81 protein-coding genes and 7 pseudogenes (2 of these 88 only partly in view) are annotated in these 115,343 nt (G+C 70.6%); 44 read left to right on the top strand and 44 right to left on the bottom strand.

Translation table 11 applies throughout. The annotated features are described in order from the left end of the window. Nucleotides 1-2,975, top strand: the 3' end of a protein-coding gene (locus DN051_RS06385) for a non-ribosomal peptide synthetase (RefSeq protein ID WP_112438190.1). Its footprint begins 15,922 nt before the window's first position; only the last 2,975 of its 18,897 coding nucleotides appear in the window; its start codon lies off the left edge, out of view; the stop codon is at nt 2,973-2,975. A gap of 13 nt (nt 2,976-2,988) precedes the next feature. Beyond that, the gene (locus DN051_RS06390; RefSeq protein WP_112438191.1) at nt 2,989-3,198 is read left to right on the top strand and encodes an MbtH family protein; all 210 of its coding nucleotides are present in this window, start codon (nt 2,989-2,991) and stop codon (nt 3,196-3,198) included. 70 nt (nt 3,199-3,268) lie between these two features. Here DN051_RS06390 and DN051_RS06395 read toward each other — a convergent pair whose 3' ends face one another. From DN051_RS06395 to DN051_RS06410, 4 genes are read right to left on the bottom strand one after another with little or no spacing between them, the layout of a single operon-like run. Next, on the bottom strand, nt 3,269-4,339 hold the full coding sequence (locus DN051_RS06395; protein ID WP_112438192.1) for an iron-siderophore ABC transporter substrate-binding protein: 1,071 nt from the start codon (nt 4,337-4,339) through the stop codon (nt 3,269-3,271). Nucleotides 4,340-4,396: 57 nt separating this feature from the next. Next, nucleotides 4,397-6,211: an ABC transporter ATP-binding protein gene (locus DN051_RS06400; RefSeq protein WP_053760599.1), complete on the bottom strand. Its 1,815-nt coding sequence runs from the start codon at nt 6,209-6,211 to the stop codon at nt 4,397-4,399. Next, nucleotides 6,208-7,929 (bottom strand): ABC transporter transmembrane domain-containing protein, encoded by a 1,722-nt coding sequence (locus tag DN051_RS06405; protein WP_112442097.1) that lies wholly within the window; start codon nt 7,927-7,929, stop codon nt 6,208-6,210. Before DN051_RS06405 ends, DN051_RS06400 begins: the two co-directional genes overlap by 4 nt. Nucleotides 7,930-7,979: 50 nt before the next feature. Then, nucleotides 7,980-8,594, bottom strand: coding sequence for a hypothetical protein (locus tag DN051_RS06410; RefSeq protein ID WP_162624862.1), 615 nt, complete (start codon nt 8,592-8,594; stop codon nt 7,980-7,982). Between the two features lie 87 nt (nt 8,595-8,681). Here DN051_RS06410 and DN051_RS06415 point away from each other — a divergent pair, with 87 nt between their 5' ends. Further along, entirely contained in the window at nt 8,682-10,244 is a 1,563-nt protein-coding gene (locus DN051_RS06415; protein WP_112438194.1) for an amidohydrolase, read from the top strand. Nucleotides 10,245-10,401: 157 nt separating this feature from the next. Here DN051_RS06415 and DN051_RS06420 read toward each other — a convergent pair whose 3' ends face one another. Next, nucleotides 10,402-11,367 carry a pirin family protein gene (locus tag DN051_RS06420; RefSeq protein WP_112438195.1) on the bottom strand — a complete coding sequence of 322 codons (966 nt, stop codon included), beginning with the start codon at nt 11,365-11,367 and terminating at the stop codon, nt 10,402-10,404. A 132-nt stretch (nt 11,368-11,499) separates the two neighbouring features. Between DN051_RS06420 and DN051_RS06425 the strand changes: the two genes are divergently transcribed. The 3 genes from DN051_RS06425 to DN051_RS06435 all read left to right on the top strand — a co-directional run bounded on the left by DN051_RS06425 (nt 11,500) and on the right by DN051_RS06435 (nt 12,871). Further along, entirely contained in the window at nt 11,500-11,991 is a 492-nt protein-coding gene (locus DN051_RS06425; protein WP_112438196.1) for a MarR family winged helix-turn-helix transcriptional regulator, read from the top strand. Next, a complete protein-coding gene (locus DN051_RS06430; RefSeq protein ID WP_112438197.1) occupies nt 11,988-12,431 on the top strand; it encodes a MarR family winged helix-turn-helix transcriptional regulator in 444 nt (147 codons plus the stop codon). Before DN051_RS06425 ends, DN051_RS06430 begins: the two co-directional genes overlap by 4 nt. 92 nt (nt 12,432-12,523) lie before the next feature. Beyond that, a complete protein-coding gene (locus DN051_RS06435) occupies nt 12,524-12,871 on the top strand; it encodes a tetratricopeptide repeat protein (protein WP_053760593.1) in 348 nt (115 codons plus the stop codon). Between the two features lie 63 nt (nt 12,872-12,934). Here the strand turns inward: DN051_RS06435 and DN051_RS06440 are convergent, their stop codons facing one another. Further along, nucleotides 12,935-14,365 carry a PepSY-associated TM helix domain-containing protein gene (locus tag DN051_RS06440; RefSeq protein WP_053760592.1) on the bottom strand — a complete coding sequence of 477 codons (1,431 nt, stop codon included), beginning with the start codon at nt 14,363-14,365 and terminating at the stop codon, nt 12,935-12,937. 133 nt (nt 14,366-14,498) lie between these two features. On the opposite strand from DN051_RS06440, the gene DN051_RS06445 reads away from it, so the two are divergent. Beyond that, on the top strand, nt 14,499-15,146 hold the full coding sequence (locus tag DN051_RS06445) for a peptide deformylase (RefSeq protein WP_112438198.1): 648 nt from the start codon (nt 14,499-14,501) through the stop codon (nt 15,144-15,146). 33 nt (nt 15,147-15,179) lie between these two features. Here the strand turns inward: DN051_RS06445 and DN051_RS06450 are convergent, their stop codons facing one another. Further along, nucleotides 15,180-16,613, bottom strand: coding sequence for a dihydrolipoyl dehydrogenase family protein (locus tag DN051_RS06450; protein WP_112438199.1), 1,434 nt, complete (start codon nt 16,611-16,613; stop codon nt 15,180-15,182). A gap of 146 nt (nt 16,614-16,759) precedes the next feature. On the opposite strand from DN051_RS06450, the gene trxA reads away from it, so the two are divergent. After that, nucleotides 16,760-17,128, top strand: a complete 369-nt coding sequence (gene trxA, locus DN051_RS06455; RefSeq protein ID WP_053760620.1) for a thioredoxin — start codon at nt 16,760-16,762, stop codon at nt 17,126-17,128. Between the two features lie 143 nt (nt 17,129-17,271). On the opposite strand, the gene DN051_RS06460 is transcribed toward trxA, so the two are convergent. Further along, nucleotides 17,272-18,306, bottom strand: coding sequence for a LacI family DNA-binding transcriptional regulator (locus tag DN051_RS06460; protein WP_053760589.1), 1,035 nt, complete (start codon nt 18,304-18,306; stop codon nt 17,272-17,274). Between the two features lie 124 nt (nt 18,307-18,430). Continuing rightward, on the bottom strand, nt 18,431-19,093 hold the full coding sequence (locus DN051_RS06465) for a TetR/AcrR family transcriptional regulator (RefSeq protein ID WP_053760588.1): 663 nt from the start codon (nt 19,091-19,093) through the stop codon (nt 18,431-18,433). A gap of 120 nt (nt 19,094-19,213) precedes the next feature. Between DN051_RS06465 and DN051_RS06470 the strand changes: the two genes are divergently transcribed. The 12 genes from DN051_RS06470 (at nt 19,214) to DN051_RS06525 (ending at nt 38,744) form a co-directional block, all read left to right on the top strand. Further along, a complete protein-coding gene (locus DN051_RS06470; RefSeq protein ID WP_112438200.1) occupies nt 19,214-19,777 on the top strand; it encodes an NAD(P)H-dependent oxidoreductase in 564 nt (187 codons plus the stop codon). 573 nt (nt 19,778-20,350) lie between these two features. Then, nucleotides 20,351-21,358 (top strand): FkbM family methyltransferase, encoded by a 1,008-nt coding sequence (locus DN051_RS06475; protein ID WP_053760586.1) that lies wholly within the window; start codon nt 20,351-20,353, stop codon nt 21,356-21,358. A 999-nt stretch (nt 21,359-22,357) separates the two neighbouring features. Next, the gene (locus DN051_RS06480) at nt 22,358-24,253 is read left to right on the top strand and encodes a BTAD domain-containing putative transcriptional regulator (RefSeq protein ID WP_112438201.1); all 1,896 of its coding nucleotides are present in this window, start codon (nt 22,358-22,360) and stop codon (nt 24,251-24,253) included. A gap of 70 nt (nt 24,254-24,323) precedes the next feature. Then, nucleotides 24,324-26,525: a TOMM precursor leader peptide-binding protein gene (locus DN051_RS06485; protein ID WP_112438202.1), complete on the top strand. Its 2,202-nt coding sequence runs from the start codon at nt 24,324-24,326 to the stop codon at nt 26,523-26,525. Between the two features lie 76 nt (nt 26,526-26,601). Next, a complete protein-coding gene (locus DN051_RS06490) occupies nt 26,602-28,473 on the top strand; it encodes a TOMM precursor leader peptide-binding protein (RefSeq protein WP_112442099.1) in 1,872 nt (623 codons plus the stop codon). 51 nt (nt 28,474-28,524) lie between these two features. After that, complete coding sequence (locus DN051_RS06495; protein ID WP_053760583.1) at nt 28,525-30,108, top strand: nitroreductase family protein; 1,584 nt, start codon at nt 28,525-28,527, stop codon at nt 30,106-30,108. Nucleotides 30,109-30,120: 12 nt separating this feature from the next. After that, on the top strand, nt 30,121-32,844 hold the full coding sequence (locus DN051_RS06500; RefSeq protein ID WP_112438203.1) for a lantibiotic dehydratase: 2,724 nt from the start codon (nt 30,121-30,123) through the stop codon (nt 32,842-32,844). After that, nucleotides 32,841-33,887, top strand: coding sequence for a lantibiotic dehydratase C-terminal domain-containing protein (locus DN051_RS06505; RefSeq protein WP_381276726.1), 1,047 nt, complete (start codon nt 32,841-32,843; stop codon nt 33,885-33,887). The genes DN051_RS06500 and DN051_RS06505 overlap by 4 nt, the downstream gene beginning before the upstream one ends. Next, nucleotides 33,884-34,996, top strand: coding sequence for a zinc metalloprotease (locus DN051_RS44925; protein WP_162624863.1), 1,113 nt, complete (start codon nt 33,884-33,886; stop codon nt 34,994-34,996). Before DN051_RS06505 ends, DN051_RS44925 begins: the two co-directional genes overlap by 4 nt. A gap of 24 nt (nt 34,997-35,020) precedes the next feature. Further along, nucleotides 35,021-36,055, top strand: a complete 1,035-nt coding sequence (locus tag DN051_RS06515) for an ABC transporter ATP-binding protein (protein ID WP_079001223.1) — start codon at nt 35,021-35,023, stop codon at nt 36,053-36,055. Next, nucleotides 36,052-36,807: an ABC transporter permease gene (locus DN051_RS06520; RefSeq protein WP_053760579.1), complete on the top strand. Its 756-nt coding sequence runs from the start codon at nt 36,052-36,054 to the stop codon at nt 36,805-36,807. The genes DN051_RS06515 and DN051_RS06520 overlap by 4 nt, the downstream gene beginning before the upstream one ends. Continuing rightward, nucleotides 36,804-38,744 (top strand): TOMM precursor leader peptide-binding protein, encoded by a 1,941-nt coding sequence (locus DN051_RS06525; protein WP_199314896.1) that lies wholly within the window; start codon nt 36,804-36,806, stop codon nt 38,742-38,744. Before DN051_RS06520 ends, DN051_RS06525 begins: the two co-directional genes overlap by 4 nt. Before the next feature lie 128 nt (nt 38,745-38,872). Here the strand turns inward: DN051_RS06525 and DN051_RS06530 are convergent, their stop codons facing one another. Then, the gene (locus DN051_RS06530) at nt 38,873-39,049 is read right to left on the bottom strand and encodes a thiazolylpeptide-type bacteriocin (protein ID WP_053760578.1); all 177 of its coding nucleotides are present in this window, start codon (nt 39,047-39,049) and stop codon (nt 38,873-38,875) included. A gap of 344 nt (nt 39,050-39,393) precedes the next feature. Between DN051_RS06530 and DN051_RS06540 the strand changes: the two genes are divergently transcribed. From DN051_RS06540 to DN051_RS06550, 3 genes are all read left to right on the top strand, one after another. Continuing rightward, nucleotides 39,394-40,620 (top strand): amidohydrolase, encoded by a 1,227-nt coding sequence (locus DN051_RS06540; protein WP_246041194.1) that lies wholly within the window; start codon nt 39,394-39,396, stop codon nt 40,618-40,620. A gap of 225 nt (nt 40,621-40,845) precedes the next feature. Continuing rightward, nucleotides 40,846-42,270, top strand: a complete 1,425-nt coding sequence (locus DN051_RS06545) for an amidase (protein WP_053760576.1) — start codon at nt 40,846-40,848, stop codon at nt 42,268-42,270. Nucleotides 42,271-42,299: 29 nt separating this feature from the next. Further along, entirely contained in the window at nt 42,300-42,746 is a 447-nt protein-coding gene (locus DN051_RS06550; RefSeq protein WP_053760575.1) for a type II toxin-antitoxin system PemK/MazF family toxin, read from the top strand. A gap of 43 nt (nt 42,747-42,789) precedes the next feature. Here the strand turns inward: DN051_RS06550 and DN051_RS06555 are convergent, their stop codons facing one another. Then, nucleotides 42,790-43,611 carry a TIGR02452 family protein gene (locus DN051_RS06555; protein WP_162624864.1) on the bottom strand — a complete coding sequence of 274 codons (822 nt, stop codon included), beginning with the start codon at nt 43,609-43,611 and terminating at the stop codon, nt 42,790-42,792. 256 nt (nt 43,612-43,867) lie between these two features. Between DN051_RS06555 and egtA the strand changes: the two genes are divergently transcribed. The 10 genes and pseudogenes from egtA (at nt 43,868) to DN051_RS44930 (ending at nt 56,685) form a co-directional block, all read left to right on the top strand. Beyond that, complete coding sequence (egtA, locus tag DN051_RS06560) at nt 43,868-45,169, top strand: ergothioneine biosynthesis glutamate--cysteine ligase EgtA (protein WP_053760616.1); 1,302 nt, start codon at nt 43,868-43,870, stop codon at nt 45,167-45,169. After that, complete coding sequence (egtB, locus tag DN051_RS06565; protein ID WP_053760573.1) at nt 45,166-46,518, top strand: ergothioneine biosynthesis protein EgtB; 1,353 nt, start codon at nt 45,166-45,168, stop codon at nt 46,516-46,518. Before egtA ends, egtB begins: the two co-directional genes overlap by 4 nt. After that, the gene (egtC, locus tag DN051_RS06570; RefSeq protein ID WP_053760572.1) at nt 46,518-47,309 is read left to right on the top strand and encodes an ergothioneine biosynthesis protein EgtC; all 792 of its coding nucleotides are present in this window, start codon (nt 46,518-46,520) and stop codon (nt 47,307-47,309) included. Before egtB ends, egtC begins: the two co-directional genes overlap by 1 nt. Next, a pseudogene (locus DN051_RS06575) lies at nt 47,288-47,944 on the top strand (L-histidine N(alpha)-methyltransferase); the annotation flags it as partial. The gene egtC and the pseudogene DN051_RS06575, both read left to right, overlap by 22 nt. Nucleotides 47,945-48,189: 245 nt before the next feature. Further along, nucleotides 48,190-49,170 (top strand): L-histidine N(alpha)-methyltransferase, encoded by a 981-nt coding sequence (gene egtD / locus DN051_RS06580; RefSeq protein WP_112438207.1) that lies wholly within the window; start codon nt 48,190-48,192, stop codon nt 49,168-49,170. Nucleotides 49,171-50,092: 922 nt separating this feature from the next. Further along, nucleotides 50,093-50,725, top strand: a complete 633-nt coding sequence (locus tag DN051_RS06585; protein WP_162624865.1) for a hypothetical protein — start codon at nt 50,093-50,095, stop codon at nt 50,723-50,725. A gap of 60 nt (nt 50,726-50,785) precedes the next feature. Continuing rightward, entirely contained in the window at nt 50,786-52,261 is a 1,476-nt protein-coding gene (locus DN051_RS06590) for a tyrosine-type recombinase/integrase (RefSeq protein ID WP_199314897.1), read from the top strand. Continuing rightward, nucleotides 52,258-54,174 (top strand): hypothetical protein, encoded by a 1,917-nt coding sequence (locus tag DN051_RS06595; protein ID WP_112438209.1) that lies wholly within the window; start codon nt 52,258-52,260, stop codon nt 54,172-54,174. The genes DN051_RS06590 and DN051_RS06595 overlap by 4 nt, the downstream gene beginning before the upstream one ends. Continuing rightward, complete coding sequence (locus DN051_RS06600; RefSeq protein ID WP_112438210.1) at nt 54,171-56,306, top strand: hypothetical protein; 2,136 nt, start codon at nt 54,171-54,173, stop codon at nt 56,304-56,306. The genes DN051_RS06595 and DN051_RS06600 overlap by 4 nt, the downstream gene beginning before the upstream one ends. Nucleotides 56,307-56,322: 16 nt before the next feature. Further along, nucleotides 56,323-56,685 carry a hypothetical protein gene (locus tag DN051_RS44930; protein ID WP_162624866.1) on the top strand — a complete coding sequence of 121 codons (363 nt, stop codon included), beginning with the start codon at nt 56,323-56,325 and terminating at the stop codon, nt 56,683-56,685. Between the two features lie 311 nt (nt 56,686-56,996). Here the strand turns inward: DN051_RS44930 and DN051_RS06605 are convergent, their stop codons facing one another. After that, a complete protein-coding gene (locus DN051_RS06605; RefSeq protein ID WP_162624867.1) occupies nt 56,997-57,947 on the bottom strand; it encodes a hypothetical protein in 951 nt (316 codons plus the stop codon). A 150-nt stretch (nt 57,948-58,097) separates the two neighbouring features. Beyond that, a complete protein-coding gene (locus DN051_RS06610) occupies nt 58,098-60,914 on the bottom strand; it encodes a hypothetical protein (protein WP_112438212.1) in 2,817 nt (938 codons plus the stop codon). 860 nt (nt 60,915-61,774) lie between these two features. On the opposite strand from DN051_RS06610, the gene DN051_RS06620 reads away from it, so the two are divergent. Then, complete coding sequence (locus DN051_RS06620) at nt 61,775-62,101, top strand: hypothetical protein (RefSeq protein WP_112438214.1); 327 nt, start codon at nt 61,775-61,777, stop codon at nt 62,099-62,101. A gap of 174 nt (nt 62,102-62,275) precedes the next feature. On the opposite strand, the pseudogene DN051_RS06625 reads toward DN051_RS06620, so the two are convergent. From DN051_RS06625 to DN051_RS06640, 4 genes and pseudogenes are all read right to left on the bottom strand, one after another. Then, nucleotides 62,276-62,515 (bottom strand): annotated as a pseudogene (locus DN051_RS06625) (LexA family protein); the annotation flags it as partial. Between the two features lie 215 nt (nt 62,516-62,730). Further along, nucleotides 62,731-63,435 (bottom strand): PE-PGRS family protein, encoded by a 705-nt coding sequence (locus DN051_RS06630; RefSeq protein WP_112438215.1) that lies wholly within the window; start codon nt 63,433-63,435, stop codon nt 62,731-62,733. A gap of 134 nt (nt 63,436-63,569) precedes the next feature. Beyond that, entirely contained in the window at nt 63,570-64,403 is an 834-nt protein-coding gene (locus tag DN051_RS06635) for a hypothetical protein (RefSeq protein WP_112438216.1), read from the bottom strand. Further along, nucleotides 64,309-70,362 carry an AAA family ATPase gene (locus DN051_RS06640; protein WP_162624868.1) on the bottom strand — a complete coding sequence of 2,018 codons (6,054 nt, stop codon included), beginning with the start codon at nt 70,360-70,362 and terminating at the stop codon, nt 64,309-64,311. Before DN051_RS06640 ends, DN051_RS06635 begins: the two co-directional genes overlap by 95 nt. Between DN051_RS06640 and DN051_RS44935 the strand changes: the two genes are divergently transcribed. Beyond that, on the top strand, nt 70,363-70,668 hold the full coding sequence (locus tag DN051_RS44935) for a hypothetical protein (protein ID WP_162624869.1): 306 nt from the start codon (nt 70,363-70,365) through the stop codon (nt 70,666-70,668). A gap of 522 nt (nt 70,669-71,190) precedes the next feature. On the opposite strand, the gene DN051_RS44940 is transcribed toward DN051_RS44935, so the two are convergent. Together DN051_RS44940 and DN051_RS06655 are read right to left on the bottom strand one after the other, a co-directional pair. After that, entirely contained in the window at nt 71,191-72,159 is a 969-nt protein-coding gene (locus tag DN051_RS44940; protein ID WP_162624870.1) for a site-specific integrase, read from the bottom strand. 749 nt (nt 72,160-72,908) lie between these two features. Continuing rightward, a pseudogene (locus DN051_RS06655) lies at nt 72,909-74,552 on the bottom strand (PP2C family protein-serine/threonine phosphatase); the annotation flags it as partial. A gap of 578 nt (nt 74,553-75,130) precedes the next feature. On the opposite strand from DN051_RS06655, the pseudogene DN051_RS47760 reads away from it, so the two are divergent. Both DN051_RS47760 and DN051_RS47765 read left to right on the top strand, forming a co-directional pair. Then, nucleotides 75,131-75,730, top strand: a pseudogene (locus DN051_RS47760) (DUF6313 family protein). Next, nucleotides 75,727-76,479 (top strand): pentapeptide repeat-containing protein, encoded by a 753-nt coding sequence (locus tag DN051_RS47765; RefSeq protein ID WP_112438222.1) that lies wholly within the window; start codon nt 75,727-75,729, stop codon nt 76,477-76,479. The pseudogene DN051_RS47760 and the gene DN051_RS47765 overlap by 4 nt, the downstream one beginning before the upstream one ends. Nucleotides 76,480-76,523: 44 nt before the next feature. Here DN051_RS47765 and DN051_RS06675 read toward each other — a convergent pair whose 3' ends face one another. The 4 genes from DN051_RS06675 to DN051_RS44945 all read right to left on the bottom strand — a co-directional run bounded on the left by DN051_RS06675 (nt 76,524) and on the right by DN051_RS44945 (nt 80,432). Further along, nucleotides 76,524-77,216 (bottom strand): phosphotransferase family protein, encoded by a 693-nt coding sequence (locus DN051_RS06675; RefSeq protein ID WP_246040935.1) that lies wholly within the window; start codon nt 77,214-77,216, stop codon nt 76,524-76,526. A 653-nt stretch (nt 77,217-77,869) separates the two neighbouring features. Next, the gene (locus tag DN051_RS06680) at nt 77,870-78,979 is read right to left on the bottom strand and encodes a hypothetical protein (protein ID WP_162624872.1); all 1,110 of its coding nucleotides are present in this window, start codon (nt 78,977-78,979) and stop codon (nt 77,870-77,872) included. 131 nt (nt 78,980-79,110) lie between these two features. Then, nucleotides 79,111-79,761 (bottom strand): hypothetical protein, encoded by a 651-nt coding sequence (locus DN051_RS46375; protein ID WP_246040937.1) that lies wholly within the window; start codon nt 79,759-79,761, stop codon nt 79,111-79,113. A gap of 23 nt (nt 79,762-79,784) precedes the next feature. Continuing rightward, a complete protein-coding gene (locus DN051_RS44945) occupies nt 79,785-80,432 on the bottom strand; it encodes a hypothetical protein (RefSeq protein ID WP_162624709.1) in 648 nt (215 codons plus the stop codon). Between the two features lie 185 nt (nt 80,433-80,617). On the opposite strand from DN051_RS44945, the gene DN051_RS06690 reads away from it, so the two are divergent. The 3 genes from DN051_RS06690 (at nt 80,618) to DN051_RS06700 (ending at nt 84,594) form a co-directional block, all read left to right on the top strand. Next, nucleotides 80,618-82,198 (top strand): IS1182 family transposase, encoded by a 1,581-nt coding sequence (locus tag DN051_RS06690; protein WP_112438225.1) that lies wholly within the window; start codon nt 80,618-80,620, stop codon nt 82,196-82,198. Between the two features lie 207 nt (nt 82,199-82,405). Beyond that, the gene (locus DN051_RS06695) at nt 82,406-83,158 is read left to right on the top strand and encodes a transposase family protein (protein WP_112438226.1); all 753 of its coding nucleotides are present in this window, start codon (nt 82,406-82,408) and stop codon (nt 83,156-83,158) included. Nucleotides 83,159-83,403: 245 nt separating this feature from the next. After that, entirely contained in the window at nt 83,404-84,594 is a 1,191-nt protein-coding gene (locus DN051_RS06700) for an IS110 family RNA-guided transposase (protein WP_112438227.1), read from the top strand. 332 nt (nt 84,595-84,926) lie between these two features. On the opposite strand, the gene DN051_RS06705 is transcribed toward DN051_RS06700, so the two are convergent. The 13 genes and pseudogenes from DN051_RS06705 to DN051_RS06775 form a co-directional block, all read right to left on the bottom strand. Then, nucleotides 84,927-85,358 (bottom strand): hypothetical protein, encoded by a 432-nt coding sequence (locus tag DN051_RS06705; protein ID WP_112438228.1) that lies wholly within the window; start codon nt 85,356-85,358, stop codon nt 84,927-84,929. Nucleotides 85,359-85,656: 298 nt separating this feature from the next. Continuing rightward, on the bottom strand, nt 85,657-86,706 hold the full coding sequence (locus tag DN051_RS06710; protein WP_112438229.1) for a PIN domain-containing protein: 1,050 nt from the start codon (nt 86,704-86,706) through the stop codon (nt 85,657-85,659). Nucleotides 86,707-87,150: 444 nt separating this feature from the next. Next, nucleotides 87,151-87,345: a hypothetical protein gene (locus tag DN051_RS06720; RefSeq protein ID WP_112438230.1), complete on the bottom strand. Its 195-nt coding sequence runs from the start codon at nt 87,343-87,345 to the stop codon at nt 87,151-87,153. Next, on the bottom strand, nt 87,342-88,139 hold the full coding sequence (locus DN051_RS06725) for a hypothetical protein (protein WP_112438231.1): 798 nt from the start codon (nt 88,137-88,139) through the stop codon (nt 87,342-87,344). The genes DN051_RS06720 and DN051_RS06725 overlap by 4 nt, the downstream gene beginning before the upstream one ends. Continuing rightward, nucleotides 88,136-90,205 carry a hypothetical protein gene (locus DN051_RS06730; protein ID WP_162624873.1) on the bottom strand — a complete coding sequence of 690 codons (2,070 nt, stop codon included), beginning with the start codon at nt 90,203-90,205 and terminating at the stop codon, nt 88,136-88,138. Before DN051_RS06730 ends, DN051_RS06725 begins: the two co-directional genes overlap by 4 nt. Continuing rightward, the gene (locus DN051_RS06735; RefSeq protein ID WP_112438233.1) at nt 90,205-90,990 is read right to left on the bottom strand and encodes a hypothetical protein; all 786 of its coding nucleotides are present in this window, start codon (nt 90,988-90,990) and stop codon (nt 90,205-90,207) included. The genes DN051_RS06730 and DN051_RS06735 overlap by 1 nt, the downstream gene beginning before the upstream one ends. Nucleotides 90,991-91,098: 108 nt before the next feature. Further along, nucleotides 91,099-91,833 carry a Crp/Fnr family transcriptional regulator gene (locus DN051_RS06740; protein WP_112438234.1) on the bottom strand — a complete coding sequence of 245 codons (735 nt, stop codon included), beginning with the start codon at nt 91,831-91,833 and terminating at the stop codon, nt 91,099-91,101. After that, complete coding sequence (locus DN051_RS06745; RefSeq protein WP_112438235.1) at nt 91,830-92,324, bottom strand: Pycsar system effector family protein; 495 nt, start codon at nt 92,322-92,324, stop codon at nt 91,830-91,832. The genes DN051_RS06740 and DN051_RS06745 overlap by 4 nt, the downstream gene beginning before the upstream one ends. A gap of 512 nt (nt 92,325-92,836) precedes the next feature. Then, a pseudogene (locus tag DN051_RS06755) lies at nt 92,837-93,339 on the bottom strand (N-acetyltransferase). 208 nt (nt 93,340-93,547) lie between these two features. Beyond that, a complete protein-coding gene (locus tag DN051_RS06760) occupies nt 93,548-95,017 on the bottom strand; it encodes a UvrD-helicase domain-containing protein (RefSeq protein WP_425471737.1) in 1,470 nt (489 codons plus the stop codon). A gap of 532 nt (nt 95,018-95,549) precedes the next feature. Then, nucleotides 95,550-96,071: a hypothetical protein gene (locus DN051_RS47525; RefSeq protein ID WP_342781591.1), complete on the bottom strand. Its 522-nt coding sequence runs from the start codon at nt 96,069-96,071 to the stop codon at nt 95,550-95,552. A gap of 27 nt (nt 96,072-96,098) precedes the next feature. After that, nucleotides 96,099-96,431 (bottom strand): annotated as a pseudogene (locus tag DN051_RS47530) (DUF6083 domain-containing protein); the annotation flags it as partial. A gap of 152 nt (nt 96,432-96,583) precedes the next feature. Continuing rightward, on the bottom strand, nt 96,584-96,853 hold the full coding sequence (locus tag DN051_RS06775) for a helix-turn-helix transcriptional regulator (protein ID WP_112438237.1): 270 nt from the start codon (nt 96,851-96,853) through the stop codon (nt 96,584-96,586). 1,437 nt (nt 96,854-98,290) lie between these two features. Between DN051_RS06775 and DN051_RS06785 the strand changes: the two are divergent. Further along, nucleotides 98,291-98,620, top strand: a pseudogene (locus DN051_RS06785) (L-histidine N(alpha)-methyltransferase); the annotation flags it as partial. On the opposite strand, the gene DN051_RS06790 reads toward DN051_RS06785, so the two are convergent. Beyond that, nucleotides 98,621-99,892: an extracellular solute-binding protein gene (locus DN051_RS06790; protein WP_112438239.1), complete on the bottom strand. Its 1,272-nt coding sequence runs from the start codon at nt 99,890-99,892 to the stop codon at nt 98,621-98,623. Between the two features lie 213 nt (nt 99,893-100,105). On the opposite strand from DN051_RS06790, the gene DN051_RS06795 reads away from it, so the two are divergent. Next, nucleotides 100,106-100,321 (top strand): dodecin, encoded by a 216-nt coding sequence (locus DN051_RS06795; protein WP_053760569.1) that lies wholly within the window; start codon nt 100,106-100,108, stop codon nt 100,319-100,321. A 25-nt stretch (nt 100,322-100,346) separates the two neighbouring features. Here DN051_RS06795 and DN051_RS06800 read toward each other — a convergent pair whose 3' ends face one another. Next, on the bottom strand, nt 100,347-100,838 hold the full coding sequence (locus DN051_RS06800) for a phosphatase domain-containing protein (protein WP_112442109.1): 492 nt from the start codon (nt 100,836-100,838) through the stop codon (nt 100,347-100,349). 114 nt (nt 100,839-100,952) lie between these two features. Here DN051_RS06800 and DN051_RS06805 point away from each other — a divergent pair, with 114 nt between their 5' ends. Further along, a complete protein-coding gene (locus tag DN051_RS06805; RefSeq protein WP_112438240.1) occupies nt 100,953-101,960 on the top strand; it encodes an LLM class flavin-dependent oxidoreductase in 1,008 nt (335 codons plus the stop codon). Between the two features lie 16 nt (nt 101,961-101,976). Here the strand turns inward: DN051_RS06805 and DN051_RS06810 are convergent, their stop codons facing one another. The 4 genes from DN051_RS06810 to DN051_RS06825 all read right to left on the bottom strand — a co-directional run bounded on the left by DN051_RS06810 (nt 101,977) and on the right by DN051_RS06825 (nt 111,392). Continuing rightward, nucleotides 101,977-107,481 (bottom strand): CHAT domain-containing protein, encoded by a 5,505-nt coding sequence (locus DN051_RS06810; RefSeq protein WP_112438241.1) that lies wholly within the window; start codon nt 107,479-107,481, stop codon nt 101,977-101,979. 24 nt (nt 107,482-107,505) lie between these two features. Then, the gene (locus DN051_RS06815) at nt 107,506-108,438 is read right to left on the bottom strand and encodes a hypothetical protein (protein ID WP_112438242.1); all 933 of its coding nucleotides are present in this window, start codon (nt 108,436-108,438) and stop codon (nt 107,506-107,508) included. Further along, entirely contained in the window at nt 108,435-108,821 is a 387-nt protein-coding gene (locus tag DN051_RS06820) for a hypothetical protein (RefSeq protein WP_053760564.1), read from the bottom strand. The genes DN051_RS06815 and DN051_RS06820 overlap by 4 nt, the downstream gene beginning before the upstream one ends. Before the next feature lie 99 nt (nt 108,822-108,920). After that, nucleotides 108,921-111,392 (bottom strand): ATP-dependent Clp protease ATP-binding subunit, encoded by a 2,472-nt coding sequence (locus tag DN051_RS06825; protein ID WP_112442111.1) that lies wholly within the window; start codon nt 111,390-111,392, stop codon nt 108,921-108,923. Nucleotides 111,393-111,574: 182 nt separating this feature from the next. On the opposite strand from DN051_RS06825, the gene DN051_RS06830 reads away from it, so the two are divergent. Continuing rightward, nucleotides 111,575-113,917 carry an ATP-binding cassette domain-containing protein gene (locus DN051_RS06830; protein WP_112438243.1) on the top strand — a complete coding sequence of 781 codons (2,343 nt, stop codon included), beginning with the start codon at nt 111,575-111,577 and terminating at the stop codon, nt 113,915-113,917. 241 nt (nt 113,918-114,158) lie between these two features. Here the strand turns inward: DN051_RS06830 and DN051_RS06835 are convergent, their stop codons facing one another. Next, the gene (locus DN051_RS06835) at nt 114,159-114,968 is read right to left on the bottom strand and encodes a lysophospholipid acyltransferase family protein (protein WP_053760562.1); all 810 of its coding nucleotides are present in this window, start codon (nt 114,966-114,968) and stop codon (nt 114,159-114,161) included. Next, nucleotides 114,968-115,343 carry the 3' end of a GNAT family N-acetyltransferase gene (locus tag DN051_RS06840; protein WP_053760561.1) on the bottom strand. The gene runs 398 nt beyond the window's last position, so only the last 376 of its 774 coding nucleotides appear in the window; its start codon lies off the right edge, out of view; the stop codon is at nt 114,968-114,970. Before DN051_RS06840 ends, DN051_RS06835 begins: the two co-directional genes overlap by 1 nt.

Genomic DNA, 115,343 nt, shown 5'->3' on the forward strand with positions numbered 1-115,343 from the left:
TGCCGCTCGACCCCGACGCGCCGGTGGACCGTACCGCCGACGTGCTCGAGGACGCCCGGCCGGTGCTGACGCTGACCACCCGGGACCTCGTGGACGTCCTGCCCCCGCAGGCGGCGACGCTGGTGCTGGACGATCCCGCGACGGCCGCGCGGATCGCCGCCCTCGATGCGGCCGGCCCCGGCGGCGCCGAGCGGGTCCGCCCGCCGGAGCCGCGGCACCCGGCCTACGTCATCTACACCTCCGGCTCCACGGGCCGGCCGAAGGGTGTCGTGATCACCCACGAGACCCTCGGCAACCTCTTCCACAGCCATCGCGAGACGCTGTACGCGCCGGCCGTCGAGAGCACCGGCAGGAGGCATCTGCGGGCGGGCCACGCCTGGTCCTTCTTCTTCGACGCCTCCTGGCAGCCGCAGCTGTGGCTGCTGGACGGCCACTGTGTGCACATCGTGTCCGAGGAGGCGCGGCGCGACCCCGAACTGCTCGCCGCGGCCGTGCGTGAGCACCGCTTCGACTTCCTGGAGGTCACCCCGTCGCTGTTCACGCAGATGGCCGACAGCGGCCTGCTGGACGGCGACGACTGCCCGCTGTCCGTGGTCGGAGTGGGCGGCGAGGCCGTTCCGGTCCCGCTCTGGCGGCGTCTGGCCGGGCTGCGCGGCACCGCGGCGTTCAACCTCTACGGCCCGACGGAGTCGACCGTGGACGCCCTGGTCGCGCGGGTGCGCGACAGTGAACGCCCGCTCGTGGGGCGGCCGGTGGCGGGCACCCGGGCCCATGTGCTGGACGGGCTGCTCCAGCCGGTGCCGCCGGGGGTGACCGGTGAGCTGTACCTGGCGGGCGGCGGACTGGCCCGCGGCTATCTGAACGGTCCGGCACCGACCGCGGAGCGGTTCGTGGCCGACCCGTTCGGCGGGCCCGGATCGCGGCTGTACCGCACCGGCGACCTGGCGCGCTGGACCGCCGACGGGCGGCTGGACTACCTCGGACGCGCCGACGACCAGGTCAAGATCCGCGGTTTCCGCGTGGAACCCGCCGAGATCGAGTCCGTCCTCACCGGTCATCCGGCGGTCGGCCAGGCCCTGGTGACGGTACGGCAGGACGGCCCGCGCAAGATGCTCGTGGCGTACGTGGTCGCCGCCCCGGACACCGCCCCGGACCCGGCACAGCTGCGCGGCCATGTCGCCGCCCGGCTCCCCGACCACATGGTGCCGGCGGCCGTGGTGGTCCTGGAGCGGTTCCCGCAGCTCGCCAACGGCAAGCTGGACCGGGCCGCGCTGCCCGCACCCGACTTCTCCGCCCTCACCTCGCGGCGCGCTCCGGCGACCCCCGTGGAGGAGGCGCTGTGCGCGGTGTTCGCCGATGTGCTGGGGCTGGCGAGGGTGGGGGTGGACGACGACTTCTTCGCCCTGGGCGGGGACAGCATCGTCGCGATGCAACTCGTCGGCCGGGCCCGTTCGGCGGGCGTCCGGATCACGCCGCGGCTGGTGTTCCGGCACCGTACGGTGGCGGCGCTCGGCGCGGTCGCCGAGTCCGTGACGGCCGCGCCGCGCCCGGAGGACGACGGGACGGGCACGCTCCCGCTCACCCCGGTGATGCACTGGCTGCGTGAGCTGGGCGGCCCGTTCGCGACCTACCACCAGGCGGCCCTCGTCCGTACCCCGGCCGAGCTGGACCTGCCCGGCCTGACCGCAGTGCTCCGGGCGCTGGCCGACCGGCACGACCTGCTGCGGGCGCGGCTGGTGCGGCCCTCGCCCGACGACACCGAGGACTGGTCGCTGCACGTGCCGCCGGCCGGCTCCGTCGACGCCGCCGGGTGGATCGACCGGGTCGACGTCGCCGCCCTCGACGCGCGGGCTCTGGCGGAGGCGGTGCGCGAGCAAGCGCACCGGGTACGGGCGCTGCTCGACCCGGACGCCGGGGTGATGGTCAGGGCCGTGTGGTTCGACGCGGGCGACGCGCCGGGACGGCTGCTGCTGATGGCCCACCACCTGGTGGTGGACGGCGTGTCCTGGCGGGTGCTGCTGCCGGACCTGGCGGTCGCCTGGCGGGACGTCCGGGCCGGACACGCGGTGCGGCTCGGCCCGGTCGAGACCTCGTTCGCCCGCTGGTCCCGGCTGCTGTCCGAGCTGGCCGCGGATCCGGCGCGGGAGGCGGAACTGCCCGTGTGGACCGAGGCCCTGGACGGCGGTACGGAGCCCTTCCCGCTCCTGCGCGACGTGGACCCGGACCGCGACACCACCGCGACCCGGCGGGAGCTGGTCCTGCGGCTGCCCGCCGAGCGCACCGGTCCGCTGCTGTCCTCGGTGCCTGCCGCGTTCGGAGCGGACGTCAACGACGTGCTGCTGGCCGGGCTGGCGCTGGCCTTCGCCGACTGGCGGCGCCGCCGCGGCGGGTCCGACACCTCCGTGCTGGTCGACCTGGAGGGCCACGGCCGCGAGGAGGAACTGGCCGGGGACGGCGTCGACCTGTCGCGCACGGTGGGCTGGTTCACCAGTGTGTTCCCGGTGCGGCTCGACGCGGGCGGCGCCGATCCGGCCGAGGCGTTCGCGGGCGGCGAGGCGGCGCGGGACGTCGTACGACGGGTGCGCGAGCATCTCACGTCGCTGCCCGCAGCCGGTGTCGGCTACGGCATGCTGCGCCACCTCAACCCCCGGACGCGCGAGGTCCTGGCCGGACGCGGGTCGCCGCAGGTGGAGTTCAACTACCTGGGCCGGTTCGGTCTCCCCGAGGAGGCGGACTGGTCGTACGCGCCCGAGGAGGACGCCGCCGACATCGGCGCGGAGGGCTCGATGCGCGAGGGCCACGCGCTGGAGATCAACGTGGTGACCGAGGACCGGGCGGACGGGCCGGTGCTCTCCGCCCACTGGGGCCACCTGGAAGGGGTGTTGTCGCACGAGACGGTCCAGGACCTCGCCGAGACCTGGTTCCGGGCACTGGAAGGTCTGATCACGTGGGCGGAGAGGAACCGCCGGCCATGAGAAAGGGAAACGTATGAGCAATCCGTTCGAGGACCCCGACGGCGTCTACCTGGTCCTGGTCAACGACGAGAACCAGCACAGCCTCTGGCCGGACTTCGTGGACGTGCCGGCCGGCTGGCGGGTGGTCCACGGCCCCGCGTCACGGCCGTCGTGCCTGGAGCACGTGGAGAAGCACTGGACCGACATGCGGCCCCGCAGCCTGGCCGAGTCCATGGACGGCTGACCGCGCACAAAAGGCGGGGCCGGCCGCGGCTGATGTCCGCGGCCGGCCCCGTTCGCGTGGTGCGGCGCCGTCAGGACGCCGGCTGCTCGACCTTCGTGTCCGCCTTGCCGTCGACGGCCGCGGCAAGCTGCGGGACCAGCCGCTCCACGACGTAGGGCAGGCTGAGCGCGGAGACGAAGGAGGTGGCGTTGCCGTAGTCGCTGGTCTCCTGGACGAAGACCTCGCGGCCCTCCTTGACGACGTTCAGGTCCTTGTACGACGCGTCCTTGTGGAGCTTGCCGGAGTCCTTGGCGACGTCGCCGACGATCCACACCAGGGCGTCCCGGTCGAGCAGGTCGGTGCGCTCCTTGCTGACGTTCGCGCCGAACTGGTCGCCGATCACCTTGTCGAGGTCCTCGGGCAGGGTGAAGCCGAGTTCGGTGAGCAGGCGGGAGCGCGCGTCCTGGCTGCCGAAGACGAACATGCCCTCGTACGGCGTGGCCATGAGGGCGGTGGCGTTCTTGAACTCGGGCTGCTCGGCGGCGGCCGCGGCGATGCTGTCCTCGGTGGCCTTGACGACCTTGCCGGCCTCCTCCGGCTTGCCGAGGGCCTGGCCGACCGTCTCGGTCAGCTCCTGCCACGGGACGCCGTAGTCGCTGTACTCCTTCGGCTGGGCGACGACGGGCGCGAACTTGGACAGCGACTCGTACTGCTCCTTGGTGAGGCCGCTGTAGACCGCGAGGATCAGGTCCGGCCGGAGCGCGGCGATCTTCTCCACCTGCGGGCCGGTGCCGGTGTCCTTGAGCACGGTCGGTGCCTCGGCCCCGCCGAGCTTGTCCTGGGCCCAGGGGCCGATGGCGCCGTCGTAGCCGCCGAGCCACTCGGTGGTGCCGACCGGCACCTTGCCGAGGGCGAGGACGGCGTCCTGGTCGGTCAGGCCGACCGTGACGATGCGCTTCGGCTCGGACTTGACGGTCGTACTGCCGTACTTGTGGGCGACGGTGACCGGGAAGGCGGACTCGCCGGAGCTGCTCGCCTCGGCGCCGGCGCCCGCCGTGCCGGATCCTGAGTCGTCGCCGCCGCAGGCGGTGACGGTGGCGAACAGCATGACGGCCGAGGCGAGCGCGGCGGCGAGCCGGGGCACTCTGCGCGAGCGGAACATGGTGGTCCTTCGTGTCGGGTTCTGGTGGAGTGGTGCGGTGCGGGGGGTGGTGGTTCCTCAGGTGCGGGTGTCCGACCAGGCCTCCCAGAGAGCGGCGTAGCGTCCCCCGGCGGCGCGCAGTCGGTCGTGGGCGCCGGACTCGACGACGCGGCCGGCCTCCATGACGACGACGCGGTCGGCGAGTGCGGCCTGGCTGAGGCGGTGGGCGACGATCAGCGCGGTGCGGCCGTCCACGGCGCGGGCGACCGCCTTCTCCAACGCGCGCGCTCCGGCGCTGCCGGCCTCCGCGGTGGCCTCGTCGAGGATCACCAGGGGCGGATCGGCGAGGATCAGCCGGGCCAGCGCGAGGGCCTGCGTCTGCGCGCCGCTGAGCCGGTGGCCGCCCTCCCCCACCACCGTGTCGAGGCCGTCGGGCAGTGCCTGCGCCCAGCCGAGGGCGTCGACGCGGTCGAGCGCGGTGCGCAGTTCGTCGTCGGTGGCGTCCGGGGCGGCGAGCCGGAGGTCGTCGGCGAGCGGGCCCGCGAAGACATGGACCTCCTGCGTGATCAGGGCGACGGTGCGGGAGCCGGCCGCGGAACCCGGTTCGGCCGGGGGCGATCCGCCGACCAGGACGGTGCCCGAGGTGGGCGGCTGGATACCGGCGACGATCCGCGCCAGGGTGGTCTTGCCGGCGCCGCTGGCGCCGACGAGCGCGACCCGCTCCCCCGGCCGGATCGCCAGGTCGATGTCGTGCAGGACGGGGTGCCCGGTCCGGTAGGCGTGGCTGAGGCCGCGCACGGTGACGCCGATGCCGTGCGTCTCGACCGGCGGCTGCGGCTTCGGGGGCGGCGGCTGATCGGTGACGCCGACCAGCCGGGCCAGGCCCGCCGTCGCCGACTGGGCGTCGTCCAGGAGCGCGAGGGCGGCGTTGACGGGGCCGAACAGGCTGTGGAAGTAGAGGGCGGCGGCCGTCGCCGTGCCGATCGACGCGGACCCCTGGCGGACCAGCCAGTAGCCGGTGATCAGGACGGCGGCCAGTCCGATGTACTCGGCGATGTGCAGGCGGCTGTAGAAGCCGAGGACGAGCCGGACGCCCCGCATCGTCAAGTCGACCAGCGACCACGACCGTTCGGTGACCCGCTCGGTGTGCTCGCGCTCCAGCCGGAACGCCCGGATGGTGGAGCTGCCGCCGATGGTGTCGAGCAGTTGCTGCTGCTGGGCGCTGCCGGCGACACGCTGCTCGGCGTAGAGCGGCACGGCACGGGCCACGTACCAGCGCGCGGTGGCCGCCTGCACGGGTACCGCCAGCAGGGCGGCCAGCAGGAACCGCCAGTCGAGCAGGGCCATCGCGCCGAGGGTCAGGACGATGGTCAGCAGTGAACGGGCCAGTTCCGGCAGCGCGTTGCGGACGGCCTCGGCGATCAGGGACACGTCCGCGGTGACCCGGGCGGTCAGGTCACCGGCGCCGGCCCTCTCGACGCGTTCCAGGGGCAGTGCCAGGGCCCGCTCCACGAACCGCTCGCGCAGCAGGGCCAGGGTGGACTCGCCGAGGCGGGAGATCAGCGACAGGCCGAACCCGGTGGTGACGCCCTGCGCCACGGCGACGGCCACGAGGAGCGCGGCGGCGGTGGTGACGGCGTCGGCCGCCCCGCGGTCGGCGGCCAGGTCGACGATCCGCCCGAGCAGGGGCTGCACGAGCAGGCCGAGCGCGGTGGAGCCGACCATCACGGTGAACGCGGCCAGGACCAACGGCCCACGCGGACGCAGCAGTTCGGCGACGGCCCGGCGGGTGCGCGCCGGCGTCGCGACGGGGAGCAGCGGGGACTCGGTCCGGCCGCCGTCCGGTGGGGCGGGGTGCCGGTCCTCGCGCTGCTCGGCCCGGGATCCGGTCATGTGAGCACCGCCGTACGGTAGGCCGCGTTGTCGCGGGCCAGTCGGTCGTGGGGGCCGTCCGCGGTGACCCGGCCGGTTTCGAGGAGGACGACCCGGTCGGTCGCCGCGAGGAGGGCGGGGCTGTTGGTCACTATGACGGTGGTGCGCTCCCGCCGGAGGTCCCTGATCCCGGCGGCGATCCGCACCTCGGTGACGGCGTCGACGGCGGTGGCGGGCTCGTGGACGACGAGCACCGGTGGGTCGGCGGCCAGGGCCCGGGCCAGGGCGACACGTTGGCGCTGGCCGCCGGAGAGCGAGCGTCCGCGGGCGGTGACGGCCGTGGCGGTGCCGTCGGGCAGCGCGCGGGCGACCTCGTCCGCCCCGGACGCGGCCAGCGCGTCGGCGACGGTCACCGGTGAACGGGCACCGGCCACGGCGGGCACCACCGCGGTGACGTTCTCCAGGAGAGTGCCGTCGAACAGGTCCGCGTCGTGCTCGGCGACCAGGATCGCGGCGCGCGCGTCCGTCAGCGCGAGGGCGGTCAGTTCCGCGCCGTCCAGTTCCACCGCGCCCTCGTCGGGGTCGGCGCGGCGGCCGAGGCAGCGCAGCAGTGCCACGGCGTCGGCGGGGTCGGTGACGGCGACGCCGACCGTCTCACCGGGCGCCACGTCCAGGTCCACCCGCCGCAGGGTCGCGTGCGACAGTCCGCGCAGCCGCAGCCGGCCCTCGGTGGCGCGGGGCACGGCGGCGGGCCGGCGGCTGTCCCGCGGTACGGCGGCGGGGGCGTCGAGGATCCCGGCGATCCGGGCGGCGGAGGCACGGCCCTGGGCCAGTTCCGCGTTGACCCAGGCGAACTCGGAGAGCGGTCCGATGAGGAACAGGGCCAGGCCGACGGACGAGACGAGTTCCCCGAGGCCGATGTCGCCGCGTGCGGCGAGCCGTCCGCCGACGAGGGCCACCAGCGCGATGAAGGTCCCGGTCAGGATGGTCACGACCCCGCTCTGCCAGGCTTCGGCGCGGGCCGCGCGCAGGGTCGCGGCGAGCGAGTCGCGGCTGGTGCGCCGGTAGCGGGCGACGGCCGCCGGCCCGGCGCCGATGCCCTTCAGCACCCGCAGTCCGGCCACCAGGTCCGCGGCGACTCCGGAGGCGCGTCCCGCACGTTGCTGCTCGGTCTCGCTGCGCCGTTCCAGGGGTTTGCTCAGCAGGTGCCCGAGCCACAGCAGCAGCGGTGTGCCGAGGAGGACAAGAAGGCCGAGGACGAGCGAGACCCGGAGCAGCGCCACGGCGCTGACCACCAGGCCGGCCGTGGCCGAGACGGCGACGATGACCGCCATGGTCACCGCGCCGACCCGTCTGGCGTCCTCGGTGGCGATGCTCGCCAGTTCACCCGGCAGCCGGCCTTCGTCCGCACCGCCCTCGGGGGCGAGGACGCGGCCGGTCAGCCGGACCCGGAGCTGGTGCGCCGCGGTCACGGAGGCCCGTTCGCCGGCCCTGGCCGAGCGGCGGAAACTGAAGGAGAGCCCGACGTAGACGAGGGCCAGGGCACCGAGCCACAGCAGCAGTCCGGGGAAGTCGCCGCGGACGACGCCCTGTTCGATCGCCAGGCCGATCAGCACCGGGACCAGGGCCTCGCCCGTCTGGTGCGCCATGCCCAGGACCGCGCCCGTTACGACGTCCCGGCGTTGTCCGACGACCGACCGACGCAGAACGCTCCGCCCCGCTGGGTCCGCTTTTCTCACGTATCCCTCCGGACCGGAGTCACGGCGCATGGATCACCGCGCCCACAGACTTAGGTAAGGCTAACCAGAATCATCAAGGTCGACCAGTCCTCTGACGGAGCATCATCGATACGCACAAGTCGGTAGCGCTGCTCGTACGACGCACCACCGCGCCGCCCGGCCTTCTTCAGCCTCGCCGCCCGGCGCGCGGCCAGGATGAGCGCCTCCACCTGCGGCCGTTCCCGCCGCACACGGAGCAACGCGCGTACGGACAGCCCGGCGAGGGACGGCACGGCGGCCTGCGGGACCCCCCTGCGCACTCCGGTGAGCAGGATGCGCAGCGTGGCGGGGGTCAGCCGCGCCGGCGTGCCGCTGCCGCCGGCGTGGGCGCGGGCGAGCGTCCGCGCCTGCGTCATGGCCGCGGCGAACGAGGGGTCCTGCTGCTGCCAGTTGTGCAGCAGCTGCTCCGAGACCCCGGCGGCGACCGCGCAGCCCGCGGGACTCATCCCGAGGACGGCGGCGCGCACGGCCTCGGCCATGCGGGTCAGGGTGTCCTCACGCAGGCTCGGGCCGCGCCCCAGGGCATGGAGCAGCCGGCCGTCGAGGTCCTCTTGTTCGTCGAGGCGCTCCATCACACCATCGGCCCATGCCGCGAACCGGTCGGCGGAGTCCGTCCGTTCACTCACTCGCACTCCCATTAGGTTAGCCTAACCAAACCATAGAGGGTTCCGTGAAGTCGGCCACCCTCCCGGATCGGCCGGAAGGATCTGTCCGTGCTTTCGACGAGGATCACCAACGCCCGCTTGCTCACCATGGATCCGGCCCGGCCGACCGCCCGGGAGCTGGGCATCTGGCAGGGACGCGTCGTCGGGCTGGACGAGGACGTGGCGGGACTGCCGGCCCGCCGGACCGTGGACCTGGACGGGGCCGTGGTGCTGCCCGGCTTCATCGACAGCCATGTGCACCTGACCTGGACCGGGTTGAAGGCGAAGGCTCCCGGGGTCGCGCCGAGCCGGCGGGCCGACGACGTGCTGCGGACGGTGGCCGAGGCGACGGCGCAGGCCCCGGCGGGCGGCTGGGTCGACTTCGGCGGCTACGACCAGCGCACCCTGGACCGCCCGTTGACGGCCGCCGACCTCGATGCCGTCAGCGCCGGCCGCAAGGTGTACCTGGGGCACATCTCCGGCCATGCGTGCCTGGTCAACTCGGCTGTCCTGAAGGATCTCCCCGCCGATGCGGCGCGACCGGACGGCTTCCTGGTCGAGGGGGCCATGGGCGTCGCGCTCCGCTCCCGTCCGCCGTATTCGCTCACCGAACTGGCCGCGGCGATCGAACACGCCGCGCGGGTCTGCCGGTCGGAGGGCGTGACGGCCTGCGCGGAGGCCGGGGTGGGCGGGCGGCTCATCGGCCGCAGCCCGGTCGAGGCCGCGGCCTACCAACTCGCCCACGAGTCCGGGCGGCTGCCGCTGAGGGTGCAGCTCATGGCGGCCGCCGACGCGCTCCGTCCGGTCGCCACGGCCCCGCAGGACACCACGAGCCGGGCCCTCGATCTCGGACTGCGCACGGGATTCGGCGACGGGCGGCTCTCGCTGGGCGCCCTCAAGGTGTTCACCGACGGCGGCATGATGGCCCGCACGGCCGCGCTCACCCGCCCCTACCTGGGCACCGACACCAGCGGGCAACTCCAGGACGAACCCGAGGCGTTGGAGAGCACCATCGTGGCGGGACACCTCGCGGGCTGGCAGCTGGCCGTGCACGCCATCGGCGACCGCGCCGTGGACGTCGCCCTGGACGCCCTGGAGAAGGCCCAGAAGCTGAGCCCCCGGCCGGCGGCGCGGCATCGTATCGAGCACGCGGGCCTGGTCCGCCCCGACCAGTTGCCCCGGCTCGCGCGGCTCGGGGTGACCGTCGTGGTGCAGCCGACCTTTCTGCGCGAGTACGGCGACGACTACGCCACGGTGATGGGCGAGGACCGCGCCGACTGGCTCTACCGCGGCCGGGGTTTCCTCGAGCACGGCGTCCGGGTGGCAGGCAGCTCCGACCGCCCCGTCGCCGACGGCGCCCCGCTCCGGGCGATCCAGTTCATGGTCGAGCGGACCTCGCACTCGGGTCGGGCCATCGGCCCCGGTGAGGCGCTCACCGTGACGGAGGCACTGCACGCCTACACCACCGAGGCGGCCCGCGCCTGCCACTGGGAGAAGGACGCCGGCAGCCTCTCCCCCGGCAAGCGGGCGGATCTCGTGGTCCTCGGCGACGACCCGCACCGGGTGGAGGCGTCCCGCATCGGGGACATCGAGGTGGTCGGGACGTTCCTGGAGGGCGACGAGACGTACTGAGCGGGCGGCGGACGCCGGGAGGCTGTCCGCGGTCGGCGGTCGGCGTCGACGTCGGCGGTCGTACGTTCCCGAGCTGTCAGCCTGCGATGCGGACGGCGGTCGGCAGGCCGGCGGACAGGCACCAGGACCAAGGGGCAGCGGTCAGCGGTCCGGCAGGTCAGCGGACCCTGCCCCGCGGCTTCAGAGGAGTCGGCGGCAGTTCGGGAGCCGGCAGCGGATCGCCGTCGTAGCCGTCCACCTTCCCGAACGCCGAGCCCTCCATCCACTCCTGACGGGCCCGCACGATCTCGTCCTGGGAGCGTCCGATCCAGTTCCAGAACATGATCAGCTCCTCCTCGAACGGCTCACCGCCGAGGAGCATCAGCCCCGCGTCCGACTCGGCGCGCAGCGGCAGTTCAGCGCGGCCGCAGCCGAGGTAGAGCATGGAGCCGGGCAGCACGGGCACGCCGTCGACGTGGGCCTCACCGGACATGGACAGCACCGCGTACTCGAAGTCCGGCTCCAGCGGCAGGCGTACGTCCGCGCCGCGCGTGAGGGCGAGGTCTGCGCCGACGAGGGGGGTGTACGTCGTGCCGGGCGAGGTCGCGCCGTCGAGGCCGCCCAGGATGAGCGTGGCGCGCAGACCCGGCGCCGTGACGACCGGCAGTTCGGCGTGGTGTTCGAACCGCGGCTCGGTGTGGCGGTGGCCCTCCGGCAGAGCGACCCAGAGCTGCGCGCCGTGCAGGAACCGGGCGTGCGACCTGGGGCTTTCCTCGGAGTGGCTGATCGCCCGGCCGGAGGTCATGAGGCCCAGTTCGCGCGGGCGGACGGTCTGGACGGTGCCGGTCGAATCGCGGTGCAGCACTTCACCCTCGTGCAGCCAGCTCACCGTCTGCAGCCCCATGTGCGGATGGGGCGGCACCTGCATGCCGGCCTCCTGAGCGATGTCGTCCGGGCCGTAGTGGTCGACGAAGCACCAGGCGCCGACCATGCGGCGTCCCAGGTTGGGCAGCAGCCGGCGGACTTCGCCGGACTCACCGAGCATGACGCGGCGAGGGCTGAGGAGTTCACGCACCGGCTCCGCCACCACGAATCCGCGGCCGCCGCACACGGCGGGGACCGCCACGCGATCAAGATTGCTCATGGCGACAACCTAGCCCCGGCGGACACCCTCCGTCAGTCCGTTGCCGCGCCGTCGCCCGGGGGGCTGCCAGGGTTCCACCGTCCGCACCGAAAATAGTAGCCATGGACATAGTAGCCATGTACCGTATTTCTGGTGAGCAACGGTTCCGAGGGCGCGACGCCCGGTTTCCTGGTCTGGCGGCTGTCCATGAAGTGGCGTGTGGCGGTCGACCGCGCGGTCGCGCCCCTGGGCCTGACCCACGCGCAGTACTCGCTGGTCGCCTCGCTGCACGGCATGCAGCGCTCCGGGCTGCGGCCCAGTCAGCGGCGGCTCGCGGACCACACCGGCCTCGAACCGCTGTACGTCTCGAAGCTCGCGCGCGCCCTGGAGGGCGCCGGCCTGCTGGAGCGCACCCGCGATCCACGGGACCCGCGCGCCGTCCAACTGGCCCTCACGGACGAGGGCCGGGACGTCACACGCCGGGCCATCACCGTCGTTCACGGGCTGCTGGAGCAGTTGCTGCAACCGCTCGGCGGGCTCGGCGGCCCACGCGCGAGGGAGTTCACCCGCGATCTCGCCACCCTGCTCGACACACCACTCGATCCCTTCACCGAACACGACGAGAACAAGCAGGAGCAGACATGACGACCACCGCGCCCAGGGTCGACGGCCGCGTCATAGGCCTGGCCCACCACGCCGCCCGCGCCGTCCTCGAAACCGTGCTCGCCCGCCACGGCCTCACTTTCCACCAGGTGGTGACCCTCCGGCTCGTCGCCGTCGCCGGGGCCCCCGTCGAGCGTGCCGCGCTCGTCGCCGAGGTCGTCGGGGCGCTGAAGACCGACGCGTCCGAGGCGCGGGGCGTCGTCGACGGGCTGATCGCCGGAGGGCTCGTCGAGGCGGTGGACGCCGAGGTGCGGATCACCGGGGCCGGACAGGAGCTGTACGAGACGTCCGCCGCCGAGACCGGAGAGATCGCCGACCGGATCTACGCCGGGATCCCGGCCGAGGACCTGGCGGTGGCCGGGCGGGTGCTGACCCTGGTCACCGAACGCGCCGACGCCGAGCTGGCCGCCCTGGCGCAGTGAAACGGAGGGCGGGCGGGAGGCTCCGAGCGGTGTCCGGGCCCGCGGAATGCGCGACGGCCTCGCGTGGTTGAGTGCGTCGAAGGAGGTCAGCAGTGGAGATGACGTACTACGACCACGGAACGCCGGCCGAGCGCTGGGAGCGCGCGCGGATGTTCTTCGACGCCAAGGACTACGCCGCGGCGGCGCGCGTCCTGGGCGGGCTGGTCGAGGAGGTGCCGGAGCAGACCGGACCGCGGCTGCTGCTGGCCCGTGCCTACTACCACTCGGCCCAACTGCGGCGCGCCGAGGCGGAGCTGCGTGTCATCGTCGAGCGCGACCCGGTGGAGCACTACGCGCGGCTGCTGCTGGGCCGTACGCTCCAGCGGCAGAGCCGGTCCGAGGAGGCGGAGCCGCACCTGCGGATCGCCTCGGCGCTCGCGGGCGACTTCGAGGAGCTCTGACGGCTCCCGCCCCGCACGCCCCGGCGGGCCCGGCCTCCCCGCGGAGGCCGGGCCCGCCGTGTGTCACGGTCGCCCGGGCCGGCCCCCGGTACCGGCCGGGGCGCCCGGCGTCCGCCGCCCCCGCCGGTGCGCGATCTCACCGAGGACCACGTCCACGGCGATGAAAGCGGCCAGCGGGACACCGAGCAGCGGAAGGAAGTAGCCGACGACCGCGGTCACGGCCAGCAGCGGGACGAGGATCTGCGGCGGCACCTTGGCCCAGGCTCCGCGCGGCACCGGCCGGCCGAAGGCCGAGCCGCGGCCACGCTGCCACCACATGCGGTAGCCCAGCAGGATCAGCACGATCAGACTGAGCGCGACGAGCATCAGGGCGAGCTGGTTGACGAGCCCGAACAGGATGCCGGTGTGCAGGTCGATGCCCCAGCGGGTCAGCTTGGCCAGCAGCGGGTAGTCGGCGAAGCGCAGCACATCGGTGACCTCGCCGGTCGACGGGTCGACCGCGACCGAGTCCTGCTTCTCCGGCCAGCTGCGCTGCACCTGTCTGACGACGTAGGCCGAGCTCGCGTCGGCGGGCGGAACGATCTCCACCGGGTCGCCCAGCCCTTCGGCGCGGGCGGCGGCCAGCACCTTGTCCAGGCCGACCCCGTGCTCGGCGGTGCCGCCGGAGCCCGCCGCGGCACCGTGTCCCCCGTGGTCGCCGCCCGCCGTGGCCGAGATCGAGGGGGTGGAGTGGCCCAGCGAGGTGCGCAGTTCGCCGATGTTGGCGCCGGCGTACGTCGACCAGGTCAGTCCGGTCGCCGACAGGAACAGGAACCCGATCGCGGCCCAGGCGCCGACGGTTCCGTGCAGGCCGAGGGTGCGGCGCCGTCCGCCGGTGCCGCGTACCTTGCGCAGGGCGCGGCGTCGGGAGAACCACAGCACCAGGCCGCCGGCCGCGATCAACCACAGCCAGCTCGCGGCGAGTTCGCTGTACAGGCGCCCGGTCTCACCCAGGTGCAGATCGCGGTGGAACTCGTCGATCCAGGTGCGCAGCGGCAGCGCCCCGGTGGAGCCGTACTGCTCCAGGGCGCCGCGCACCTGACCGGTGTACGGGTCGACGAAAACCGCGAGTGTCTTGCCCTCGTCGATGCCGGGCACCCCGGCGAGCATGACGCGTGTGGTCTCGTCGTCCTGCGCGGAGGTCCGCACGGTCGCGACCGCGCCCTCGGGGTGGGCCTCGCGCGCGGCCTCGACCTGCTCGGATATCGGCAGCCTCGTGTCGCCGACCTCGGGGACGGTCATCTCGTCGGCGTACAGGATCTTCTCGGCCTGGAAAGAGCCCGCGTACAGGAAGCCCGTGGTGGCCGCGACGAGCAGGAACGGCGCGACGAGCACTCCCGCGTAGAAGTGCAGACGCAGGATCAGCGGGCGCAGCAGCGCCCGTCCGCCGGGTGACGGGGCCGACTCGGTCCGATGCGGGGACTCGTCCGTGTCGGTCGGGGGAGCGGTGGTCATCAGTGGGGTTTCTCCGGTCAGCTGGGGACGACTTTCAGCCAGGTGGAGCAGTAGTCGGAGGGCGAGGCGATCGAGTTCCCTCCGGCTCAAGTGGCCTGTGTCACATGACGGGGAGTCATGGCATGCTGACTGAATGTCTGCCCTCAGTGATCGTGTGCCACTCGCCGTGCGGGTCGAGCAACTCCTCGCCGCGGACGGCCCGTTGACGGTCGTCGCCGCGGGCGACCCCGTGCTGCGGCGCGGCACCGAGCCGTACGACGGCCAGTTGGAACCCGCCCTGCTGGCCCGGTTCGTCGAGGCCCTGCGCCGCACCATGCACGCCGCGCCGGGCGTCGGTCTCGCGGCGCCGCAGGTCGGCGTGGAGCTGCGGATCGCGGTGATCGAGGACCCGGCGCCGGTGCCGGAGGAGGTGCGGCTGGCGCGCGAGCGGGTGCCGCAGCCGTTCCGGGTGCTGGTGAATCCGAGGTACGAACCCGTCGGCGCCGGGCGCGCCGCGTTCTTCGAGGGCTGTCTGAGCGTGCCGGGCTGGCAGGCCGTGGTGGCCCGGCACGCCCAGGTGCGGCTGACCGGCGCCGACGAGCACGGGCGCGCGGTGGACGAGGTGTTCAGCGGCTGGCCCGCCCGGATCGTGCAGCACGAGACGGACCATCTGGACGGTGTGCTCTACCTCGACCGGGCCGAACCGCGTTCGCTGTCGTCCAACCAGGCGGTGCTGGAACGCTGGGCGCAGCCGACCCCGGTTCACGCCGCGCGGGAGCTGGGTTTCCGGCTGCCCGGATGATTCCGCCGAACCCGCCGGTCGGGGGCGGCGGCGTCAGTTGTCCCGGTAGCCCTCCAGCAGCCGCAGCCACACCTCGCTGAGCGTGGGGTACGCCGGCACCGCGTGCCAGAGCCTGCTCAGCGGCACCTCTCCGGCCACCGCGACGGTCGCCGCGTGGATGAGCTCGCCGACACCGGGGCCGACGAAGGTGACACCGCGCAGGATCTCCCGCTCCACGTCGACCACCATCCGGGCGCGTCCGCGGTGGCCGTCGCCGTACAGGCCCGCTCCGGCGACCGAGGAGAACTCGACGTCGACGGCCCGGACGCGGTGGCCGGCCTGCTTCGCCTCGGCCAGGGAGAGCCCCACGGCGGCGGCCTCCGGGTCGGCGAACACGACCTGGGGGACGGCTCCGTGATCGGCGGTGGCCGCGTGCGCGCCCCAGGGACCGGCTTCGGCCCCGGACCCGCCGAGGGCGCGCGCGGCGATGGCGGCGCCCGCGACGCGGGCCTGGTACTTGCCCTGGTGCGTGAGCAGGGCCCGGTGGTTGACGTCGCCGACCGCGTACAGCCAGTCGCTGCCGGTCACCCGCAGGCTGTCGTCGACCGGCAGCCAGGAACCCGGTTCCAGGCCGACCGTGTCGAGGCCGATGTCGCCGGTGCGCGGGGTGCGGCCGGTGGCGAACAGGATCTCGTCGGCCTCGACGCGCTCACCTTGGCCGGTGACGGCGACCACCGTGCCGTTCTCACGGGTCACCGACGTGACGGAGGTGCCGGTGCGCACGTCGGCGCCCGCGCCGGTCAGCCCCTCGGCGACGAGTTCGCCGGCGAACGGCTCCATGCGCGGCAGCAGTCCCTTGCCGCGGACGAGGAGCGTCACCCGGGAGCCGAGGGCCTGCCAGGCGGTGGCCATCTCGGTGGCGACGACACCGCCGCCGACGACGATCAGCCGGCCGGGCACCTCCTGGGCGCTGGTCGCCTCCCGGCTGGTCCAGGGGCGGACGTCCGCGAGACCGGGCAGCTCGGGCAGCAGGGCGCCGCTGCCGGTGCAGACGGCCACGGCGTGCCGGGCGGTCAGGGTGCGCGTGGTCCCGTCGGGGCCGGTCACGGTGACCGTGCGGGGGCCGGAGAGCCGTCCGTGCCCGCGGTGGAGGTCGGCGCCGATCCCTTCGAGCCACCGGACCTGGCCGTCGTCCTTCCAGTGCGAGGTGTACTCGTCGCGGTGGGCGAGGACGGCGGTGACGTCGAGCGGTCCCCGCGCCGCCTCCCGCAGACCCGGGACACGGCGGGCGTCGGCGCGCAGCAGGACCGGGCGCAGCAGGGCCTTGCTGGGCATGCAGGCCCAGTACGAGCACTCGCCGCCGACCAGCTCGCTCTCCACGACCGCCGTGCTCAGACCGGCCGCACGGGTGCGGTCGGCGACGTTCTCCCCCACGGGCCCGGCACCGAGAACCACTACGTCGTATGCGATGGAATCCGTTTCCGTCATGGGGGTCAGTCTGCTGGGTGGTGTCGCGCCGGGGCCATGTGGGTACGCGCGCCGTTGCCCGCCCGCCGGACCTCCGGAATACGTCACGGCCCGACCGTGTTGTGCCCACCGGTTCGACCCCCACCTCAGGAAGAGGGATGCACACCATGAGCAACACCGTGGAGCTCACCAAGGAGAACTTCGACCAGACGGTCACGGACAACGACTTCGTCCTGATCGACTTCTGGGCGTCCTGGTGCGGGCCGTGCCGGCAGTTCGCACCGGTCTACGACAAGGCCGCCCAGGACAACCCGGACCTGGTCTTCGGCAAGGTGGACACCGAGGCACAGCCCGAGCTGGCCGCCGCCTTCGGGATCCAGTCCATCCCCACGCTGATGATCGTGCGGGACAAGGTCGCCGTGTTCGCGCAGCCGGGCGCACTGCCGGAGGCGGCCCTGGCGGACGTCATCGGCCAGGCCCGCAAGCTGGACATGGACGAGGTGCGCAAGTCCGTGGCCGAGCAGCAGACGCCGTAGGACGGCGCCCGGCAGCACTGCCGCTCGCCTCGGGCGGAACCGGCCGCGCTCCCGTGTGCGGCACGGGCGGCGCGCCCCGGCCGGGACGCGCCGCCGCGATTCGGTACGCCCTCGCGCGGCAGGGTGCGGTGCGGGCCGGCGGGTCAGGTCGATTCGCGCTGGATCACGGCGGCGCCCAGCACCTCGTGCCGTTCGGGGGCGGCGGCCGGGTCGCGCACCGCGCGGTCTACCAGTTCGGCGAGTTCCCGGCCCGAGGGCAGTTCGATGTGGACGGTGCTCAGCCGGGGCCGCAGCAGCCGGCCGAGCATCAGGTCGTCGGAGCCGATCAGCGCCGTGTCCTCGGGGATGCGGACGCCGGCGTCCTGGAGGGCCCGCATCAGCAGCATCGCGTACTCGTCGTTGTAGGCGAAGACCGCGTCGAGGCCGAGTTCCGGCCAGCGCTCGGCGAGCCGCGCCGCGGCCTCCTCGTCGTGCGCGAGGGGCAGCTCGGTGACGACGGCGTCCGTGCCGCGCAGGCCCCGGCGCACACCGTCGAGGCGGGGCGCGGAGTAGATCTCCAGGCCGGGCTCCTCCGGTAAGACCACGCCGATACGGCGCCGGCCTCGGGCGTAGAGGTGGGTGGCGGCGACCTGTCCGACGGCCGCGTGGTCCATGAGCAGGGCGTGCGCGCCCTCGACCGCCTCCGGGCCGAGTGTCACGACGGCGCGGGCACCGGAGCGCTGGAGCACCGCGACGCCCTGCGGGCCCACGCGGGAGCCGGGCACCAGAACCGCGACCGGCCGCAGTTCGGCCCAGGCGCGGGCGGCCTCGTCGCCTTGCAGACCGAGGGTGCCGTACTGCACCACCGTGTACTCGAGCCGGCTGAGGGCCCACTGGAGCTCGTTGATGAACCGGCCGTAGAGCGGACCGACCGGGACGGTCGGGGACGGCATGAGGACCATACGGCTCTGCCCGGCGCGCAGACTGCGGGCGGCGGCGTGCGGTACGTATCCCAGTTCCTTGGCGGCCTCGTGCACACGGCGGCGCGTGGGTTCGCTGATCCGTACGGCGCTGGTGTTGTTCAGGACGTACGAGACGGTCGCGCGCGAGACGCCGGCCAGGCGGGCCACATCGGCGCTCGTGGGCACGGCGCGCTGCGGGGTCGGCGCGGACGCGGGCGTGTTCGGTATCTGCACCATGACGTAGGCATCTTGGCAGAGGCGACGGCACGCGCCACGGGCGGGGGAACATGCTTTCGGTTTGAACGAAAGCGTTCGGGCGGAACCCCGCGTCGCCCGGTCCGTCCGCCGGGGCCGACCGGCCTCAGCCGGGCGGTTCGGTGCGCGTCAGCCGGGCCACGAGGTCGACCCAGCCCGCCTCCAGCCGCTCCAGCGGCATCCCGCACTGCCTGGTCAGGTGATGGATGACCGCGGGGTCGAGGTACCCCATCAGCGTCTGGGCGAGCAGGTCGCAGTCCGCGTCGGGGACCTCCTGCCGCAGCAGCAGCAGGACGTGCCTCTGCAGCAGGCGCCGGGCAGGCGGGACGAAGCGGCTGTCCGGGGGCCGTTCCGCCGCGAGCTGGAGCTCCAGCTGGTCCACCGACTTGCGCAGCGCGGCGACGCCGAAGGCGCGCAGCCGCTCCACGGGCGGAGCCCCGGGCCCCAGCGGCGGGGGCCCGCCGAGGAAGGCCGCCTGGAACTGCTTCTCGGTGTGGTCGAGCAGGGCCGTGAGCAGGCCCACCCGGTCCCCGAAGCGGCGGAACACCGTGCCCTTGCCGACCGAGGCCGCCGCGGCCACCGCCTCCATCGTGACGGCGGACGCTCCGCAATCCGCGATCAGCTGCTCGGCCGCCTCCAGCAGCCGTGCGCGGTTGCGTGCCGCGTCGGCGCGCAGGCACTGCTCCTCCTCGTGCACACCGAGTTCGAGCAACTCGTGCGGGACGTGAGGTTCCTTGGAGCCGGAGAGCGGGGGCAGGGACGCGGACATGAAGACAGCGTAAAGCACCCGGAAGAAACTGGACCGCGGTCCGGTTATGCTGCTAGACATTAACCGGACCTCGGTCCGGATACCCGTTTTCAATGATGAACCCCCCTCAGGAGTCCCTTTATGTCCGTTCGCATCCTCGCGCTCGTCGGCAGCCTCCGCGCCGGCTCGCACAACCGCCAGCTCGCGGAGGCGGCCGTCAAGGTCGCCCCCGAGGGCTCCGACATCCAGCTCTACGAGGGTCTGGCAGACATCCCCTTCTACAACGAGGACATCGACGTCGAGGGCGACGTCCCGGCCGCGGCCGCCCGGCTGCGCGAGGCCGCGGCCGCCGCCGACGCCCTCCTGCTGTTCACCCCCGAGTACAACGGCACCATCCCGGCCGTCCTGAAGAACGCCATCGACTGGCTGTCCCGCCCGTACGGCACCGGCGCGATCACCGACAAGCCGGTGGCCGTGGTCGGCACCGCGTTCGGCCAGTACGGCGGTGTGTGGGCGCAGGACGAGGCCCGCAAGGCAGTGGGCATCGCCGGCGGCAAGGTGCTGGAGGACGTCAAGCTCTCCATCCCGGGCTCCGTGACCCGCTTCGCCGAGACGCACCCGGCCGACGACGCCGAGGTCGTCGCCCAGATCGCCGAGGTCGTCACGCGCCTGCACGGCCACGGAACGGATCAGGCGGCCGCCTGATCCCGAACGGGCGGGACGGGCTGCCGCCTCACCCGAGGACGGGGCGGGCGGCGGCCTCCCGCAAGGGGGCGGGGCAGACCGCCCCCTGATCCCGAAAGGACGGCCCGCGGCCACGTCGCCACACCGGGCCGCGAGCCGCCCGCACACGCGCCGCGGCAGTCCGCACCTGCCGCGCGCACGGGGAGATGCCCCGGCCCACCCGGGCCGGGGCATCGGCTGTTCCGGCGCACCCGCCGGGGCGAAGGGTCTGACTGCAACCCCGGGGCCGGGGCACCCGGGCGCACCCGTCCGCGACCCGCGGCAGGATCACCGCGTCGCACCTTCCCGTGCCCCGCGGCCGGAGCATCGGCCGTTCCCCGGCACCGACCACATCTGCGGACCTGGCCACGGAGGCAGATCCCCGCGCGAGCACGACCCTCGCCCACCGCCGAGCGCCCGACGGTCGTCCCCTTCCACGGCCCTCCGGCTCTTCACAGCGGCCCGAGGGCGACACCGCACACCCGCCCGTTTCCGGGAAGACGAAAATCGTTCAACCCGACGACGCTTCGACGCCAACTCTGCCAGGGTGTGCGGATGCAGACCCTTTACCGACGACTGCTCAGATTGATGCCCCGGCTCGGCCTACAGGTGACCGACCTCGGACCGGGGACCGCGGTGGTCTCCCGGCGCGGCCGACGGATCCGGACCCCGCTCGGTCCGGGGGCGGATCTGCTGGTCAGGAACGACGGGCGGTACTCGGTGTCGGACGCCGGCAAGGACGCCTGGCTCGTACTGCGCGGCAGGGCGCCGGCGGCCGGCAGCCCGGCCCCGGAGTGGACGGGGGTCCCCCTCGGCGACACGGGCGCGCGGCTCCTCATCGACCGGCGCGCCGACGCGGACGAGCGCAAGATCCAGCTGGCGGCAGCCGAGTACCTCTGTTCCCAGCACGTCACCGCGATGCTCGAGCTCTACGGAGTGAACTGCGTCTTCGACGTGGGAGCCAACACCGGCCAGTACGCCCGGCGCCTGCGCCGGCTCGGCTACACCGGCCGCATCGTCTCCTTCGAGCCCACCTCGAACGCCTTCGCCCGCCTCCGGGACGCCGCCGCCGGCGACCCCGACTGGCAGGTCCACCACTGCGGACTCGGGCGGGAGGACACCGCCACCTCCATCCATGTCGGCTGGAAGACGATGAACTCGCTTCTCCCGCCCAGCGACTACGGCCGCGACCGCTACCCCCGCTTCGCCACGACCCGTACGGAGCAGATCGAGATCCGGCGCCTGGACTCGGTGATGGACGAGGCCCTCGACGGCATCAAGGACCCCCGCCCGTACCTGAAGATGGACACCCAGGGATACGACCTGGAGGTCTTCGCCGGCGCCGGCGTCCGCGTCGCCGACTTCGTGGGCCTCCAGTCGGAGGTGGCCGTGCTGCGGCTGTACGAGGGCAGCCCGCCGATGAGCGAGGCCGTCGCCGCGTACGAGGCCGAGGGCTTCGACATCACCGGCATGTATCCGGTGACCCGCGAGGCCGCCACGGGACGCGTGGTGGAGTTCGACTGCGTGATGATGCGGGCGAAGTCGGCCCCGGCGAAGGACTGACCGGACGCAGGGGCGGCCCGGACCGGGCCGCCCCGCCTCGTGCCGTGGCCGCGGACCGGGAGCCGGCGACGCGGATGTTTGGCGCCCGCTCCCCATGGGAAAACAGAATGCGCAACTGCTTTTCGATCAAAAAGCACGGGCGCACCACATGAATGCCGGCCCAACGGAAGTTGGCCTGCGGCTCCACGACGGTGGAACGCTGTGAATTCCCCCGTCAGGAAAGCGTTCGAGTTGTGAGCTCCACACCCCGGGCCGGAACCACGCAACCGCCCCGGCAGCGAATTCGGCCCGCTTCTGCGGCCCGAGCGTTCCGCTCCGCGTCAGCTCGGTGAAAGCGACCGGCCCCACGGGCCGAGGATCGCTCCGGTTGATCCGCAGGACATGCGGAATTAACGCTTCCTTACGCATCTCGTTCCTTTCGGCGGGACAAGCGGGACTGATCGTTCCAGGCCGCCGCGGAACTACTGCTACCGCCAGTAACACGCCGTCAAATGCCGCTGCCCGATGACCGGGGTATCGGAACGGCCAAAAGAAGCAGAATGTTATTCACCTTTTGCCCTTGCGGACAGGCCGTCCTGCCCGATCGAAGCGGGTCGCGGATGTGGTGCACGCAGGGCTCCGACCTGGGGTTTCACCGTCCGGGTGCCGAGTTCGGCAGCATCCGGCCGGCCCCCAACCGGACAAAGGGACCAAGTCCAGCATTCATGAAATACAGCGGGAATCCCGGCGCGCTCTCAATTTTCACGAACCAGGGGATCGACGTGGCTGCTTCTCGTCACTAAAGTACCCCGTGGCACATGCACGGAAGGCCTCAAAAAGGGGCCGAACGGCCTTTGTCGCAGATTCGGACTCTTTTCGCGTACCCTCTTCGACTCGTCGGGCGCCAATAACCCTTATTCGTCCGCGACATTTGCACCCGTATTCTCTCCGGTCCCGATGGTGAGCTCGATCAGCCACCACTCACGGACCGCCAGTTGACACAACGGAGCGATAAGTAGGATGCGGTTCCAGTTGTTGGGGCTCCTCAGCATCAGCGACGGTGACCATGCCGTCGTACTGCAGCCGTCCAAACCGACGAGTCTGCTGGCCGCCCTGCTCATCCACCCGGGCGCGGTCGTCTCGACCGACTATCTGCTGCGCGCGGTCTGGGACACGGAACCGCCCGCGACGGCCCGGGCGGCCCTGCAGAGCTGCGTTCTGCGGCTGCGCCGGATCTTCGCGAAGTACGGGATCGCCAACGACACGATCGAGGCCGTGCCCGGCGGTTACCGCATGCGGATGGACCGCGAGACGCTCGACCTCGTCCGCTTCCGCGACCTGGTCCGCTCCGCCGGTTCCACCCGCGACCAGGACACCGAGCGCTATGCGCTCCGCGAGGCCCTCGACCTGTGGCACGGGCCCGTGCTGGCGAACGTCTCCTCGCGCATGCTGCACCGCGACGAGGCACCCCGGCTGACCGAGGAGCGGCTGAGCGCGCTGGAGCGCCTCTGCGACATCGAACTGGCGCGCGGTCGATGTCGCGAGGTCCTGGCGGAGGTGTGGGACGCGGCCCGGCGCCACCCGGAGCGGGAGCGCTTCGCCGAGCAGTTGATCGAGGCCCTGTACCGAACCGGCCGCCAGACCGAGGCACTTGCGGAGATCAGAGCCGTCAAGGAACGGCTGAAGGAGGAGTTCGGGATCGATCCCGGCGCTCCGCTGCAACGCCTGGAACTGGCCATCCTGCGCGGCGAGGAGCTCGACGGCTCCCCGGCCCGCGCGGTCGCCGCCATCGAAGCGCGGGTGTCGTCCGACGGTGCGCGCCTCGCGGCCGCCCGGAACGGCGCGACGGCCACCGTCCCGGCCCTCGTCCCGGCGCTGCCCGCATCCCCCGCGCAGGTCCCGGCGCTGCCCGCTGCTCCGTCGTCCGCCCATGCGCTGCCCGCCCGGACGACGGAGCAGTCCGCGGCGACGGTCCCGGTCCCGACGGTCGCTCCCGTCCCCTGTTTCACCGGGCGCGGGCACCAACTCGTCGCACTTCAACGCGCGTTGACAAGCGGCGGGCCGGAGGCCGGCCCGGTGGTGATCTCCGGGGCCCCCGGCATCGGCAAGACCGCCCTCGCCCTGCAAGCGGCCCATCTGGTCCAGGAGGCCTTCCCCGGCGGCTGCTTCACGGTCCCGCTGACCGGTCCGGACGGCGAACCCCTCGGTGCCGACGAGGCCCGCGCCCAACTGCCGCCCCCCGGCCCGGCCGGACGCCGTCTGCTGATCCTCGACGACGCCGTGAGCGCGGAGCAGGTCAGACCGCTCCTGCCGGCTCCCGCCGAGGGAGTCGCCGTGGTGACCAGCAGACGCGGCCTGGCCGGCCTGGTCGCCACCCACGGCGGCGTCGTGCTGCGCCTCGACACGTTCGACGAAGAGGAGTCGCACCGGCTGCTCGTCGGCACACTGGGCGCCGAGCGCGTCGCCGCGGAACCGGACGCCACCCGCCGACTCGCCCGGATCTGCGGACACTTCCCGCTGGGTCTGCGGATCGCCGCCGCCCGGCTGCAGACCCGGCCGGGACTGGGCATCGGCGACTGCGCCGGCTGGCTGGCCGCGGATCTGCCGGCCCGGCTCTCCCTGGCCGACGAGCCGCTCATGTCCGTACCCCGCGTCTTCGAGGCCGCCCTGCGGCGGCTGAGCCCGGACCTGAGCGAGGCCTTCCTGCTCCTGGCCACCGAGCAGGCGGACGCCGCTGTCAGCGGCACGTCGCCCGGTGTGCCGGACGAGGTGCTCGAACAACTCGCGGACGCCGGGCTGATCGAAGAGGGCCCGCCCAAGCCGTACCGCATCCACGAACTGCTCAGAATCTACGCGCGTCAGCAGACCGCCGCCCCGCCGCGGCCGAGCGTTCGCACCGCGTCGGCGACCGGCTGAACCCGGCCGCCGGCAGCGCAACGCCCGCCCGACCGTCCCCACCCGCCCTCCACCGAGAGGTGACACCAGCATGCAATCCGCACGGTACGAAGCCGTCGCCGCGTCCCGCCCCCGCATCCGGCGCGACGTCCTGTTCACCGAGACCCCCGACGGTGTCCTCTTCCACAACGCCGACGGCGGCTTCCGGCTGACGGCACGCTCGGCGTACCGCTTCGCCACCCTGCTCGTACCGCACCTCGACGGCGCGCACACGGTCGCCGAGATCTGCGAGGGCTTCGGCGACCGGCAGCGCGCGATGGTCGGCGAGCTCGTCGGCACGCTCTACGAGCGGGGATTCGCCCGTGACGTCCCGTCCGGACCCGAGGGCGACGTGTCCGACGGACCCGAGCCGTCCGTCGCGGTGGCCCGCCGCTACGCGGCCCAGATCGCCTACACCGACCACTACGCCGACGACGCCGCGCGCCGCTTCCAGCGGTTCCGCGGCACGCGGGTGGCCGTGGTCGGCACCGATCTCGTGGCCCGCTGGTGCGTGCTGAGCCTGATCCGCAACGGCGGCGCCGCGGTCGGCGTACTGCCCGGGCTGGACCGGGACGAGATCGCCGACGAGGCGGCGGCCGCCGCGGTGGACGGCTGCCCCGTGGAGATCCGGGACCTGGCCGAGGACGCTCCGCTCACCTGGGCCGCGCTTGACGGGTACGACGTCGTCGTGGTCACGGGCGGCCCCGACGCGCCGCGCGTCGTGTTCGAGCTGCTGCGGGCCGGTGTGCCGGCCGGCCGCACCCTCCTGCCGGCCTGGTCGTTCGGACGGCTCGCGGTCGTCGGTCCGTCGATGTCCGCGCAGACGGCGGGCTGCTGGGCGTGCGCCGTGCTGCGGCTGGGCGCGAACGACGGCTCCGCGCAGGCCGCCGACGTGTGGAGCTCTCTCGCCCTGCCGGGCGACGCCGCGCCGGCCTTCGGCGAGCACCCCGGCCGTCCGCAGTCCGCGATGCTCGGGAACCTGCTCGGCTACGAGGTGTTCCGGATGGCCACCGGCGCCCTGCCCGCCGAGACCGCCGGACAGATCGTCGTCCAGGACACGGAGTCGCTGGACGTGGCCGCCGAACCACTGCTGCCGCACCCCCGCTGCCCCTGGTGCGCGGACGACACGGCGGCCGAACCGCCCGAGGTGGACCTCGCGACCGTGGACGCCGCTGCCGCCGCCCTGGCGCTGCCCACGGTGGACACGGCCCGCGAGGCGGACGCGCTCGTGGAGGAGCTCAACCGCCGTTCGGTGCTGCTGCGTTCGCACGCCGGGGTGTTCGCACGCTTCGACGACGAGGACATCACCCAGACGCCCCTGAAGCTCAGCGTCGTCGAACTCGGCCTCGGCCACGGGCGTCCGCGCCGGGTCGCCGCCGCCGACGTCCACCACGTGGCCGGAGCCCGGCTGCGGGCACTGCACCGTGCCGCCGAGATCTACGCCGAGCACATCGTCCCCGCGCCGCGTGCCGCCGCGCCCGAGCAGGCTGTCCGCCTGGCACCGGCCGACCTGGGCGTCTTCGCCGGCACCGGCGGCGGCGAGGCCGACGTGCGCGGCTGGGTCGCGGCGACGTCGCTGCTCACCAAGGAGCGCTTCCTGGTGCCGTCGGCGGCCGTGCGCCCCTTCGGCGCCGACAACCGCGACCGGATCTTCGAGGCGACGAGCGCGGGCCTGCGGGCCGGGGCGAGCGTCGCCGACGCCGCCGCCCGGGGCATGCTGTCGGCTCTCGCCCACGACGCGCTCCAGCGGGCGATCCGCGGTTCCGTCGCGCGCCGCGTCGACGTGCCCGCCGACGTCGATCCCGAACTCACCTTCCTGGTCCGCTCCGCCGCCAACCTCGGAGTCGAGGCGGAACTCCTCGACCTCGGGGAGCGGGAGCGCTCCGGGGTGGCCGTGGTGCTGGCCCGTTCCGGCGCCCGCTGGGCGGTGGCGGCCGACCTGTCGTACCCGGCCGCGGCGTCCGCGGCGCTGCGCGACCTGCTGGCGGAGGTCCAGGCGGAGCAGCAGTCCGTCGCGGCGGGGACGACGTTCGGGGATCCCGTGCTGAGCGATCTCGACCCCCGCACCCTGCCCGTCTCCGGCACCGTGACCGCCGAGCCGGCGCCCGCCGCGTCGTGGGCGGACGTCCTGCTCCGGCTCGGCGAGCAGGGCCGTGACGCCCTCGTCGTCCCCACGGGTTCGGCGGACCTGGAGCGCGCCGGCGTCCACGTCGTACGTGTCCTGCTCACCTCGGAGGCCCGGCGTGTCGGCTAGCGCGACGGCGAGCGCGCCGGGCGCCGGAGTGCCGACCCGGCCCGCGGACACCGCCGAACCGAGCGCGGTCCGGCTCATGACGGGCCTGTTGCGGACGGCTCTGGACCGGCAGGGCCACACCGGCATCGAGGTGTCGGTGCGCGCCCTGGGCCTCGTCGACGCGTTCGCCGACGCCCCCACCCCGTTCGACGGCACCGCGAACACGGTGCCGGTGCACCTGTACGCGGGGCAGGCGCTGGCCGGTCCGCCGACCGGGGGCGCCTCACCCTGCCCGCACTGCCTCACCCGGCGCTGGCAGGCCGTCCGTTCCGTGGCGCTGCGCGACGCCCTCGAACTGGGCGGCACGACGCACGAGTCCGGGCCGTGGCCGTACGCCGTCCCGTTCGCCGCCGACGCGCTCGCCTCCCTGGTGGCGCAGGTGGCCGCGCAGCCGGTCCGCGAGCCGTTCCCGGACGTCCACGTGCTCGACCTGCGGTCCCTGACGGTGCGCCACTACCCCCTGGTGCCCGACCCGCAGTGCCCGGCGTGCTCCGCACCCGTGCCCGACACCGCCGAGGGTGCCGCCGTCACGCTGTCCCCGGCGCCGAAGCACGAGCCGGGCTCGTTCCGGCTGCGCGGCATCGAGGCGTACGACATCGACGTCGCGGCGTTCGCGAACCCGGTGTTCGGGGCCCTCGGACCGTCCGTCGTCCAGGACGTGTCGTCCACGTCCACGTCGGCGACCATCGGCTGCTTCTCGATGCGGTCCGGGGAGTATCTGCGGGAGACGTTCTGGGGCGGACACGCCGGTTCGTTCGGCGCCAGCGCGCGCATCGGGGTCCTGGAGGGCCTGGAGCGGTACGCGGGCATGCGGGCGCGCGGCAAGCGGACGACGGTGTACGGCACGCTCGACGAGTTCGGCGAGGACGCCGTGGACCCGCGGCGCGTGGGGCTCTACTCGGAGGCCTTCCACCGGGAGAACCCCCGCGTCGTGCCGTTCGCCCCGGACCGGGTGATCCCCTGGGTGTGGGGCCACTCCCTGCGGGACGGCACGCCCCGGCTGGTGCCCGAGATCCTGACGTACTACCACGCGCCCGGTCTGGAGAACCGGTTCGTGCAGGAGAGCTCCAACGGCTGCGCGTCGGGCGGCTGCGTCGAGGAGGCCGTCTACTTCGGCCTGATGGAGGTCGTCGAGCGGGACGCCTTCCTCCTCACCTGGTACGGACGGCAGCCGCTGCCCGAGATCGATCCGGCCACCAGCGCCCGCCCCGCCACCCGGCACATGGTGGAGCGGCTGGCGATGTACGGCTACCGGGCCCGGTTCTTCGACACCCGGATCACCTTCCCCATCCCCGTCGTCACCGGTGTCGCGGAGCGGCTCGACGGCGGTCTCGGCCGGATGTGCTTCGGCGCCGGCGCCGGGCTCGACCCGGAGTCCGCGCTGGACGCGGCGCTCTGCGAGATCGCCACCGACGCGGTGAACCTCCAGGGCAGGTCGGAACGGGACGAGGCCCGGCTGCGCACCATGGCGAAGGACTTCACCGAGGTCACGGCGCTGCACGACCACCCGCTCGTCTACGGCGTCCCGGAGATGGGCGTCCACGCCGACTTCCTGCTGCGCGCGACACCCACACGCGGGCCGCTCGCGGTCGCCGACCTCGCGTGGCCGGACGCCTCCGGCGCGATGGTCTCCCCCGATCTGCGGGACGACCTGGAGCGGTGCGTCGCCGCGGTGACCGCGGCCGGCTTCGACGTGGTGGTCGTGGACCAGACCCTGCCCGAGCAGCGGCTGCTGGGACTGCACACGTTCAGCGTGCTGGTGCCCGGACTGCTGCCGATCGACTTCGGCTGGTCACGTCAGCGCGCCCTGGGCATGCCCCGGCTGCGCACCGCGCTGCGCGAGGCGGGCCTGCGGGAGCGGGACCTGGAGACGGCCGACCTCAACCCGGCCCCGCACCCCTTCCCCTGACCGTCCGCACCGCACCCCTTCAAGCCCCACGCCACAGCAGAGGAGAGTCCCATGGGCTACGCCCATGAATACGCGACGGCCATCATGCACCGGGGCCGGATCCCGATGGAGCCGGTCGACTTCGTGCCCGACTGGGCGGACCGGCCGCGCAAGACGAAGCACTACCCGGGTGCCGAGTCGTTCCCGCTGCCGGACGCGCCGTACCCCGCGCACGCCACGCTCACGGCCGGCTGCCTGAGCGACGGCGAGCCCGGCGCGGACCGGCGCTTCTCGCTGCCGCTGCTGTCCGGCATGCTGCTGGACTCCTACGGGCTGACCGGCCGGCGCCTGGGCGTCCAGGCCAACACCGATCTGGCGGCCCTCCCCCACTACACGCAGGCCAACTGGTCCCGGGGCACCGCCTCCGGCGGCGGTCTGTACCCGGTGAGCGTCTACTGGGTCGCCGGGCCGTCCGGACCGCTCGCGCCCGGCGTCCACCACTACTCCCCGCCGCACCACGCCATGCGCAGGCTCCTCGCGGGCGACGTCAGCGGGGAGGTGCGCGCGGCGCTCGGATCGCACGGCGAGGCGACCGACCAGTACCTGGTGCTGGGCGTCAAGTACTGGCAGAACGCGTTCAAGTACAACAGCTTCTCCTTCCACGCCGTGTCCATGGACGTCGGGGCGCTGCTCCAGACCTGGCGCATGTGGGCGCGGGCCCGCGGGCTGCGGCTGGCGCCCGCCCTCTGGTTCGACGAGGCGCGCCTCGGCCGGCTGCTGGGGCTGGGTGAGGAGGAGGGGCTGTTCGCCGTCGTCCCGCTGCACTGGGACTCGCCGCGGCCCGCCGCCGAGGCGCGTGCGGCGGACGGCGCGGCCGTCGTCCGCCAGGACGTGGAACGGTCGCGCAGGGTGCTCGAGTTCGACACGCTCCAGGCCATCCACCGCGCGACGGCCGAGCACGCCGTCGACCGGCCGGCGCCCGGCGCGCTGGACGGCAGCGCGCCCGCCCCGCCGGCCGCGACCGGGGACCCGGTCGCCCTGCCGCCCGCCGCGTTCCCGGCCGTCAGCGTGCGCGCCGCACTGCGCTCGCGCCGCAGCAGCTTCGGCCGGTTCGACGCGACCGTGCCGACGACCGCGGCACAGCTGGCCACGACGCTCGCGGCCTGCGCGGCGACCCGGCTCGACAGCGACGCGGAACCCGAGGGCACCCCGCGGCTGAGCCGGCTGTACGCCTTCGTCAACCACGTCGAGGGCATCGAGCCGGGCGCCTACGCCTACGAACCCGACACCCACACCCTGCGCCTGGTCGTGGCCGGCCCGCCGGGCCGGTTCCTCCAGGACAACTACTTCCTGTCCAACTACAACCTCGAACAGGCCGGGGCGGTCGTCGTCCCGACGCTGCGGACCACCGCGGTCCTCGACGCCGTCGGCGACCGGGGCTACCGGCTGGTCAACGCCACCGTCGGGGCGATCGCCCAGACCTTCTACACCGCCTCGTCCGCCCTGGGCCTCGGCGCCGGCGTCGCCCTCGGCTTCGACAACATCTCCTACATCGAGGAGCTCGGGCTGGAGGGCACCGGGGAGGCCCCGCTGCTGATCATGCTGCTCGGCAACGAGCGGCCGCAGCCCGCCGACTTCCGCTCCGAGATCGCCTGACAGGGGGCCGCCGTGACACCGAGAACCAGCTGGCAGCCCGGCCGCCGCTTCCTCCTGCGGGTGGCCGGCCTGCCCGTCGAATCCGTACGTGACCTGCGCTGTCCGGACACCGCCCGCTGGGCCGACGAGGTCCTGTCGGCCGAACGGGACCTGAACGTCCGGGGCGGGGAACTCAGCGACGTGCTCCACGCGCTGGTCCCGGCCGCCGACCGGGCCTTCCCCGACGACGGCACACGGCGCCGACGACTGCTCGCGCTGCGCCGCGACATCTTCAACAACCGGCTGCCCGCGCAGCCCGCCGCCGCCCTCGACCTGATCACCGAGCTGGATCCCGCCGTGGCCCGCAGTACCGGGCAGTGGCTGGACGACCGCCGCGCGCTGACCGAACTGCACCGGCACGGCGCCGAACTGCTCGGCGGCGAACTGGCCCGGACCCGCGAGGTGTTGCGGGCGCTGCTGGACGAGGACCGGCTGCGGCACGGCCTGCTGCTCGCCTCGCCGACCCTCGAAGGGCGGCTCGGGCCGTATCTGCGGCTGGGCGCGGACGAGCGCCCCGACAAACGGCTGCGCAAGGTCGAGCGTTCGGTGCTGTCGTACCTCTACCGCACGGCCTGCAAGACCAGCCCCTTCAGCACGTTCACCGGCGTCGCGCTCGGCACCTTCGGCGACGGCGCCGACCCGGCGCTGCGGGTGCGCGAGCAGTGGCGGGGCAGGGTAAGGCTGAACGTCGTCGTACTGGCGCGTTTCGCCGAGCTGGTCCTCGCCTCGCCCGCGCTGCGTGCCGACCTCCCGGTACGGCTGGCCTCGGGCTGGGGCAGCGACGACCACCGCGTCCGTTACGTGCGCCGCTGGGTGACCGCGGGCGACGACGACGCGGCCGTCACCTTCGACGCGGTCAAGGACCGGCTGTTCTTCCTGCGCCGCAGTGGCACCCTGGACCGGCTCATCGCCCTGCTGAGCGAGCGGGACCTGCGGTACCGGGAGGTGGTGGACTGGCTGTGCGCCGAGTACGGGGCGGACGCCGACGCCGAGCTGTGCGAGACGTACGTCTCGGCGCTGCTGCAACTCGGCATGATCCGGGTGCCCTGCCTGGACACCGATGTGCACACCGCCGACCCGCTGGACTCATTCCGGGACGCGCTGACCGCGCTGGACCGTCCGTGGGCGGTCGAGCTGGCCGCGGAACTCGGCGACGCCGCCGCGCTGCTGGCGGAGTTCCCGGACGCGGACACGGCCGGGCGGGCGGCGCTGATGCGCCGGCTGCGTGCCGGCCTGGGCGAGGCCCAGCGGCTGCTGGGCGCGGCGGACGTGTCGCTGCCGCAGACGCTGGTGTACGAGGACGCCGACGCCGGGGACGACGTCTCGTGCGGTCTGGGCGCCTGGACCGGCGCGGACGGCGGGGCGCTGCGCTCGGTGGAGCGGGTGCTGCCGGCGTTCGACCTCACCCTGCCGCAGCGCGTGACGTTCAAGGGCTTCTTCCTGGCCCGCTACGGCAAGGGCGGCCGGTGCGACGACCTGCTGGGTCTGGTCCACGACTTCCACGAGGACTTCTTCGACCAGTACCTTTCCTTCACCGCCAAGCGCGTTCCGTTCGACGCGCGGGGCGAGTACGTGCCGGAGGAGAACTGGCTGGGGCTGGAGGAGATCAGGGCGCTGGACCGGGGACGGCGGGCGTTCATCGACCGTATGCGCGCGCTGTGGGCCGGGCACACCGGCACGGAGGACGTCGTACTGTCGGACGGTCACCTCGACGAGGTCGCCGCCGAACTGGACGGTCTCGCAGCCCCGTTCACCCCGCAGAGCCACCATGTGCAGCTGACCTCCGAGGGCGACGAGCCGCTGATGGTGCTCAACCGCTCCTACGGCGGGCTGTCGTTCCCCTTCAGCCGCTTCACCCACGTCTGGGACGACCCGTCCGGCCCCGGCCTGTCCGACCCGCTGCGGGAGCAGGCCGTACGGCTCACCCCGCCCGGAGCCGTTCTCGCCGAGCTGACCGGCGGCCCCGTCACCAGCAACCTCAACCTGCACGGGCGCCTGACCGACTACCAGATCGTGTGCCCCGGGGAGGCCAGCTCCGTCCCCGAGGACCGGCGCATCCACCTCGCCGATCTCCATCTGGAGCACGACGAGAACGAGGACCGGCTGGTGCTGCGCTCCGAGCGCCTGGGCCAAGAAGTCGTCCCCGTGTACCTCGGCTACCTGGTGCCGCTCGCGCTGCCCGAGACGCCGCGCACGCTGCTGCTGCTGTCGCCCACGTCGATGGCGCCGCTGGACGTGTGGGCCGGGGTCCCGCACGGCCCGTCGCACCTGGGCGTGACCCGCCGGCCGCGCGTCCGGCACGGCAACCTGGTCCTGGCCCGGCGCTGCTGGTCCACCACCGCGGCGTCGCTGCCCGCGCTCCCCGCGGGCACCCCGGAGGACGAGGTGTTCCTGGCCTGGCGTCGCTGGCGCCGCGAACACGATCTGCCGACCCGGGTCTTCGCCACCGTCTCCGGCGGCCCCCGGGGCGGCGCGGGCGCCAAGCCGCAGTACCTCGACTTCGACAGTCCCCTGTCGCTCGCCGCTTTCGAGGCACTGGTCAAGTCCCCCGACGACCGGGTGGAGCTGCGCGAGATGCTCCCCTCCGAGAACGGCCTGCACGTCGTCTCCGAGCGCGGCAGCCACGTGGCGGAACTGTCCGTGGAGACCTTCACCTTCACCCCACGCACCGAGGAGAACGCACCGTGTCCGAGCTGACCCCCTCCCCCGGCGCGTGGCAGGCCATCCACATCTTCTACGCCGCCAACCCGCAGCCCATGCTGGTGAACTGCGTCGGCCCGCTGATCTCCGGGCTCGACGACGACGGGCTGCTCGCCGGGCACTTCTTCATCAACTACTGGCTGGAGGGCCCGCACGTCCGGCTGCGTCTGAGACCGGTGTCCGAGGAGGCGACGGCCGAGGTGCGCCGCCGGGCCGAGACGGCCATCGCCGACTTCCTGCGCAGCAGGCCCGCCCTCTACGAGGTGGACTCCGGCTTCCTCAACGAGTTCTACAACACCCTCTTCGAGATCGAGTTCCCGGAGGGCGACCGCGGGGACTTCATGGGCGACGACGGCCGGATGCGGCTGCGGCCGAACAACTCCCAGTCCTACGAGCCGTACGAGCCCGAGTACGGCAAGTACGGCGGACCGGCGGGCGTCGCCCTCGCCGAGTGGCACTTCGCGCACTCCAGCGACCTCGTCATCGAGGCGTTCGCCACGATGAACCTGCACCTGCGGACCGTGCTGCTCGGCACGTCCGCCCAGTTGATGATGGTCATGGCGGGCTGCTTCCTGCCCGACGACGACGAACTCGCCGACTACCTGGAGAGCTACTACGAGTTCTGGCACAAGGCGTTCCCCGGCACGGGGTTCATCGGCTCCACGGAGTACGACCGCAGCTACGCCGAGATGGCGCCGAGACTGGGCCGCCGCTTCGCCGAGATCCGCCGGGCCGTCGCCACCGACCGGCTCGACCGGCTGCCCGCGTTCCTGCGCGGCTGGGCGGAGCACTGCCTCGAGCTGCGGAAGCGTGCCGTGGCCCTGGCCGAGGCCGGCGACCTGGTGTTCCGCTCCTGGGACGGCACCCGTGACGAGCGGGTCACCGACCCGGCGGTCGCTCTGCCGCTGCTGCTCTCTCCGTACATGCACATGACCAACAACCGGCTCCATGTGACGATCCGGGACGAGGCCTATCTCTCGCACGTGCTCGGGCGGGTCCTGCGGTCCGGGACCGCCGCCGCCGCGGAGGCCGCCTCATGAGCCCCGACCGGGCCGACGTGTTCACCCACCGGCCGCGGCTGCGGCCGGAGATCCTGCTCAGCCCGCCGCTGCTGCGCGGCCCGGTCACCGTCCACCTGATCAGGGACCCCTCGGACGGCACCTCCTTCGAGGTGGGGCCGAAGGAGTTCTTCCTCATCTCCCGGCTGGACGGCGTCCGGAGCCTGGAGGAGATCGGCGCCGAGTACGCCGCCGCCTTCGGGCGACGGCTGGGCGAGGCCAACTGGCACCAGCTGCTGGGTCTGCTGGGCACCAAGCGGCTGCTGGCCGGCGCGCCGGCCCGCGAGCCGGCCGCCGCGCCGCCCGGCCCGCCCTTCAGCGGCACGCTGCTGCGCGGCAGCCTGCGTCTGGTCGCCGACGCCGGCCGGACCACCGGGCGTCTGCACGGGGCGCTGCGCCCGCTGCTGCGCCGGGGGGTGCTGCTGCCGCTGCTGGCGCTCTGCCTGGCCATGGAGGTGGTGCTGGCCGCCGCGTCCGGCACGCTGCTGCGCGACACCTGGTGGCTGTTCCAGCAGCCGGTGGCGCTGGTCGCCGTGTTCACCCTGCTGTGGCTGAGCACCGCCGGCCACGAGCTCGCGCACGGCATCGCCGCCCGCCACCACGGCGGCACGGTGAGCGAGATCGGCCTGCGCTGGCGGCTGCCCGTCGCGATCATGTACTGCCGGGTGGACAACTACCGCTTCCTCACCCGCCGTCGGCACCAGCTGGTGATCGGCGCCGCCGGCGCCTTCGCCAACCTGCTGTTCCTGCTGCCCTTCGCCGTGTGGTGGGCGGCGCTGGAGACGGGTGACCCGACCCGCAGGGTGCTGTCGGGGCTGCTCCTGCTGGGCAGCGTCCAGGCACTGGTCAACCTGCTGCCCCTGCCGCCGCTGGACGGCTACACCATGCTCGGTCACGCCCTGGGCGTGTCCGGCTACGCGCCCGAGAGCGGGCGCTATCTGAGACTGCGGCTGCGCGACCGGCAGGCCGCGGCCGTGTACCCGCGCCGCGCGCGGGTGCTGTACCTGGCATACGGGATCGGCTCGTCCGTTCTGGTCTGTCTGCTCGCGGCCGGTGTCGTCACGGCCGCGATTGTCCTGCTAGCCCCCTGACGGGCCTGTTCCGAGGAGCTGTTCATGACGGAGACGGAAACCGTGCCGGCGGACCCCGGCAACCTCCTGGCGGACACCGCCATCCATGTCGAGGAGGTGAACAAGCGCTACGGCACCCGCCAGGCGCTGAACGGGGTGTCGCTGCGGATCGGCCGCGGCGAGTTCTTCGGTCTGCTCGGCCCCAACGGGGCGGGGAAGACCACCCTGGTGGAGATCATGGAGGGCCTGCGCCGGGCCGACTCGGGCACGGTCGGCGTGCTGGGCAGCGCCCCGTGGCCGCGCAATGTCGCGCTGCTGCCCCGGATCGGTGTCCAGACCCAGTCGTCGGCGTTCTTCGTGCGGCAGAAGGCCCATGAGCACCTGGCGACGGTGGCCGCCCTCTACCGCGCCGACCGGGCCGCGGTGGACCGCACGTTGGCGGCGGTCGGGCTGACGGCGCAGCGCGACACCCGGGTGGAGAACCTCTCGGGCGGTCAGCGCCAGCGGCTGGCCATCGCCTCCGCGCTGGTCCACGATCCCGAACTCATCTTCCTGGACGAGCCCACGGCCGCGCTGGACCCGCAGGCCCGGCGGGATCTGTGGGACGTGCTGCGCGGTCTGAAGGAGGCGGGCCGCACCATCGTGTACACCACCCACCACCTGGACGAGGCGGAAGCCCTGTGCGACCGGGTGGCGATCCTCGTGGAGGGCCGGATCGCGGCGCTGGACTCGCCGCGCGGACTGGTCGGCGCCGCGGGCGCGCCCACCTCCGTGCTGCTGCCGCCGGAGCGCATGACGGTCGCCGAGGCGTCCGCCGTTCCGGGCGTCGAGCGCGCGAGTGTGCGGGGCGGCAGCCTCGTACTGGAGACGCAGGTGTCCGGCCAGGTGCTGTCGGCGCTCGACGCGCGGGGCGGCCTGGACGGTGTGCAGACCCGCACCGCCACCCTCGAGGACGTCTACCTCCAGCTCACCTCCACCGCCGGCACCGCCGGCACCGCCGGCGAGCACACCGAGAACGCCGCGAACGTCAAGAACGCCGAGAACGCCGAGAACGCCGAGAACACGGAGCACCAGGCATGAGCGCCTACGGGGCACTGACCACAGCCGGCTACCGGGCCCAGGTCCGGGACGCCGCCACCCTCTTCTTCACCTTCGCCTTCCCCCTGGTCTTCCTGGTGGTCTTCGGGCTGATCTTCAGCGGCCAGGAGGTGGAGGAGACCGGCCGGCCCTACATCTCCTACATCGCGCCCGGAGTGATGTCGTGGGGCGTGGGCAACGCGGCGGTGTTCGGCATCGCGTTCACGCTGATGCAGTGGCGGCGCGACGATCTGCTCCGTCTGATCCGCATGACGCCGACGAGCCTGCCCACCGTCCTGGCGTCGCGGTACGTACTGGCGCTCGCCGTCGGCGTCGTGCAGGCCGTGGTGTTCGTCGCGGTGGCGATGCTGCCGATGTTCGGCCTGGAGCTGGACTCCCGGTGGCCGCTGGCGCTGCCCGTGCTGCTGCTCGGCATCACCGCGTTCCTGACGATGGGCGTGATCATCGGCTCGTACGCCGACACCCCGGAGGCGGTCGCCGCCATCGCGAACTTCCTTATGGTGCCGATGGCGTTCCTGTCCGGTTCGTTCCTGCCGCTGGACATGATGCCGTCGTGGCTCCAGACGGTCTCCCTGGTGCTGCCGCTGCGCTACTTCAACGACGCCGTCTCCGCCTCCCTGTCGGGCGCCGGAAGCGTCGGGGACATCGCGGTGGACTGCGGCGCGCTGATCGCCTTCACCGTCGTCTTCGCCGCCATCGGCCTGAAGACCTTCCGCTGGAGCAACCGCGCATGACGACGACTGTGACCGAAGGGCTGCCGCTGGAGGAGGCACGGCGGCTGCTGCGGACGGAGCTGACGAAGCGGTGCGCCCCCGGCCGGGCCCCCGGCGTGGTGCCGCTCGGGGCGCGCGACGTGCTGGGCGGACCGGCCGGCGATCCGTGGGCTCCCGAACGGCCCACCGCCACGGTGCACCTGACCGCGCGCGAGGTACTGGTGGGCCCGTGGGGCGGCGACGCCGACGCGCGGGCCTGCGGCACGTGTCTGGCGATGCGCTGGCAGCGGCTGCGCTCACGCACCGAGCGGGAGGCGCTGGAGACGGGCAGGCCGTGGAGCTTCGCCCCGGGATGGCCCGAGCGGCCCGCCTTCCTCGCGGACGCCGTGCACCTGCTGTACGAGGCGGTCGTCGCTTCGCCGGGCGCGGTGCCGCCCGGCGCGACGGCGGCCGACCGGTCGCTGCCGCAGGTCTCGTGCCTGGACGTGGCGACGCTGACCGTGCGGACCTTCCCGCTGTACGCCGACCCGCTGTGCCCGCACTGCGGTACCGGCGGGACGGACGACCGCGAGTCCGCCGATCTGGCCCTGGTCCCCCGTCCGAAGCCGGACCCCGGCGCCTACCGGCTGCGTGCGGCGTCCTCCTACCCGCTGGCGCCGTCCGCGCTGGCGAATCCCGTCACGGGCCTGCTCGGCGCCGGGACCTGGATCAACGTCACCTCGCCCACCACCGCCCCGGTCGCGGGCAGCGTGTTCATGCGCGGGTACGCGGGGCTGACCGATGTGACCTGGAGCGGCCAGGCCAACGGGTTCTCGGCCAGCCGGGATCTGGCTTTCCTGGAGGGGCTCGAGCGGTACGCGGGCACGCACCGGCGGCGGGGGACGAAGCTGCTGACGGCCTCGTACAACAGCCTCGGCGAGGACGCGCTCGACCCCGCCGCGTGCGGCTTCTACTCCGCGGAGACCTACCGGGACGACCCGATGGTCGACCCGTTCGACCCCGACCGGCCGATCCCGTGGGTGTGGGGCTACTCCCTGCGCGACGAGCGTCCGGTGCTCGTACCCGCCCGGCTGGTGCACTACAGCGCGGGGCTGGCGGCGGACAACTTCGTCTTCGAGTGCTCCAACGGCTGCGCCATCGGCAGCTGCCTGGAGGAGGCGGTGCTCGGCGGGCTGCTCGAACTGATCGAGCGGGACGCCTTCCTGCTCGCCTGGTACGGCGGAACCCGGCTGACGGAGATCGACCTCGCCACGGTGGGCGACCCCACCGTCCGCGCCATGATCGACCGTGCCGCGCTCCAGGGGTACGACGTGCACGCCTTCGACAACCGGATCGACCTGGCGGTGCCGGTCGTCACCGGCCTGGCGGTCCGGCGGGACGGCGGACCGGGGCTGCACTCCTTCGGCGCCGGCGCCTCACTGGACCCGTCGGCCGCGCTGGAGGGCGCCCTGTCGGAGGTGCTGACCTACATTCCGCACCTGCCCGGGCAGGTGGAGGAACGGCGCGCCGAACTGGAGGCGATGGCCGCCGACTTCACGAAGGTGCTGCACCTGAAGGACCACGCGCAGCTCTACGGCCTGCCGGAGACGGCGGCGCACGTGACCCGGTACCACGAGCCGCGGGCGGTCCTGCCGATGGCCGAGGTGTACGCGTCGTGGGAGTCCTCCGGACGTCCGCGCACCGGGGATCTGGCGGACGACGTGGCGCTGTGCCGCGACGAGTTGGCGGGCGCGGGCCTCGATGTCGTCGTCGTGGACCAGACGACGCCGGAGCAGGAGCGGATGGGGCTGCGGACGGTCTGCGTGCTGGCTCCCGGACTGCTGCCGATCGACTTCGGCTGGTCGCGCCAGCGGGCCCTGCTGATGCCCCGGCTGCGGACCGCGGCCCGCCGCGGCGGACTGCGTGCCACGGACCTGGCGGAGCGGGAGATCAGACGGGTCCCGCATCCGTTCCCGTGACGGGCGCGGCGCCTCGGGAACGCACGGCGGCCGGGCCGTCGCCCACCACTCCACGGGAAGTGGCGGGCGGCGCCCGGCCGTTTCGGCGTCCGGCGGTGCCGGACGCCGAGGCACTGCGGGCCCGAGGATCAGGCGCTGCAGGAGGTGGTGCTGGTGGTGGAGGAGCAGGTCGAGGTGGAGGAGCAGCTCGTGGAACCGGCGAGCACGACCTCGCTGGCGTCCGAGTAGTCCGAGATCTCGAACGTCTCCGACTCGAGCTCCAGGATCTCGTCGGCGAGGGCGGCGAGGGTCGACTTGTCAGCCATGGTCACTCCTGACGTGTGCACACCGCCGGGCCGTTCCCGGGGTGTTGACCTCTTCATTGGACCGGGTGCCACTGACGCATCACGCGGTCGTCCGCTGACAGGGCGCTGCCGTCGGACGGCAGCCGAGTGCCAGCGGACCGCGGGCCGCGCGACAGCGATCCGTCAGCGACCTGCCAGCGGCCGGTCAGTGAAGTGCCCGCGGTGTGCCAGCGCTCTGTCGGCGAACGTCCGCCGGTCGGCCGGATCATGGCGGAATGAGTACCGCGGCGATCCTCTCCTCCGGCCGGCACGCACCCGTGCTGCGGCACCTGGACGCGCTGCTGCGTCCCCTCACCGCCTTCGCCATGGACCTGCACCGGCACCCGGAGCCGTCGGGCGGGGAAGTGCGCACCGCGGCACACCTCGCCGACGCGCTGGAGGCGGAGGGCTGCTCCGTGACCCGCGGGGTCGGCGGACACGGGGTGGTCGGTGTCCTCGCCAACGGGGACGGGCCGCGCGTGTATCTGCGGACCGAACTGGACGCGCTGGCGCTGCGCGAGCGGACCGGTCTGCCCTACGCCGCTCAGGGGCCCTTCATGCACGCGTGCGGCCACGACCTGCACGCCGCGGCGCTGCTCGGCGCCGCGAGCCTGCTGGCGCGCTCCCGGCCAGAGTGGCGGGGCACCGTGGTCCTCGTCGGCCAGCCGGCCGAGGAGACGCTGACCGGGGCGCGCGCCCTGCTCGCCGACGGCCTGTACGAACGGTTCGGACGCCCCGACACGGTCCTCGCGCAGCACACGGCACCCCTGTTGGGCGGCATGGTGGCCCACGGTTACGGTCAGCCGGTGCTGGCGGGCGGTGTCGGCCTGGACGTCACCCTGCACGGCCGGGGCGGGCACGCCGGGGCGCCGCATCTGACGGTGGATCCGGTGGTCGCCGCCGCCGCGGTGGTGCTGCGGCTCCAGCAGATCGTGTCCCGGGAGTGCGCGCCCGCGGAGCAGGCCTCGGTCACGGTGGGGTCGCTCCAGGCCGGCACGCAGAGCAACGTGGTGCCCGAGACGGCCTCGCTCGGCATCACGGTCCGCGCGCTGACCTCCGCGGGGCTGGACCGGCTCGTGGCGGCGGTGGAGCGGATCGTGCGGGCCGAGTCGGCCGCCTCCGGCTGCCCCGCCGAGCCCGGCATCACGGTGGTGTCGCGGTCGCCGGTCACGCTGCCGGACGCGGCGCTGACCACTGCGGTGCAGGAGGCGCACCGTGAGGCGCTGGGCGCCGAGCGGGTGGTGCCGTGGGCGCCGTCGATGGCGACCGAGGACTTCGCGCTGTACGGGGACGCGGGGCGGGACATCCACGGCTGCGCGGGGATCGCGCTCGGCTACTGGATGGTCGGGGTGGTCGGTCCGCGCCAGTGGGCGGCGACGACCGGCGCGAACGCCGCGGAACGCCTCGCGGCGCTGCCGCCCAACCATTCGCCCGAGTTCGCCCCGCACCTGCCCATCGCGCTGCCCTCGGCGACCACGGCGCTGACCACGGCCGCGCTGACGGCGCTGGGCCGGGCACGAGCCGTCCCCACCCGGCCGGATGACGCCGGGTGAGACACGCCCGCGTCCGAACGGCCCGCTGCCGGGCCGGAGCCCGGCAGCACGTGGGGCGGCCGGAACCGGGTGGGGTCGCACGGCGTCTCCGCGTCCCGCACGATGGGACGTGACCCGTAGGAGAGCCGCCGACCGCGGGCGAACCGGCTTTCTCCCCAACCTCGTTCCGCCGAAGCCCTACTGACGTTACCGTTCGGTAGACAACACGCTCCGGAGGTGTGCCGCATGACGCTCGACCGTTCCGCCGGCCTGGCGGAGACCGCCCGCGCGCTGGCCGGGGGTGAGGTGACCTCGCGGGCCCTCGTCGAAGCCGCCCTGGCCCGGATCGAGGCGACGCAGGACACCCTCAACGCGTTCCGGATCGTGCGCGGTCGGGCGGCGCTCGCGGAGGCGGAGGCCGCCGACCGGGAACTGGCCGCCGGGGTGCGCCGTCCGCTGCTCGGGGTGCCGGTCGCCGTCAAGGACGACATGGACGTGGCCGGCGAGCCGACCGCGTTCGGCTGCCGGGGCGGATTCCCGCCGGTCGCCGAGGACGGCGAGGCGGTACGGCGGCTGCGGGCCGCGGGCGCGGTGGTCGTCGGCAAGACGAACACCTGCGAACTGGGGCAGTGGCCCTTCACCGAGGGGCCGGCGTTCGGCGCGACCCGCAATCCGTGGAACCCGGACCACACCCCGGGCGGCTCCTCCGGCGGTTCGGCCGCCGCGGTCGCGGCGGGCCTGGTGCCGGCCGCACTCGGCTCGGACGGCGCCGGTTCGGTCCGCATCCCGGCGTCCTGGACTCACCTGATCGGCGTAAAGCCCCAGCGCGGCCGTATATCGACCTGGCCGCGCGGCGAGTCCTTCCAGGGCATCACCGTCAACGGCACCCTGGCACGCACGGTCGCGGACGCGGCGCTGCTGCTCGACGCGGCCGCCGGCAACCACGAATTCGACCCGCACCGCCCGCCCGCGCTCGACGTGTCCGGCGCCGTGGGCCGCGACCCCGGAAGGCTGCGCGTCGCCCTCGCGCTGAAGCCGCCGTTCACCGCGGTACCCGCCCGGCTCCACCCGGAGGTCCGCGCCCGGGTCGTCGAACTCGCCGAGCGACTGGCCGCATTGGGCCACTGGGTCGAGGAGGCCGACCCGCCCTACGGGCAGATCGGGCTGACCTTCGTCCCGCGCGCCACCGCCGGTATCGCCGAATGGGTCCGCGACGCACCCGACCCCGCGCTGCTGGACCCGCGCACCCGTGAGGCCGCCCGGCTCGGCAGGCTGCTCGGCGGGGCCCCGCTGCGGGCGGCCCGGCGTGCCGAGGCCGAACTGCAACGCCGTATCGGCGGCTTCTTCACGTCGTTCGACGTGGTCCTCGCGCCGACGACGGCCGCTCCCCCGCCGCGGATCGGCGCCATGCTCGGGCTCGGCGGTCTCGCCACCGACCGCGCCATCATCGCCGCCTGCCCGTACGCCTGGCCGTGGAACGTGCTGGGCTGGCCGGGCGTCAACGTCCCCGCCGGTTTCGTCGGCGGAGGCCTGCCGGTCGGCGCGCAGCTCCTCGGACCCGCGCACAGCGAACCGCTGCTGGTCTCCCTGGCCGCGCAGTTGGAGGCCGACCTGCGCTGGCACGAGCTGCGCCCGCCCGAGCCGGTCGCTTCCCGCTCCCCGGCGGCATGAGGGCTCCGGGCGCCCACTACCGTGACCCCGTGACTGCCTTCACGGACGAGAACACGCCCGGCCGCCACGGCCCGACCGCGACCACCGAGGCCGACCCGCGCAAGGTGGGCCGGGTGCGCACGGAGTACTCACCCGCGCACGACGGCGACCCCGACCCGGGCGAGATCGTCTGGACCTGGGTGCCGTTCGAGGAGAACGACGGGCGCGGCAAGGACCGTCCCGTGCTGGTCGTCGCACGGGAGGCGGCCGGGACGTTCCTGGCGGTTCAGCTGTCCAGCAAGCGGCACGACCGCGACCGGGAGTGGGTCCCGATCGGGCACGGTCCCTGGGACCGGTCGGGCCGGGACTCGTGGGTGGACGTGGACCGGGTGCTGCGCCTGCACGAGCGGGGCATGCGACGCGAGGCGTGCGCACTGGACCGGATGCGGTTCGACCTGGTCCGGCACCGGCTGCGGTTGCGCTACGGCTGGCACTGACGGACGGCGCCGGCCGGTCCCCGGCAAATGCCCGGGGCCGGTCTCAGGAGTCCGGCCGGCTCTCCGGGAACGCCCGCGCGAACGCCGCGCGGACCGCGGCGTGGGGCGTCCGGTCCAGCACCGCGAACACCACGTGCTCGAATCGGCCCGAGAACCGGCCCCCTGGGCCCAGCAGGTCGCGGAAGGCGCCGGCGACCTGTGCCGGATCGTTCTGGAACACTCCGCAGCCCCAGGCGCCGAGGACCAGCCGCCCGTGGCCGTGATGGGCGGCCGTCTCCAGGACGCGCTCGGCACGGACGGCCAGGGCGCGCGGGAGCTCACGGGCGCGCTCCGCGTCCGTCCGGCGCACCACCCCGGCGTTCGGGGCCGCCGCGGTCAGGAACGACGCGGTGTACGGCTCGTCCAGCAGGCGGCCCCGGTCGTCCCGGAAGACGGGCACGGCCGGTGAGTGGACGACACGGTCCGTGTAGAACGCGTCGCGGTGGGTGCGGTGGTGGTCGTAGAACTCCGGGACCCGCAGCAGGCACGTGTACAGGGCGGAGGCGCGGCACAGGGACTCCTCCTGGGCCTGGGCGCCGTTGAGATGGCCGCCGCCGGGATTGCGGGCCGAGGCGAAGTTCAGCACGGCGGCCGGGCCGATGCGGCGGGCGGCCTCCAGGCTGCTCTCGCCGGTCACCTCCAAGAAGGTGTCCGCTGCCGGAGCGCCGGGCACCGGCACCGGTTCCGGTCCGTGCATCCGTGTCGCCGCCCGCGCGGCCGTCACGGCCGCCGCCAGCGGGACCGTGCGCCCGTCGGACGTGCGGTACGCCCCGGCGGCCACGATCTGCTCGGTCTCGCGCGCGAGACCGCGCAGCCGCGCGCTCATGGCGCAACCCCCGTGTGCGCCACGACCGCGTGCCGCGCGGTCTCCCCCGTCGTGCTCATGAACGCATCGTGAGCGATGCTGGACATGCGGTGCAACAGAGTTTTCCCGGCCCGGAACCGGAGGTGTCCAGCCCCTTACGCCCGGAAACGCACTCTTGTGCGAAGCGGCACGAGGGTCTTGGGTGGGACGGGTGATGCCGGTCCGGCTGGTGATTTTCCGGACGGGCAGCATGCTGGAATCTCAGGAGGATCCCGACATGTCCGACTCAGTGAGTGGCTGTACCGAGCCACGCCCCGCCGTCACGGAGGCGGAGGTGGAGGCGCTGGTCCGAGGCATATGCTTCAAGACCGGCCCGCCGCGCTCCCTCGGTGTCGAAGTGGAATGGCTCGTCCATGACCCGCACCGCCCACGACTTTCCGTGGCACCCGAACGACTCGAAGCGGCCTACGCCGCACTGCGCACCGTCCCTCTGAGGTCGGCGCTCACCGTCGAACCCGGCGGCCAGCTGGAGCTGAGCTCGCCGCCCGCCGCCTCCCTGATGGAGTGCGTCGGCACCGTCTCCGCCGACCTGGACGCCGTCCGCGCGGCCCTGCGCGGACACGATCTCGGCCTCCTCGGCATCGGCCACGACCCGTGGCACCCCCCTCGCCGGTTCCTGCACGAACCGCGTTACGACGCGATGGAGGCCTGCCTCGACCGCACCGGCCCGGCCGGCCGGGCCATGATGTGCACCTCGGCCTCGGTCCAGGTGTGCCTGGACGCCGGCTACGAGGTGCCCGGTCCCCTCGGCCACGTGCGGCGCTGGTGGCTGGCGCACCAGCTGGGCGCGGTCCTGGTGGCCGCCTTCGCGAACTCCCCCCTGGCCGGCGACGAGCCGACCGGCTGGCTGTCCACCCGGCAGCTGCGCTGGACGCAGATCGGCCCGGGACGGGCGGGCGCGCCCGTGCTGGACGTCGACCCGCGCGGCGCCTGGGCCCGGCACGTGCTGGACTCCCCGGTGATGTGCGTACGGCGCGACGGCGGCCCCTGGGACGTACCGGAGGGGCTGACCTTCCGGGAGTGGACCAGGTCCGGGTCCCCCCGGCCCCCGACCCAGGACGATCTCGACTACCACCTCACCACGCTCTTTCCGCCGGTCAGACCACGCGGTCACCTGGAGCTGCGCATGATCGACGCGCAGCCCGGCGACGACGGATGGATCGTGCCGCTCGCCGTGACGACGGCGCTGTTCGACGACCCGGAGGCCACCGAGACCGCCTACCGCGCGGTCAAGCCCCTGGCCGAGCGGTCCCTGGCGCTGCCCGCGCCGCACAATCCGCTGTGGCTGGACGCGGCCCGGTACGGGCTCGCCGACCCCGAGTTGCACGAGGCGGCCGTGGTGTGTTTCGCGGCGGCCCTCGACGCGCTGCCCCGGCTCGGCGCCACCACCGAGGTCATCAACGCCGTGGCGGCCCATCAGGACCGCTACGTGATCCGGGGCCGCTGCCCCGCCGACGATCTGCTGGACCGGTTGCGCGGTGCCGACCGCCCTCCGCACGGGAAGGACTTCCGCACATGACCGACCCCGCCATCGACACCGAGACCGGCACCGGGGCGGACGTCGAGACCGACGTCGAGGCCTTCCGCGAGCGCGCGCTGACCTCGCTGACCTCGGCACGGGAACGCACCACTCTCCTCACGAGCTGTGTGGAGGACCCGGACCTGACCGCCCAGCACTCGCCGCTGATGTCTCCGCTGGTGTGGGATCTGGCGCACATCGGCAACCAGGAGGAGCTGTGGCTGCTGCGGGCGGTCGCCGGGCAGGACGCGATACGGCCCGAGATCGACGGCCTCTACGACGCGTTCGAGCACCCGCGCGCCGCCCGGCCCTCCCTGCCGCTGCTCCCGCCCGCCGAGGCCCGTCTGTACGCGGCCGAGGTGCGCGGCCGGGCCCTGGACGTGCTGGACGGCGCCGTGTTCCGCGGCAACCGCCTGATGGAGGCGGGCTTCGCCTTCGGGATGATCGCGCAGCACGAGCAGCAGCACGACGAGACCATGCTGATCACCCATCAGCTCCGGAAGGGTCCGCAGGCCCTGCACGCCCCGGACCCGCGGCCCGTGCCGCCGTTCACCGGGCCCCGTGAGGTCCTGGTCCCGGGCGGCCCGTTCACGATGGGGACGTCCACCGAGCCCTGGGCACTGGACAACGAACGGCCCGCGCACGCGCGCGAGGTGCCGCCGTTCCACATCGACACCGTGCCGGTGACGAACGGCGCCTACGAGGCGTTCATCGAGGACGGCGGGTACGACGACCCGCGCTGGTGGACTGCGGACGGCTGGGCCCACATCCGCCGCAACTCCGTCCACGCCCCGGCGTACTGGCGCCGGGAGGGCGGGCAGTGGCTGCGGCGCCGCTTCGGCGTCACCGAGGTGGTGCCGCCCGACGAGCCGGTGCTGCACGTGTGCTGGTACGAGGCGGACGCGTACGCCCGCTGGGCCGGACGCCGGCTGCCCACCGAGGCCGAGTGGGAGAAGGCGGCCCGGCACGACCCGGCGACCGGCCGCTCCCGGCGCTACCCGTGGGGCGACGCCGACCCCGGGCCGGAGCACGCGAACCTCGGTCAGCGCCATCTGCGTCCGGCGCCCGCGGGAAGCTACCCCGAAGGGGAGTCCCCGCTCGGCGTACGGCAGTTGATCGGCGACGTGTGGGAGTGGACGTCGAGCGACCTCCTGCCGTACCCGGGCTTCACGGCGTTCCCGTACAAGGAGTACTCGGAGGTGTTCTTCGGGCCGGAGTACAAGGTGCTGCGGGGCGGCTCGTTCGCCGTGGACGCGGTGGCCTGCCGGGGCACCTTCCGCAACTGGGACTACCCGATCCGCCGGCAGATCTTCTCCGGCTTCCGCACCGCCCGCTCGGTGGAGGCCTGATGTGCCGTCATCTTGCCTACGTCGGGCCCGAGGAGCCGCTGGGCCGGCTGCTGGTGGGCCCGCCGCACGGGCTGTACCGGCAGTCCTGGGCGCCGCGGCGGCAGCGGTACGGGACCGTCAACGCCGACGGCTTCGGCGTCGGCTGGTACGCGGCGGGCGATCCGGTGCCGGCCCGGTACCGGCGGGCCGGGCCGATCTGGGCGGACCTGTCCTTCGCCGATCTGGCCCGGGTCGTACGGTCCGGCGCGCTGCTCGCCGCGGTGCGGGACGCGACCCTGGCGGGCGCCGACGCGGAGGCCGCGGCGGCACCGTTCGCCGCGGAGTCCTGGCTGTTCAGCCACAACGGCGCCGTCAAGGGCTGGCCGCGGTCGCTGGCCGGGCCGGCCGCCGGCCTGTCCACGGCGGACCTGCTGTCCCTGGAGGCCCGCAACGACTCCGCGCTCGTCTGGGCACTCGTCCTGGCCCGGCTGCGGGCCGGGGACGACCCGGGCCGGGCACTGGCCGACACGGTCGGGGAGGTCGCCGCGGCGGCCCCGGGCTCCCGGCTCAACCTGCTGCTGACCGACGGCGGGTCCATCGCCGCCACCGCCTGGGGCGACTCGCTGTGGTACCTCGCCCGGCCCGGCGGCGGGACGGTCGTGGCGTCCGAACCGTACGACGACGATCCGCGCTGGCGCGAGGTCCCCGACCGCACCCTGCTCGTGGCCGACCGGGACGACGTGCAGCTCACCCCGCTCAAGGAACCGAGCGACGTCTCGGCGACCGCACCATCCGAGGAGCCCCCCACGTGAGTCCCTTCCTTCTCACCCGCACCCTTCCCGAGGACGCCACCGAGGCAGCCCTGCGCGCCGACGTCCAGCGGGGACTGACCGGCACCCCCAAGACCCTGCCGCCGAAGTGGTTCTACGACGCGCACGGCAGCGAGCTGTTCGAACGGATCACCGAACTGCCGGAGTACTACCCGACACGCGCGGAACGGGAGATCCTGCTCGCCCGCTCCGCGGCGATCGCCGCGGCGACCGGCGCCCGCACCCTCGTCGAACTGGGCTCCGGATCCTCCGAGAAGACCCGGCACCTGATCGACGCGATCACCGGGCTGCACACCTACGTCCCGGTCGACGTGAGCGAGAGCGCCCTCACCCAGGCCGGGCAGGCGCTGATCGCGGAGCGGCCCGCGCTGAGCGTGCACGCGCTGATCGCCGACTTCACGGCGGACCTGGAGCTCCCGGACACACCGGGTCCCCGGCTGGTGGCGTTCCTCGGCGGCACGATCGGCAACCTGCTGCCCGCCGAGCGGGCCGAGTTCCTCGCCTCGCTCCGCGCCCTGCTCGCCCCCGGGGACGCGCTGCTGCTCGGCACCGACCTGGTCAAGGACGAGCGGGTACTCGTCAGGGCGTACGACGACGCGGCCGGGGTGACGGCCGCGCTATGTGGGTCGTTCATCCTGTCCGTTGTCCGCACCGCAAGGCCCACTCGCGTGCCCAAGCCCAGGCAGAGAAGCCGGATCAGTAAGGGAAGAACTCGGCCTGCTTCCCGGCCCCGTCGGTCATCCCGGGCACCCAGCGGCCCGGTGATGGGGAAGGTGCCCGCTGCTGCCGGCGTTGCGCGCTCGACAAGAAAACTGCGATCCCGGCACTCCGCCGATGTGGCGTCGACCGAAGAGAGGCACGCATGACCGACAACCGGGCCTATGGCTACACCGACACTCTCGAGGCCGAGCACTACGCCAAGGCACTTCGCTCTGACATCAGCGACGGACTGACCCGCACCCCGAAGTCCACGGCGCCCACGTGGTTCTATGACGCCCGGGGCAGCGAACTCTTCGAGGAGATCACCCAGCTCCCGGAATACCCCTTGTGGCGAGCGGAACTGGGACTGCTCCAACTCCATGCCCAGGACATCGCTGTGCGGACCGGAGCCCGAAGCCTTGTCGAGCTCGGGTCCGGGAGCTCAACGAAGTCCAAGCTGATCATCGAGGCACTGGGGCCGAGCGGATTGCACTACGTCCCTGTCGACGTCAGTGCAGACGCGCTCCATCAGGCCAGCGCCCAACTCGTCCGGGACTACCCAGGGATCCGTCTGCACGCCCTCCGCGCCGACTTCACGACTTCCCTCGTCCTACCGACGCTGCCCGAGGACGGCCCACGCCTCATCGCCTTCCTTGGCAGCACGCTCGGGAATTTCCGACGCCCGGCCCGTGGACCGTTCCTCCGCGGGCTCCGAGACATCGTCCGCCCCGAAGACTTCCTTCTCATCGGCGCTGACCTGGTCAAAACCGAGCAGGAAATGATCGTTGCCTACGATGACGCTCAGGGCGTCACGGCGGAGTTCGACAAACATCTGTTGCACGTCTTGAACCGCGAGCTGAACGCCGACTTCGACCCAGATGCCTTCGATCACGTATCGGTGTGGAACGGCACGGAAAGCCACATCGAAATGAGGCTGCGCAGCCGAGCCGAACAGCTCGTCAAGATGCGAGACCTTGACCTGGCAGTTCACTTCGCACGCGGAGAAGAATGGATCACCGAGCGGAGCGCGAAATTCACCCAGGACGGACTCCAGGAAGAAATGACTGAAGCGGGTCTCCGTACGAATCAGCTCTGGGCCGACACCGACGCCGGCTTTGCACTCATTCTCGCCACCGCTTGCTGAACAAGCCAGTACACGATTCTCGATGAGTCCAGATCGCTGCTCTACTGACGGGACAGCAGAGCAGCGACGGCTGGTAAACGGCGCGTGCTCGCGACCCCGACTTCAACGGTCACACCCCCCGGCAGGATCCTGCCAGTCGGTGGCTGACGATCGACACAAGGCGCAGTGTCTCACCGCCAACTACGCACGAGTGCGGCAACCCGCTGTTCGAAACAATATTCGAACACGGCGTCAGGGGATCACCCATATGGGGATTCCCTGGACAACGGAGCAGGCCTTTGGATGATCCTTAAATCGGATCTGGTCCTTGCCTGGCCCCTGGTTTGCGGCGGGGGCTCCTCTGTGCGTAATTGCCGCACGAAAGGTGTTGCCCATGCCTGCGCTCTTCTCTGACGGCAGTGAACCACCCCAGCCTCCCACCTTGTCTCCCTCGGAAGTTGCTTTCCGGGCCGCTGACGGCCGCACGCACATCCTTAGGGTGGCCGAACTACCATGCCCAGCCCTGCACTTGGAGATGGCTGAGTGCCTGGCAGGGGCACTGAATTCGATAGGCGTGCTGTCCACGGCTCAGGCGTACTTCTCCACCGTACGGCGCTTCCTGGCTTTCCTGGAAGCATTGGGCGAACCACTTGATTCGCTGTCGTCCCTGCGCGAACGGCACCTTGGGCAATACGTAACCATCCGGAGGACAAAGTTTTCCACGGGCGCCTGCTACCAAGACATGACTTCGCTGTGCCGGCTCCTGCGGAACGCACCATACGGCAGCCTGTCTCCGGAGGTCGGAACTCTAATTACTCCCCGGGGTCGCCCACCCTTCACCCGACCGGGCTCAAGACTGCCTACGCACCTCTTGCGGCCAACCCTGGAAAGACCCGTTTCCTGCCTCTCGCGCAACGAGTTCGAGCAGCTCATGCGCGCGGCCGTGGGTGACGCTGTCGCCGTCCGCGACCGAATTGACCGGGGTGACAGCCTGCTGGCGGCCTACCGGGCCGACCCGCCCAGTTCGGCCGTCACCGCCGTGGAGATCGAAACTCTCGACCTCCACGTCCTCGATCTCTTCGACCGGACCAACAGCCCGGCAAAGAGAGCCGACATCGCCCAGGGCCTGTTCCTGACCAGGGAAGACTTGGCACCACTGCTTGTACTGGGAACCGGGCTCTCAGGGCTCCGCCCTTCCGAGCTCCTGAATCTTCCCGCCTCACACCAGCATGACACCGTCCGGGGCACCGTAACCATCAGAGTTCCGGACCACCGACGCGGAAGCAACGCCGCCCTTCGATGGAAGCTTCGGGCCTCGGACGATCAGCCCTGGGGCCCAGGGGACTTCTATCTGATGGTGCACCGGCTCACCGAACGCGCACGCCGGGCGTCGGACTCTGACCGGCTGTGGTGCCTGTGGTCCCTCACGGGTACCGGCACCCTGCCACCGCGTTCGGTAGCCCCGCTAGTGAAGGAATGGGCCCACCGCCACCGCCTGTCCGACGACGTGGGCCTGCCGCTGGAGCCGACCCTGCTCCAGGTGCGGCGCGCTTCACTGCTGGCCAGCGGCGCCTGATCCCCGATTTCAGCAGCAAGCCGGTCCGCCCATCCTTCCCCAACCGCTGCGACAGGCGTCATGAGTGACACACGATGGCGGGTCTTTCACACCCGCCGCAGCCTGCCCCGCCCCCAGAGCGGGGACCCGCTGCTTGACACGCTGTGGGACCTGGACGAGTGGCTTGACAACCACGACATCCTGGACCGGCAACCGTACTTGATCAGCCCCGACGGCCGGTACGACATCCAGCTCAACCACATTTTCGACAGCATGCTCAAAGCCGCGCCGGTTAACACCAGCCAGGCGATGGCCTACGACCTGGTGCTTTGGCTCACGTTCTTGTGGGTCAGCCGGGGCCGTTGCGACTGGCGCGACGCCACGGCGCGGGATCGCGCGGCCTACAAGCAATGGAGGACGACAGATCCCCGCGGACCGCATGTCGCCTTGACGACCTGGGACCGGGAAGTCGCCGACGTCAACACCTTCTACAACTGGGCGGTGTATCACGGCTATACGCGCGTGAACCCGATCGTCCAGCGCGAGAGCCGCATCCGCGACCCTCACCGCCGCGGTGCCGGCACCACCACTCCCGCCGAGGCATCCCAGCAAGGCCCTCTCAACGATGTCGAGTGGATGACCGCGGCCCTCTACCGGTTGTGGCGGGACGTCGGCCTGCTCGGTCTTACCGCATCCGGGCTGCCCAACCCATCCTTCCGCGGGAGGTTCGCCTCCCGCAACGCCACCTATAGCGACCTCATGATCCGCACCGGACTGAGGCTGTGCGAGCAGACAGCACTCTCGCTGTTCGACATCCCCACGCTGGTGCCCGGAGTCGACAACTCCCGCGCCTGGCTGCCTGAGGCGATCGCGAAGGGCGGCTCGGCCCGCTGGGTCTACTACCCTGCCTCGGTCCTTCAGGCACTGTGGGATTACGCCGAGATGGAACGGCTGGACGCCATCGAGTACGCCCGCAACAAGGGGTTGTACGAGCAGGTCCGCGATCCGTTGATCGTCGTCGACCGGCGTGACCCCGTCGTCTTCGTCGGCGGGAATCGGATCACCGTGGACAAGCTTGACAGCGATGAGCGGCAGCGGTTGTTCATCGTCACTCCCGACGGCTTAGAGCCAGCCGCGCTGTGGCTCAATGAATCGGGCCGGCCCAGCGGAAAATCCTGCTGGCAAGAGGTATTCACAGCGGGCAACCGACGCTGCCGCCGGGCGGGGGTGGACTTGTCCTCACACCCTCACAAACTAAGGCATTCCTTCGCCGTCATCACCCTTGAGCAGCTCTGGCGAGGACATCTGCATGACCTCGCCGAATCCAACCCCGGGCACCGCCAGACCTACCAGATGGTCTTCGGTGACCCCCTGAACTGGGTTCGCATCAGACTCGGCCACCGGTCGATCACCACGACCTTGAAATATCTGCACACACTCCAGGAACTGGAGATGCAAACTCGCATGGCCCTGATCCCCGACAGCTGGGAGCCCGTCGCCGCTGCGGCTGCCCAGCCCACCTCCGAGATCAAGGCAGACCCCGAGGGCGCGGCATGAGCGAGCAGGTCTCCCACCAGCCCCGCCTCGCGCCTACCGGGCCTGGCCGTAGCTCCGCGATGCCCTCGGGGTCGTACGAATCCGTACCTGTCAAGCACAGCGAGCAGGGTGCTTTGGCGGTGTCGTTCGCCGGCGAGGACGGTCGCACAAAGAAGTACGACTTCACTCGGCTGCCATTACCCCGTTTGCACAGGGACCTCGCGATCGCCTTCGCGGCCCGGACCGGGCCGACTGGCACTCTTCGAACCAAGTCGAGCGCCAACAGCGCCTATCTGGTAATCCGTCGGCTGCTCGCCTTCCTCGAGTCCCTCCACACGCCGCCCTCTACCCTCGGGGAACTGATGCCCCGACACCTGGAGCGCTATCGCCTCGAGCGCTTGAAGACCGTGAAGGTCGGCTCCGTGAGCATCGAGTTGGCGGTCCTACGCATGGTGCTTGCGTCAGTCTCCCCTGACACAGAGATGTCGCCCCAACTCCGCGAGTTCCTGCGGCAACCCGGTCACCGGCGAAACGGTGCCAAGGCCGTCGGCAGGCCCGGCTACTCGGATCGAGAGTTCCGAGCACTGGTCACAGCCGCTCGCAGCGACGTGGTGGGCATTCGAGAACGTATTCGGGTCGGCGAACAGCTCTTGCAGACCTTCCGGAACGCCCCTGAAAACCTCGGCCCCGAGGACCGCATCTTGGCTGCCCATCTCAACGAGATGGACCAAACCGGCCGTATACCCGACGTTACCTGGACCACCCGCCTCACACAGCGGGTACAGCACCGCTTCGCGCGCGTCGCCCTTGCGCGGCATCTCTACCTCACCCAGGACGACCTAGCGCCCCTATTGCTCCTGGGCGTCGCGTTGACTGGCCGCAACGGCGAAACGATCAAGGAGCTCCCGGCGCAGCACCGGGTCCTTGAAGGGCGCGCGGTAGCTGTCGCCCTCACCAAGCGCCGACGAGGCAAAGCACAGAGTCGCGAGAGCGTGCATTGGGAAATTGGCACCAGCGAGAGTCGCCAGTTGCACACCCCCGGCGGCTTCTACCTGCTGCTGCACGATCTGATGCGCCGCGGCCGCTGTTTCTCAGGCGACACGCGGGTGTGGAGTATCTGGGCTGGCGTTGCCGGGCGCCCGGCCGCTGACCCTGCCGGGCAAAGCAAGCATTCCTCGCTCGGCCACATCGACCCGTATGCCCTCACTTTGGCCCGAGACCTGAAACTGGGCAGATGGGGAGCAGCACATGGACTGACCGACGACGACGGAAATCCGTTGGAGATCAACCTTAACCGCCTCAAGACAACCGTCGAAGTATGGCGGACGCGGGCAGTGGGCGGCCACCTGCCCTCCGCCTCACGCACCAACACCATGGACGTCTCCTTCGTCCACTATCTCCAAGGCGACCCCCGTATCCGTGATTGGGCTGACCAGGTACTTACCACAGCCATTAACGAAGCGGAGGCCAACACTCGGGCATTTCGCCCACGCATCCTGGCGACTGACGCCGAGGTCGCCCCGAAAAGCAGCACGCAAACAATGGCGGACGATCTCGGCGTCAGCCCGGAAATTCTAGGTCGTGTGATCCGTGGCGAACTCGACACCCTCGCGAGTGCTTGCCTGGCCATCCATAACAATCCATTCACCGATGCGGACGTCTGCAACGTTTCCTTCCTGACCTGCCTGCATTGCCCGAACGCACTGATCACCGAACACCACCTGCCAGCCCTACTTTCCGTCCGCGATCTCTTGGAGACAGCCCGAGGCACCCTGCCACTAGACGATTGGATCGAGGAACACGGACGGACCTGGCTCGCGCTCACCCAATTGATTCTTCCCAAATTCAGCGAAGCGCAGCAGGCCAAGGCCGCTACGAAGAAACCTGTCTCCCTTCACCTCAGTTTCCTCAGCGGCCCCCAGGAACCTCGATGACCTCTCTCGCCCTACCCAAGTCCGACTTGACGGCTATTCCTCCGACAGTGTTCATCCTGCGCTCCCGTCCTCTGCGTGAGCACATTGACCTGGTAACAACCTCACGCTTCAGCGACAACATCTGGGTACTCACGCCAGCCGTACACCAGGTCCACAAGCGCCAAATATCCCTGCACTTCCTCGACGTTCCCATACAGTTCAGGCAGACCGTCAAGGAACTGTTCTTCGCCCTACTGGTCATCGATCTTCCCCCGGGACACAAGGAAAGCCGAGTCGTCACCATTTACGCCCGGTTCCTCAAGATCAACCAGTTCTTGGTGTGGGTCGACCAAAGAGGTGGGACGGCGCTAAATGCTCTGACACGGCAGGACCTCTTGGACTTCCAAGCGCACATCAAGAGCGAGCGCAATTCCCGCGGCAACGATCTGGCCAAACTTGCCTCGGTGCGGCTCTTGTGGCAGTTCCGCAGCAAACTCACGTCCGACACCCTGCCGCTGGACCCACATCCTCTCTGGTTCGACGCCACCCTCCACGGCCGCCGCCAGATGTCCCAGGCCCGTGAGAATCGGACACCGAGGATCCCCGAGCAGGTCCTGGCGCCGCTGATGACGTGGGCTCTGCGCTGGGTGGAGGACTTCGCCGACGACGTTCTGCGGGCCCGGAGCGATTGGGCCGATCTGCAGGCCACTGTGCCTGATGTCGATCGAACTCGCGGTGTCACGACGCAACGCCTGACCGTCCTGCTGTCCGCGTACCGCGCTGACAGACGTCCCCTTCCCCGCGTCGGCAGAACGCCGAAACCGATTCGGGGTCGCGCCCCGGTTAACCTCAACCATCTCGCCCGTGAAGCGGGCGTGCACCAGGAAACCATCAGCCAACAGCACAGGTACTGGCACCTCATCCAGGCGGCCCTGGACGACGTAGGACTGGACAACGCCACGTACCTTCGCACGCCTATCCGCGCCTCCCTGGACAGGGAACCATGGCTACGGGCCGTCGCCACTGACGACATCGGGACGCTGCTACGACTGCTGCAGTCCGCCTGCTACGTCGTCATTGCCTACCTGTCTGGAATGCGCGACGCCGAGATCAAGCACTTGGAACGGGGTTGCCTGCAACGGTGGTGCGACGAGGATGGGGAACCCATCAGGTACAAATTGACCAGCCAAGCATTCAAGGGCGAGAACACCCCTCTCGGTGTCCAAGCCACTTGGGTCGTCAACGCGACGGTGGCCCGAGCCGTCGACGTACTGGAGCGGCTGGTGCCCGTGCCCGGGCGCCTTCTCTTCGCGTCGCCTCCCGTACCGAAGCGCACCAGGGGCAAGGAAGTGAACGAGGACACGACACCCCACCCCAAGCAATCACACACCACGGTCAACGACATCAACGCATTCTCTGCCTGGGTCAACGACTACTGCGCCGAGCGTCGGCGAAGCGATGGAATTCCCACAGTCGACGGGCGCCCATGGAGGTTCACCACACGTCAGTTCAGGCGGACACTGGCCTGGTCCATCGCCCGACAGCCAGGCGGGTCGATCGCAGGCGCCATTCAATACCGCCACCACAGCATCCAGATGTTCGAGGGCTACGCCGGCACATCATCCTCCGGATTCCGCCAGGAAGTTGAAGCCGAACAGGCATTCACCCGTAGCGAACAACTCTGCGATCTCGTCCTCGATGCCACCCCCGAGCGGCTCGCCGGACCCGCAGGCGAGGAAGCCGAAGCACGGCTGAAGGCTATCGCGGGGGATGTGCAGTTTCCCGGAAAGGTGATCGCGGACCGCAAGCGCCTCCAGCGCCAAATCACACGGCACGACCCACATGTCTACCCCGGAGAATTCGTGACCTGCGTCTACAACCCCGACCGGGCACTGTGCCGCCGCGCCGAAACTGACGGCCCGTCGCTCCAGCACTGCCAACCCCTCGCCTGCCGAAACGTCGCCCTCACCACCAGCAACATCGACGCCTTCCGCCGCTGGCTGGTCCAAATGGAGGAACGCCTACGCGACCCCACGATGGCCCCGTACCTCCGAGGCCGGCTCTCACAACGACGGGACGAAGTCGCACAGTTCCTCGCTGTCAACGACATTCCCAAGGGGGCCGGCGGTGGCGCGGCCAACGATCACGGATGACGAAGTCCGTACTGCTATGCACATCATCCTGCGCGAGGCAGCCGACGCCGGCCGGCATGCGACCATCACCGCCGTCGAGCGACGCCTGGGCGTCGCTCACCCGACCTTTTACCGCAATTTCCCGCACATGATCGCGTGGTTCAAGCAACAACAGGCTGCTTGCCCACGATACGCAGAAGAACCAGCCGTTCCTAACAGCAAGTCTCCAACAGATCAGATCGCGGACCTCCGTCGGGAGAACAGGAATCTTCGAGCCACAGTTAAGGTGTACGCCGAAGCCCTCAGACAACTCACTGTCGATTACGCCGAGTTGGAATCAAGGTTCGAGCACGGAATGGGAGTGGTCAACCTGGCCTCCCGACGACGCGAGCACGACTGACACGCCGATGGGGGACTGCATGGAGCAGCGGTGGCACTCGGCCTAACCCTCTGATAATCGACATCAGGGCGGTGGACAGTGTCGCCCTGGCAGGTCCGGGCTGGCCGCCCACCGTGCAGCGGCCGGCGTATTAGGTGTCCGCCGAGCGGTCGGGCAAGCTGCAGGAGTGGTCCAACCGCTGGCGTGACGGCCCCCAGATAGCCCTGGAAGAGGCGGCCCGCGCCGGGGCGCCCAACGCTGGAGCGTCTACGAAGGTTGGAGCCCCGAGAGTGCAGACCTCGCGGGGCTCCGTGGCGTTGTACGGCGGGGCGCTACTGCACCAGCGCTCCGAGGGCCTGCTCGGCCATCTGGACACCCATCGTGGCGGCCATGGTGGTGCCGGCTACCAGGGGCTTGTCCTTGAGCTCGGTGGCGAACTGACGCAGGTGGCCCGGCTCGGGGTTCTCGGAGGTCGCTTCGTCGTGGAGGGCCTGTGCGACGCTCTCCAGCTCCGCACGGTCTGGCTCAGGCATGCCCAGCGTGGGGCTGACCTGTCCCACGTACCCGGCCAGCTGAACGAACAACGTCGGGTCGACGCCGTCGGTGTTGTTCTGCGTGAAGTGCTGCTGCTCGCCGACGATGACGCCCTTGGCGTTCGGCAGGAAGTTGTTGTATGTGGCGCCGGTGCGCGCCCGGTTGGTGTGGTCTTGCACGCTTCCTCCAGACAGGGCGCAGCTGACGCCTTCGGGGGTGATGGAGACCGTGGCGGGGTCGATGCGTTCGATGAGGTTCGGCTCCGCCAGGTGGGCGAGCGCCTGGTGCAGGTCGGTCCCGGAGATGGCGGCACCGGCGAAGGAGGCGGAGGGGGTCGCCAGGAACAGGGACGGGTCGGTGGGCGACTGGTCGCCTGCGGTATCGAACAGCCACCGCAGGAAGGCGTCCATGGTGTAGCGGAGCCGGGCGGCGCGGTCCTGCTGGCGCTTCTTCAGTCGGCTCACAGCGACGCGGCCCGCGTCGCTGAGGTGTACGTCGGGGGTTCCGCCCATGTTGCGTGCGATCTTGACCAGGTCGCGCTGTTCCAGCTCGAAGGGGGGCACGGACGGGTCCTCGCCGTCCAGCTGCTGTTCTTCGACGAACCGGGTCACGTCGACGTAGTGCGAGGGGTTCAGCCGGGCCCGTTCGTCCAGCCACATCAGGAGCCGATCCAGGATCGGATCGCCTTCGACGGCGTCGCGGCCGGCCATGGAGCCTTCTTCGGGAGTCGCGTCCGTCTGGATAGGCACGCGGATCGGATTCCGTCGGGCTGCGCGCTCATAGCCCTTGGGCGCGACGTAGGGTGACCGACGGCGAGGCGGCCGTCCGCGGGCGGAAGACGAGCGCGACCCAGCCGCCGCCCTCGGCGGCCGCCATCCGGCGCCGGAGCTCGTGCTGGTTCATTCCAGGTCGTCCCACGTCCACGAAGGGGCGGCCATCCCGTCGGGCTCACGTCCGAATCGAAACTCCTGCCGGTTTCCTCCGAGGTCAATGAACAAGTCGAATTGCCCTGCGGCTGGAAGCCGTTCAGTCAGGACTGTGCACTGCTCGTGCGCTCCAGCTCCCTGCAGTGCGTTCAGTAGCTTGGTCACGGCCTGTGGGTGGCCAAGGGCGACCTGCGCGCCGGGATTGCGGTCCAAGAGCGCAGCGACTTGCTCATGCATCCCGCCCTCCCGGAGCCAGTCCAGCAGCCGGGCCACGGCGTGCGGGTGCTCAAGAACGACCTGCGCGGCGGGGTTCCAGTCCAGGAGTGCAGCAACCTGCTCCTGCAATCCAGCCTCCCGCAACCGGTCGAGTATGTTGCCCACCGTGTAGGTGGCACCGAAGAAGAGACACGAGGCGGCTCTCTCGGGCAGAGCCGTGGCATGGTCCTGTGCCCCACCCTGCCGCAACCCTTCGAGTAGCCGGACCACAGCGCGCACGTCGTCAACAACCTCGTCAGCGGCAGTCCCTTCGATCAGGGCTGCGACCTGTGCCTGGGCCCCGAACTCCTGCAGTTCCTCCAGTAGTAATGCGACGGCATACAGGTCCGTAAGGACGACGTGTGCGGCGGGGTCGCGGTCCAGCAGTGCAGCGATCTGCTCCCATGTCTGGCCCTGCTGTAGTTCGTTCAGAATCTCAGCCACGGCGTACGACTCGTTGAGGGCGTCGCGCGCGGCATCCCTCTCGGCCAGGAGCGTGGCCTGCTCCTGCGCCCCAACCTCATGCAGCTCGGCCAACAATCGGGTTACGTCACCCGGGTCACCAAGGAGGACACCCGCTGCAGCCCGCTCAGCCAAGACCGTGACCTGCTCCTGCGCCCCGACCTCCCACAACCCGTCCAGCAGCCGGGCTACGTCGCCTGGGTCATCAAGGAGGACGTCCGTGGCGGCCCGCTCAGCCAAGACCGTGACCTGCTCCTGCGCACCAGCCTCATGCAACGCTTCCAGCAGCCGGCCTAAAGGGCGTGGGTTGTGGCAGAGGACGTTCGCGGCGGGATCCCGAGCGAGCAACGCAGTGATCTGCTCCTTAGCTGCAACGACTTGCAGTCCCTCCAACATCTCAGCCACGGCGGCCGGATCATCGAGAGCGACGTGCGCGGCGGGGCCACGAGCCAGCAAGGCCGCGATCTGCTCCCCGGCTACGACGACTTGCAGCCCCTCCAGAATTTCAGCCACGGCGGCCGGATCATCGAGAGCGACCTGAACGGCGGCCCGCTCAGCCAAGACCCTGATCTGCTCGTGCGCCCCAGCCTCCCGCAGCTCGACCAGCAGCCGGGCCACGCCTCGCGAGTCATCGAGAGCGACCTGAGCGGCGGCCCGCTCAGCCAAGACCCTGATCTGCTCGTGCGCCCCAGCCTCCCGCAGCTCGACCAGCAGGCGGATGACGGCATATGGGTTGTCAAGGGCAACGTGCGCAGCAGCCCATGCCGCGGGGCGGTGGTCTGCGGGGTGCAGGGTGTGGAGGTGGTAGACGAGGGTGGATGCTGCGCTGGAGTCACCGTGCGTGGTGGCGCGTTTGTGGAGTTGGGTGGCGTCGCGGTACAGGCCGCGGGCCCAGGCAGCGCGAGCGAGTGTGGCCAGGTCGGCGGGGTGCGCGTGGGTGGAAGCTGCGCTCCAGAAGTCGATGGGCGGGATTTTCTCGGCACGGTGGCGGCGGCCGTGTTGGTCGAGGTAGTCGGCCAGCAGGTAGCGCGGTCCCTGCTGACTGGGAGCGCGTCGGTCGGCCAGGACGCTGCTTGCGGCGGGCCAACGGCTGGTGCGCTGGTTGCGAGGGCGGCTGGTGGTGACAGCGGTCAGGATGCCGGGGATGCCGTTGCAGGGCGTGATGACGTAGGCGAGGGTCTTGCTCAGCCAGTCGCCGTCGAGCATGTGGTACTCGGTGTCGGTGAGGTAGCCGGGGGCGGCGTCGGCGAGCCAGTCCAGCGGGATGTGGGGTCCGGCGCCCAGGCGGCGGGCGTCCATCGCAGCGCGGATGAGGGCCAGGGTGGCTCCCCGGGCCGCCTGGTAGCGGTCGATCAGGTAGGGCACGCCAGCCAGGTACTGAGTGATCTGCGCACCCTTGGCGTGCTGGACGGCCTGCACAAGCCGGGGGTCTGCATCGTCGGTGGCGTCGAGTGCGGCCAGAGCGACCCTGGGGAAGGCGTCGGGAACGTCGATCTTGTGACCGCTGAGTAGGTCGCGGGCGCCAGCGTGCCAGTCGGGGGTGGTGCGGGTGGTCAGGGTGTCCCAGTGTTCGGGCCACAGGGTGCCCAGGACAAGTACGGGGGCCCGTGAGGGATCGTGCAGCAGTTCCCGCAGGCCGGCGGCGACGTGCTCACCCATCGGGTCCGGGGCCAAGTAGTTCTGGGCCTCGTTGAGCCACACCACCGTCTTCGGGGCGATGTCGGGTAGTGCGGCCAGGGCCGCTTCTGGGGCGGTGGGGCTGAGGGGATGCCACAGCTGCCAGTTGTCCGGCAGCTCCCTGACGGCCTCCCATAGAGCGCGGGTCTTGCCGGTGGATGATCCTCCGACCAGGATCGCGATCCCGCTCTGCCCGGCTTTCGCAGCGTCGACCACCGTCTTGAGGCGATCGTCGTGGTCTCGCGGGATGTAGGGGGGCAGGGTCCCGAACCGGTCGCGGGCGCCCTCGGTGTCCAGGGCCGGGTGGACTCCAAGGCCTCCGTCCAGGATGAGGTGCTCATCGCCGCGGAGATCGCCGATGGGGCGACCCGCCCCCACCGCCATCCCGGCCTGCACCCACAGTTTCCGTACCCGCCCCCCCCAGAACCGGTGGATCCCAGCGAGCGTGGCGGGCCAGTACCGTGGCCACGGCCACCACATCGGCCTGCTGGTGGGGCCGTTCGCGGTGGGTGAGGACGCGGTGAACCGTGTCCCGGCTCGGTGCCCCCGCCAGTTCGTCATCGGCGGCGATGTCCCGGGTTATGTCATCCAGGCTGGGCGCGCCCGCCGCCAGATATACCTCGTGCAGCAGGTTCTTGAGCTCGCGCAGCGCCGGGGGCCATCCCACGCGCGCCCGCTTCAGCGACCGCGGTCGCTTCGTCTCCTTCGGGCCGAGTCGGCCGCCCCCGGTGTCGCCACTCATCGCACCATCGTCCCCGATCCCTCCGCTCACCATGGCCTGAACAGCGCTAATGCCTCCGCCCGTTGACGGTACGTCGCAACCGGGAGGCGAGCTCATCGGCGGTCTCAGGGTGGACAGCAAGCCGGCCGGCTGCCCATCCGCCCACCACACTCTTGTGGAGGACCTCATGTCCCACACGCGCCTGACTCGCAGCGAACGTCTGGCCCTGGCCGGAACAGCCCTGCGCGGTGCCATCTCCGCCATCGTCACCTGGCTCCTGGACCAGCTCACCTGAACCGGCACCCCGGTCGCACGAACGTCGGGCCCAGGGCCGGTGAACCACACGCCCTGGCCCGATGCCTGACCAGGCTCACCCGCCGGAACCCACATCACCGCGTTGACCTGCTAGAACAGGTGCAATACAGGGGCGTACTCAAGACCGGCGGGGCATGCGATGGGTGACTTTTTTGAGCGGATCATCGAGTCGAGGTGAGCAGTCGGGAGGCGGGGCCGCTCGCGGCGGATGGTTGCCTGGATGGTCAACCAGGGCCTGATCACGAGGGAGTTGGCCAGCGACGGGGTGTACAGCCTGACCGTGGACAAAGGCTATGTGCCCGGCCCCAACTGGGCACGGGCCATCGCCGACGCATCCGACCCGACCTGGCTGCCGGAGCCCGTCGCCGTCATCGTAGGACGCGACTACCACGTCGGCGGTCAGGGATCGGACGAAGCGGAGTACGCGCTCCGCCCGCGGTGCCAGACCAAGGCCGTGATCGTCAACTACCCGGAGGCGTTCGCGGCGGACGAGGAGGTCCGGAAGCCGTTCCGGGACGGCATCGCCGCCTGGAACGAGTCAGGTTAGGGAAGCGCCGCCTGTTCCGCCTGCCGCGCTTCGGCCTCGGTCATCGAGTGGCGGTGGGACTCCAATTTCGCAGTGGGCGCGCTGGCCTTCGATGTCGCCGCCAGCTCGTTTCTCGACACGGAGAGAGAGTGTCGGGGCTCCCTTTTGCGTTTTCCCCAGCGTCGGGGCAGGCCGTCACAACAAGCGCAAAACGCCGACGACCTTGCCGAGGATCCGGGCCTCGTCGCCGGGGTCGTAGGCGGGGTTGCGGGGCATCAGCCACACCTGGCCGTCCTGCCGATGCAGCACCTTGTCGGTGGCCTCGTCGTCCAAGAGCACGGCGACGATGTCGCCATGATCGGCGCTGTCCATCTTCCGTACGGTGACGATATCGCCGTCGCAGATCGCCGCGTCGATCATGGAGTCGCCGACCACGGGAACCCGACGGGTTCTCGGATTCTTGGGGCACTCTGGCGATGGACCTGAGGGGCATTGTGCCTGACCACCACACCGATGGTGTCCGTCAAAGCGGAACAAGCTCAGCCCTGCACGTTGGGTTCATCCCTCTCGACGGCACGACCTCAAGCTGACTGGTCAGATTCATCGGCGCAATTCACTTCGCGAGGCTGGCGCCTCATGCCGAGAGCAGCTCACTGCAGGAGGGCTGCGACGGACGCGGAAAGAAGATCCCGCACATCGGTGATCTGAACGTGAGCGGCATGGGTCGCGGTGAACTGGGCGACGGATATGTTCGGCGTGCCGAAGACGGTGGTGAAGGTCCGCAGCGCCCCTGGGCTGCGGTCCAGGGCCCAGGCCGCGGTTGAAGTGCTGGTGGCCAGGAAGCGGCAGGGCTCGGGGCCGATCACGAAGAGCTCTGCCCGGCGGCCGGAGGTGTCGGCGGCGAGCATCACGAGGTCCTTGAAGGTCTGGCGCTTGCGCATGGCGTCCGCGCCGCGCCAACGAGCGAGCTTGAACTCCGCGATGCGCTGGTCTGTCTCCAGGTCGTACGGGCGGCTCGGGTCGTTGCCGGCGCCGAGGGAGGGGCGGACGGCGATGCGTTCTTCATCCCCGAGGATATGGGGCAGTACGAGGAGGATGCCGCAGGCGTGGATCAAGTCATTGATCCGGCCCAGGCTCTCGCGGACCGTGAGCGCTGAGGCAAGCAGCTGCGGCACGACGTGGCCGTCCTCCGCGATCCGCATGACATTCATCCCGTCGGCGCCCTCCAATCGGTGCTCCAGCGAGGCCAGGGCCTGGGTGAGCGGCTGGCGGCTCAGGAAGTCGGCGAGGACTCCCACGGCGGTGCTCAGCCGCTCTGCTTCTTCACGGTCCTGGTGGGCTAAGGGAGTGTCCATGGCCGACAGTCTGGCTCTGCTTCCCGTCTCCGGTGGGCGTTGGGACGGCTCTCGCCGAGAACCTGTGGCGGTGCAGCGCGGCCTCCCGATGCGGGCCGCCGGGCAGCTACTCGCCACCCAGGGCCTGCTGCTGCTCAGGGATTGTCCCCGCCCGCAGTCAGCTCGACACCACTCGTCTGTTCAGTGCCTTCGTCGGTGCCGTGCGACTGGTCGGCCGCTCGGTCGGCTTGTGTGGGAAGGTCTGTTCGCGCAACGCGGTCGATGATGATCTTTCGGTAGGTGTCGGCCAGCCGCACCAGGGGGTGCTGCATAACCTCGTCCGCGGGTGGACCGCTCGGTTCGCCGGGCTTCGGAGCGTTGAACTGCTCAATGAGCGTTGCGAGCTCGCCGAGGGTTTCTCTGTGCTGCGACGCGTCGGCGGCTCGGCGCAGGATCACGGTCTCGGCGTCCGTGAGGTGTTCCCCCGAGGCATTGAGCCAGTCCTCCTCGTTGCCGTCGGGAGCGCTCGCTGCGGCCTCGTCAGTGAGCGCGGCGAGGATCATCTGGTGCACAGCGCTGAGGCGTGCGGGGAATGACTGGCCGGGCCAGGTGTCCGCCGACACCTCGGGGATGCCTCCCAGTGTCTTGGCCAGCGCGGCAGCCCTTGGCGGTGGCCAGCCCTCGGGCCAGGCGGAGCGTGCCTGCCACAGTTGCAGGATGGCGGTCCTGGCTTCCTCCGCCCGTGCGGGAGCGCTGACGTCGCGAGCGTGGGCGGCGTCGTCGGCGGCCTGCATAAGTCGGGCGGTGTGGTGGCTGAGCCAGCGGATGAGTGTGTTGTTGGTGCGTTCTTCGCCGAGCTCCGCGAGGATCCGCTCGCCGAGCTCGGCGAGCGGATCAGCGGACTGTTGCCCGGCCGTCTGCGTGGATGAGGTAGAGCCAGCTTCGGCGGTCGTCGTGGCGGGCGGCTGTTCTGTTGCGGCGTCGTCCAATTTGGACCTCCACGATGAGGCTGTATCCGGTGGTCGAGAGGTACTTCAGGAGCGCGTCGCGGGTCACGTGGACGCGTGATCCGTTGGTTGTCCTGCCTGCGCGGCTGTCGTCGGGGTCACCGTCCGACCACTGCGTCCATTGGGCGAGGACGGCCTGGTCGGCTGCGAGGAGCCGGACGCCGTCCTGGTCCGGGTGTGCGTGGGTCTGCCGCCGGAAAGCGTGTCCGGGCAAAGGGCCTTCGGCGCGCAGCCCCTGCGCGTAGGGGTCGTGCTCGTCGAGGTTCTCGGGTCGCAAGGCGGGGTCGCGCAGCCAGCCGCGCAGCTCGAAGAGCCCGTGATCGACCTCGTGCGCGGTTTCGTCCTCGTCGGGGAGTTTCCAGTCCCAGGGCTCCGTCGCTGCGGCCAGGGCTCGTTGGAGGTCTTCTGCGCGGTCAGGGCGGACGAGTGCCGAGGCGACGTAGACGTTCTCGGAGCCGCCTGCCCAGGTGATGTTCATGGAGGCGGTGACGAGCACGGACGGGGGCAGGTCGTCGTACACCAGGCCGAAGATCTCCTTGCTGTCGGTGAACTGGGGGGCGGCCCAGGCACTGTCGTCCGGGCCGGAACCGAGGAACAGGTAGGGCTGTGCGGGCGCGGGCTCGCTGAGGTCGGCCAGCCATGGTCCGTCGGGCAGCACATACCGGGCCAGCCACTCGTCCCAGGGGTTCTCGTTCTCGGCCCATTTCTCGATCAGCAGGGGATGGTGCTCGTCGACGAGTTCGCCGGCCGCGGCCAGCATGGAGTGGTACTCCAGGTAGAGCCGCAGACTCTCCTCCGGTGGGATGGAGCCGTGGCGGTGGCCCATGCGGGCCGAGGCCCGTTCGCTGCGGAGTTCACGCGTGTCGGTCCACCAGTCCTTCTCGCTCAGGCCCCACTTGTCCAGGATCCAGGTCTCGGCCTTGCGCGCGATCGTGTCGACGGGGAGGCTGAAGGCCCTCGCGAGCGGCCGGAACCAGTAGGGGATGGTGTCGATCGCGTCGAAGCGGTATCGGTCGCCGGCATCGCTGAGGCCGCCGCCATGCTCGTTCTTGAGGGTCCGGTCGATGCTGCAGCGATCGGGGCGGTTCGCGGCCTCGAGCTGGTCACGGGACGGGTCATCCGGAGCCGCCAGGGCAAGGGCGGTACGTCGCGCGAGTTCGCGGATCTGCGCGTGCGGCAGGTCGGTGCTGGTGGCGTGCCGGACGAAGACGGCGAGATGCTCTCGCATCAGCGCAGGCTTGTCGCGGGCGACCCGGTGCAGCGCGGTGAGCAGACCCGTGACAGCCGAGAGCCGGTAGAAGTGCAGGGCCGGTGCCCGGTAGGGGGCGGCATCGGCGCGATCGAGGCAGGCGACCAGCGCCGCGGCCAGCGGCCGTGCCGTGGCGTGGTCTTGGTGGCTGAGCAGTTCCCGTGCCGCGTGCGCGGCCCGCCACCGGATCTCACGCCGGGGGTGGCCGAAGGCGCTCCACAACAGCGCGGGCAGCGGACTCTCGTCCGGCTCGGGATGTGCCGGGGTGGTGGCAGGGTAGGGGGCGAGAAGACCGGTGAGGGCGTCGGCTGCGGCATCGGGTTCGCACAGGCGACCGAGCACGACGGCGACGGTCTGCCAGCCGAAGGCGGTCAGGCGCGTCTGCGCACGGGGCAGTGCGCGGAGGATCGCGCTGCGGATCGTGGCGTCGTCGCCGAGGCTGCGCAATTGCCGTGCCAGGCGTGGGGGATCGTACGTCCAGACCAGGTCAGGCAGATGCTCTGCGAGGAGGGCGGTCACAGTGGTCTTGGCCCACGTTTCGACGCCCGGCCATGTCCGCCACTGCTCGACGAGGCCAGCCAGGACCTCGATCACGGTCGGCGCGTTGGTAGAGGCCAGTGAAGCGGCTGCGTCGAGGGCAGGCAACCGCTCGGTCATCGGCGCGGCTTCAACGACACGGGTGAGGTACTGCACCAGCGCGTGGCCGTACGGCGCAGCTGTTCCCATGGCTTCGATATCCGGGGCGAGCGTGCGCCAACTGGCCGCGGACACCGACGCCGACGCCGCGAGCGCCCCCTCGCCGGGGGTGTCCTCGGTGTCCCCGATCCAGGTGGCCGAGACCCCCTCTGATTCATCAGCTCGGCCCTGCGGAGTCAGCGCGATGACCAGTTCGAGTTCCGGTTGAACGGCCGCTTCCTGGTCGAGGGAGCGTGCCGTGTCGACGAGTTGCGAAGCGAGCCGGGGTTGCGATCGAACGGGGACTCGGAGCCGCAGCCACGTGGCGGCGCGGACCAGAGCTGTCCGCGCGTCCGCCCGGCTGCTGGCCGACCCTGCGGAGGCGAGGTGCCGCGCCACGTTGATCTGGAAGGCGAGGCGCCGCGCGTCGTTGTCGATCAGGTGGTCGAGGGCGAGTGCTTGCCCGCCAGGCAGCGCTCCGGTGGTGACGGTCCCTTCGAGTGCGGCCGGCAAGGCCTGCGCGAGTGCGATCCGGTCCTCGTCGTCCCAGCGGCTCGCCGTGGCCAGACCGAGGCGGCAGTCGAGGCTGGCCGTGGCCTTCAACACCTCTTCGTACGGGATGACACCGGCGTCTGTGACGTGCGGGGTGACGGCTTCCACGGCCGCGACCAGGCGCGAGGCTGTGACAGCGCGGTCCGGCGCGGGCAGGTCGGCGCGCTGCGCCAGGTCGGCGTAGACGCTGAGCAGCCGGGCCGACTCGTCGTTGATGCCGGCGGCCGCGTCGACGGCCTGGTCGAACAGGTTTCGGCCGAGCTCGGAGTGGAGGGTGCCTGCGATGCCGGCGCTCCGGGCCAGGAGCTCCAGGCGGTCCGCGGCGTCGTATCCGTCGTCGCGGGCGGCCTGGGCTGCTTTGAGGCACAGGTCGGCTGCCGTGTTCGGATGGGCTCCGCGCTCGGCCAGCACGTCCGCCAGGTCCAGCCACAGGGTGGGCGCCCCGCCGCGCAGCAGCCCGGGGGCCGTGTCTGCCAAGTGGTCGATGATGCTCGCGGGGGCACCCGTCTCGATGGCGGCGCAGGCCACCATTGTCGCCCAGGCGCGGAACTCCCGGTCGTAGGTGAACCAGCGGTACTCGGTGAGTTCGGTGCGCGTCTGCAGACCAGCCGTGCAGAACGCCTCCACGTCCCCGGCGTTGGCCTGGCCCAGGACGGCCCGAACGTGGAGAAGGCCAGCGGCGATCAGCGGGTCGACCCGCTTCAGCCAGCCTTCGCGTTCGCCGGTGTGCGGGTCGTAGCTGTGGCCGGTGCCCTGAGCGGGTGGTTGCAGGGAGGCGGGGAGCAGTTGTTCGGCGTGCATCTGGGTGCCGCTCAGGGCGGCCGACGCGGCGTGGCTGTAGAGGGTGATCGTTGCCGGGCTCGACGGTGAGTTGAACGCCCGCTGGGATGTGGGTAGTTCACTTGCCCAGTGCTCGGCCAGGGCCAGCGCGGACTGACGGTCGCCGAAGCGCAGGGCAACGTCGAGGAGCTTCCGGTGCCACGGCGGGTGAGGCTCGGTGGCCGGCACACAGGTGAGGGCGAACGTGACCTCGTCCACCCATGCCGCGGGAGGAGGAGACGACGCCGCGCTGTCGAGATGGGCCAGCACCGGCGCCTGGGCGTGCGCGGGCACGCGATGGCGGGTCAGGGCGTCGTATGCCTCCTGGGCATCCAGTTCCCCGGCGAGCCGGGCCGCGAGGCGCTCCGTCACCTCCACGACGAAGGAGGCCGGCCGCCACCGCCGCAGCATGCTGATCGCGGCCTGCATCCCCTCCAGCCGGTACCGTGCCTCCGCGGCGGCCGCTACGTCGTCGGCGTCGACCTCCCAGGATCTTCCTTCCTTGTCCTGGGAAGCCATCCAGCGCCGCACCCACGCGCCGGCCATGTCCAGGGCGTTCCTCGTCTCGGCCTGCCGCTGCGGGTCACGTGACAGCACGCCCGCAAGCCGCATCCACACCGGGCCCAGCCATTGGGTATCGCCGTGCCGGGGGGCATAGGCCTGGAGCAGGTCCACGTCGGCGTACCGGGCCACCAGATCCATGTGGGAGTCGACCAGCTCCGACAGGCTCTTGGAGCGCGATGCGGTGTCGCATCCCCGTGCGGCGAGCCGGACCGCGTCTGACGCTGATCCGGTCTCGGCAACCGCCAGCGCGGCCAGGCGCAACCGCTCCATCTGGACCTGCTCGCGGCGAAATCCATCGGCGATTCCGGCCGGGGAGTCCTCGGCCAGGACCAAGTCGACCAGTTCCGTCAGCCGCTTCGCCAGATAGAGATGGGTGGCGACATGCGCCGCGGCGTCCGCGCTGGTCGCGCGCTGCTCAAGGAACAGGTCGGCCAGGCGGCCGTGCGCCTCGACGACCGCCTCGTCGTCCACGCGGCCGCGGACGAACGTCTCGAAGTCCTCGTCCCGGAACTGGATCCGCTCCCCGACGAGCCTGATGCCGGGAGCCAGTCCCTTCGCGAACGCGGTCACCTTCTCGGTGGGCACATCAAGCGCGGTAGCCAGGGTGGCCATGCTGACCGGGCGGGCCAGCGCCAGCAGGAACGCGAGCCACCTCTCTCCGCCCGCGTCCGCGCCGCCGGCCTGGAGCCCCGACGCGAGCAGCAGCTCGAACATCTGCTGAGGGGTCCGCTCGCTCTTCTCCAGCAGGGTCGCCATGTCCCATGCTTCGGTGCGGGCCTGCTCCAGGGTGTAGTTCTGGGCTCTGGGATTGCCGCCGCTGCGACCGTGGAAGTCCAGGCACTCCTCGTCGGAGGCGGCGGGCCGGTAGCGGCGCAGATGCGCGGCCGAGGTCTCAGCCGTAAACGGCGGCAGCGGCACCTGAGGGGCGCCGTCAGCCTCGAGTGAAGGGACGCGGTGGGATCGCGCGGACAGGACCACGGACACACGTCCAGGCAGCGGCAGCCGGACCAGGTCCGTAAGGAAGCTCCGCTCGTCGCGCTCCCTGGCCGCGACCGCGCTGTTGTCCGCCGCGTCCACCGCCAAGACCAGCACCGCGCCGTCGGGAAGAGCCGTGACGGCCTGCTCGAGTGTGCGGCTCAGCCTGCGCCACAGGTCCCCTTCATCGGCCGGGGCCCGCACCAGCAAAGGGGTGCCGCAACGCTGCGCCACCTCGTTCACGACCTGGGTGACGAACCGCCTGGGGGTGTGCCGTTCCTCCCCCGCGCTGAGGTACTCGCCCGCCCCGTAGCAGTCGAACAGCACCACCTGCGAGCCGTCCGGAAGGTGGTCCCCGATCTGCCGCATCGCCGTGGTCTTCCCGACGCCCGCGTCACCGTGCGCGACGGCCAGCCTGCCGCTGTTGGCCGTGACCGCCACGGCAATGGCCTCGGCGCCCACCGTCGGCAGCGGGTTCTGGAGCGGCTCCAGGCGTGACGGCGCCGGATAAAGGTCGAGCAGACCGGCGACACCCAGCGTCGCCAGCACATCCTGGGCGGTGACGCCGCGACGACTCGAACCCGGCAACGCCTGCTGACGGACCAGGTCGAAGAGCCGGTTCGCCGAGTCCAGACCGTGCCCGGGCGTCAGCACGCTCGCCCCTGACTTCACCGCCCGCGCGAGCGCGGTCCGGTCCATCGTCCCGGTCGTCGACAGGTCCAGGAGCTGCAGGAAGCGGCAGAACTCAGCGCTCTTCAAACGCTGCCCGATGGTGTCGGCCAGCGTGCCGATCACCGCGGCCTGGTCGGACGGAAGGGCGGCCTTCAAAGCCTTCCGGGTCGGGGCGGTCTGCCCGGCCGTCCACTGTGCTGCTGCTCGCACGCTCTGCAGCAGCAGAGGATCTCCGGGGCAGTTGCTCACCAGCGCGATCCGGGCCTTGCCCAGTGCCTGGTCACCGTGGTCGTCCCGAAGGCGCGTGTACGCGGTCGCGAGATCAGCGATCACCGACCGTTCCGAGTCCGCCTTCCCGTCCGCCTTCTTGACACGCTTCTGGCACAGGCGGGCAGCCGTCCACGCAGTCTCCGCGTGCCGGGTGCTGTACTTCAATTGCGACAGCACAATCCGGTCCGCGCTCGCTACGTCACGCCCCCCGAAATACTCGGCGACATCGACCGTCTCGTACTGCTCGTCCGGGTCGTCTACAAGAGCGAGGCCCTCGACCACGACAAGCTCAAGCTCCGTGCCAGGGGAGACGAGCTCAAGACCCCGCCCAGCCGTCCACCAGAAGTGGAAATCATCCCCAGCATTGGACTCGGTCGCGCCCACCCGCACTCCTCCCGCACCACCGACGACACGCCACAACCTACTCCGGCCAGACCGCAGCCCGGACGCAACAAGCGCAGCCGAAGCTGAGAGGTGATCGGCCATGGCCGGGAGCGCACCGCGGACGCCGGGCATGACAGCGGCGAGAAGCCGAGTTGGGGGCCGCTCACCACCACCGCGACCTGGGAGAGGGGCTGCGTCAATGCTGGCTCTTGAAGGCTCACGCAGGGCGCTGCGCTTCCAGGGGCCAGGTGCGTTGCTGGGACTGACGGAGAGGCAGTGGCTGGACGCAAAGGTGGAGCCGTACGAGCCATAGAACCCTCGTGGTCCCGCGACCATGAGGCCGACGATCCGCATATGGGCCGTTGCAAAACGCGAAGCGCCCCACCAGGCAGCTGCCTCGGGTGTCGCCTCGCACTGTGATCGCCACGGGAGATCACGATGTGTACAGCCCGCCCGTGCTGCGCCGTTTAGCCCTGGCTCCCGCTAATCACGGTACTCGCGATCTCCGATGCACTGCGCCGCGAGCGCTACTGCTCCGACGGATGCGGTCACTCGTTACCTTAGGCTGCCCGCAGTGGATCCCAAGTGCCCAATCAGACCGGGCGGGTCTCACGGGGCGATGGGGTCGTTCTTCTTGTCCGGGTGTGCCGACAGGACGTAGCGGGTGGCGGAGAGGTTGGACAGGCCGAAGAGCTCCATCAGCCGGACGGGGTCGGCGCTGTGGCGTGCCTCGTCGACGATTCTGTCCACGCGCAGGCGGCCAGCTGGCAGGCCCACGCGTGGAAGAGCTGCTGGACCAAGCCAGCGCTGACGGGTGGGCCGGAGTCGTCGACGGCGGTGTTGCGGGTGACAAAGAGGTGGGGGGTTGGAGCTGTCGGGCCAGCGCCGGTGGCGGTGGAGCTCCCACGCTGTTGCCAGGCGCAGGGTGAAGGCGTCGAGGTAGATGACGTGGTCCAGGCGTCCTTCCCGGCGCAGGCGCAGTCGGCCCTTGCTGCGGTCGAGGTCGGTTCGCTGAAGTTGGGTGAGCTGGCTGGGGAGGAGGGCGTAGACGGCGACGAGCGCGACCATGAGGTGGTCGCGAGGGTCGTCGAAGCGGTCGAGAGGGCGGCGACCCGGTCGGAGGGCAGCGACCCGGTCGGAGGGCAGCGCGGTCGGCACGTGTCTGCTGCTGGTGAGGGAGATGTGGCGGGCCGGATCGCGGAAGACGAGGCGTTCGCGCTTGAGGGCCCTGAAGAAGCAGCGCGGCGCAGTGTGCAGGCGGCGGGCCTGGTTCCTGCGGAGCGGCTCCAGGGCGTCTTCGATGTGCTTCTTGGTGATCTCGCGGGATCGGTGAGGCCGTCGGCGATCCACGCTTCGAGCGTGTCCCCGATGGCGGTCGCGTAGTTCTCGACGGTCTTGGGGGCTGCGGGCTCGGCTGGAGGTGCTGCCCTGGCCGAGGAGTACGTCGATGATGATGTGCACCGCTGCGGAGAAGGCCGGGTGGCTGATGGCGGTGGCATGGTCTCGGGCGCGTGCGGTGCACGGGTCGCTGAACGGTTGGGCGACGAGCAGGCGGCGCAGGCGGAGGTAGTTGATCACGCGGGCTCCCTGGAGGTCGGCTCGCATGGAGGCCAGGGCCCGGATGTCGCTCTCCTAGAGAGGAACATCGGTGGAAGCCACACTGACCACGGCGCCCTCGCGCGCCACCGGGCCTTTCTGGGCAACACCCTGATGCTCGGCTTCTCCTCGGCGAGCTCGGCCTTGATGGTGGCCAGATGGTTCGCGACGCCCGGAATCCGGATCAGTGGGGCCCCGAACTGCCTGCCAGGCCATCGTGAACGCCTTCAACCAGCACCCCGGCCAGGTGTTCAGAGCTCATGTGCGCGTGGGCGGGCGACGAGATCTGCGATCAGCTCGGCGTTCGGACCTCGGGCTCGCTCATGCCGAGGCAGAAGACGGTATCCGCGGAGATCGCCGCGACGACGTGCGGGCCGAGATCGGAGCCCTGGTGGCGCGGCTGGCGACCCTGCGGGCACTCGCCTGGCACGTGCGGCGGACGCCCGCCTCCGGAGAAGAGTCTCGCCGGTGTCGAGTCGATGAGCCGCATTACCATGGGCAGCAGCGTTATCGGTGGTCGCTTCGATCACATCGTGTTCGAACGATCTCGCCGTCGAACACCACATCGTCCTGGACGAGGCCACCGAACCCCGGCTGCTTGCCGGGGACTTCTGGGCGCTTCACTAGGCAAGTGGCTTGTCGGAAGTAAAGCTGTCGGACCGCAGGTCTACGCCACCGATGCCAGTCAACGACTGGAGGTCGGAGTTCGGTTGTTGTGGTCCGAGTGAGGTGACGATATTTGACGAGATCCCATCGAATCGGGCAGCGAGCAACGCGACATCGTCGTCCCGGTAACCAGGGCCGAGAATGTCCAACGCATCGTCGCACAGGGCCTCCAGCTCCGGCGGATCGTCTGGGCCAGCGAGCTGCGCGGTCGCGGAGAGCCTCTCGAGTAGTTGCTCTGTGCCGATCCACACGTCGCGCAGGCGCGACTCGACCAGACCGTCCGTATACAGGAGCAGGGTCGCCCCCGTCGGGGCATCCAGCTCTACGGTCTGGAAATCCACACCGCCGACGCCGATCGGGGCACCCGCCGGCACCTGCAGTACCTCGGCCCGGCCGTCCACATGCAGCAGGATCGGAGGCAGGTGGCCTGCATTAGCGATGGTGATGCGGTGTGTAACGGGATCATAGACGGCGTACAGACAGGTCGCCATACGATCCACGCCGAGCCGCTGGGCCTGTTCATCGAGACGGTGCAATACCTCCTGCGGTGGCAAGTCCAGACTCGCCAGGGTTAGCGCGGTCGTCCTCAGTTGGCCCATGATCGCGGCCGACGTAATGGAGCGCCCCATCACATCTCCCACCACCAGCGCCACTCGGCTGCCGGGCAGCGGCAGTGCGTCGTACCAGTCGCCGCCCACGTGCGCGGTCTCGGCGGCCGGCAGATAGCGGGACGCCAGTCGCACGCCCACCGTCCGGGGCAACGTCTCCGGCAGCATGGTGCGCTGCAGTAAGTCGGCGATGTACGCCTCTCGCGAGTACAGCACTGTCTTGTCGACGCCGAGTGCACTGTGCGTGGCAAGTTGGGCGGCCACGAGGAGGTCGTTCTCCTCGAAAGGCTGGCGCTCCGGACGGCGTAGGTAGATTGCGGCACCGATTACTCGGCTCCGCCCACGCAGCGGGGCAAGGATCGCCCGGTGCCCGCTCGGCACCACCAGAACGCCGCTGATACCTAGGAGTTCGCGGAGCGCGGCGTGCGCAGCTGGCGCGTCCGCGAACACTGGCCGTACCCCGCTCAGGACCTCGGTCAGCGCACCGCCGGCCCGGACTTCGCCCACCTCCGCCGTGACCGTCGGGACGAAGCTGCCGCTTGTCCCCGTCCCATCCATTTGTGGGTCTTGATCGATACGATGCAGTCGCAACGCAAATGGGCCGACGGGCCGCTCGTCGCCGACTGGCAACGGGTCGCGAAGATAGACCAGGGTTGCATCGGAAAAGGTCGGAACGGTCGCCCGACACAGCCCTGTCACGATCTCGTTCAGGTCAAGGCCCCTGGCGATCCGCCGAGTCGCCACGCCTGCGAACCGCAGCCGGTCCCCGTCCCTGCTCATTTGCAGTGGGGTCGACCCTTCTCGCATGCCGAGTGCGGCCTGATGCGAGAGTTGGGAGGCCGCAAACATGTCGTCGTGTCCGAACGGCTCCCGGTCTGGGCGACGAAGGAACACGGCGATCCCTAGAACGCTGTCCGAGTGCGTCAGTGGTGACAGCAGGATCCGGTTTCCCCTGGGGAGTCGGGGAGTGGTTCCAAGTAACTCTCTGAGTGTCGCGTCGGCTTCGATAGCCACCCGGTCGACGAGCTCGCCAGCCTTGATCACCTGGTCCAACAAGCCGGATGGCTGTACGTTCGTGGCGGATGGGGCCGTGCCGCCCATGGCGCCGCCCAGGCTAGCCTGCGGCCCAGGAGCCCACCCATCGGTCGTCTCTAACGCGCGTACCTCTTTAGCTCGGGATGCTTTGGGGTGGAAGTTCGAGCCGGTTAGGGTCAACCGGACAGCGAACTCCTTCGGTTCGTTACCCGGGATAATCGGGTCGGCGGCATAGACAATGACGGCGTCTGCTACATCCGGGACTGCTGTCAAGCAGAGTTCTCTCACGGTGTCAGGCACGCTCTGAGCCCTGGCGATGCGGCGTGTCGCCGCCGCGATGGCGCGTACGTTCGGGCTCATTGTCCCCCCGGGCAGCGGACGTGCTGGTATTCATTGGGCCCTCAGGGATGCAGCCCACAACATCCTGGAGTTCATGCTCGGGGAGCCCTGACGATCTGTCCAGCCGACAACCGTGGACATGAACAACTGCCCCCCGAATCCGATACGTTCGTACGGTGACCTCAGGGACGCCCAGGATCCAACCGCCGCCGCCTCCCGGTTTGCGCAGATTCGTCCTGCGTTGGTGGCGCTCACGAGATGCGCTGCCACGACTACATCGGTGGCTTCTGCTGCGCGCAGCCCCCATGCTGACGGCCTTTCTTGCCCTCTACATCATCAACGGAGTCCTCCTCGGGTGGACCAGGGCTTACAACGTGCTCACCGGCATCGACTCGCCGGGAGAAGCGACGACGCAGTGGTGCGCCTGGCCTCTCTCCCTTATGGGATGGGCAGCTATTCCAGCGTTGGTGGGTGGTGCTGTGGGGTACGCGGTAACCGGACAGATTCAAGCCCATCGCACGCGGGAGCTCCAGGAGATCCTTGAAGAGCTTCGGCGCAGCTCCGCCGCGGACAACTAGGTGGAGGTAAGCATGCGTTCCTTGTTCGCCCTCCATCAGAGCCGTGGCCCGGCCGCCGACTTTGCTGAGTACTTCGCTGCCGAGTGGCACAGCGGGGACTGGGATCTGGCCGAGGACCACTGGGAGCTTCTGGTGAACCGGCTGCTCAACAGTCGTGACATGGAAAAATTGAAGCCGAGTGAGGCACTACGCCGAGCCGAGCAGGAGGCAGTGAACTTCGGCCTGGCACTGTTACGGTCATCTATTAGCACGCGGTGCCCAATCTGCGCGATCGCGCCCCAGCGGAGCGAGCCTGACACTCAACGCACCATCCTGGAGCCACGATGACGAATAGGCCCACGGAGCAAGTGCTGCGGGAACTGCTGTACCTGGCCTCCCCGGACTCCTCGGAGCAGGGGCGTGCCCAGGCGGCGGAGGCCATTGCGCGCTCGGGGGACGAACCGTTGCCCGACAGTGAGCTGACGCGACTCGCAAACGCCTTGCGCCCGCCAGAGGCCAGTGACCACCCGGTAGATCTGCGAGGAGCCGATCTTGCCGGAGGCAACCTGTACCAGGTCAGCCTCCAAGGCGCTGATCTGACCGGCGCGGACCTCCGCCGGTGCGACTTGACCTTCGCAGACCTGTCGGGGGCTCGGCTTCTCGAATGCGATGCACGTGACGCAGTCCTGGATAATGCCACTTTGATCGGCGTGGATCTCTCACGTGCACGACTGGAGTCGGCGTCCATGCAGCACGTTGATCTGACGGGTGCCTCCCTGCAAGATGTCTGCCTCCGTGATGCAGATTTGACGGACGCCCGCTTGGCACAGACACTGCTACATTCTGCGGACCTACGTAACTGTGATCTCAGCGGTGCCGACCTGAGCTCAGCCCTCGGGATGCTGAGCATTGACGACCTTCAGGGAGTCAGGTGGTCTACTGCCACGCAATGGCCTGCCTCACAGCCCGATCTCTGGTACGAGATCCGTGATAGCTCCACAGCTGTCTCGCCCGGTGTATTTCGGGTGGGACGCGATTACAACCGGGATCACGCCAACGAGTCGGTCACCGGTCCGCGTGCACCGAGCCATGTGTAACCTCGACGAATTCAGCATCGGAGCGCGGGGCCGGCGGTGGATCTTCAGCCCACGGTGGCGAGGATGTCTGCCATGGAGCCGTAGCTCGCGCTTACTCCCTCAACGTTGCCGAGGCGATGGCGCTCGAGGCGGATGGCGCCAAGGTGTCGAGCTTCGTAGATCTTCTGCCGCCATGCAGCGTCCTCGGACTGGCGCAAGCGGCCGTAGGTGTACCAGAACGCGATTCGTTCGTCGGGCTTGGCCGTGGCCATGCGGATAGTCCAGTCGGCAGCCGGATCGCCCCACCATGTCCGGTCGAAGTCGTACACACCAGTGATCACGGGCTCCGGGGCATGCTGATCAAGCTGTGTGTTGGGGAGCCACAGATCCCCAGCAAGCATCCGGGGCTCGGCGATCTCGTCGAGGACGGCCTGGTGGTGGTGTGCCGCCACGATGACCTTGCGGACATCGGACGCGTCGAGGCCGATGCCCTCCACGTCTGTGGCGATGTCCTCCAAGGAGGCAGCGACCGCCTCGCTCCACCTGCCGTATGCCGGACCGGTGATGGGCCCGAAAGCAGGGCCGCGGACGTCGTGGACGCGCCGTGCGATCTCGCCGAGCTTCCGGTAGTACGCCGGCCACGCCGAGCGGGGGTACGTGCGCAGGTGCTCGGTCGCCGGGATGCCGTCGAGGAGTGACTGCACCATGTAGTCGCGGCCGATGATCTCATGGGTGAAGTCGACCGCGACAACAACCACGGTGCCCGCGACACCTAAGCCTCCTTGGCCGGCATCCTGGCTCAGTTGACCTGACCACCGCCGCCCCGGTCCGAATCTTGCTGAGTAAATGCGCCATTCGCTGACGGCACCGCCACTCCCAGACGATCATGTGTGTGGTGGCTGACGACGTCGGTGCGGCAGGGGGACCCATGGAGCCTGAGAACGGCGAGCGCGAGCCAGGAACTGTGGAAGCTGGCACAGTCATCGGCAGGGCACAGGGAGTGCTGGCGACAGACACCATGACTGCAACGGCAGAAGTGGTCAAAGCGATCGCGGAAGCCCCCGAGGAGCCCGGCAACCTCACCAAACTGCAGCTGAGCGCCTTGGGGAATCGGCCCTACAAGGCGCCCGAAATCGTCCCTGCTTGGTGGCGACTGAAAAGCACCCACGCCAGCGTCACCGGGCTGTTCGACACTCTCCACCTGGTCCGGCAGACGCGCGCGGCACAGAACAGGAGGTCAACGCGAGGGCGCCTGCTCTCCGATGCTCAGGATCTTCTGCGTGCCGCCATCGTCTTCACTTCCGCCGGCCTTGACTCTGCTGTCCAGGCGCTGATCCATCATGCCGTAGGACTGTTCTATGTGCAGACGGTCGAGTCCCCGTGCCCGCCGAACCAACTCCGCGCTCACTGCTCAGGCAGTAGCCCACTCCTCTATGACCGATGCAGTGTCCTCGATACAGCTGTCAACGGCCTCGACGAACGATGCAGCGTCGTGCGACGGAAAATAGATCGGCACGAGTCCAAAGAGTGGCTGAGTTGCATCCACCCTCGCCAGGTCGACGCGAGAGTCTAGGTTGTAGTGCATCAGGGTGTTGCGGAGCGGCTTTGCTGAGCGATCCAGAATCAGGCTTGCCGACCACGTGCCCGTGACCTTCTCGATAAGCCTCGTGGACTGCGTGGTGAGGTCACCGGGTCGTTCGTCGTGAAGCATCTGCAAGCTGCCAAGAACCTGGTACAGGGTCAGAAAGCGTATCTTGAATACGGTGTACTCGACCTCATTCGCATCTGCGCCCAGCCCGACCATCGAGTCGACGAAATTCATCAAACCCCGGAACACCATCAGTAGCCGGTTGATGTCTGGCGTACCCTTGCCATTAAATACCCGACCGTAGTACTTAGTCGATCGAACGTCGTTGTCCCGCTGATCAAAGCGCATCGGATCGAGATGACTCACAAAGGTCTTCGCGCCTGAATCGGTCCTCGCGCCCAGCCCGCGGAAGTAACGGCCGTACTCTTCGTAGACGGATTGCAGATTCGGACCCGACCCCTCCTCCAGTAGGGCGACAGGATCAAATCCCAGATGGAACGTGGCGGCATGCGTTGTCGAGATAATCCTTCCGTCGTAGCTATAGAGACCCAAGTCTGTCTCTAGAGAGCGGGCGGCCTTAAGCCACGTGTTGTTCAGGAACCTATCCGCGTGTGCAGGCGAGATCTCGTCACGGAAGTACGCAAGCTGCCCTTCAATGCCGCGCCGGTTGTCCTCGAAAAGCTTCAAACTGTGGCGTGAACGCGCCACGATTGCTTCGGCGTCAGCCGACAACAAGGCGGGCAAGGCGGGATCAATGCGCTTGAGCTTGCTATACGACTCATGTACAAACAGTGACAGGTACGGCGCCAAACAGAACATGATGGTACCGCCGTGTCCGGAGGCTCTCGATGCACCCAAATCGCGACTGAACCGGCCGACATAGGCAGCATCACTTCTTATGCCGAGCGCCACCACATCATCTTGAACTGTCATTATTCCCTCATCTTTCGATCCGAATTATTCTCGGCGCACCTAACATCATCACAATGGCCCAAGTCATCCGTACGCTAAGGGTGGCTGCTAGTGAGAAGTCTTCACACCTACCCCTGACCTACTCGGTTCGCCTACGCTGGGTACTTCCTCATGAAGGCTTCTACTCCACCGATGAGCCGACGTACCTGATCGCGGTCGTAGTCGGCGTAGTCCCCGTGGGCTGCCTTGTTCCGGAGGTCCATCCAGGCGGTAACTTCCTTCTGCTGCAAGCCGTCGTACACTCCAGCCTTCTTGAGGTCGGCGTTCATGGTGTAGGCCTTCTTTGGCTTGCCTGCCACTGCCGTCGTCACATTGTTCTTCGCGCACAGAGCACGCACATGAACTTCGAGGGACGTTCCCGTGATGACGGCCGCGGCGTCCTTGTATCCCTTGACAAGCAGCCCCTCCGCCATTTCCAAGTAATCGCGGTAGGTATCGGCGTGCACCAGCTCGACGACCGATTCAACCCACCCGGCGACCAAATCGTCACGTAGTCCCAGTGCGACGATGCGCACTTCTCTGAGTCGATAAGGCTGCACTCTACGGCGGGCAGTGTCAAGCTGCTTCATATACATAGAGGTCGGTCGCGTAGCCCGCTCGATTGCGGCTTCGAGCCGGTTGCTGAGAACAACGAGGTCGTCTGCCCCGTCATGCAGGAGAGACCAGTTATCGTTCCGTGCGTAGTTTTCGGAAGCCTTGATCAGAAAGTTGAGCTGCTCGACTACCTTGTCGATGTTGGCCATCGTTTAGTCCCCTTGTCTGCGCGCTATGCCGAGTACTTCAGCATGAAGTCCCGCACGCCATCAATGAACATACGTACCTGGTGTTCGTCGTAGGTTTGGTAGTCACCGTGAGCCGCCTTGTTGCGCAGGTCCATCCAGGCCGTAATCTGCTTTTGCCGTAGTCCGTCATAGACGTCAGCCTTCTTCAGGTCAGCGTTCATGACGTCGGCCTTCTTCGGTGCACCACTGGCCAGTTCGGTATCTAGGCCATATTTAACACAGAGCGTTCGCACATGAACTTCCAATGACGTACCTGTGATGACAGCTGCGGCGTCCTTGTACCCCGATTGCAACAACGTCTCTGCCATATCCAGGTAATCGCTATGGGTGCCAGCGTGCACCATCTCAACAACTGTCTCCACCCATCCAGATGCCAGATCGTGATGGAGGCCAAGAGCAATGCTAAAGACCTCGCGAATCTTCAGCGAGGTTCGCTTTTGTTCCCGATAGACATCTAGCTGCCTTACGTAGCTACTACCAGGAGGTGCCAAGCGATCGATAGCGGCTTCGAGACGGCTCACAAGGAGCTTGGCTCGATCAGAGGCCAGTACTCCTTCGGTACGGGTGCCGATCATTTCTCGGTACTCAGCAATAAGCTCATCAAGCTGAGCCATCATCCTCGCTACGTCCATCAACTCGCAGCCTCCGTGTGGTAGTTGATCATCGAAGAACGGATCAGGATATGACCCGACAGCGCCCTCGCGCCAGTGGATTGCCGAGGTCCACCGAACCGGCGCAGCCTGCTAGAAGACTCATGAAGATCTTGGGGTTCTGGCCCCGCCGCGTGAGCGGTGGGGCCAGACTCGTTTTCGTGGTGATGGGGGAATGGGCCGGGGAGACGGTCGGGCCGGATGTGTGGGAGACCTGTCGGGAGTTGATCCCGGCGGGCAGTGTGTTCGCGTTTCTGGCCGAGCACCGCGGTGCGCTGTTCCCGGCTGAGATGTTCGCGGACATGTATCCGTCGGCGAACGGGCGGCCGAGTATGCCGCCGCAGATCCTTGCCGCCGCGGTCACGCTGCAGGCCCTTAACGGGCTGTCGGACTTCGAGACGGTGCAGGAACTGAGGTGCGATCTGCGGTGGAAGGCCGCGTGCGGCCTGGGTTTGCACGATATGGCGTTCGATCCGTCGCTGCTGGCCTACTTCCGGCGCCGGCTGGCCCGCTCCACCCGGCCCGACCGTGTCTTCGAGGCGGTGCGCGAGGTGGTGAAGGCCACCGGTGTCCTCAAGGGCAAGCACCGGCGGGCGCTGGATTCCACCGTGCTGGACGACGCGGTCGCCACCCAGGACACCGTCACCCAGCTCATCGCCGCCGTCCGCGCGGTGATCCGCGAGGTCCCCGGCGCCGACGCGGTCGCCGCTGCGCGGTGCAGCGCGCATGACTACACCGACCCGGGCAAGCCCCGCATCGCCTGGAACGACGAGCAGGCCCGTGCCGGGCTGGTCGATGCACTGGTCACGGATGCGCTGCGGCTGCTGGGTCATCTGCCCGAACAGCAACTCGGCGAGAAAGCCGCGAACGCGGTGGGCATCCTGGCCCTGGTCGCCGGCCAGGACGTCGAGCCCGCCGAGGACTCCGACGGCCGCGACGGCCGCTGGCGCATCACCCGGGGCACCGCTGCCAACCGGATGGTCTCCACCATCGATCCCGAAGCCCGGCACGTCCACAAGACCCGCAGCCACCAGCAGGACGGCTTCAAGGCCCACCTGGCCATCGAGCCAGAGACCGGTTTGTACACCGCCGTCGCTCTGCGGCCCGGCGCCGGAGCCGAACACCACGAGGCCACCGTCGGCCTGGACCTGCTTGCCGACGAGGACAAGCCGCTGGATGTCTTCGGCGACACCGCCTACTCCACCGGCGATGTCCGCCAGACCCTCCACGAGGCCGGACACCGGTTGTTCCTCAAACCCGCACCGCTGCGGCCCGCCGTCCCCGGCGGCTTCACCCTCGACGACTTCACCATCGACACCACCGCCGCCATCGTGACCTGCCCGGCCGGACACACCGTGCCCCTGTCCGACCCCGGCGGGCAGCACCACCAACGCAAAGCCTCCTTCGGCAACTTATGCACCGGATGCCCTCTGCGCGAGCGGTGCACCAAAGCCAGGGCCGGACGCATCCTGACCATCCGACCCCACCACGACCTCCAGACAGCCGCCCGCCACCAGGCCGCCACCGACTCCGGCTGGCAGGCCGACTACCGCCGCTGGAGACCACCGGTCGAACGCGCCGTCGCCTGGCTCGTCCAGGCCGGCAACCGGCGCCTGCGCTACTGCGGCACCATCAGCAACAACACCTGGCTCCACACCCGAGCCGCCGCCCTCAACCTCCGCCGACTGACCAACCTCGGACTCACCCACACCAGAGGCACCTGGCACCTCGCACCGGCCGGTACATGACCACAGGGGCTGTCCGGCCTCACGGCCGGACAGCCCCTCACCAAGATCTTCATCGACCTTCTAGGCCGTATATCGAAAGTGGATCTTGGGCAGTGAGCCTTTCCAACCTGACGGGTGGTTGGGCTGGCAGCTCCGGCGGCGGGCATGAAGAAAGCTCCTGGTAGACGGGTTCACGACCAAGATCACCAGTCCGCCAGGAGCTTTCGCGTGCTTGTCTACCCGTCCGGCATCGATCTGTCCAGCCGCACTCTGCGGCATCATTCCGGTCTTCTCGCAGGTCACCGTCGTCGGATCGGTTCGCGCTGGCGTCGCCTGACTTGCGGTCGTCAGGCCCTGCTTGTCCTGGCCCACCTACGCTGCGGCGACACCTACGCCCGCCTTGCCGCGGGCTTCCGCATCGGGATCGCCACGGCCTATCGCTACATACGCGAGGCCGTCGACCTACTGGCCGCCCTCGCGCCCACGCTGCAACAGGCCATGGCGACCGTCCGGAAGAAGGCGTACGTGATCCTCGACGGCACCGTGCTACCCATCGACCGTATCGCCGCCGACCAGCCGTACTACTCCGGGAAGAAGAAGCACCACGGGATGAACGTGCGAGTCCTGGCCGATCCCGCCGGGCGCCTGGTCTGGGCCTCGGACGCACTGCCGGGAGCCACACACGACCTGACCGCGGCCCGGAACCACGGCATACCCGCCGCCCTCGCCGTAGACGACATCAAGTGCTGGGCCGACAAGGCGTACCAGGGCGCCGGCCCTGCGATCCGTGTCCCGATCCGTGGCAAGCATCTCCGCGGCTGGCGCCGACACCACAACCGCGATCACGCCAAGATTCGCAGCCTCGGCGAACGCGCCATGGCCATACTCAAGTCCTGGCGGCTCCTGCGGAAGCTCCGCTGCAGCACCACCCGGATCACAGCCGCCGTCCGTGCCGTCGTCGCCCTCGAACTCGCCACCTGATCAAGATGGAAAAGGCTCCCTACGTTGTTCTGCGGGAGGTGGTGAGCCCTTCGTATGGTTCACCCACCCAGGGGCACCGGGTGTGGTTGAAAAGGCTCTGCCGCTTGTGGCTCTCAGTGATTGGCCGCTCGGTGCCCCACGACGACTCGGCTGCCAATTAGGAATTGCGAATGATCGCTCCGTAGGGAATCGACAGCGAGGTCGTCCGTGGGAGGCACCAGCCGCACACCGCACGGAGGCACCACATGGCCGCGATCTGGGCCGGCATTGACGCAGACAAGACCCACCACCACTGCGTCGCGATCGACGAGAGCGGCCGCCGGCTGCTGTCGCGACGCGTCGCCAACGACGAACCCGAACTGCTCGAACTTCTTGCCGATGTACTGGCGTTTGGTGACGAGGTGACCTGGGGCATCGACCTGGCCGACGGCGGAGCCGCCCTGGCCATCGCCATCCTTCTCAACCACGATCAGCCGGTGCACTACATCTCCGGCCGGGCCATCCACCGCGCCTCCGAGAGCTACCGTGGCGAAGGCAAAACCGACGCCAAGGACGCCGCCGTCATCGCCGACCAGGTCCGCGTCCGCCGCGACCTGCACCCCTTACGCGCCGCCGACGACACCATCACCGACCTCAAGATCCTCACAGGCCGACGCATGGACCTGGTCGCCGACCGCACCCGCACGGTGAACCGCTTGCGAGCCCAGCTCACCGGCGTCTTCCCCGGCCTGGAACGGGCGTTGGATCTGACCAACACTGGCCCGCTCATATTGCTGACCGGCTACCAGACCCCAGCGGCCATCCGCCGAATCGGCACCAAGCGGCTGGAGACCTGGCTGCGCAACCGTCACGTCGCCCGCGCCGACCGGCTCGCCGAGATCGCAGTCCAGGCCGCCGAACGGCAGCACACCAGCCTGCCCGGCGAGAAGCTGGCCGCCCAGCTGGTGCACACGCTGGCGAGGGACGTAATGGGCCTCAACCAGCAGGTCGCCGAGCTCGACAAGGACATCGAGGCCAAATTTCGCGACCACCACGCCTTCGACGTGATCACCAGCATGCCTGGTCTGGGCGTGATCCTCGGCGCCGAGTTCCTGGCAGCCACCGGCGGTGACATGACGATCTTCGGCACCGCTGACCGTCTCGCCGGCTTCGGCGGCGTCGCCCCGGTGCCCCGTGATTCCGGGAAGATCAGCGGCAACCTGCGGCGCCCGCAGCGCTACAACCGCCGCCTCCAACGCGTCTTCTACATCTCTGCGTTGTTCAGCATCCGACACTGCGATGAGTCGCGTCAGTTCTACGACCGCAAACGCACCGAGGGCAAACGCCACACTCAGGCCGTCCTGGCCCTGGCCCGCCGCCGCGTGAATGTCCTCTGGGCACTCCTACGCGATGGGCGGTGCTACGAGCTCACGCCGCCCGGCGCCCTCGCGGCTTGACAGACAGCATTAGGAATCACTGACTCGGCATGACCCTCACGATCACGGACCTCGCGGAACCTGCTCCGGATCAGGGAGCGGGCCCGTACGCTGCGGGCACTGTACGAACGGCTGGACCGGCTCCAGGACGCGGTGCCCGCTGCCAGGCGCCTACTGGCGTCTCCCCCTGATCGCCGCCCGGCGTCGCAACCCCGTCGGCTCCGGGCGGCCTCGCGAGGCCCACGGCAACCGCTGCGAATCCGCGGTTCCCGGGGGCTTCTCATCCCCGCCGTGCCCTGGACCTGCTCAAGGCGATCCCCGCGCAGCACCACCGCGAGCGTGCTGTACGGGAACTACGCGACGTCGTAGCCGGCTCTCCGCGACCGCTCCCACAGCGGGCGGGCATGCCCCGTCCCCTCGCAGTGGAAGCACTGGCCGGCCACGGGTGTGCGGGCTCCGAGGGTGCCGATGGAGTCCCGCAGGAGCTTGGTGAGGCCTGCGATGTGGCCGGTGTGCAGCGCCAGTTCCTGCCGCCTGCCGACCATGACCTCCAGCACGATGTCGGGCACGAGAGCGGACTCGCCGATCCGACTGCCCCCGGAGAGGCCGCGCGTCACCGTATCGATCAGGTCGTGAAGGTGGCCCATCGTCTCTGTCCCGGACAGTCCCACCCACGCCGCGAGGACGATGTCGTCCGGCTCCGTGAACGACAGTAGCGCCGACAGCTGCTCGAACGGCACACTGCGGCCGACCGGCTCGGGGTGAGCTGCGTGGAGACGGGGCATCGCGTACCACAGGTCTCGCGGGTAGCCGTCATAGTTTGCCCGCGTCGATTCCTTCTCCTGCTGCCTGCTTGCCTGCTGCCTGCTGCCTGCTGCCTACTGCCTACTGCCTACTGCCTACTGCCTGCTGAGCCTCATGGCTGCCTTCCGGTTGATGACATCGGAGTACTTGAGTACGCCGTGGCCAGGGCACAGTGCGCGCCGTGGCCCTCGTCATCCCGCCGGGCGGCGCGGCGACTTCGGGAGCCGTCCCACCGGACGGCCCCGCGGCAGCGTCTCGGGCGTGCCCGGGTCAGGTCTGCTATCGCACCGGACGTCCAATGGTCCGCAGGTCGCCGGGAGCGCGGACAAACGCGCCGTGGGTCTGCATGTCCTGCTTCAGCTGCGCGGCGGAGATGATGTAGCCGCGCCGGGCGAGCGCGTCGCGCAGCTCACCGGGCGTCAGGGGCCGGCCGCAGCGCGCGAGGTACCGGGCCGCGAGCTGCTCGCGGATGGGGTAGACCGGGGGTTCCACCACCAGGAGCGAGTCGCTGAGCGCCTGGTGCTCGGTCATTCCGGCTTCCGCCAGTTCCAGCAGCGGCTTCGCCGCACCCCCTGCCTGCGACAGGCGACGTCTCCAGTTGTCGCGGGTCAGGTAGCCGTGGCGGTGGCACCACCACAGCAGCCCGCCCACGGCGGCCGTCGCGGCCAGCGGGTTCTTCGCGGCGAGGGCCACCAGGCGGTGAACGCCGGCGCCGAACAGCTGGAACGCGATGTCGATGAGTACCAGCGCGTTCGCGGCGGTGGCCTCCAGGCCAGCCAGGCGCAGCACGCTCTCCGCGACGGGGATCCAGTCGATGACGGCGAACCCGAAGCGGGAGAAGACGCTGTCCTTGGAGACGATGACGCACGGTCCCAGGAACTCCGCAAGCGCCATCGTGGGCGCGTCATCCGGGTCGCCCCGGTGCCGCTTCGGCATCTCCCGGTCGACCCGCAGAATGTGCCGGGTCTGCGGGGCCAAGTGGTCGCGGATCTCCAGGTCTACCACTCGAAGGGCGGGCAGGATCTGCTCATTGAGTACGCGGCGTGCCTGCCGTTCCGACGCTTCGAGGTCGGCGGCCACTTTGGCCAGGTGTTCGTCGACTTCGCCGGGGACGTGCGCGGCGATGTACGGGGTGGCACGGCCGGTGACGGCCAGCGCGGTGACCCGGTCCTGCCGACCGCCGCTCTTGGCCAGGGCGCAGGCTTCGACCAGCAGCGCGTTTGTGTCGAGGACGGGCAGCAGCATCCGCCGGTCCAGCACCATCGGGTTGAACGCCGACCCGGAGGGGATCAGCAGAGGCGGTGCCGCATCGGCACGGTCGAGCGTCATGGATCAAGTGTCGCCACCGCCACTGACATCCGTGCGGGATTTTCAGACCCACGCCCCCGCCAGCGCCTGCTCGCCCAGCACCGACGTGCCGCCCCCGTAGTAGGCCGCCGACGCTTTCGCCGCGTCCTGGTCTCGTCCCGAGCCCTGTGCCGTGATGATCTCGGTGTGGGGCGAGGGGATCTCTCCGACGAGCAGTGGTCGGTGCTAGAACCGTTGTTGCCGGTGGTGGTGTTGGGCCGGCCGTCGGTGGGACAACGGAAGCTGATCAACGGGATCCGGTAGAGGGTGCGGACCGGTGCTCCGTGTCGCTGCTGGAAGCCAGTACGCCAAGGCGGCGGCAGCCGGACGCGCCCCCTGTTCCTTGAGGTGGTCACGTCCGGCCCGAGACGTTCTGTATTACGCGCGAGTAGCTGTTCCCTCGTGTGCTGATTCCGTCTCGCCTGATCAACGCTGTTCGTCATGGGAGTCTTCAGCGAGGTGTCCGTGATGGCGGTACACCATTTCGTCAGGGTGGCGTATCACCCGGGCCAGCCGCCAGGCCGCGTCGTAGGACATGCGGCCGCATTCTTGAGCACGAAGCCGCAGTGCCAGGAGGCTGGTTGCCGGGTCGAGCAGCCAGCGCAGGGCGAGGAGCTTCATCGGGCTGTGCCCACCTCGGAGACGGGGCCCGGCTCTGCGCCATCATCGCGGACGCTCTCGGACGCATCAGCCGCTGACGGCTCGCCCAGTACCGGCCAGGCGAGCACGTCGTTCCATCCCATCTGGTCCAGGACGGTGCGGACCGTGGTGGTGAATCGGGCGTGTTGTCCTGGGTTGTTGCCCAGTTTTCCCCAGACGTACAGGAGGGTATGGGCCATGCGTTCGGCCTTGGACTGGATATCATCGGCCGCGCCGACGAGGGGGAGGATCTTCTCCTTGAAGCGGTCCCAGTCGAGGGAGTCCAGGTCGTCCAGGTGGCGGTCGAGCCACCAGATACGCGTGGCGTCCGGGCTGTCGAAGACCGCTTGTCTGAACCGTTCTCGGCGTTCGTATTCCTGCGCGAGCTGGAGTGTCACCTCGCGTATGGCGTCTTGGTATCTCTGGGCCCGGTTGGCGTCTTGCTCGGTGAGGAGCAGGGTGATGCGTGCCTTCAGCCAGAGGCCTGGTGTGTCCTTGGGGGTGTGCCAGTGCGCCGCGGCGAGTGTGAGGTTTTCTTGTGCGGTGGTGAGCTGTTCGGGCATGTGGTCCTGGGTGATGCCGCGGCCGAGTTCGTCCAGGGCGAGTCGTGCGGCGGCTCGTGCAGTGGCTGCGCCGCCAGCCTTGATGTTGGCGTGTGCCCGGTAGGTGAGGGTGCCGTGGGCGCAGAAGCGGATGCCGGGCAGGCCTGTGGGCCACTGGGCCCGGATCCGACTGCGCCGACGGCTCCACCACGGGCCGGGTCCGTCGGTCGTCAAGGGGTCGATGCCTCCTTGGACGCCTGATAGCGGTTGGCGGCCAGCACCAGGACCTCTCGCCAGAAGGGGAGAATGGCCGCTGCTTCCGTCACCATGAGCCGGTCGAGACCGGGGCGGAGGCTGGGTGGGGCGAAGATGTCTGCGAGGACGTCCACCACGGCTTCCCGGCGGTAGGGGTCCTCTTGGAATCGCTCATGCCATCGCGCCAGTTGCGTGACGACCGCGTCCACGGAGTCGTTGGTGGACAGCAGCTTCTGCCATGCGTGGATGATGCGCAGCCGGGCTTCGGTCTCGTGTGTGTTGTTCAGGATCAGGTCTGTTCCCTCATCGCTGGAGACGAGGGCGAGGAAGGATCCGAGCGTCTGGCGGCGCAGGGTCTCGTCGGCGGGCCGGTTTTCGGCGTCGGTGAGCCATTGGTCGAGGGCCTTGCGCACATCGTGTGGTCGTTGCAGCGCGAGTTGCTGGAAGGCATGGACGACGGTTGCGGAGCCGAACGTCTTGTGGCCTGCGGCTTTGCCCAGCCGTGTCAGTGCGAGGGTCGGCTGTTGGATTCCCCAGGTGCCTGCGCAGATCTCGATGACGAGGTCGACTTTGTCGTCCGGAGGGTTCTTGGCGTCCATCCACTGGCGCAGGCGGTCTCTGACGTAGCGGCCGAACTCGGCGTCCCCGGCTGCTTTGGTGAAGGCTTCCACGGCCAGGACCCTCCGGGGGCCCTTGAGGTCGCTCGCCAGTCCGTCGAGGATGGCCCGGTCGTGGCGGTGCGCCGCCAGTTTCCACAGTGCGGTGGTGATCAGTCGGGCGTCCTCTTCCGGGACGGTCCGGTCTGCGGCGATGCCGATGGCCCACTTGCGCAGGAGTTCGTGCTGGGTGGGGAACTCGTCCCACAGGTGACGCAGGATGGCGGCGGGCAGGCCTTCTTTCTGCGTGTCGTGGAAGGCCCGGTCTCCGTCGCGAATGATCTCCGCGGCGTCCAGTCGGCTCGAGGTGGTGGCGTCGGCCAGAACGTTGACAGGGTGGCGTTCGAGACCGAGTCGGGTCAGAAGGTCATCGGCTGCCTTGATGACGGACCTGCGCTGTCCTCCGTGCAGCAGAGCGCCGGCCCAGACCGTGACCCGGGTGGACAGCAGCTGCGCGTCGCCTGCCGTCGCCCGATTCCTGCTGAGAAGTTTCTCGACCTCCCTGTGCCAGTCGCCGAACTCATCGACGATCGCCTGGATCTGCTCCGGCCCGGATGCCCGGAGCAGACGGTCGGCCAGGCGCCACGCGGCGCGCGCGGACGGGTTAGCCTTCCAGATGTCAGCGAACTCCGTCCTGTCCAGCCAGGTCACACGGTCGCCGCGATAGTTCGCCCGGAATTCCGTTGTGACGAGGGCCCGTGCGTCGGGTGACTCCAGTCGGACGGTGAAGGGCAGCGTTGGTTCGGCCCAGTGGCCGTACCAGTCGGCGGGAGTGGCCAGGATGACGAGGAAGGAGTTGTTCTTGCGCAGTTCCGCCCCGTGGCTGACCAGGTCGGTGCCCAGCCGCTCGCCAGGTTGCTCCGCGAGGTCGGAGAGATCGAGGATGCATCCCATCCCCGCCTGTGTCGGCAGCGGGCGGACCGAGGGCTTGGACCATTCCGGGTCGAGGTCGAAGAGGGACGGCACAGGGCTGGTCACGGTACTCAGCAGGCGTATGGCAGCCGTGCGCCGGCCGGTGCCCTGGGCTGCGCAGAGCACGATGACTCCGTATTCGTCCAGCAGTTTGGACGAGGCCTCCCACTGGTCTGTGTTGCGCGGCGGAACAAACCGGCCGTCCTGGCTCGCCTTGTAGTCGGCGTCGCTCTCGGTGACGGGGACGGGGATCGCCTGATCACCGTTCAGGTGCAGGTTGTAGGCCTGGATGCCGTGCTCACCGGAGTGATTGAAGCTCACTGAACTGGACTGCGGCTGGCTGTTCGGCTCGCCGCCCTCTGGCGGTGGAGGGGAAACTGCGGGCTCGTTCGGCTCGACGGGCTCCACCGACGGTGACTCCGCCGACGGCGAGGTGGTCTCCGCGCCTTCTCGCTGGCCCTGCTCGTTGTCGATCATCACCGCCCCCGCCCGGCGCCGAAGTGGTTGTAGGCCTGGACGCCGTGCTCACCGGTGTGACTGAAGCTCACCGTGCCCGGGGCCGGGGATGTCAGCTGAGGGGATGCTCCAGGCGCAGGGGCCAGCTGCGCGGTGGCCGCATCCGTGGTGTCGAGGGGTTCGAAGATGTCCGGGTCCGCGAGCCGCCAGTCGAGGCCGGGGATGTGGACATAGGCCGGCTGCTGGAACTTCTTCACCTTCACCAGGTGCCGCATGAACTGGTCGGGCAGGACGTCGCCGTCGACGCAGCCGCTTTCGAAAACGTCCTCGTAGACGCGTTGCGAGATGATCACCGCGGTGTTGGTGATCTCCGGGTTCGCACGGTTCAGCAGGGTGCGCAGTGCGTCGTCGTCCAGGAGCCGGTGGGTGTGCACCATCGGTACGCCCAGCCCGGTGTGCGGCAGCGGGCCGACGTGGATGCTGACCCTGAGCTGCAGGGGCGTGCTGGCGGGGCTATCCGCGCGTCGGCGGCCCAGAGCCTGCCTCAGGGCACCGGGGAAGCAGCCCACCAGCGCGGGCAACACCTCCGGGTCCATGCCAGCGACGTAGCTGTCTCCGGCATGTTGGCCGAACACCCGCAGCTGCCACTGAGCGCTCACGTTGCTGGCGCTGAGTGCCTCGGACAGCAACGGCACGATGTCGGCGTTCACTTGCTGCATGCCCTTGCTGTCCAGCGCACTGAAGTTGCGGGCGTCCACCGCCAGTACGGCCCGGTAGGGCCACAACGGCTCCCACGACGGCAACATGTGCCGCTCCTCTCGTCGGGTGTTCGCCGCGAATAGCGGCGAACACGACCTTCGTGGAGCAGCAGGGACGAGATAGTCCAGGACTGGACGGTACGGATGTGCCCTGAGTCACATGCTAGGTATGTCGCCCTGGCAGCCGATGCCGCCCGGAAGCTGCTTCTCGTCCCGGGCGGCTGCCCTAAGGTGGGCGACATCGTTAATGACCAGATTCCGGCGGCCGAGCCTGAGTACCCCGGCCGCCTGAAGCTGACTGAGAGCGTCGAGGGCTGACGAGCGACTCATGGACGCCATGGTGGCCAGCTCCGTGCGGACCATGCCCAACTCGACGACCAGGCCCTCGTCACCGTGCGGGTGGCCGATTTCGTCTGCGAGGTGACTGACGATGCGGGCCATGCGCGCCACGCGTGGCAGGTGCGCGAGGTCCGCTCGCAGGCGTTCGTGGCTATTGAGCCGTTCTACCGTCAACTGGTACACCACCGTCTCTAAGCGATGGCGCTCTACGTAGCCGCGGAAGGCGTGGGCCGGCAGAACAAACCCTGTGCACAGACGGACCGCGGCGACGGTGGCCGAGCGTGGTCGCCCGAGTAAGGCGCCCATTTCCCCGAGCACTTCGCCTGGCCCTCGCAGCGTCAGCGTCAGTTCGTCCCCGCACTCATTGATCTGCGTCACCTTCACCAGACCGTCGACCAGTGCGATCACGGAGTCCGGCGACTCCCCTTCTCGCAGCAGCACGGATCCACGCCGGAACGTTCGCCGCCGCCCGCGTTCGACAAGGTCGCGCCATACGTCGGCGGATACCAGGGAGCAGAAGTTCATCAGCTTCCTGCCTTCCTGGTGTGTCATCCGACCACGGTCGCGAGAGCGAAGGCGGTGCAGCCCGCAACTGCCAACGTGAGCGACCACTGCACGCGGCGGTGCTTGGTCCAGGCGATCTCGCTCATCACCACCAGTTGCCGCGACAGCGGTGGCAACGGATCTTTGTTCCGGAGGACTTCTTCGAGCTCCGCCGGTTCCAAGTGCCGAACATGCCCGAAGTACAGGAAGTCGTCGTCACGTTCCGGCCCCCGGCGCTGCTTTCGCAGGTTCGGCGAGATGGCCCAGGCGGCGCAGCTGGCGCCGCCCACCATGAGTAAGACGCCGCACCACAGCAACAGCCGTGATACGCCCGAGTCGAGGTCACCCGCCGCCCGTTGAGAACTCGCAAGCAGCCCTAAGACAGCCAAGGCCGTAGATTGCATGGTGAGCGCAAACGAGGCCTTCGAATCAGCCTTGGCTGTCAAATCCGCCACAGCAGCCTGAATCCGCCACGCAGTCTCCGTCGACTCGACCGCCATCGGCCCTCCCCCCTCCGTGCCAGGCAGAACATTCACCTAGCAGCCCGGGCAGAAGCATGGACAGCGCAGCTGTCCCGAAAACCCCACTTGGGACACATTGGCCGAGAACGGACGCTCAGGCGAACAGGAATGAGCAACTCATCTGAGGGCAGGACTGCCCGGTGGCAGTACGCTTCCGGCTGCCCGCCCCGGCCTCGCATCCAACCCGGCAGCAGCAGCCGCACCACCGCCCACTCCGCGTCCGTCATGTCGCTCGGATACCGACGGTCTCGCAGGCGATTGTCGGCAGCGTTTTCGATCCGGTGAGCCAGAGTCACACTCCCGAGTGCCCGCGGTGGACTGCACGGGCATCGGCGCGCAAGACTGCGACACCAGGGGCTACAGATGCTCGGTGATTCAACACCAACGGGCTGTTCAGGATGCCCTCCTCGCATGCACCGAGCACCCGACGACCACCCAACCGAAACGGCTGTTCTATCACTAAGCCCCAAGAGCAGTACGACAAAGGCTACTTACCCCTTGGAATGCTCCGGCAGGGCGAGCCAGTCCGACCAGGAGATCTCGCGGCCGATGAAGCGCGGCTGCTCGAACGGCCAGTCTGCGGCAATCCACTGGGGCACCAGCGCGCCGAAGGCCTGCTCAACCTTGCTGCCCACCAGCTCGTCCACCACCCACCAAAGGATCTCGCCGTCCGCGCTGGCCCTCTCCCGTGGGTCGATGTAGACGCAGCCGAGCAGAGCTGTCTCCGCCGCGCCAAACAGCGCGTAGTTGAAGGATTGGTGCGCGGCGATCTCCTTCTCGTGCCGCAACAGGTCGGCCTCGTCGGCCTCGTAGATCATGGTGGCCGCGGGCCAGCCCCAGGCCGGGCCGAAGATGGTCCACAGCCGCTCGCGCGAACCCATCACAGCCGGATAGTCGAGCGGGGTGTCCGCCTCCGGATCGGCCGCAGGTGATGACCACCGCCCGGCAGCGGTAGCAGGACGGGCTGGACGAAGTCATCGGGAAGCCAGCTCATGGCGCCCGACCGTAGCAGCACGCGGGCCATCCAATCCCCTGGACTTTCCCCGCATACCGCCAGGGCGTGCTCTCATGCCGGGCAGGGCCCGCGATCCCCTGATCGAAACTCCCATGCGATCGACAGACTCCATGATCGGTATAGCAACGGTTTCCAACAATGCAGTACCACCAACAGACGAAGAACCTGCTGGCCCCCTGCCCTCACCTCAGGGGGATGAATAGTTCTCGATCCATGCCAGACCGCCGAGATCGAGTGCACTGCGGGCGCGGGTGACTGCGACGTAGGCGAGGCGGGCGTCGGTGGCGTTCACAGGTTCCGGAATCGGGCGGCCTTCGTTGTCATGCTGGTCCGTTTCCTTCGGCTCCGGGAAGTCCTCTGCAATCTTCACGGCGTGCCATTCGCGCCCCTTCGCCTTGTGAGCCGTGGAGACGGTGACGTCGGCGGTCCTCTCATCTGTAAGTTCGTCAACAGCGGCGAGGATCGCGTCAGGCCCGTGGGTGTCGACGAGATCTACGAAGGGCTGGAGGTCACGGCCGGCCGGGTCGTAGGCGGCGTAGTCGTGCAGTTCGCCCCAGGAGGGGAACAACACCAGCTCTGGGTGGTTCGTACGGCGGCCGTCCTTCAGATCGCGGGCTGCGATGGCCAGCGCGGCCAGCTGTCGCCCGCCCCGGGTGAGGGCGACGCGCCGTCCGTCGGCGAGCAGGCGCATGACTTCCGCCATGGCGCCGACGTTGGTGCGGCACAACACCGCGTCCGGGCTGGTGACGTCGCCGATTTCGGCGGGGATGGTGTCCGTGCCGGTTAGCCGGATGGGAGCGTCGGCGAGGGCGAGCCACCTGTTGGCCTGGTCTGCGATCCCAGGCCCGAAGCGGAAGGAGCGTGTCAGGGTTAGGTGCGCCGCGTCGAAGCCGCTCATCACGTCGCAGGCGCCGCGCCAACCATAGATAGCTTGGGCGGAGTCGCCGACCATGACCAGCTGGGCGTGGTCACGTTGGGAGGCGAAGACCTGTTCCAGGACGGGGTTCGTATCCTGAGCCTCGTCGAGGAAGAGGAAGTCGGCTTCGATCTTCGGTGCGGTCAGGGCCCACATCTTCAGGTAGTGGTCGTGCTCGAAGCGGACCACGCCCTGTTGGTGGTTCTGCAGGTCTGCCCAGGCTTTCACGGCGAACGGCACGATCAGGTCTGCCACTTGGGCGTGCTCAGCAGGCGCATCCAGGCCGCGCAAGCGTGGTACATGGTGATGGGCCGGGGCGCGGTCGACGGAGTAGCAGAAGCGCGTCACGGTACGCACGACGGCGTGGGAAAGCGTCCGCTGCGTGATGTCGTGATCCCCGATGCGGACGGGGCGGGTGATGCCGAGGGCCTGGCCGGTTTTCCATGCGGGCTGCCGGGGGCTGTTGAGGCGGCAGGAGAAACGATGGCCGAGGGCGGCGTAAGCAGTGGCATGGGCGGTTTTACACATCATGGATCGCGGGAAGCGTACTGAGGCGTCATGTGCGATGTCCTTGTTGAAGGCTAGGTAGCGCCCTCGGCGTTTGGTGCTGGCGGCGAGCAGGCTCAGCGTGCTTGTCTTTCCAGTGCCGGCGCCGGCCTGCAGCACGAGGTGATGGCCATTTTGGAAGGCCTCGACAGCGTGAGCCTGTTCGTCGGTGGGCGTGCGCAAGGTGGCCTCCATGGAAGAAAAGGGCAAGGGGTTCGTGTGGCCTCGCCAATCGCGGTCGGCTGCGTATGAGTCAGATACGGCCGAGCTACGACGGCGGAGCAGGATTCGGGCTGTGCAGGCCAACAGTTCCTCGGAGGTGTGGAGAGACAGTAAGCCTTCGAGTTGCGCCGTCAGTTGGCGAGAGCGTTCCCGCTCGTCCCGATCGAGAGCTGCGGTCACACTCCGGCCGACAAAGCCTCCGGGCCGCTGTCCGCTGGCGGTCGCGGCCCGGCGAATCGCCGCTCGCGCGGTACGGCTGAGCGCGAAGTTGAGGAGTACCTGTCCGTGCTGGTCGGGGTAATGGGTGGTCAGGACGTCGATGGGGGAAGGCGGTGCAGTCGTCGGCGCAGTGATTGCAGTGCGCGACTGGGTGTCTTGGCCGGGTGGACAGCCATCAGCCGGGTGCGGTCCGCATTCGCTGCTAGCGGCACCGTACGACGCGCTCGGTGGAGCTTGCCGTTTGTGGCCGGCCTGGTCAGCAGAATTTCAATGGCGTGGTGCGACGTCACGGCGTGCCTGTTCCGTGCTGGTGATGGTTCCGGCGTGGACGACGGACGTGATTCGGCAGGCGGTTGTGGATGTGAGCGTGATGGCGCATGGGGTCGAAGGGTTCCCAATCAGCCAAGGCGAGGTCCGCTGCTGACGGAGTTGCGGCGTGGGCGGAACAGCGCTGCATGCGCCAGCGCAGCTGTTCGGCGTAGGGCAGGGCGGTGAGGTCATATACGGCCATGACTTCGGACGGCAAGGCAAGTTGCCCCTGTGAGGCCGTGGCGGGTACCAGCGTCCAGACGCCCACCCGAGTTTCCCCCGTGCGGAGGAGCATCTGCGTGCAGCGGTCGCGGCGCCGTGTCTGTGCCACGCACTGGATGTCATCCACGGGGTGCGCAGCAAGGTAACGGACGTACAGGAGCTGCACGACGGGCCTGGCGGGTCGACAGACGTCCGGTTGCGCCGTTGGCCGACTTGGTGAGGTGCCGGGGGTGAACGCGCCGCTGTCGATCAGACGGCGCGTGTTCAGGGCCAGCACGCGCCGCAACCCGATCAACGCGGGAGCCTCAGGCACAGCGTCACGGGCAGGGCAGACATGGGCGTGCGCCAAGCGGCACCACGCTCTGCCGTCGCCGGCCGGATGGGCGACACCGGAGCTGACGTGCCAGCGGTGGGCCGCGGGCACCTTGACCGCGGGCACCTCCTGAGGGTCCAGGCAGACGGGCCGAGCAAAGCTGCGCTCGTACCACTCGATCGGATTGCCACACTTTCGGCAGCGATCACGCTGAGCACAGCGCAGGAGCCGGCTGGGGCTGTCGTGCTCGACACGCAGTGAGCGTCGAGGGTGGGCGACAGCTGGGCTGCCGTCCCAGTGCCACGGTGTGGATGAAGAACGCATGCGCGTGAAGGTGCCAGGCAACGCGCCGCATCGATGGCGTCGAGGCCGGAAGGTGCCTCGAACAGCCCCATTTCATGAAACACATATGCGAGACGCCGATCACAGGTTCGCATCGTGTCACTGGTCCGGGTGATGGGCGTAGGCCCTGCCAGTCAGAGGCCAGCGCCGGTCGACCCTGGAGGCTCGTGCTCCTCACACAGCGTTCCGAAGAGTTCGCCCAAGGGAGTGTCCAACGCATGGGCGAGTGCGTGCCAGGTCTTGAGGGTGCCGATGGTTCGCCCCTGCTCGATCTCGATGAGGGTCCTTCTGGCCAGGCCGCTTCGAGCGGCGAGCTCGTCATAGCTCCAGCCTTGCGCCGCCCGCAGCCGCGCGAGCTCCAGACGCAGCGCCTCGAAATCCGGGTCGGGCGGGAAGATCGTCACCCGACAATCCGACGGTGCAGATCACTGCCCTGTCAGTGCAGACCTCTGCCCTATTTCCGCTGATGGTGACGCCAGAGGGGGCAGAGGTCTGCACTACCGTGTGCGGGCCACCCCACTCCTCGGCGGGTCCGGCGCAGGCATGACGGGAGGAACACGCCCCCCATGAGGCTTTGCACGGCACGGCACGACCCGGCGTCCGGCGCGCCTGGACCGTGGAACTGCGCCCGGAGCCCGGCGGACCGATCCTCGTCTGCCAGCAGTGCTCCCACAGCGGGCGACCCCTCAGCGGCACTTCCGCCCGGTCGGAGCTCCTGGCGCACCTGGCAGGACACGCTCGCCGCGATCTCCTCCCCGCGCACCTTCGCACTTGCCAGTGCCACGAACGCGGCTGCAGTTGGCACCCGCGCCACCGAGGCTGTGGTGGGCCCATCCGGCTCGTCCTGGCACGCGAGCGAGGCGGACGGCTCTGGCGCCTGGCTGACATGTGCACGGCCTGTGCCGCCGCCACGTCACAAGCGGCCGTCGTTCCGGACACATTGATCAACGCACCGGCAGCACCATCAACGCATGTGGGTGTCGGTCGAAAACGCCGTAGACCCAGAGGTCCGAACGGACAGACCCGCGTCCGGGAGATGCTCAGCTACCTCGCCTCTGCCCTCCCGGCTGAGACCGGACCCGCCGCCCGCCTGATCGCCCTGCAATGCGCTCTGCGCATGAACGACTCGGCTCAAGTCCGCTTGCCGGTCGGGGTATTGCGCAGCCTTCGCCTGGAACCTGCCACGAATTCCTGGCGGGAACTCCACCAGGCACGCTGGCTGTACGCACCCCCGCCCACGTCGCGTGCCAACGCAAGCGCTGTGGTTGTCCAACTCCCCGACGTCGGGCTCTTCGCCCAATGCCCGGCCCGCCCTGACCGGCTCGTCGCCGCCGACTGGGCGCTGCGCGCCGCCTGCCACGTGCGGACGGGCTGCACCCCTCTTCCTCGTCTGATCACCATGTGCCTCACGGCTCATACCGCCCCGGAGAGCATCCACGGAGTGATGGAGGTTGATCGGCTGGCACAGGAGTGCGGGCTGACCACAACGGAGTTCGTGCACGCACTTGACCGATTGGCGGCCGCAGGACAAATCGGCTCGTGGAGTGTCCACTCGGTGTCGGGAGATCTGCACTGGACACTGACAGAACAAGGCGAGCATGGATGCGGAGGGGCGGCTCGGCCGTGACCGATAGCCGTCAAAGGCTCCAGGAGTGGGGTCTCGCAGGAGATCAGGTGGAAAGGAAGATTCTGATTCCGGCACGAAAGGCCGGTCAGGCGGGCCTCCCTCTGGAACGACCATCGCAGTAACTGAGGTCTTTCAGCGTTGCCGCTCCAGGGTGAGGACGGCGGCGGCGATTGTCACACTGCACGTAAACGCGGACATGTCCACGCCCGCATAAGCCGAGTTCGACAAGAACGTCCTGACCGTCGTCAACCGCGAACTCGGCGCGGACTTCGATCCGGACGCCTTCGACCACGTCGCCCTGTGGGACGCCGGGAACGAGTGGATCGAGATGCGGCTGCGCTCCCTCGCGGACCAGACCGTGAAGGTCCCCTCGCTCGACCTCGCCGTGCACTTCGCGGCGGGAGAGGAGATGCGCACCGAGGTGTCGGCGAAGTTCCGCAAGGAGGGCGTGCGTGCCGAACTGGCCGCGGCGGGACTGGACCTCAGCCACTGGTGGACGGACGACGAGGGCCGGTTCGCGCTGTCGCTGAGCACCGCGCGCTGATCAGCCGAGGGGGACCGCCAGCGCCTGCGTGATCCGGCGTGAGGCGCGGCGGGCCTCCGTCTCCGGGTCGGCGCCGCTGAGCACCGCGGTCATGTACTCCTTGATCGGGTTGTCCGCCTCCACGCCCGCCCATTCGGGAGTGCTGGGCGTCGCCCGGCCCTGCGCGGCTCCGGCCGCCATGGCGGCGACCCCCTCCTCCCCCGCGACCGCCGGTGCCAGCGTCGTCTTGTTGGGGACGTAGTCCATGGTGCGGGCCAGATCGGTGTTCCACTCGGCCGAGACGAGCGCCTCGACGACGGCGACGGCTCCGTCGCGCGCGTCGGTGTTCTTCGGGACGACGAGGTCGGAGCCACCGGTGAAGACGGCACCGGGCTTGTCCGCGGTCGGCCCGGGGACCGGGAAGAAGCCGAGTCGGCCCTCCAGTTCGGGGTTCTGCCGGACGACGGCACGGGCGAGTCCGGGTACGGCCACGATCTGCGCCACGCGTCCGCCGGCGAACACACCGGCCTGCGGCGGGTGTTCTTCGTCCGCGTCGACCGGGCCGTCGCCGAGCGCCTGGAGCTGCCGGTAGAAGTCCAGGCCGCGCAGGGCTGCCGGGGTGTCCAGCGTGCCCCGCCAGGTGCCGCCGTCCTCCACGGCGAGGTCGCCGCCCTCGTCCCAGATGAAGCCGGAGAGGGTGTACCAGTCCTGTCCGGCGAGGTAGATGCCCTGGTTCCCGGCGGTGTTCAGCGACTCGGTGACCGAGAGCCACTCCTGCCGGGTTTTCGGGACCGCCTCGACACCGGCCTGCTCGAAGAGGTCCTTGCGGTAGATGACGACACGGTTGGCCGCGTACCACGGGATGCCGTACTGGGTCGTCCGCTGCCGGCCGGGTTCGGCGAGGCCGGGCAGCCAGTCGCGCACTCCCCAGTCCCGCAGCGACTCCAGGGTCAGATCGAGCAGGCCGCCGCCCTCGACGTACTGGGGGACCTGGGTGTTGCCCACCTCGATGACGTCGGGTCCGTCCTGCGCCGCGGTGGCGTCCGTCTCCAGCGCGGCCTCCACCTTCTCGCCGATCCCGGTCCACTCCTGGATGCGGATGTCGAGGTCGAGGTCGCCGTGGGCGCGTTCGAACTCCTCGGTGAACCGGTCGAGGAAGTCCTTCGACGCGCTGTCCTTCATCAGCCACACCGTGACCGTGTCGCGCTCCGGCCCGTCACCCCCGGGAACCAGTCCGCAGGCGCCGGCGAGCAGGACGCAGACACAGCCGAGAGCGGGAACGCGAAGTCTCACGAGGGGTCCTGTTCTGTCTGCTGGACAGGGGGAAAAGGCCCGACATGGGGGGAACGAGCACCACGGCTCGCACGGGTGTGCTGATTTTGGTATGGACCAATGCGGAGGTCAAGGGGATCCCATGAGGCCGCCGACGCCTCGCGGTCCGGCGCAGGTTGGGGCACCGTGGAGTGACGCGTGACACACATGTCGCCGCGAGAGGAGCACACCCGCATGTCGAACCACACCTACCGGGTCACGGACCTCGTCGGCACCTCGCCGGAGGGAGTGGACCAGGCCATCCGCAACGGCATCGACCGCGCTTCGCAGAAGCTGCGCAACCTCGACTGGTTCGAAGTGACCGAAGTGCGGGGCCATCTGGAGGACGGGCAGATCGCACACTGGCAGGTGACCATGAAGGTCGGCTTCCGCCTGGACGACGCGGGCTGACCACCGGAGCGCCGCACGGGCGCCCTCAGGTACGCCCCTCCGTCTCCTGCGCCGTCCTGAGCTCCTGCGAGGGCGCCGTCCAGCGCGCGAGCAGCACCTCGAATCCGGCTCGTCGCGCGTCGTCGCACACCAGCTCGTCGTCGTCCACGAGGACACGGACGTCCCGGGTCCGGGCGAGGCGGCGGAGGATCTCCAGCTTGGTGCGCCGGGCGGGCCTGCGGTCGTCGTTCCGGCGCATGAACACGCGTCCCTCGGGCAGTCCGTGCGCGACCAGCCAGTCCAGCGTGTCCTGCCGGCAGCGCTCGGGCCGGCCGGTGAGGTAGACGACCTCGCAGTCCCGCGCGCTGCGCACCGCCAGCGCGACGCCCTCGGCGATCGGCGGATCGTGCGGCGCCGCCGCGAAGAAGCCGTCCCAGTCCCGCGGTCTGCGCTCCAGGAACCGCTGCCGGTGTCCGGTGTCGGCGAGTGTGTTGTCCAGGTCGAACACGGCCAGCGGACGCCTGCTGCTGTCAGTCACACCGCCCACCCTAGAACCTGCCGGCCGGCGAGGGCGTCGAGCCGGATCCCGGCCCCGCGACCCACGGCCACCCACCGGCAGGAATGCGCCGGCCTCAGGGGCGTTGAACCCTGTGTGAGTTCCGTGATCGCCGCCACCCGTTTCTCCGTCCTCGACCGGTCCCGCACCCGGGAGGGCCACTCGAACGCGGAGGCACTGCGCGACACCGTGGCCCTGGCCCAGCGGCTGGAACAGCTCGGCTACCACCGCTTCTGGGTGTCGGAGCACCACGGCGTCCCCGGTGTCGCCGGTTCCGCGCCGACCGTGCTGGCCGCCGCGGTGGCCGCCGCGACCCGGACCATCCGGGTGGGCACCGGCGGGGTGATGCTGCCCAACCACCGTCCGCTGGTCGTCGCCGAGCAGTTCGGGGTGCTGGAGTCGCTGTTCCCCGGCCGGATCGACATGGGGCTGGGCCGCTCCGTGGGCTTCACCGACGGCGTGCGCAGGGCCCTGGGCCGCGGCAAGGACGACGCCGACGACTTCGCGGCCCAGCTGGAGGAGTTGGTCGGCTGGTTCCGGGGGACCTCCCCCACCGGCGTCCACGCCCGGCCCGCGGAGGGCCTCACGGTGCCCGCGTTCGTCCTCGCGATGGGCGAGGGCGCGGCGATCGCGGCCCGGGCCGGCCTGCCGATGGTGATCGGCGACCTCAGGAACCGCGAGAAGATGCGGCGCGGCATCGACCACTACCGCACCCGCTTCCGCCCCTCGGACCTGGCGGCGGAGCCGTACGTCGTCGTGTCCGGCACGGTCGCGGTGGCCGCGACGACCGAACAGGCCCACCGGCTGCTGATCCCGGAGGCCTGGTCGATGGCGTACTCCCGCACCCACGGCACCTTCCCGCCGCTGCCCCCGGCCGACCGCGTGGCCTCGCTGACGATGACCGCCAAGGAACGCGACTTCTACGAGTCCGGCCTCGGCGGCCACATCGCCGGCACCGAGGAGGAGGTCGCCGACGAGCTGGAGACGCTGCTGAAGGACACCGGCGCGCAGGAGGTCCTCGTCACGACCAGCACGTACGACCGGGAGGGGCTGCTGGACTCCTACCGGCGGCTGGCCGGGATCGTCCGCCGCGCTCGGGGGTGAGGCGGACGCCCGAGCGTCATGCTCCGGCGTGCAGGTGGGCGGCCCACAGGGAGGGAAGCGCCGGGTACCTGTCCCGGACCGCGCGGACGGCCCGGTGCAGGGCGGCGGCCGCCTCGGAGACGTCCGGGACCTTGCGGCCCGCGTGCAGGGCGAGATAGAAGCGCTCCGCCACCTCCACCGAGATCATGTCGTCGATCTCCCAGAGCGTGCCGATGACATGGGGGTAGCCGGCCAGCTGGAACGCCGAGGCGAGATGGATCGCCTCGTCGGCCAGGTCCGTGGTGTCGGCGACGGCCGTACGGCACGCCGACAGGAAGGCCAGTTGCACCTCGTCGAGCCGGACGGGGGCCAGGCCGGCCACCGTGAGTGGATCGCTGTCGTGGTCGTGCAGCAGCAGCCTGCTCCGGGAGGGGTCGACCGGGTCGCTCGCGCCGTGGCAGGCGAAATGCGCGATGGGGCAGCCGGGCAGCCGCGCGAGCACGTTGGCCTTGGTGGGCAGCGGCCCCGAGGGAGCGGCGCCCGGATCAGGCTCCTCCAGCACCACGGGGTGGAACAGATGGCGGCGCAGCATCTCCGCCTCCGCCGGCACATGCGGGAGCCGACCGGGGACCCGGGGCGTGGTCGGCATCGCCACGATCAGGGCCCTGGGCGGACCCGGGGGCGCGGGCGGGCGTCGGCGGGCGTGCCGCAGCGCCTGCACGGTGGGCGTGTAGGAGGAGATCACCCGGTCGAAGACGGCCGGCCGCCGCCCGTCGGGCGTGACGGCGCCGTGGCGTCCGGCGGCGTGCAGGGGGAGCAGGCCGAGCAGTCCGCCGGGCATCCACCAGACCCTGGGCCACGCGTCCGGGGAGGCGGGGGTGTCGGTGTGACCGAGTGCCTCGAGAACGGGTTCGAGGGCACTGTCCCACAGCCAGCCGAGGACGCCGCTGATCCTTCCCTGCGCGTCCCGGCGCTCCGCCGAGCCGACGTCGGGATCGGTCGAGTCCCGCAGTGCCCGGTAGAACACCTCCACCTGGGCGGCCAGCGCGTCGTGGCCGAGATCCGGCAGGCCGACGGCGCGGACGCCCTCGCCGGTGAGCAGCAGGGCGTCGCTGCGGTACCGGCTCACGTTGAACGCGATCACGGGGCCGTGCACCGTCTCCGCGAGCAACTCGTCGACGCCGGGTGGGAACGCGAAGGCGGCGAACCCTTCCTGGGCACGGATCTCCGCCAGCGTGGCGGCGAACTCGTCCGCCTGCCGGTGCCGTTGCTGCGGGGCGGACGGCCGGTCGTCCAGCGGCCGGTCGAGGCTGTCCCGCAACCGCTCGAAGCGGGCCGCCAGTTCGGGATGCCGCTCCCGCAGGTCGGTGTGGTCGCTGCGGGTGTCCAGCGCCTGGTTGAGGAGTACCGCCCGGCCGGCCTCCAGCAGCCGCAGCGCGTGCTCCGCCCTGGCGCTGTCGGACCCGGCGGCGGCGGTCAGCGCCAGCGCGGCGGCGTCGGCCGCGAGCCCCGCGGTGCCCTGCAACGCGTACTGCTGGTCGCCGCGCCGCAGATGACGCGGCGCGACCTCGGGCAGCAGGCGCACGGCGTCCTCCAGCACGGCGGCGGCCCGCGCAGGGTCGCTCCGGCCGATCAGGGACGCCCACACGGACGCGGCCCGGATCCTCACCGACGGCGGCGCCACCGTCGACTCGGTCACCTTCTCGTACGCCGTCAGTGCCGCGGCGCGGTCGGTGTCGCTGCCGGTGCGAACGGCCCGCTGCCGCAGCGCTCCTGCCAGGCTGTACAGGTACTTCGCCCGGTCGGGATCGTCGGCGGGGGCGCTGTCCACGGCGATGCGCAGGTTGTCGACGGCGGCGTCGAGGTCCGCGGGGTCCCCGGTGCGTTCGAAGCGGCCGTGCAGCGCCTCACTGAGGTTGCCCGCGTGCCGGGCCCGGTCCGGAGCGCCGGCGGGGGCGGCGGCCACCGAGGTCTCGAATCCCCGCACGGCCGCGGTCAGGTCGGCCGGTTCCCCCGTGCGTTCGTACCGGGTCCACAGTGCCAGGGCCAGGTTGGACAGGTACCGCCCGTGGTTCAGCTGCCCCGGCGGTGTGGCCTCCACGGCGAGTTCGCATGCCTCGATCGCCTCGTCGAGGTCGGCTTCGGTGCCCGTGCGCCGGTGGCGGATCAGCAGGGCGGCGCCGAGGCCCGACAGGCGTCCGGCCCGGTCGACCTGACCGGGCGGGGTGCGGCGCACGGCCGTCCGTTCCATCTCCACGGCCTCGTCCACGTCGGACAGGGCGCCCGTCTCCTCGCCCCGCATGCGCAGCGCGATCGCCAGAAGATGCAGTTTCCGGCCGTACGCGCGGTGGTCCGAGGGCGTCGCGTCCAGCGCGGCCCGGCCCGCCTCGATGGCCTCGTTGAGGTCGGCCGACGCCCCGGTACGCCGGAACCGCAGCCGCAGGCTCGTGCACAGTCCGGACAGACAGTCCGCCCGCACGGTCGCGTCGACGGCCAGCGGCACCGCGGCCCGCTGGTGCTCGACGGCGGCGTCCAGGTCGGCGAGACGGCCGGTGATCTCGAACCGGTCCGTGAGCGAGGTCGCCAACTCGTCCAGGCAGGACGCCAGCTCGGGCCCGTCGGGGCAGCTGTCCACGGCTGACCGGGCCAGCTCGATGGCCTCGTGCACGTCGGCGGGGTTCCCGTACTTCTCGAACCGCAGACGGAACAACGTGGCCAGCGCCTCCAGACGGTGGTGCCGGTCGGCGGCGCCGTCCGGGTCCCGGCCGAGCGCCTCGCGGCCCGCGCTGATGGCCTCGTCCAGGTCGGCCGACGAACCCGTGCCCGTGAACCGGTTGCTGAGCGCCGCCGCGAGCCCGTCGAGGTGGCGCGCCCGCCGGGACGGGTCCTCGGTGGCCTCCACCGCGGCCCGAATCGCGTCCACGGCCGGGGTGAGGTCCTCGACCCGGCCGACGCGCTGGTACCGCGCTCCGAGGAAGCTGCCCAGCATGGTCAGCACGTCGGAGTGTTCGGGCTCGTCGAACGGCGCGGTGTCCACCAGTCCCCGCAAGGTGTCGATCGCGGCGTCCAGGAACTCCGGCGAACCTCCGTGCTGGAACCGGGCCCACTGTGCCGTGGAGAGCATGACCATCGCCCTCGCCCTGGTCGCGTCGTCGGACGGCAGGGCATCGGCGATACGCCGCCAGACGGTCGGCAGCGCCTCGATCACCGGCAGGTCCGCCGCGCTCGCGGCCCGCTCCTGCACCATGGCCACCACGAGCCCGGACGTCTGAGCCGCCGCCGTCCGCAAGGGATCGGGCATCGAAAGCTCGCTGGTGAGGAAGCACAGCCGGAACAGGCTCATCGCCGCTTCCTGTTCGGGCCACCTGCGGTCCTCGGCGACCAGCTCGGAACGGTGGAAGTGGAGCCAGGCCAGGGCGTATCGCACGTGTACGGCGTGTTCGTCCCCGAGCAGTTCGACGACCCGGGCCACCACGCCGTCCCAGCCGTCCTCGGGAGACAGCGTGAGGTCGGCGGGCCCCAGATCGCCGGCGGCCTCGATCGTGGTGATCGCGGTGTCCAGGTCGTGCGGCGAGCGGCTGCGCTCGTACTTGTTGCGGAGCACGGCGGCCAGGTTGCGCACGAAAAGGGTCCGGTTGGGGCTGTCGCGGGGCGTGTCCCGCAGTACCGCGGTGATCGAGGCGACGGCGGCCTCCAGGTCCTCGGTCGCTCCGCTGTGCTCGAACTGCTTCTGGTGCGCGCTGGTCAGGTTGGACTGGTACAGGGGCCGGTTGGGGTCGTCGGCGGGGGCCAGGGACACCGCCGCCCGGATCGCCCGGACCGCGTCGTCGATGTCGGCTCCGTCACCCTTGTTCTGGAAGCGGAGCTCCAGGAACGCCGCCAGGTTGGACAGATGAGCGGCCCGTGTCGCGTCGTCCGGGACGGCGATGTCGACGGCGGCCCTCGCGAGGGCGACCGCCTGGTCCAGGTCGTCGTCGCTGCCCGTGGCCCCTGCGCGGTCGCGCAGCAGCACGCTCAGCAGCGACATGCGCTCGGCCCGGTCGGGCGTCCCGGCGGGGGTCGCCGCCACAGCGGCACGGCCCGTCTCGATCGCCGCGTCCAGGTCGGCCGGCTCCCCGGTGCGTTCCGCTCGCCGGTGCAGCACATGGGACAGGTTGTGCAGGGTCAGCGCGCGGGTGAGGTCACCCCCGCCGGCCGCGGCGGATCTCTCCAGCACGAAGATCGCCGCGTCCAGGTCCTCCACCGCCCCGGTTCGCTCGTAGCGGTCCCGGAACATTCGTCCGAGGTTGGCCAGCGTGCCCGCGTGGTTCGGGTTGTCCTCCGGGGTGGCGGCCACAGCCGCCGCGCCGGCCTCGATCGCGGCGTCCAGGCTGTCCGGGGCTCCCGGGTAACCGGCTCTGATGTGCAGGGTGGCGGCCAGGTTGTTCTGGAGCATGCCCCGTACGGGACGTGTGCCGGCCGCTTCCACGGCCGCGCGCAACACCGCGACCGCCTCGTCGAGGTCCGCCACGTCCTTGGTGGACGAGTGGCGCAGGCGCAAGGCGGAGCCGAGGCTGGACAGTCGGCCGCAGCGGTTCGGGAAGTCGGGGTGGGTCGCCTCGACCGCGGTCCGCAGGACTTCCACGGCCCGTTCGATGTCCGCCGGTTCGCCGTACCGGTCGAACCGGGCCGCGAGCATGATCCCCAGATTGGCGAGGCCCGACGCGTCGGACGGGTCGATGGCCAGGGCGCGCAGGGTGGCGCTGATGGCCGCGCTGAGGTCGGCGTCGGATCCGTCGAGGTCGTAGCGGATCCGCAACGCGTTGCCCAGGTTGACCAGGCTCGTCTCCAGCTCCTGCGTACCGGCCTCGGCGCCGGCGACGGCGGCCTCGATCATGCCGATCGCCCGGTTCAGGTCCGACACGACGCCGGAGTGCTCGTACCGGTTCAGAAGCATCACGCCGAAGTTGCACAACGTGCCGGACCGGGCGACCTCGTCGGGCGGCATGGCCGCCACGGCCGCCTCGGTGGCCACGACGGCCGAGTCCAGGTCGGCGAGCACCCCGGTGCCCATGAACCGCAGTCGGTGCGCGGCACCGAGATTGGCCAGGCTCGACCATCTGCCCGGTCGGTCGGCCGGCAGGGCGTGCACGATGCGCTGCCACAGGGCCACCACCGCGGTCCCCTGCTCCTTGTCGTAGGCGACCGTCTGGGCGGTCAGCCGCCGGACCGCGAACCGCTCGGCGCGTTCGGCCACGATCGGCAGCAGAGGAGGGGGCACGTCGTCGGCACCGGCACCGGTGACGAAGGCCTCCGTGAACAGCGTGACGGCGGCCTCGAAGTCCTGCCGGTCCTCGCCCCGGGGGAGGGCCTGGTAGCGGTACCAGTGCAGCCAGCCGAGCAGGAAGCGTGCCCCGGGGTCCGGCGCGTCCCCGATCGCCTCGGCCAGCCGCCGCCGCTCGACCTCCGCCGCGGGCTCCAGCACCGGGGACAACTCCCTTGTGGCCGCGACCCGTTCCAGCCGGGCCCGCACCGCGGCCAACCGCTCGTTCCGTTCCACCATGGCCCCCGTAGACCTCAAGTGACGTCAATTCTGCAGAACATGTCCCCGCAGATGGCGGGTGAGCGCGGCGCCGGCCTCGGAACCGTGGACCGTGTCGTCCGCGACGCCGAGTTCGCGGGCGAGCCCGGCGGCGTGCAGCCGGGCCGTCGCCTCCACGGTCTGGGCGTATCCCTCCAGCGCGGCGCGCAACCGCGCCCGGGAGGTCAGCCCGACACCCGCGGCGATGACCGCGGCGGGCCACCACCAGCACAGCAGCGGCAGGTACAGCAAGGCCCAGCCGCCCAGTGCCGCGGCGCTGGTGACGGCCTGCCGGCCGGCGGTGATCTCGGCCCGGGTCTCCGGCGCCACGTGCATCCACAGCACCGGCCAGACCACGGGGAGGTCGAGGTCCAGGTCGCGATCGAGGCGGACGGCGACGGCGTGCAGGCGGTCCCCGCTCCAGGTCGGCCGGTCGGGCCGTTCCGGCGCGATACGCGCCATGGCGCGGTACGCGCCGTGCCGCTCTCCGGGATCGACCCGCCGGCGCGTCGCCAGCGCGCGGGCCGCGGCCTCCCGTGCGCTCCGGTAGCGGTCGCGCGCGGCCTCCCAGCGCCGCTGCCGCCGCTCGACCCAGGCCCGCACCGGACGCCGCAGCGGGCCGGGCAGCGACTGCCACCCGGCGGCCAGCACGACGCGTTCGAGCGCCGAACCGAGTGCCTGGGCGACCACCCCCGCCGCCGCGGCGCCCAGCAGGATCGCGGCGATCAGCACGACCTGCCCGCCGACCGTGGAGACGACGGGAGCCTTCGCCCAGGCGGTGACGCGGTCCGTCAGCCGGTCCACGTCGAAGGGGTGCCCGTGGCCCAGGACCCGCCCCGCCGCGGCCACCGCCAGGAACAGGGCGCCGGGCAGAACCAGCAGGGAGAGCCACTTCTCGGCGAGCCGTTTGCCGAGCTCGCCGAGGAAGCCGCCGGTCACGGCAGCCGTTCCCGCCTCAGCGGCCGGCCGCTGACCTCGCACACCGGAACGGGTCCGGGCTCATCGGCCCACCGGTACCGCGAGCAGCTCCCCGTGGGACAGACGTGGACGGCGTCCGTCGGCACCCGCGCGATCCCCGCGACCGACACGCCGGGGACGTCGCGCAGGGTCGCCTGCCCGTGGACGCCGAGGGCGTCACCGGTCGCCAGGATCGCCTCGTGCAGCGCCGCGAGCGCCTCCTCGACGCCCTGCCCGGCCCGCGCGGCGCCCAGCACACCGTCCACGAGAGCCGAATTCCCCAGGTCGGCCCGGATCCGGTCCGCCCGCGCACAGACGACCGCCAACCCGTCACCGGCCCGATCGCCCGCCGAGACAGACCCCACCCGCGCCCCTCCTCCCCTGCCGGGACCCGTCCCCGCCCGGCAGGGGCCATCTTCGCGCACGGCACGACGGCGCGCAGGGGATCGGGACGATTCGGCCCTTCACACCCCGGCCGGCTGCTCCGCGGTCACCTCCAGCGCGCCGTCCACCGCGTCCACCCGTGCCCGGTCGCCCGGCTTGAGGTCGCCGGACAGGAGCATGTCGGCCAGCCGGTCGTCGACCTCCCGCTGGATGGTGCGGCGCAGCGGGCGGGCGCCGAACTCCGGCTGGTGGCCGAGGTGGGCCAGCAGGTCGGCGGCCGCGTCGGTGACCTCCAGGGCGACGTCCTGGGCGTGCAGTCGGCGACGGGTGTGCTCCAGCAGCAGTTCGACGATCTGCCGCAGCTCGGCGCGGTCCAGGCCGCGGAACACGATGATCTCGTCGATGCGGTTGAGGAACTCGGGCCGGAAGTGCTGCTGGAGTGCGGGCATGACGGCGTCACGGACCTTGCCGTAGTCGTCGGTGCCGGCGGCCAGGATGCGGTCGGCGCCGATGTTCGACGTCATGATGACGACGGTGTTCTTGAAGTCGACGGTGCGGCCCTGCGAGTCCGTGAGCCGGCCGTCGTCCAGCAGCTGGAGCAGTGTGTTGAAGACGTCGGGGTGGGCCTTCTCCACCTCGTCGAGCAGCAGCACCGCGTACGGCTGGCGGCGCACCGCCTCGGTGAGCTGTCCGGCCTCCTCGTGGCCGACGTATCCGGGCGGCGCGCCGATCAGGCGGGAGACGGTGTGCCGCTCCTGGAACTCGCTCATGTCCAGGCGGATCATGCGGTGCTCGTCGCCGAACAGCGACTCCGCCAGCGCCCGCGCCAGTTCGGTCTTGCCGACGCCGGTGGGGCCGAGGAACAGGAAGCTGCCGACCGGACGGTTCGGATCGCTCATCCCGGCGCGGGCCCGGCGTACGGCGCGGGAGACCGCGGTGATCGCCTCGTCCTGGCCGATGACCCGCTGGTGGAGGTGGTCCTCCAGCTTCATCAGCCGCTCGCGCTCCTCCTCGGTGAGCTGGGCGACGGGAATGCCGGTGGAGCGGGAGACGACCTCGGCGATGTCCTCGGCGGTGACGCTCGGCGTGTGGATCTCCGCCTTCGCGGCCTCGGCGAGCCGCGTCTCGGCCTCCTTGACGCGGTCCCGCAGCTCCTGGGCGCGCTCGTACTCCTCGTCGGCGACCGCCTGGTCCTTCTCCCGGTTCAGCGCGGCGATGCGGTCCTCGGTCTCGCGGGTGTCGGCGAGCGGGGTCTTGGCGCGCAGACGGACGCGGGCGGCGGCCTGGTCCATCAGGTCGATCGCCTTGTCGGGCAGGAAGCGGGAGGTGATGTACCGGTCGGACAGCTCGGCCGCGGCGACGACCGCCTCGTCCGTGATCCGGACCTGGTGGTGCGCCTCGTAGCGGTCGCGCAGCCCGCGCAGGATCTCCACGGTGTCGTCCACGCTGGGCTCGCCGACCAGGATGGGGGCGAAGCGTCGCTCCAGCGCGGCGTCCTTCTCTATGTGCTTGCGGTACTCGTCGACGGTGGTCGCGCCGATGAGGTGCAGTTCACCGCGGGCGAGGGCCGGCTTGAGCATGTTGCCCGCGTCCAGGGAGCCCTCGCCGCCGCCCCCGGCGCCCACGACGGTGTGCATCTCGTCGAGGAACAGCACCACTTCGTCGCCGTGCTCGCCGATCTCGTCGAGCAGTTTCTTCAGCCGCTCCTCGAATTCGCCGCGGTACTTGGTGCCGGCCACCATGCCGGCCAGATCCAGGGCGATCAGCCGCTTCCCGGTCAGGGTCTGGGGCACATCGTCGGTGGCGATGCGCTGGGCGATGCCCTCGACGATGGCGGTCTTGCCCACCCCGGGGTCGCCGATCAGGACGGGGTTGTTCTTGCTGCGCCGCGAGAGGATCTCGATGGTCTGCTCGACCTCCTCGTCGCGCCCGATCACGGGGTCGAGCCGGCCGGCGCGGGCGTCCTCGGTGAGGTCACGTCCGTACTCGTCGATGGTCGGCGTGTTGCTCGGCCGCTTGCGTTCGGCCGCGGTCTCGGCGGGCAGCCTGGTGGTCTCCCAGCCGCTGTCGGCGAGCGCCTGCCCGGCCGCCGACTCGGGGTTGGCGGCCAGGGCCCGCAGCAGGTGTTCGGGGCCTATGTACGAGGCGCCCTCGGCGCGGGAGATCTGGTAGGCGTCGAGCAGGGCCCGCTTGGCGGCCGGGGTGAGCGCGGCGGGTTCGGACTTCGCGCCCGTGCCGGCGCCCGTCCCGAGCCGCTCCCGGATCCGGTCGGGGTCGGCGCCGGCCTCGCTGAGCAGCCGTCGGGTGGAGTCGTGCTCGGTGGCCGCCGCGAGCAGGTCCCTGGCGTCGAGGTCCTCGCTGCCCTCGTCGGCCGCGATCTCCCTGGCCTCGGCCACCAGCTCACGGGCGCGCTCCGACAGCAGACTGCCGATGTCGACCCGCTGCATACGCCGGGTGGGCGGGGCTGTGCCGGGGCCGCCGAAGTACCGGGACATCAAGTCGTCGAACTCTTCGAACGGGCTGCGTCCGAAACCGAAACCGGGAGTAGTCATGACCACGGGCCTTTCACGGGACTCGGCAGGCATCCGTGCCTCCAAACTCGCACAGTGCACCCACACCCGCACCCGCGCAGGTCACCGGGCGTGACCGACCCCGCTCGCATAGAATCGCGGGGTTTGTCCCCCGCCCGGCCCTCGCCTCCACGCCGGCCCAGCCCCGTACGGAGTTCCCGCCCATGTCCGATCCGCACGACCCCTGTGTCCGCGTCCGCGGCGCCCGCGAGCACAACCTCAGGGGCGTGGACGTCGACATCCCCCGGAACCGGCTGACCGTGTTCACCGGTGTGTCCGGGTCGGGAAAGTCGTCACTGGCGTTCGGCACGATCTACGCGGAGGCTCAGCGGCGCTACTTCGAGTCCGTCGCCCCGTACGCGCGCCGGCTGATCCATCAGGTCGGCGCACCGAAGGTCGCCGAGATCACCGGGCTGCCGCCCGCCGTGTCGCTGGAGCAGCGCCGCTCGGCGCCGACGTCGCGCTCGTCCGTGGGCACGGTCACCAATCTGTCGAACTCGCTGCGGATGCTCTACTCCCGGGCCGGGGACTACCCCCCGGGGGCACCGCGTCTCGACTCGGACGCCTTCTCCCCCAATACGGCGGCCGGCGCGTGCCCGCACTGCCAGGGCCTCGGGCGGGTGCACCGGACGACCGAGGAGTTGCTGGTCCCCGACCCGTCGCTGTCGATCCGCGAGGGCGCGATCGCCGCGTGGCCGGGCGCCTGGCAGGGCAAGAACCTGCGTGACATCCTCGACACGCTGGGCCACGACGTGGACCGGCCGTGGCGCGAGCTGCCCGCCGAGCAGCGGGAGTGGATCCTGTTCACGGACGAGCAGCCGGTGGTCACCGTGCACCCGGTGCGCGACGCCGATCGGATCCAACGGCCGTACCAGGGCACGTACATGAGCGCCCGGCGGTATGTGCTGAAGACCTTCGCGGACACCAGGAGCGCCACCCTGCGGGCCAAGGCGGAGCGGTTCCTCACCAGTGCGCCCTGCCCGGTCTGCGGCGGCAGCCGGCTGCGCCCCGAGGCGCTGGCGGTGACCTTCGCCGGCCGTACGATCGCGGAACTCGCCGCGCTGCCGCTGAGCGGGCTCGCCGACGAACTGGTCGCCACCGACGAGGCGTCGCGGGTCCTCACCGACGACCTCCGGTCCCGGATCGCGCCGGTCGTCGAGCTCGGTCTCGGCTATCTCAGCCTGGACCGCGCCACCCCGACCCTGTCCGCGGGCGAGCTGCAACGGCTGCGGCTGGCGACCCAGCTGCGCTCCGGGCTGTTCGGGGTCGTCTACGTCCTCGACGAGCCGTCCGCGGGGCTGCACCCGGCGGACACCGAGGCCCTGCTGACGGTGCTGGAGCGGCTGAAGTCGGCCGGCAACTCGGTGTTCGTGGTGGAGCACCATCTGGAGGTGGTGCGCGGCGCCGACTGGGTCGTCGACGTCGGTCCGCTCGCCGGGGAGCACGGCGGTCAGGTGCTGTACAGCGGTCCGGTACCGGGGCTGGCCTCGGTACCGGAGTCGGCGACGGCCCGGTTCCTGTTCGACGACTCCCCCGTCCCGGCACGCGAAGTGCGTGTGCCGCGCGACTGGTTGCGGGTCGGTCCGGTCACGCGGCACAACCTGCGCGGGGTGACGGCGGACTTCCCGCTCGGTGTGTTCACGGCGGTGACCGGAGTGTCGGGTTCGGGGAAGTCGACACTGATCGGGGAGATCACGGAGGACCTGGCCGGTGTCGGCCGCCTCGTCTCGGTGGACCAGCGGCCGATCGGGCGGACACCGCGCTCGAACCTCGCGACGTACACCGGACTCTTCGACGTCGTGCGCAAGGTGTTCGCCGGCACCGCGGCGGCCCGTGAACGCGGCTACGGGGTCGGCCGGTTCTCGTTCAACGTGGCCGGAGGGCGGTGCGAGACATGTCAGGGCGAGGGGTTCGTCAGCGTGGAACTGCTGTTCCTGCCGAGCACCTACGCGCCCTGCCCGGAGTGCGGCGGGGCGCGCTACAACGCCGGGACGCTGGAGGTCACGTACCGGGGCCGGACCATCGCCGAGGTGCTGGACCTGACCGTCGAGGCGGCGTCGGACTTCTTCGCGGACACGCCGCAGGTGTCCCGCAGCCTCGGCACGCTGATGCGGGTGGGGCTCGGCTATCTGCGGCTCGGCCAGCCCGCGACGGAGCTGTCCGGCGGGGAGGCCCAGCGCATCAAGCTGGCGAGCGAGTTGCAGCGCGGCCGCCGCGGCCGCACCCTCTACCTCCTCGACGAACCGACGACCGGACTCCACCCGGCCGACGTGCGGGTCCTGATGCGGCAGCTGCACGGCCTGGTCGACGCCGGGCACACGGTGGTCGTCGTCGAGCACGACATGTCCGTGGTCGCGGACGCCGACTGGGTGATCGACATGGGGCCGGGCGGCGGGGACGCGGGCGGCAGGATCGTGGCGGCGGGTCCGGCCGTGGAAGTGGCCCGCGCGACGGACAGCAGCACGGCACGCCACCTGGCCGGGGCGCTGGCGCCGGGCACCGTCTGACCTCGGCGACCGGCATCCGGCCGGGGCTGGATCACGACGCCCACTGCGCCGGCGGCCAGGACCGCGACCGGCTCCACTGCGCCGACCAGGATCCGGGCCGGGACAGGCCCGCCTCGCCGACCGGGAACCGGCACGTCGCCGATCGTCGCCTCGCGGTCCGCGAACCGGCACCTCGCCGACCGCGACCGGGACCGGGATCCGCTCCCGGACCAGCCGGTGCGCCGCGCGTCGGGCGGTGCGGTCAGGACGCCAGTACCGCGTGGGTCCAGCCCGATTCCGGGGTCGGGGCGGGCTGGGCGGCGCGGGCGAGGGAGCGGCGGTCGGGGTGGGTGCCCGGTGCGATCGGGTCGCGTACGTCCACCTCGGCGACCAGGCCGCGGGCCGTGGCGACCCGCCACAGGGAGGCGAGCAGGGAGTCCTCGCCGACGAACGCCGGTGCGGTGCTGGCCGGCCCTCCGGCGAGGCGGTAGCGGATGCGGACGGGCTGGACGGGGACACCGGCGTCGAGCGCGGCCTGGAAGGCGGCGCGCCGGAAGGTGCCCTGGGCTCGGCCGCACCAGGTGCTGCCCTCGGGGAAGACCCCGACCGCCGTCCCGGACCGCAGCAGACCGGCGATGTGCGCGACCGTTCCCGGCAGCGTGCGCAGCCGGTCCCGTTCGATGAACAGGACCCCCGCTCGGGCGGCCAGCGCGCCCGCGACGGGCCACTGCCGTATCTCGGTCTTGGCGACCATGCGGGCCGGGCGTACGGCGGCGAGCAGCGGGATGTCCAGCCAGGAGATGTGGTTGGCGACCAGCAGCACTCCCCCGGTAGGTGCCGGGGCGCCGGTGATACGGACCCGGACGCCCGCCGCCCGTACGATCACCCTGGCCCAGCGGCGCACCGCACCGGCGGGGACGCGCCTGCCGAACGGCAGCAGGGTGATGCCCGCGAGGACCAGGGCCGTGAGCGCGGCGAGCCGCAGCACGCCCCACAGGGCGGCCCTCCCCCGCGCCGCGGGCTCCACGCACGCCCCGGGGGTGCAGGGCGCGCTGGGCAGCCAGACGCTCATCAGGCCGGGACGAGCGAGAGGAAGTGCCGCAGATAGCGCGAGTTGACCCGGCGCATCGACAGCAGCACGTACAGGTCGGCGACCCCGAAGTCCGGGTCGTGCGCGGGACGCCCGCACACCCAGGCGCCCAGGCGGACGTAGCCGCGCAGCAGGGGCGGCAGCTCGGTGCGCCCGTCGGGGCGGGCCACCCCGGTCGGGTCCCACGGCAGCAGCGGGTCCACGCGGAATTCCTCGGGGGCCAGGTTCTTCGCCTCGACCCGGTCCCAGGTGCCGGCGGCCAGCGCGCCGCCGTCGGTGAGCGGGATCGAGCAGCAGCCGGCCAGCCACTCGTGGCCGCGGTCGACCATGTAGCGCGCTATGCCGGCCCAGATCAGG

Source organism: Streptomyces cadmiisoli, assembly GCF_003261055.1.
In the GTDB taxonomy this organism is placed as follows: Bacteria; Actinomycetota; Actinomycetes; order Streptomycetales; family Streptomycetaceae; genus Streptomyces; species Streptomyces cadmiisoli.

Excerpts from the sequence above, each read along its gene's own strand:
- DN051_RS06745 (WP_112438235.1), bottom strand. The coding sequence starts at position 92,324 with ATGGCGGTCGAGTCGACGGAGACTGCGTGGCGGATTCAGGCTGCTGTG.
- DN051_RS06395 (WP_112438192.1), bottom strand. The coding sequence starts at position 4,339 with ATGTTCCGCTCGCGCAGAGTGCCCCGGCTCGCCGCCGCGCTCGCCTCG.
- DN051_RS06630 (WP_112438215.1), bottom strand. The coding sequence starts at position 63,435 with ATGGACACTCCCTTAGCCCACCAGGACCGTGAAGAAGCAGAGCGGCTG.
- egtD (WP_112438207.1), top strand. The coding sequence starts at position 48,190 with ATGACCGACAACCGGGCCTATGGCTACACCGACACTCTCGAGGCCGAG.
- DN051_RS06525 (WP_199314896.1), top strand. The coding sequence starts at position 36,804 with ATGACGACGACTGTGACCGAAGGGCTGCCGCTGGAGGAGGCACGGCGG.
- DN051_RS06700 (WP_112438227.1), top strand. The coding sequence starts at position 83,404 with ATGGCCGCGATCTGGGCCGGCATTGACGCAGACAAGACCCACCACCAC.
- DN051_RS06470 (WP_112438200.1), top strand. The coding sequence starts at position 19,214 with ATGTCCGTTCGCATCCTCGCGCTCGTCGGCAGCCTCCGCGCCGGCTCG.
- DN051_RS44925 (WP_162624863.1), top strand. The coding sequence starts at position 33,884 with ATGAGCCCCGACCGGGCCGACGTGTTCACCCACCGGCCGCGGCTGCGG.
- egtC (WP_053760572.1), top strand. The coding sequence starts at position 46,518 with ATGTGCCGTCATCTTGCCTACGTCGGGCCCGAGGAGCCGCTGGGCCGG.
- DN051_RS06620 (WP_112438214.1), top strand. The coding sequence starts at position 61,775 with ATGGTCAACCAGGGCCTGATCACGAGGGAGTTGGCCAGCGACGGGGTG.
- DN051_RS06810 (WP_112438241.1), bottom strand. The coding sequence starts at position 107,481 with ATGGTGGAACGGAACGAGCGGTTGGCCGCGGTGCGGGCCCGGCTGGAA.
- DN051_RS06795 (WP_053760569.1), top strand. The coding sequence starts at position 100,106 with ATGTCGAACCACACCTACCGGGTCACGGACCTCGTCGGCACCTCGCCG.
- DN051_RS06485 (WP_112438202.1), top strand. The coding sequence starts at position 24,324 with ATGCAATCCGCACGGTACGAAGCCGTCGCCGCGTCCCGCCCCCGCATC.
- DN051_RS06730 (WP_162624873.1), bottom strand. The coding sequence starts at position 90,205 with ATGATCGACAACGAGCAGGGCCAGCGAGAAGGCGCGGAGACCACCTCG.
- DN051_RS06595 (WP_112438209.1), top strand. The coding sequence starts at position 52,258 with ATGAGCGAGCAGGTCTCCCACCAGCCCCGCCTCGCGCCTACCGGGCCT.
- DN051_RS06760 (WP_425471737.1), bottom strand. The coding sequence starts at position 95,017 with ATGGAGGCCACCTTGCGCACGCCCACCGACGAACAGGCTCACGCTGTC.
- egtA (WP_053760616.1), top strand. The coding sequence starts at position 43,868 with ATGTCCGACTCAGTGAGTGGCTGTACCGAGCCACGCCCCGCCGTCACG.
- DN051_RS06460 (WP_053760589.1), bottom strand. The coding sequence starts at position 18,306 with ATGGTGCAGATACCGAACACGCCCGCGTCCGCGCCGACCCCGCAGCGC.
- DN051_RS06420 (WP_112438195.1), bottom strand. The coding sequence starts at position 11,367 with ATGAGCAATCTTGATCGCGTGGCGGTCCCCGCCGTGTGCGGCGGCCGC.
- DN051_RS06450 (WP_112438199.1), bottom strand. The coding sequence starts at position 16,613 with ATGACGGAAACGGATTCCATCGCATACGACGTAGTGGTTCTCGGTGCC.
- DN051_RS06835 (WP_053760562.1), bottom strand. The coding sequence starts at position 114,968 with ATGAGCGTCTGGCTGCCCAGCGCGCCCTGCACCCCCGGGGCGTGCGTG.
- DN051_RS06720 (WP_112438230.1), bottom strand. The coding sequence starts at position 87,345 with ATGAAGCTCCTCGCCCTGCGCTGGCTGCTCGACCCGGCAACCAGCCTC.
- DN051_RS06545 (WP_053760576.1), top strand. The coding sequence starts at position 40,846 with ATGACGCTCGACCGTTCCGCCGGCCTGGCGGAGACCGCCCGCGCGCTG.
- DN051_RS06390 (WP_112438191.1), top strand. The coding sequence starts at position 2,989 with ATGAGCAATCCGTTCGAGGACCCCGACGGCGTCTACCTGGTCCTGGTC.
- DN051_RS06825 (WP_112442111.1), bottom strand. The coding sequence starts at position 111,392 with ATGACTACTCCCGGTTTCGGTTTCGGACGCAGCCCGTTCGAAGAGTTC.
- DN051_RS06600 (WP_112438210.1), top strand. The coding sequence starts at position 54,171 with ATGACCTCTCTCGCCCTACCCAAGTCCGACTTGACGGCTATTCCTCCG.
- DN051_RS44945 (WP_162624709.1), bottom strand. The coding sequence starts at position 80,432 with ATGGACGTAGCGAGGATGATGGCTCAGCTTGATGAGCTTATTGCTGAG.
- DN051_RS06555 (WP_162624864.1), bottom strand. The coding sequence starts at position 43,611 with ATGAGCGCGCGGCTGCGCGGTCTCGCGCGCGAGACCGAGCAGATCGTG.
- DN051_RS47765 (WP_112438222.1), top strand. The coding sequence starts at position 75,727 with ATGACGAATAGGCCCACGGAGCAAGTGCTGCGGGAACTGCTGTACCTG.
- DN051_RS06710 (WP_112438229.1), bottom strand. The coding sequence starts at position 86,706 with ATGACGCTCGACCGTGCCGATGCGGCACCGCCTCTGCTGATCCCCTCC.
- DN051_RS06590 (WP_199314897.1), top strand. The coding sequence starts at position 50,786 with ATGAGTGACACACGATGGCGGGTCTTTCACACCCGCCGCAGCCTGCCC.
- DN051_RS06830 (WP_112438243.1), top strand. The coding sequence starts at position 111,575 with ATGTCCGATCCGCACGACCCCTGTGTCCGCGTCCGCGGCGCCCGCGAG.
- DN051_RS06680 (WP_162624872.1), bottom strand. The coding sequence starts at position 78,979 with ATGACAGTTCAAGATGATGTGGTGGCGCTCGGCATAAGAAGTGATGCT.
- DN051_RS06440 (WP_053760592.1), bottom strand. The coding sequence starts at position 14,365 with ATGACCACCGCTCCCCCGACCGACACGGACGAGTCCCCGCATCGGACC.
- DN051_RS44930 (WP_162624866.1), top strand. The coding sequence starts at position 56,323 with ATGCACATCATCCTGCGCGAGGCAGCCGACGCCGGCCGGCATGCGACC.
- DN051_RS06445 (WP_112438198.1), top strand. The coding sequence starts at position 14,499 with ATGTCTGCCCTCAGTGATCGTGTGCCACTCGCCGTGCGGGTCGAGCAA.
- DN051_RS06495 (WP_053760583.1), top strand. The coding sequence starts at position 28,525 with ATGGGCTACGCCCATGAATACGCGACGGCCATCATGCACCGGGGCCGG.
- DN051_RS06515 (WP_079001223.1), top strand. The coding sequence starts at position 35,021 with ATGACGGAGACGGAAACCGTGCCGGCGGACCCCGGCAACCTCCTGGCG.
- DN051_RS06520 (WP_053760579.1), top strand. The coding sequence starts at position 36,052 with ATGAGCGCCTACGGGGCACTGACCACAGCCGGCTACCGGGCCCAGGTC.
- DN051_RS06480 (WP_112438201.1), top strand. The coding sequence starts at position 22,358 with ATGCGGTTCCAGTTGTTGGGGCTCCTCAGCATCAGCGACGGTGACCAT.
- DN051_RS06690 (WP_112438225.1), top strand. The coding sequence starts at position 80,618 with ATGGGGGAATGGGCCGGGGAGACGGTCGGGCCGGATGTGTGGGAGACC.
- DN051_RS06400 (WP_053760599.1), bottom strand. The coding sequence starts at position 6,211 with ATGACCGGATCCCGGGCCGAGCAGCGCGAGGACCGGCACCCCGCCCCA.
- DN051_RS06705 (WP_112438228.1), bottom strand. The coding sequence starts at position 85,358 with ATGCCCCGTCTCCACGCAGCTCACCCCGAGCCGGTCGGCCGCAGTGTG.
- DN051_RS06430 (WP_112438197.1), top strand. The coding sequence starts at position 11,988 with ATGACGACCACCGCGCCCAGGGTCGACGGCCGCGTCATAGGCCTGGCC.
- DN051_RS06465 (WP_053760588.1), bottom strand. The coding sequence starts at position 19,093 with ATGTCCGCGTCCCTGCCCCCGCTCTCCGGCTCCAAGGAACCTCACGTC.
- DN051_RS06475 (WP_053760586.1), top strand. The coding sequence starts at position 20,351 with ATGCAGACCCTTTACCGACGACTGCTCAGATTGATGCCCCGGCTCGGC.
- trxA (WP_053760620.1), top strand. The coding sequence starts at position 16,760 with ATGAGCAACACCGTGGAGCTCACCAAGGAGAACTTCGACCAGACGGTC.
- egtB (WP_053760573.1), top strand. The coding sequence starts at position 45,166 with ATGACCGACCCCGCCATCGACACCGAGACCGGCACCGGGGCGGACGTC.
- DN051_RS06735 (WP_112438233.1), bottom strand. The coding sequence starts at position 90,990 with ATGTTGCCGTCGTGGGAGCCGTTGTGGCCCTACCGGGCCGTACTGGCG.
- DN051_RS06540 (WP_246041194.1), top strand. The coding sequence starts at position 39,394 with ATGGACCTGCACCGGCACCCGGAGCCGTCGGGCGGGGAAGTGCGCACC.
- DN051_RS06530 (WP_053760578.1), bottom strand. The coding sequence starts at position 39,049 with ATGGCTGACAAGTCGACCCTCGCCGCCCTCGCCGACGAGATCCTGGAG.
- DN051_RS06740 (WP_112438234.1), bottom strand. The coding sequence starts at position 91,833 with ATGACACACCAGGAAGGCAGGAAGCTGATGAACTTCTGCTCCCTGGTA.
- DN051_RS06490 (WP_112442099.1), top strand. The coding sequence starts at position 26,602 with ATGACGGGCCTGTTGCGGACGGCTCTGGACCGGCAGGGCCACACCGGC.
- DN051_RS46375 (WP_246040937.1), bottom strand. The coding sequence starts at position 79,761 with ATGGCCAACATCGACAAGGTAGTCGAGCAGCTCAACTTTCTGATCAAG.